The organism is Exiguobacterium acetylicum (assembly GCF_022170825.1).
In the GTDB taxonomy this organism is placed as follows: domain Bacteria; phylum Bacillota; class Bacilli; order Exiguobacteriales; family Exiguobacteriaceae; genus Exiguobacterium_A; species Exiguobacterium_A acetylicum_B.
Genome location: NZ_CP081878.1, coordinates 2,096,963 through 2,212,305, shown reverse-complemented (window position 1 = coordinate 2,212,305; position 115,343 = coordinate 2,096,963). Strand labels below are relative to the sequence as shown.

At 45.2% G+C, this 115,343-nt stretch carries 122 protein-coding genes and 2 other annotated features (2 of these 124 running past the window's edge); of the genes, 97 read left to right on the top strand and 25 right to left on the bottom strand.

Translation table 11 applies throughout. From position 1 onward, the window contains the following. A protein-coding gene (locus K6T22_RS11725; RefSeq protein ID WP_053453937.1) for a tRNA threonylcarbamoyladenosine dehydratase crosses the window boundary here: on the top strand, positions 1-746 show its 3' portion. Its footprint begins 19 nt before the window's first position; 746 of the gene's 765 nt are visible here — the last part of the coding sequence; its start codon lies beyond the left edge, outside the window; its stop codon occupies positions 744-746. A gap of 12 nt (positions 747-758) precedes the next feature. On the opposite strand, the gene K6T22_RS11720 is transcribed toward K6T22_RS11725, so the two are convergent. After that, complete coding sequence (locus tag K6T22_RS11720; RefSeq protein ID WP_238237382.1) at positions 759-2,096, bottom strand: replication-associated recombination protein A; 1,338 nt, start codon at positions 2,094-2,096, stop codon at positions 759-761. A 60-nt stretch (positions 2,097-2,156) separates the two neighbouring features. Here K6T22_RS11720 and cymR point away from each other — a divergent pair, with 60 nt between their 5' ends. The 4 genes from cymR to K6T22_RS11700 are packed head-to-tail and all read left to right on the top strand — an operon-like array spanning position 2,157 to position 5,522. After that, the gene (gene cymR, locus K6T22_RS11715) at positions 2,157-2,564 is read left to right on the top strand and encodes a cysteine metabolism transcriptional regulator CymR (RefSeq protein WP_056062801.1); all 408 of its coding nucleotides are present in this window, start codon (positions 2,157-2,159) and stop codon (positions 2,562-2,564) included. A gap of 13 nt (positions 2,565-2,577) precedes the next feature. After that, positions 2,578-3,705 (top strand): cysteine desulfurase family protein, encoded by a 1,128-nt coding sequence (locus K6T22_RS11710; RefSeq protein WP_238237378.1) that lies wholly within the window; start codon positions 2,578-2,580, stop codon positions 3,703-3,705. A gap of 16 nt (positions 3,706-3,721) precedes the next feature. Then, positions 3,722-4,843 (top strand): tRNA 2-thiouridine(34) synthase MnmA, encoded by a 1,122-nt coding sequence (mnmA, locus tag K6T22_RS11705; protein WP_238237377.1) that lies wholly within the window; start codon positions 3,722-3,724, stop codon positions 4,841-4,843. Positions 4,844-4,856: 13 nt separating this feature from the next. Next, on the top strand, positions 4,857-5,522 hold the full coding sequence (locus K6T22_RS11700) for a tetratricopeptide repeat protein (RefSeq protein WP_053453933.1): 666 nt from the start codon (positions 4,857-4,859) through the stop codon (positions 5,520-5,522). A gap of 46 nt (positions 5,523-5,568) precedes the next feature. On the opposite strand, the gene K6T22_RS11695 is transcribed toward K6T22_RS11700, so the two are convergent. Further along, positions 5,569-6,117, bottom strand: a complete 549-nt coding sequence (locus K6T22_RS11695; RefSeq protein ID WP_238237376.1) for a VOC family protein — start codon at positions 6,115-6,117, stop codon at positions 5,569-5,571. A gap of 116 nt (positions 6,118-6,233) precedes the next feature. On the opposite strand from K6T22_RS11695, the gene recD2 reads away from it, so the two are divergent. From recD2 to K6T22_RS11620, 15 genes are all read left to right on the top strand, one after another. Next, positions 6,234-8,459 carry an SF1B family DNA helicase RecD2 gene (gene recD2, locus K6T22_RS11690; protein WP_238237374.1) on the top strand — a complete coding sequence of 742 codons (2,226 nt, stop codon included), beginning with the start codon at positions 6,234-6,236 and terminating at the stop codon, positions 8,457-8,459. Between the two features lie 42 nt (positions 8,460-8,501). Further along, positions 8,502-8,713: a binding site (T-box leader), on the top strand. A 57-nt stretch (positions 8,714-8,770) separates the two neighbouring features. Continuing rightward, entirely contained in the window at positions 8,771-11,413 is a 2,643-nt protein-coding gene (gene alaS / locus K6T22_RS11685; RefSeq protein WP_238237373.1) for an alanine--tRNA ligase, read from the top strand. 34 nt (positions 11,414-11,447) lie between these two features. Then, on the top strand, positions 11,448-11,717 hold the full coding sequence (locus tag K6T22_RS11680) for an IreB family regulatory phosphoprotein (RefSeq protein WP_029342229.1): 270 nt from the start codon (positions 11,448-11,450) through the stop codon (positions 11,715-11,717). Continuing rightward, on the top strand, positions 11,714-12,136 hold the full coding sequence (gene ruvX / locus K6T22_RS11675) for a Holliday junction resolvase RuvX (protein ID WP_053453929.1): 423 nt from the start codon (positions 11,714-11,716) through the stop codon (positions 12,134-12,136). The genes K6T22_RS11680 and ruvX overlap by 4 nt, the downstream gene beginning before the upstream one ends. Before the next feature lie 14 nt (positions 12,137-12,150). After that, entirely contained in the window at positions 12,151-12,438 is a 288-nt protein-coding gene (locus K6T22_RS11670; protein ID WP_023468909.1) for a DUF1292 domain-containing protein, read from the top strand. After that, positions 12,425-12,718 carry a DUF1292 domain-containing protein gene (locus tag K6T22_RS11665; RefSeq protein ID WP_053453928.1) on the top strand — a complete coding sequence of 98 codons (294 nt, stop codon included), beginning with the start codon at positions 12,425-12,427 and terminating at the stop codon, positions 12,716-12,718. Before K6T22_RS11670 ends, K6T22_RS11665 begins: the two co-directional genes overlap by 14 nt. Before the next feature lie 78 nt (positions 12,719-12,796). Beyond that, positions 12,797-13,945 (top strand): endolytic transglycosylase MltG, encoded by a 1,149-nt coding sequence (gene mltG / locus K6T22_RS11660; RefSeq protein WP_238237371.1) that lies wholly within the window; start codon positions 12,797-12,799, stop codon positions 13,943-13,945. Between the two features lie 71 nt (positions 13,946-14,016). Continuing rightward, positions 14,017-14,655 (top strand): O-methyltransferase, encoded by a 639-nt coding sequence (locus K6T22_RS11655; RefSeq protein WP_238237370.1) that lies wholly within the window; start codon positions 14,017-14,019, stop codon positions 14,653-14,655. A 16-nt stretch (positions 14,656-14,671) separates the two neighbouring features. Further along, a complete protein-coding gene (udk, locus tag K6T22_RS11650; RefSeq protein ID WP_238237368.1) occupies positions 14,672-15,319 on the top strand; it encodes a uridine kinase in 648 nt (215 codons plus the stop codon). Between the two features lie 56 nt (positions 15,320-15,375). Continuing rightward, positions 15,376-15,849 carry a transcription elongation factor GreA gene (gene greA / locus K6T22_RS11645; protein ID WP_029342224.1) on the top strand — a complete coding sequence of 158 codons (474 nt, stop codon included), beginning with the start codon at positions 15,376-15,378 and terminating at the stop codon, positions 15,847-15,849. 51 nt (positions 15,850-15,900) lie between these two features. Next, entirely contained in the window at positions 15,901-16,599 is a 699-nt protein-coding gene (gene mtnN / locus K6T22_RS11640; protein ID WP_023468903.1) for a 5'-methylthioadenosine/S-adenosylhomocysteine nucleosidase, read from the top strand. Between the two features lie 105 nt (positions 16,600-16,704). Continuing rightward, positions 16,705-17,649: a beta-ketoacyl-ACP synthase III gene (locus K6T22_RS11635; protein ID WP_238237366.1), complete on the top strand. Its 945-nt coding sequence runs from the start codon at positions 16,705-16,707 to the stop codon at positions 17,647-17,649. Position 17,650: 1 nt separating this feature from the next. Continuing rightward, positions 17,651-18,889 (top strand): beta-ketoacyl-ACP synthase II, encoded by a 1,239-nt coding sequence (fabF, locus tag K6T22_RS11630; protein WP_238237364.1) that lies wholly within the window; start codon positions 17,651-17,653, stop codon positions 18,887-18,889. Positions 18,890-18,985: 96 nt separating this feature from the next. Continuing rightward, positions 18,986-20,542 carry a peptide ABC transporter substrate-binding protein gene (locus K6T22_RS11625; protein WP_238237362.1) on the top strand — a complete coding sequence of 519 codons (1,557 nt, stop codon included), beginning with the start codon at positions 18,986-18,988 and terminating at the stop codon, positions 20,540-20,542. A gap of 204 nt (positions 20,543-20,746) precedes the next feature. Further along, on the top strand, positions 20,747-22,390 hold the full coding sequence (locus K6T22_RS11620; RefSeq protein ID WP_238237361.1) for a peptide ABC transporter substrate-binding protein: 1,644 nt from the start codon (positions 20,747-20,749) through the stop codon (positions 22,388-22,390). A 96-nt stretch (positions 22,391-22,486) separates the two neighbouring features. On the opposite strand, the gene trpS is transcribed toward K6T22_RS11620, so the two are convergent. Both trpS and K6T22_RS11610 read right to left on the bottom strand, forming a co-directional pair. Further along, positions 22,487-23,488: a tryptophan--tRNA ligase gene (trpS, locus tag K6T22_RS11615; RefSeq protein ID WP_238237360.1), complete on the bottom strand. Its 1,002-nt coding sequence runs from the start codon at positions 23,486-23,488 to the stop codon at positions 22,487-22,489. Positions 23,489-23,539: 51 nt separating this feature from the next. Beyond that, positions 23,540-23,745 (bottom strand) — a binding site (T-box leader). Between the two features lie 56 nt (positions 23,746-23,801). Further along, complete coding sequence (locus K6T22_RS11610) at positions 23,802-24,182, bottom strand: DUF3899 domain-containing protein (RefSeq protein WP_238237359.1); 381 nt, start codon at positions 24,180-24,182, stop codon at positions 23,802-23,804. A 271-nt stretch (positions 24,183-24,453) separates the two neighbouring features. Between K6T22_RS11610 and K6T22_RS11605 the strand changes: the two genes are divergently transcribed. From K6T22_RS11605 to K6T22_RS11585, 5 genes are all read left to right on the top strand, one after another. Then, positions 24,454-26,067 (top strand): peptide ABC transporter substrate-binding protein, encoded by a 1,614-nt coding sequence (locus tag K6T22_RS11605; RefSeq protein ID WP_238237358.1) that lies wholly within the window; start codon positions 24,454-24,456, stop codon positions 26,065-26,067. Positions 26,068-26,401: 334 nt separating this feature from the next. Further along, positions 26,402-27,328: an oligopeptide ABC transporter permease gene (opp3b, locus tag K6T22_RS11600; RefSeq protein WP_029342199.1), complete on the top strand. Its 927-nt coding sequence runs from the start codon at positions 26,402-26,404 to the stop codon at positions 27,326-27,328. Further along, positions 27,328-28,359 carry an oligopeptide ABC transporter permease gene (gene opp3C, locus K6T22_RS11595; protein ID WP_238237356.1) on the top strand — a complete coding sequence of 344 codons (1,032 nt, stop codon included), beginning with the start codon at positions 27,328-27,330 and terminating at the stop codon, positions 28,357-28,359. The genes opp3b and opp3C overlap by 1 nt, the downstream gene beginning before the upstream one ends. Positions 28,360-28,386: 27 nt before the next feature. After that, positions 28,387-29,460, top strand: a complete 1,074-nt coding sequence (locus tag K6T22_RS11590; RefSeq protein WP_029342201.1) for an ABC transporter ATP-binding protein — start codon at positions 28,387-28,389, stop codon at positions 29,458-29,460. Further along, on the top strand, positions 29,460-30,413 hold the full coding sequence (locus K6T22_RS11585; RefSeq protein ID WP_238237355.1) for an ABC transporter ATP-binding protein: 954 nt from the start codon (positions 29,460-29,462) through the stop codon (positions 30,411-30,413). The genes K6T22_RS11590 and K6T22_RS11585 overlap by 1 nt, the downstream gene beginning before the upstream one ends. A gap of 45 nt (positions 30,414-30,458) precedes the next feature. Here the strand turns inward: K6T22_RS11585 and K6T22_RS11580 are convergent, their stop codons facing one another. Then, positions 30,459-30,992 carry an HD domain-containing protein gene (locus K6T22_RS11580; protein WP_238237352.1) on the bottom strand — a complete coding sequence of 178 codons (534 nt, stop codon included), beginning with the start codon at positions 30,990-30,992 and terminating at the stop codon, positions 30,459-30,461. A 224-nt stretch (positions 30,993-31,216) separates the two neighbouring features. Between K6T22_RS11580 and K6T22_RS11575 the strand changes: the two genes are divergently transcribed. From K6T22_RS11575 to mecA, 3 genes are all read left to right on the top strand, one after another. Beyond that, on the top strand, positions 31,217-31,354 hold the full coding sequence (locus K6T22_RS11575) for a hypothetical protein (protein WP_023468890.1): 138 nt from the start codon (positions 31,217-31,219) through the stop codon (positions 31,352-31,354). A gap of 172 nt (positions 31,355-31,526) precedes the next feature. Next, positions 31,527-31,925, top strand: coding sequence for a transcriptional regulator SpxA (spxA, locus tag K6T22_RS11570; protein WP_012370920.1), 399 nt, complete (start codon positions 31,527-31,529; stop codon positions 31,923-31,925). Between the two features lie 171 nt (positions 31,926-32,096). Beyond that, complete coding sequence (gene mecA / locus K6T22_RS11565; RefSeq protein WP_023468889.1) at positions 32,097-32,723, top strand: adaptor protein MecA; 627 nt, start codon at positions 32,097-32,099, stop codon at positions 32,721-32,723. Between the two features lie 62 nt (positions 32,724-32,785). On the opposite strand, the gene K6T22_RS11560 is transcribed toward mecA, so the two are convergent. Next, a complete protein-coding gene (locus tag K6T22_RS11560; RefSeq protein ID WP_238237351.1) occupies positions 32,786-33,508 on the bottom strand; it encodes an SDR family NAD(P)-dependent oxidoreductase in 723 nt (240 codons plus the stop codon). Between the two features lie 68 nt (positions 33,509-33,576). Between K6T22_RS11560 and cls the strand changes: the two genes are divergently transcribed. The 3 genes from cls (at position 33,577) to pepF (ending at position 37,926) form a co-directional block, all read left to right on the top strand. After that, on the top strand, positions 33,577-35,088 hold the full coding sequence (gene cls, locus K6T22_RS11555) for a cardiolipin synthase (protein ID WP_238237350.1): 1,512 nt from the start codon (positions 33,577-33,579) through the stop codon (positions 35,086-35,088). Between the two features lie 20 nt (positions 35,089-35,108). Next, complete coding sequence (locus K6T22_RS11550; RefSeq protein WP_238237341.1) at positions 35,109-36,059, top strand: competence protein CoiA family protein; 951 nt, start codon at positions 35,109-35,111, stop codon at positions 36,057-36,059. 64 nt (positions 36,060-36,123) lie between these two features. After that, positions 36,124-37,926, top strand: coding sequence for an oligoendopeptidase F (gene pepF, locus K6T22_RS11545; RefSeq protein ID WP_238237338.1), 1,803 nt, complete (start codon positions 36,124-36,126; stop codon positions 37,924-37,926). A gap of 219 nt (positions 37,927-38,145) precedes the next feature. Here the strand turns inward: pepF and K6T22_RS11540 are convergent, their stop codons facing one another. Together K6T22_RS11540 and K6T22_RS11535 are read right to left on the bottom strand one after the other, a co-directional pair. Beyond that, the gene (locus K6T22_RS11540; RefSeq protein ID WP_238237335.1) at positions 38,146-38,937 is read right to left on the bottom strand and encodes a DsbA family protein; all 792 of its coding nucleotides are present in this window, start codon (positions 38,935-38,937) and stop codon (positions 38,146-38,148) included. A gap of 94 nt (positions 38,938-39,031) precedes the next feature. Then, positions 39,032-39,613: a CYTH domain-containing protein gene (locus tag K6T22_RS11535; protein WP_425293138.1), complete on the bottom strand. Its 582-nt coding sequence runs from the start codon at positions 39,611-39,613 to the stop codon at positions 39,032-39,034. A 96-nt stretch (positions 39,614-39,709) separates the two neighbouring features. Between K6T22_RS11535 and K6T22_RS11530 the strand changes: the two genes are divergently transcribed. From K6T22_RS11530 to K6T22_RS11520, 3 genes are read left to right on the top strand one after another with little or no spacing between them, the layout of a single operon-like run. Continuing rightward, entirely contained in the window at positions 39,710-40,354 is a 645-nt protein-coding gene (locus K6T22_RS11530; protein ID WP_053453907.1) for a GTP diphosphokinase, read from the top strand. Positions 40,355-40,364: 10 nt separating this feature from the next. Then, a complete protein-coding gene (locus tag K6T22_RS11525; RefSeq protein WP_238237334.1) occupies positions 40,365-41,168 on the top strand; it encodes an NAD kinase in 804 nt (267 codons plus the stop codon). A gap of 25 nt (positions 41,169-41,193) precedes the next feature. Beyond that, entirely contained in the window at positions 41,194-42,078 is an 885-nt protein-coding gene (locus tag K6T22_RS11520) for an RluA family pseudouridine synthase (protein ID WP_238237332.1), read from the top strand. A gap of 49 nt (positions 42,079-42,127) precedes the next feature. On the opposite strand, the gene K6T22_RS11515 is transcribed toward K6T22_RS11520, so the two are convergent. Continuing rightward, positions 42,128-43,297 (bottom strand): FtsW/RodA/SpoVE family cell cycle protein, encoded by a 1,170-nt coding sequence (locus K6T22_RS11515; RefSeq protein ID WP_035396680.1) that lies wholly within the window; start codon positions 43,295-43,297, stop codon positions 42,128-42,130. A 144-nt stretch (positions 43,298-43,441) separates the two neighbouring features. Between K6T22_RS11515 and fabI the strand changes: the two genes are divergently transcribed. Both fabI and K6T22_RS11505 read left to right on the top strand, forming a co-directional pair. Further along, a complete protein-coding gene (gene fabI, locus K6T22_RS11510) occupies positions 43,442-44,215 on the top strand; it encodes an enoyl-ACP reductase FabI (protein WP_029342212.1) in 774 nt (257 codons plus the stop codon). A gap of 110 nt (positions 44,216-44,325) precedes the next feature. After that, positions 44,326-44,544 (top strand): hypothetical protein, encoded by a 219-nt coding sequence (locus K6T22_RS11505; RefSeq protein WP_029342213.1) that lies wholly within the window; start codon positions 44,326-44,328, stop codon positions 44,542-44,544. A gap of 4 nt (positions 44,545-44,548) precedes the next feature. On the opposite strand, the gene K6T22_RS11500 is transcribed toward K6T22_RS11505, so the two are convergent. Next, entirely contained in the window at positions 44,549-45,061 is a 513-nt protein-coding gene (locus tag K6T22_RS11500; protein ID WP_238237331.1) for a YjcG family protein, read from the bottom strand. Positions 45,062-45,206: 145 nt separating this feature from the next. Between K6T22_RS11500 and K6T22_RS11495 the strand changes: the two genes are divergently transcribed. Genes K6T22_RS11495 through K6T22_RS11485 form a run of 3 tightly spaced genes read left to right on the top strand, consistent with a single transcriptional unit; the run spans position 45,207 to position 46,866 of the window. Continuing rightward, positions 45,207-45,749 carry a phosphatidylglycerophosphatase A family protein gene (locus K6T22_RS11495; RefSeq protein ID WP_035406640.1) on the top strand — a complete coding sequence of 181 codons (543 nt, stop codon included), beginning with the start codon at positions 45,207-45,209 and terminating at the stop codon, positions 45,747-45,749. Then, the gene (locus K6T22_RS11490; protein ID WP_238237329.1) at positions 45,749-46,369 is read left to right on the top strand and encodes a phosphatase PAP2 family protein; all 621 of its coding nucleotides are present in this window, start codon (positions 45,749-45,751) and stop codon (positions 46,367-46,369) included. Before K6T22_RS11495 ends, K6T22_RS11490 begins: the two co-directional genes overlap by 1 nt. Then, positions 46,369-46,866 carry a hypothetical protein gene (locus K6T22_RS11485; RefSeq protein WP_238237328.1) on the top strand — a complete coding sequence of 166 codons (498 nt, stop codon included), beginning with the start codon at positions 46,369-46,371 and terminating at the stop codon, positions 46,864-46,866. The genes K6T22_RS11490 and K6T22_RS11485 overlap by 1 nt, the downstream gene beginning before the upstream one ends. 55 nt (positions 46,867-46,921) lie before the next feature. Here the strand turns inward: K6T22_RS11485 and K6T22_RS11480 are convergent, their stop codons facing one another. The 4 genes from K6T22_RS11480 to K6T22_RS11465 all read right to left on the bottom strand — a co-directional run bounded on the left by K6T22_RS11480 (position 46,922) and on the right by K6T22_RS11465 (position 50,809). Further along, complete coding sequence (locus tag K6T22_RS11480) at positions 46,922-47,797, bottom strand: DegV family protein (protein ID WP_238237326.1); 876 nt, start codon at positions 47,795-47,797, stop codon at positions 46,922-46,924. 65 nt (positions 47,798-47,862) lie between these two features. Continuing rightward, complete coding sequence (gene brnQ / locus K6T22_RS11475) at positions 47,863-49,188, bottom strand: branched-chain amino acid transport system II carrier protein (protein WP_238237324.1); 1,326 nt, start codon at positions 49,186-49,188, stop codon at positions 47,863-47,865. 348 nt (positions 49,189-49,536) lie between these two features. Beyond that, entirely contained in the window at positions 49,537-49,830 is a 294-nt protein-coding gene (locus tag K6T22_RS11470; protein WP_050677561.1) for a hypothetical protein, read from the bottom strand. Positions 49,831-50,077: 247 nt separating this feature from the next. Further along, a complete protein-coding gene (locus K6T22_RS11465) occupies positions 50,078-50,809 on the bottom strand; it encodes a hypothetical protein (protein WP_238237322.1) in 732 nt (243 codons plus the stop codon). Between the two features lie 132 nt (positions 50,810-50,941). Here K6T22_RS11465 and K6T22_RS11460 point away from each other — a divergent pair, with 132 nt between their 5' ends. The 7 genes from K6T22_RS11460 (at position 50,942) to K6T22_RS11430 (ending at position 56,737) form a co-directional block, all read left to right on the top strand. Continuing rightward, entirely contained in the window at positions 50,942-51,499 is a 558-nt protein-coding gene (locus K6T22_RS11460) for a GNAT family N-acetyltransferase (protein ID WP_238237320.1), read from the top strand. An 8-nt stretch (positions 51,500-51,507) separates the two neighbouring features. Continuing rightward, positions 51,508-52,221, top strand: coding sequence for an alpha/beta fold hydrolase (locus K6T22_RS11455; RefSeq protein WP_238237319.1), 714 nt, complete (start codon positions 51,508-51,510; stop codon positions 52,219-52,221). Between the two features lie 87 nt (positions 52,222-52,308). Further along, complete coding sequence (locus K6T22_RS11450) at positions 52,309-53,400, top strand: conserved virulence factor C family protein (protein ID WP_238237318.1); 1,092 nt, start codon at positions 52,309-52,311, stop codon at positions 53,398-53,400. Between the two features lie 359 nt (positions 53,401-53,759). Continuing rightward, positions 53,760-53,972: a hypothetical protein gene (locus tag K6T22_RS11445; RefSeq protein ID WP_238237317.1), complete on the top strand. Its 213-nt coding sequence runs from the start codon at positions 53,760-53,762 to the stop codon at positions 53,970-53,972. Positions 53,973-54,050: 78 nt separating this feature from the next. Further along, positions 54,051-54,497: a BsuPI-related putative proteinase inhibitor gene (locus K6T22_RS11440; protein WP_238237316.1), complete on the top strand. Its 447-nt coding sequence runs from the start codon at positions 54,051-54,053 to the stop codon at positions 54,495-54,497. Between the two features lie 33 nt (positions 54,498-54,530). After that, entirely contained in the window at positions 54,531-55,349 is an 819-nt protein-coding gene (gene nadE, locus K6T22_RS11435) for an NAD(+) synthase (protein ID WP_238237313.1), read from the top strand. Positions 55,350-55,465: 116 nt separating this feature from the next. Beyond that, a complete protein-coding gene (locus K6T22_RS11430; protein ID WP_238237300.1) occupies positions 55,466-56,737 on the top strand; it encodes an FAD-dependent oxidoreductase in 1,272 nt (423 codons plus the stop codon). 484 nt (positions 56,738-57,221) lie between these two features. Here K6T22_RS11430 and K6T22_RS11425 read toward each other — a convergent pair whose 3' ends face one another. Further along, positions 57,222-57,617 (bottom strand): disulfide bond formation protein B, encoded by a 396-nt coding sequence (locus K6T22_RS11425; RefSeq protein ID WP_238237295.1) that lies wholly within the window; start codon positions 57,615-57,617, stop codon positions 57,222-57,224. A gap of 65 nt (positions 57,618-57,682) precedes the next feature. On the opposite strand from K6T22_RS11425, the gene K6T22_RS11420 reads away from it, so the two are divergent. The 5 genes from K6T22_RS11420 (at position 57,683) to K6T22_RS11400 (ending at position 63,109) form a co-directional block, all read left to right on the top strand. Then, positions 57,683-58,573, top strand: a complete 891-nt coding sequence (locus K6T22_RS11420; protein WP_053453890.1) for a transcriptional regulator CcpC — start codon at positions 57,683-57,685, stop codon at positions 58,571-58,573. Beyond that, positions 58,557-59,669 (top strand): N-acetyldiaminopimelate deacetylase, encoded by a 1,113-nt coding sequence (locus K6T22_RS11415; RefSeq protein ID WP_133207547.1) that lies wholly within the window; start codon positions 58,557-58,559, stop codon positions 59,667-59,669. Before K6T22_RS11420 ends, K6T22_RS11415 begins: the two co-directional genes overlap by 17 nt. Positions 59,670-59,903: 234 nt before the next feature. Continuing rightward, positions 59,904-61,301 (top strand): cytochrome ubiquinol oxidase subunit I, encoded by a 1,398-nt coding sequence (locus K6T22_RS11410; protein WP_238237287.1) that lies wholly within the window; start codon positions 59,904-59,906, stop codon positions 61,299-61,301. A gap of 12 nt (positions 61,302-61,313) precedes the next feature. Continuing rightward, positions 61,314-62,336: a cytochrome d ubiquinol oxidase subunit II gene (locus K6T22_RS11405; RefSeq protein WP_238237285.1), complete on the top strand. Its 1,023-nt coding sequence runs from the start codon at positions 61,314-61,316 to the stop codon at positions 62,334-62,336. Positions 62,337-62,440: 104 nt separating this feature from the next. After that, positions 62,441-63,109: a potassium channel family protein gene (locus K6T22_RS11400; protein ID WP_023468857.1), complete on the top strand. Its 669-nt coding sequence runs from the start codon at positions 62,441-62,443 to the stop codon at positions 63,107-63,109. 37 nt (positions 63,110-63,146) lie between these two features. Here the strand turns inward: K6T22_RS11400 and K6T22_RS11395 are convergent, their stop codons facing one another. Further along, the gene (locus K6T22_RS11395) at positions 63,147-63,923 is read right to left on the bottom strand and encodes a Cof-type HAD-IIB family hydrolase (RefSeq protein WP_238237282.1); all 777 of its coding nucleotides are present in this window, start codon (positions 63,921-63,923) and stop codon (positions 63,147-63,149) included. Between the two features lie 173 nt (positions 63,924-64,096). Between K6T22_RS11395 and K6T22_RS11390 the strand changes: the two genes are divergently transcribed. Both K6T22_RS11390 and rnjA read left to right on the top strand, forming a co-directional pair. After that, positions 64,097-64,312: a DNA-dependent RNA polymerase subunit epsilon gene (locus K6T22_RS11390; RefSeq protein ID WP_029342182.1), complete on the top strand. Its 216-nt coding sequence runs from the start codon at positions 64,097-64,099 to the stop codon at positions 64,310-64,312. After that, positions 64,309-65,976 (top strand): ribonuclease J1, encoded by a 1,668-nt coding sequence (gene rnjA / locus K6T22_RS11385; protein WP_035406688.1) that lies wholly within the window; start codon positions 64,309-64,311, stop codon positions 65,974-65,976. The genes K6T22_RS11390 and rnjA overlap by 4 nt, the downstream gene beginning before the upstream one ends. Before the next feature lie 36 nt (positions 65,977-66,012). Here the strand turns inward: rnjA and def are convergent, their stop codons facing one another. Further along, positions 66,013-66,552, bottom strand: coding sequence for a peptide deformylase (def, locus tag K6T22_RS11380; RefSeq protein WP_023468853.1), 540 nt, complete (start codon positions 66,550-66,552; stop codon positions 66,013-66,015). A gap of 377 nt (positions 66,553-66,929) precedes the next feature. On the opposite strand from def, the gene pdhA reads away from it, so the two are divergent. From pdhA to K6T22_RS11355, 5 genes are all read left to right on the top strand, one after another. Further along, positions 66,930-68,012, top strand: a complete 1,083-nt coding sequence (gene pdhA / locus K6T22_RS11375) for a pyruvate dehydrogenase (acetyl-transferring) E1 component subunit alpha (protein WP_053453884.1) — start codon at positions 66,930-66,932, stop codon at positions 68,010-68,012. A gap of 3 nt (positions 68,013-68,015) precedes the next feature. After that, positions 68,016-68,993: an alpha-ketoacid dehydrogenase subunit beta gene (locus K6T22_RS11370; protein ID WP_023468851.1), complete on the top strand. Its 978-nt coding sequence runs from the start codon at positions 68,016-68,018 to the stop codon at positions 68,991-68,993. 101 nt (positions 68,994-69,094) lie between these two features. After that, on the top strand, positions 69,095-70,387 hold the full coding sequence (locus K6T22_RS11365; protein WP_029342177.1) for a dihydrolipoamide acetyltransferase family protein: 1,293 nt from the start codon (positions 69,095-69,097) through the stop codon (positions 70,385-70,387). Between the two features lie 3 nt (positions 70,388-70,390). Beyond that, positions 70,391-71,803 carry a dihydrolipoyl dehydrogenase gene (lpdA, locus tag K6T22_RS11360; protein WP_214726927.1) on the top strand — a complete coding sequence of 471 codons (1,413 nt, stop codon included), beginning with the start codon at positions 70,391-70,393 and terminating at the stop codon, positions 71,801-71,803. A 109-nt stretch (positions 71,804-71,912) separates the two neighbouring features. Continuing rightward, positions 71,913-72,218 carry an SAV0927 family protein gene (locus tag K6T22_RS11355; protein ID WP_238237280.1) on the top strand — a complete coding sequence of 102 codons (306 nt, stop codon included), beginning with the start codon at positions 71,913-71,915 and terminating at the stop codon, positions 72,216-72,218. 56 nt (positions 72,219-72,274) lie between these two features. On the opposite strand, the gene K6T22_RS11350 is transcribed toward K6T22_RS11355, so the two are convergent. After that, complete coding sequence (locus tag K6T22_RS11350) at positions 72,275-73,762, bottom strand: aminotransferase class I/II-fold pyridoxal phosphate-dependent enzyme (protein WP_238237278.1); 1,488 nt, start codon at positions 73,760-73,762, stop codon at positions 72,275-72,277. A gap of 132 nt (positions 73,763-73,894) precedes the next feature. Between K6T22_RS11350 and K6T22_RS11345 the strand changes: the two genes are divergently transcribed. From K6T22_RS11345 to K6T22_RS11335, 3 genes are all read left to right on the top strand, one after another. Beyond that, a complete protein-coding gene (locus K6T22_RS11345) occupies positions 73,895-74,167 on the top strand; it encodes a UPF0223 family protein (RefSeq protein WP_238237272.1) in 273 nt (90 codons plus the stop codon). A 280-nt stretch (positions 74,168-74,447) separates the two neighbouring features. Beyond that, positions 74,448-74,636, top strand: a complete 189-nt coding sequence (locus K6T22_RS11340) for a hypothetical protein (protein ID WP_023468845.1) — start codon at positions 74,448-74,450, stop codon at positions 74,634-74,636. 124 nt (positions 74,637-74,760) lie between these two features. Then, complete coding sequence (locus K6T22_RS11335; protein ID WP_238237270.1) at positions 74,761-75,546, top strand: inositol monophosphatase family protein; 786 nt, start codon at positions 74,761-74,763, stop codon at positions 75,544-75,546. Positions 75,547-75,586: 40 nt separating this feature from the next. On the opposite strand, the gene K6T22_RS11330 is transcribed toward K6T22_RS11335, so the two are convergent. After that, positions 75,587-75,757, bottom strand: coding sequence for a DUF5325 family protein (locus K6T22_RS11330; RefSeq protein WP_023468843.1), 171 nt, complete (start codon positions 75,755-75,757; stop codon positions 75,587-75,589). 185 nt (positions 75,758-75,942) lie between these two features. Between K6T22_RS11330 and typA the strand changes: the two genes are divergently transcribed. The 3 genes from typA to K6T22_RS11315 all read left to right on the top strand — a co-directional run bounded on the left by typA (position 75,943) and on the right by K6T22_RS11315 (position 79,386). Next, positions 75,943-77,790: a translational GTPase TypA gene (typA, locus tag K6T22_RS11325; RefSeq protein WP_023468842.1), complete on the top strand. Its 1,848-nt coding sequence runs from the start codon at positions 75,943-75,945 to the stop codon at positions 77,788-77,790. Positions 77,791-77,816: 26 nt separating this feature from the next. Next, on the top strand, positions 77,817-78,170 hold the full coding sequence (locus tag K6T22_RS11320) for a YlaH-like family protein (RefSeq protein WP_023468841.1): 354 nt from the start codon (positions 77,817-77,819) through the stop codon (positions 78,168-78,170). A gap of 166 nt (positions 78,171-78,336) precedes the next feature. After that, the gene (locus K6T22_RS11315) at positions 78,337-79,386 is read left to right on the top strand and encodes a PQQ-dependent sugar dehydrogenase (RefSeq protein ID WP_238237265.1); all 1,050 of its coding nucleotides are present in this window, start codon (positions 78,337-78,339) and stop codon (positions 79,384-79,386) included. A gap of 43 nt (positions 79,387-79,429) precedes the next feature. Here the strand turns inward: K6T22_RS11315 and K6T22_RS11310 are convergent, their stop codons facing one another. After that, complete coding sequence (locus K6T22_RS11310; protein WP_238237263.1) at positions 79,430-79,633, bottom strand: YlaI family protein; 204 nt, start codon at positions 79,631-79,633, stop codon at positions 79,430-79,432. Positions 79,634-79,750: 117 nt separating this feature from the next. On the opposite strand from K6T22_RS11310, the gene K6T22_RS11305 reads away from it, so the two are divergent. Both K6T22_RS11305 and K6T22_RS11300 read left to right on the top strand, forming a co-directional pair. Continuing rightward, positions 79,751-80,203, top strand: coding sequence for a PNPOx family protein (locus tag K6T22_RS11305; RefSeq protein WP_238237262.1), 453 nt, complete (start codon positions 79,751-79,753; stop codon positions 80,201-80,203). Positions 80,204-80,243: 40 nt separating this feature from the next. Beyond that, complete coding sequence (locus K6T22_RS11300) at positions 80,244-81,560, top strand: PhoH family protein (protein ID WP_238237260.1); 1,317 nt, start codon at positions 80,244-80,246, stop codon at positions 81,558-81,560. Between the two features lie 48 nt (positions 81,561-81,608). Here the strand turns inward: K6T22_RS11300 and K6T22_RS11295 are convergent, their stop codons facing one another. Next, positions 81,609-82,070, bottom strand: coding sequence for a hypothetical protein (locus K6T22_RS11295; protein WP_238237258.1), 462 nt, complete (start codon positions 82,068-82,070; stop codon positions 81,609-81,611). 123 nt (positions 82,071-82,193) lie between these two features. On the opposite strand from K6T22_RS11295, the gene K6T22_RS11290 reads away from it, so the two are divergent. From K6T22_RS11290 to K6T22_RS11275, 4 genes are all read left to right on the top strand, one after another. Further along, positions 82,194-82,472: an Fpa/YlaN family protein gene (locus tag K6T22_RS11290; RefSeq protein WP_023468835.1), complete on the top strand. Its 279-nt coding sequence runs from the start codon at positions 82,194-82,196 to the stop codon at positions 82,470-82,472. 70 nt (positions 82,473-82,542) lie between these two features. After that, positions 82,543-83,814, top strand: coding sequence for an FtsW/RodA/SpoVE family cell cycle protein (locus tag K6T22_RS11285; RefSeq protein WP_238237256.1), 1,272 nt, complete (start codon positions 82,543-82,545; stop codon positions 83,812-83,814). Beyond that, on the top strand, positions 83,807-87,241 hold the full coding sequence (locus K6T22_RS11280) for a pyruvate carboxylase (protein ID WP_238237254.1): 3,435 nt from the start codon (positions 83,807-83,809) through the stop codon (positions 87,239-87,241). The genes K6T22_RS11285 and K6T22_RS11280 overlap by 8 nt, the downstream gene beginning before the upstream one ends. 75 nt (positions 87,242-87,316) lie before the next feature. After that, on the top strand, positions 87,317-88,672 hold the full coding sequence (locus K6T22_RS11275) for a cryptochrome/photolyase family protein (RefSeq protein WP_283205683.1): 1,356 nt from the start codon (positions 87,317-87,319) through the stop codon (positions 88,670-88,672). Between the two features lie 44 nt (positions 88,673-88,716). Here K6T22_RS11275 and K6T22_RS11270 read toward each other — a convergent pair whose 3' ends face one another. Further along, the gene (locus tag K6T22_RS11270) at positions 88,717-89,610 is read right to left on the bottom strand and encodes a COX15/CtaA family protein (protein ID WP_238237248.1); all 894 of its coding nucleotides are present in this window, start codon (positions 89,608-89,610) and stop codon (positions 88,717-88,719) included. 325 nt (positions 89,611-89,935) lie between these two features. Here K6T22_RS11270 and cyoE point away from each other — a divergent pair, with 325 nt between their 5' ends. The 9 genes from cyoE to K6T22_RS11225 all read left to right on the top strand — a co-directional run bounded on the left by cyoE (position 89,936) and on the right by K6T22_RS11225 (position 97,229). Continuing rightward, the gene (cyoE, locus tag K6T22_RS11265) at positions 89,936-90,868 is read left to right on the top strand and encodes a heme o synthase (RefSeq protein WP_238237247.1); all 933 of its coding nucleotides are present in this window, start codon (positions 89,936-89,938) and stop codon (positions 90,866-90,868) included. 64 nt (positions 90,869-90,932) lie between these two features. Further along, the gene (coxB, locus tag K6T22_RS11260; RefSeq protein ID WP_238237245.1) at positions 90,933-91,964 is read left to right on the top strand and encodes a cytochrome c oxidase subunit II; all 1,032 of its coding nucleotides are present in this window, start codon (positions 90,933-90,935) and stop codon (positions 91,962-91,964) included. 35 nt (positions 91,965-91,999) lie between these two features. After that, the gene (ctaD, locus tag K6T22_RS11255; RefSeq protein WP_029342162.1) at positions 92,000-93,868 is read left to right on the top strand and encodes a cytochrome c oxidase subunit I; all 1,869 of its coding nucleotides are present in this window, start codon (positions 92,000-92,002) and stop codon (positions 93,866-93,868) included. 1 nt (position 93,869) lies between these two features. After that, entirely contained in the window at positions 93,870-94,499 is a 630-nt protein-coding gene (locus K6T22_RS11250) for a cytochrome (ubi)quinol oxidase subunit III (RefSeq protein ID WP_238237244.1), read from the top strand. A 1-nt stretch (position 94,500) separates the two neighbouring features. After that, positions 94,501-94,830 (top strand): cytochrome C oxidase subunit IV family protein, encoded by a 330-nt coding sequence (locus K6T22_RS11245; protein WP_029342160.1) that lies wholly within the window; start codon positions 94,501-94,503, stop codon positions 94,828-94,830. A 131-nt stretch (positions 94,831-94,961) separates the two neighbouring features. Next, complete coding sequence (gene ctaG / locus K6T22_RS11240; RefSeq protein WP_238237242.1) at positions 94,962-95,867, top strand: cytochrome c oxidase assembly factor CtaG; 906 nt, start codon at positions 94,962-94,964, stop codon at positions 95,865-95,867. Between the two features lie 18 nt (positions 95,868-95,885). Further along, positions 95,886-96,347, top strand: a complete 462-nt coding sequence (locus tag K6T22_RS11235; protein WP_023468824.1) for a DUF420 domain-containing protein — start codon at positions 95,886-95,888, stop codon at positions 96,345-96,347. Between the two features lie 12 nt (positions 96,348-96,359). Continuing rightward, positions 96,360-96,965 carry an SCO family protein gene (locus K6T22_RS11230; RefSeq protein WP_238237239.1) on the top strand — a complete coding sequence of 202 codons (606 nt, stop codon included), beginning with the start codon at positions 96,360-96,362 and terminating at the stop codon, positions 96,963-96,965. A gap of 6 nt (positions 96,966-96,971) precedes the next feature. Next, positions 96,972-97,229, top strand: a complete 258-nt coding sequence (locus K6T22_RS11225) for a hypothetical protein (protein WP_238237238.1) — start codon at positions 96,972-96,974, stop codon at positions 97,227-97,229. Between the two features lie 142 nt (positions 97,230-97,371). On the opposite strand, the gene K6T22_RS11220 is transcribed toward K6T22_RS11225, so the two are convergent. Next, positions 97,372-97,722 (bottom strand): YugN family protein, encoded by a 351-nt coding sequence (locus tag K6T22_RS11220; protein ID WP_035406760.1) that lies wholly within the window; start codon positions 97,720-97,722, stop codon positions 97,372-97,374. A 110-nt stretch (positions 97,723-97,832) separates the two neighbouring features. Then, on the bottom strand, positions 97,833-98,600 hold the full coding sequence (locus K6T22_RS11215; protein ID WP_238237237.1) for an ATP-grasp domain-containing protein: 768 nt from the start codon (positions 98,598-98,600) through the stop codon (positions 97,833-97,835). 101 nt (positions 98,601-98,701) lie between these two features. On the opposite strand from K6T22_RS11215, the gene K6T22_RS11210 reads away from it, so the two are divergent. Genes K6T22_RS11210 through K6T22_RS11190 form a run of 5 tightly spaced genes read left to right on the top strand, consistent with a single transcriptional unit; the run spans position 98,702 to position 101,538 of the window. Further along, positions 98,702-99,142, top strand: a complete 441-nt coding sequence (locus K6T22_RS11210) for a YlbF/YmcA family competence regulator (RefSeq protein ID WP_238237236.1) — start codon at positions 98,702-98,704, stop codon at positions 99,140-99,142. Positions 99,143-99,166: 24 nt separating this feature from the next. Then, positions 99,167-99,424 carry a YlbG family protein gene (locus K6T22_RS11205; protein WP_023468818.1) on the top strand — a complete coding sequence of 86 codons (258 nt, stop codon included), beginning with the start codon at positions 99,167-99,169 and terminating at the stop codon, positions 99,422-99,424. Positions 99,425-99,470: 46 nt separating this feature from the next. Continuing rightward, on the top strand, positions 99,471-100,052 hold the full coding sequence (gene rsmD, locus K6T22_RS11200; protein ID WP_283205682.1) for a 16S rRNA (guanine(966)-N(2))-methyltransferase RsmD: 582 nt from the start codon (positions 99,471-99,473) through the stop codon (positions 100,050-100,052). Next, entirely contained in the window at positions 100,049-100,540 is a 492-nt protein-coding gene (coaD, locus tag K6T22_RS11195; RefSeq protein ID WP_029342153.1) for a pantetheine-phosphate adenylyltransferase, read from the top strand. Before rsmD ends, coaD begins: the two co-directional genes overlap by 4 nt. Then, the gene (locus tag K6T22_RS11190; RefSeq protein WP_238237227.1) at positions 100,540-101,538 is read left to right on the top strand and encodes a SepM family pheromone-processing serine protease; all 999 of its coding nucleotides are present in this window, start codon (positions 100,540-100,542) and stop codon (positions 101,536-101,538) included. Before coaD ends, K6T22_RS11190 begins: the two co-directional genes overlap by 1 nt. On the opposite strand, the gene K6T22_RS11185 is transcribed toward K6T22_RS11190, so the two are convergent. Next, positions 101,511-102,662, bottom strand: coding sequence for a tRNA(Met) cytidine acetate ligase (locus tag K6T22_RS11185; RefSeq protein WP_238237226.1), 1,152 nt, complete (start codon positions 102,660-102,662; stop codon positions 101,511-101,513). The genes K6T22_RS11190 and K6T22_RS11185 overlap by 28 nt on opposite strands. A 156-nt stretch (positions 102,663-102,818) precedes the next feature. On the opposite strand from K6T22_RS11185, the gene K6T22_RS11180 reads away from it, so the two are divergent. The 13 genes from K6T22_RS11180 to K6T22_RS11120 form a co-directional block, all read left to right on the top strand. After that, positions 102,819-103,343, top strand: a complete 525-nt coding sequence (locus K6T22_RS11180; protein ID WP_029342150.1) for a YceD family protein — start codon at positions 102,819-102,821, stop codon at positions 103,341-103,343. A gap of 46 nt (positions 103,344-103,389) precedes the next feature. Then, complete coding sequence (rpmF, locus tag K6T22_RS11175; RefSeq protein WP_012370841.1) at positions 103,390-103,563, top strand: 50S ribosomal protein L32; 174 nt, start codon at positions 103,390-103,392, stop codon at positions 103,561-103,563. 83 nt (positions 103,564-103,646) lie between these two features. Next, positions 103,647-104,456: a ketopantoate reductase family protein gene (locus tag K6T22_RS11170; RefSeq protein ID WP_238237224.1), complete on the top strand. Its 810-nt coding sequence runs from the start codon at positions 103,647-103,649 to the stop codon at positions 104,454-104,456. Then, entirely contained in the window at positions 104,453-104,809 is a 357-nt protein-coding gene (locus K6T22_RS11165) for a DUF3397 domain-containing protein (protein ID WP_238237222.1), read from the top strand. The genes K6T22_RS11170 and K6T22_RS11165 overlap by 4 nt, the downstream gene beginning before the upstream one ends. A gap of 29 nt (positions 104,810-104,838) precedes the next feature. Further along, on the top strand, positions 104,839-106,401 hold the full coding sequence (bshC, locus tag K6T22_RS11160) for a bacillithiol biosynthesis cysteine-adding enzyme BshC (protein ID WP_238237221.1): 1,563 nt from the start codon (positions 104,839-104,841) through the stop codon (positions 106,399-106,401). Positions 106,402-106,562: 161 nt separating this feature from the next. After that, positions 106,563-107,501 carry a 16S rRNA (cytosine(1402)-N(4))-methyltransferase RsmH gene (gene rsmH / locus K6T22_RS11155; RefSeq protein WP_053453855.1) on the top strand — a complete coding sequence of 313 codons (939 nt, stop codon included), beginning with the start codon at positions 106,563-106,565 and terminating at the stop codon, positions 107,499-107,501. Between the two features lie 13 nt (positions 107,502-107,514). Then, positions 107,515-107,901, top strand: coding sequence for a cell division protein FtsL (gene ftsL / locus K6T22_RS11150; protein WP_053453854.1), 387 nt, complete (start codon positions 107,515-107,517; stop codon positions 107,899-107,901). Continuing rightward, complete coding sequence (locus K6T22_RS11145; protein WP_238237217.1) at positions 107,898-110,036, top strand: penicillin-binding protein; 2,139 nt, start codon at positions 107,898-107,900, stop codon at positions 110,034-110,036. The genes ftsL and K6T22_RS11145 overlap by 4 nt, the downstream gene beginning before the upstream one ends. A gap of 108 nt (positions 110,037-110,144) precedes the next feature. Continuing rightward, positions 110,145-111,464, top strand: a complete 1,320-nt coding sequence (locus tag K6T22_RS11140; RefSeq protein WP_238237215.1) for a UDP-N-acetylmuramoyl-tripeptide--D-alanyl-D-alanine ligase — start codon at positions 110,145-110,147, stop codon at positions 111,462-111,464. Positions 111,465-111,486: 22 nt separating this feature from the next. Beyond that, positions 111,487-112,449 carry a phospho-N-acetylmuramoyl-pentapeptide-transferase gene (gene mraY / locus K6T22_RS11135; RefSeq protein WP_238237213.1) on the top strand — a complete coding sequence of 321 codons (963 nt, stop codon included), beginning with the start codon at positions 111,487-111,489 and terminating at the stop codon, positions 112,447-112,449. A 32-nt stretch (positions 112,450-112,481) separates the two neighbouring features. Continuing rightward, positions 112,482-113,828, top strand: a complete 1,347-nt coding sequence (gene murD / locus K6T22_RS11130; protein WP_238237211.1) for a UDP-N-acetylmuramoyl-L-alanine--D-glutamate ligase — start codon at positions 112,482-112,484, stop codon at positions 113,826-113,828. Further along, entirely contained in the window at positions 113,825-114,919 is a 1,095-nt protein-coding gene (gene murG / locus K6T22_RS11125; RefSeq protein WP_238237207.1) for an undecaprenyldiphospho-muramoylpentapeptide beta-N-acetylglucosaminyltransferase, read from the top strand. Before murD ends, murG begins: the two co-directional genes overlap by 4 nt. A 60-nt stretch (positions 114,920-114,979) precedes the next feature. Then, a protein-coding gene (locus tag K6T22_RS11120; protein WP_238237204.1) for a cell division protein FtsQ/DivIB crosses the window boundary here: on the top strand, positions 114,980-115,343 show its beginning. 416 nt of this gene lie beyond the right edge of the window; 364 of the gene's 780 nt are visible here — the first part of the coding sequence; its start codon is at positions 114,980-114,982; the stop codon falls past the right edge of the window.

The following is a 115,343-nucleotide window of genomic DNA, read 5'->3' as shown; positions in this document are numbered from 1 at the left end:
GTAATGAACTAGCAATCGGTAAAACTGGACTTGACGCATTGGCATCCAAGTCTGTCGCTATTCTAGGAATCGGTGGCGTTGGATCGTTCTCAGCAGAAGCGCTTGCCCGTAGTGGTGTAGGTCGTTTGATTCTTGTGGATAAGGATGATATTGACATCACGAACGTCAACCGACAAATCCATGCCTTGCTTCCGACGGTCGGTCAGCCGAAGGTCGATGCTATGGCAGAACGTCTTGCGTTAATCAATCCAGATCTTGAAATCGTTCGTTTGAAGATGTTCTACAATGAAGAAACATTCGAGTCATTCTTTGAACAGAAGCCGGATTATGTCATCGATGCTTCAGACACGGTCTCGTTCAAGATTCACTTGATTCAGGAATGTAAGAAGCGTAACATCCCGATCATCTCGAGCATGGGGATGGCAAACAAGATGGATCCGACACGCATCAAGATCGTTGACATCAAAGATACAAGTTATGATCCACTGGCGAAGGTCATTCGGACAAGACTCCGGAAAGCCGGTATTCATAAAGGTGTTCCAGTCGTCTTCTCCGATGAGCCACCTGTTAAGATCATCGAAGAAGTCCGACAAGTCGTCGGAAACGATGCGGCAGCAATTCGTAAGGCGAAGATGCCACCAAGTTCAAATGCATTCGTTCCATCAGTCGGTGGTTTGATTGCAGCAAGCTATGTCATCAATGAGATCGTCCGTGAAGCCGGCGTGACGATCGAGCGCGTTCGTTAAAAAAAAGCGACCTTATGGTCGCTTTTTCTGATGTGTAGATGTTTGTTTGTTCCAAAAATCAAGACGAGCCTGCAATTGTTTTTCAAACCCACGTGGACTAGGACGATAAAAGACCGGTTTTGTCCGGGCGAGATTCTCAGGCCAATAATTCTGGGGCACATAAGCGTGCTCGAAGTCGTGCGGATACTGATAGCTGACGCCATTTCCAAGTGCTGCGGCGCCTGGGTGGTGAGCATCTCGCAAGTGCGGTGGAACCGGTCCACCATCCGAGCGACGAACGAGCGTCAGTGCTTGATCAATCGCTGAAATGACGGCATTGGATTTCGGTGCCGTCGCGAGGTATAAGACCGTTTCAGCGAGCGGGATTCGTGCTTCCGGGAACCCGACGTATTCGCAAGCACGTGCACACGCATCGACCATCAGTAAGGCTTGTGGATCAGATAGACCGATGTCTTCTGCCGCATGGACGTAGAGACGGCGGACGATGAAGCGTGGGCTTTCACCGGCCTCAATCATGACGGCGAGCCAGTAGAGCGCGGCATCCGGATCCGAGCCTCGAATCGACTTAATGAAGGCAGAGATGACATCATAATGACGATCGCCGTCCTTATCGTATTTCAATGCTTTTTGCTGAATCGATTCCTCCGCAACAGCGAGATCGATCGTGATCTGACCGTCGATTTCCGGCGTCGTTAAGACCGCGAGTTCAAGTGCGTTCAACAATGCCCGGTAATCACCATCTGACAACTTGACGTAATGGTCGATCGCTTCATCCGTGATTGCAATTGGATATTTGCCGAGACCGCGTTCTGCGTCTTTAAGAGTCCGGTCGAGGACGATCCGTAAATCATCTGCTGTCGGTGGTTCGAAACGAAAGACCGTTGCTCGAGATAAGAGAGCGGCGTTGACTTCAAAACTCGGATTTTCCGTCGTCGCCCCGATCAACGTGATCGTACCCGCTTCAAGCGCTGGCAGTAAGGCGTCTTGTTGCATCTTATTAAAGCGATGGATCTCATCGAGAAAAAGGATTGTTTTTTGGTCTTCGAACTGGAGACGGGCTTCGGCTGCTTTTAGAATTTCTCTTAATTGTTCTAGTTTTGCCGTGACAGCATTCAGTTGCTCAAACGCTGATTTCGTATAACTGGAGATGACTCGCGCGAGCGTCGTCTTACCGGTACCGGGTGGACCGTAAAAAATAACGGTTCCGAGACGGTCGGCTAAAATTGCTCGCCGCAGGAGCGTCGTCTCTCCAATCAGATGGCGTTGCCCAACGATCTCATCCAGATTCTGCGGACGCATCCGATTCGCGAGCGGTCCGGCAGGGGACTGGGATTCAAATAAATGTGCCATACACATACGCTCCTTCCACTTTTAGCTACTACTATACTAGAAAGGATGATCCTTCGCATGATGAAAATCTCAACGAAAGGGCGATATGGTCTGACGATCATGATCGCACTCGCGAAAGAAGCTGAATCCAAACCATTATCTTTAAAAAAAATCGCACAGATGTACGACTTATCTGAGCACTATCTCGAACAGTTGATTGCGCCGCTTCGTAACGGTGGTCTCGTCAAAAGTGTGCGCGGTGCCTACGGTGGATATAAGCTAGGCCGTGAAGCACAAAGCATCACAGCTGGTGAAATCATCCGTTTACTTGAAGGACCACTCGTCGTCGTCGAAGGTGACGCGTGTGACGAGGTCACAAAACGGAAGCTCTGGGATAAAATCCAGCAAGCGGTTGATCAAGTTCTTGATTCAACGACATTGCAAGATTTAGCAGAAGAAGACGATACAGGATACATGTTCTATATTTGAGAGGTGAAGATGAATGAATTACTTTGACCATTCGGCAACGACGCCGATGCGTCCGGAAGTCCTTGCGGCGATGACGCCTTATTTGCTCGAACAGTATGGCAACCCATCAAGTGTTCACGCAGCTGGTCGCTCTGCTCGGGCAGCGATCGATCAAGCACGCCGGCAGATTGCGCATGAATTGAACGCGAAACCAACCGAATTGATTTTCACAAGCGGTGGGACGGAATCGGATAATTATGCGATTTTTGGTGCAGCCGAGGCAGCGCGTGAAAAAGGACGGCATCTCATTACGACACGTTTTGAGCATCATGCTGTGCTCCGTGCGTTCGAAGAACTCGAAAAACAAGGCTATGATGTCACCTATCTCGATGTACCGTCGTCTGGTGTCGTTTCATTGACTGCCTTACAAGAAGCAGTTCGGGAAGATACGACGCTCGTCTCGATCATGTTCGGCAACAATGAAGTCGGAACGATTCAGCCGATTGCGGCATTCGGTCGATTTTTACGAGAACGCGGTATTTTGTTCCATACGGACGCCGTGCAGGTGTTCGGAAAACAAGCAATCGATGTCGAAGCGTTACAGGTCGATCTCTTATCCGCATCTGGTCACAAGATTAACGGTCCAAAAGGAATTGGACTGTTATATGTCCGGACCGGTGTGAAGTTAGCGCCTCAGACGTTTGGTGGAGAACAGGAACGTAAGCGTCGCGCTGGTACAGAAAACGTACCCGGTGTCGTCGGTTTAGCGAAAGCGCTCGAACTGATGATCGCGGAGCGTGATCAACAACAAGATCACATCAAACAATTGCGGACTATCTTGCTGAAGCGTTTAGATGAAAGTGGCGTCAATTATGAAATCAATGGAGAAGAAGGACTGCCGAATGTCCTCAATCTCTACTTCCCGCAGATCGAGATTGAACCGTTTTTGATCATGCTCGATATGCGTCAGATGGCGGTATCGAGCGGGAGTGCGTGTACGGCAGGGTCCGTTGAACCATCGCATGTTTTATCCGCCATGTATGGCGAAGATGAACGGACACGAGCATCGGTCCGAATCAGTTTTGGTCATGGAAATGATATCTCGCAAGTCGAACTACTCGCACAAGCCTTGCAAGATGTCGTAAAATCGTTTCAGAATTAACTAAGAGGTGAAATGAATGAATACACGAGCGAAAGCCCCAAGTGAAACGACAGTCGTCGTTGGAATGTCGGGCGGTGTTGATTCCTCTGTGACAGCTCATTTATTAAAAGAGCAGGGTTATAACGTCATCGGAATCTTCATGAAAAACTGGGATGACACGGATGAGAACGGCTTTTGTACGGCGACGGAAGATTATGAAGACGTCATCGCCGTAGCCAATCAAATCGGCATTCCGTATTATGCGGTCAATTTCGAGAAAGAGTACTGGGATAAAGTCTTCACGTACTTCCTCGATGAATATAAACTCGGTCGAACACCGAATCCGGACGTCATGTGTAACAAGGAAATCAAGTTCAAAGCCTTCCTCGATCACGCAATGCGCCTTGGTGCCGATTTCGTAGCGACAGGTCATTATGCGCGTGCTGTCTATGAAGACGGAGAACACAAACTGCTTCGTGGTGTCGATACGAACAAGGACCAAACGTATTTCTTGAACCAATTATCTCAAGAACAAATCGCAAAAGCGATGTTCCCGATCGGGCACATGGAAAAATCAGAAGTACGCCGGATTGCAGAAGAAGCGAACCTCGCGACAGCGAAGAAAAAAGACTCGACGGGTATTTGCTTCATCGGGGAGCGAAACTTCAAGCAGTTTCTCGGTCAATATCTACCGGCGCAACCTGGTGAGATGCGTACGCTCGACGGCAACGTCATGGGACGTCACGATGGATTGATGTTTTATACGATGGGACAACGTCACGGACTCGGCATCGGTGGCGACGGAGAACCTTGGTTCGTCGTTGGGAAAAATCTAGAGGAGAACATTCTCTATGTCGATCAAGGATTCCATAACGAATTGTTGTATTCGGAAGGATTGCTCGCATCAGATGTCAGCTGGACGTCTGAGCGTCCAGTTGGTGAAACGTTCCGTTGCACAGCAAAATTCCGATACCGTCAACAAGACACAGCCGTCACGGTTCGTGTTCTTGAAGATGGACTCGATGTCTCGTTTGACGAACGTCAACGGGCGATCACACCAGGACAAGCTGTTGTATTCTATGATGGAGACATCTGCCTCGGTGGCGCGACGATCGATGCAGCATATAAAGCAGGCGAACGCCTCGCTTATCTAGCGTAAGGAGCAAAAGAAGATGAACTATAATGAAGTAGGGTTCCGGCATCTAGAAGCTGGAAATTATGAATTAGCAGCGCAAGCATTTAATGATGCAATCGAAGAAAATCCAAAAGATCCGACAGCATATGTCAACCTTGGCACGTTGTTACAATCGATGAACGATGCCGATCGTGCGCTCCGTTTTTACGAACGAGCACTGATGATCGACAATACGTTCGCGAGTGCCTATTATGCGAAAGGTGCGCTGTTCTTTGCTGCTGATCAACTTGTAGAAGCAGAAGAATCATTGCGGGCAGCCTTACTCTACGGTCTTGACGATGCAGATCTCCATTTCATGCTCGGGATGACGTATCAAAAACTTGGTGATCCGGTACGTGGATTGCCCCGTTTACAACGCGCATCAGAACTAAACGGCGTCGATATCGAGATTGCGTTCCAATACGGACTTGCTCTAGCGCAAAACGAGAAGCTGGAAGAAGCCGTCGAAATGTTCGAGCATGTCTTGATGCTTGACGAAACGCATACGGATGCACGGTACAACTATGCGATTGCCCTTGCTTTCCTCGGTCAACAGGAAGCATGTTATGCAGAACTGGAAGCTGTTCTTGCCTATCAGCCGGAACACGCTCTCGCACGAGATGCAAAAGCGAAGATGGATGCGTTATTAAAACAAGCAGACTGATTTAAAAAAGACGATTCCTTGTGGAGTCGTCTTTTTTGTATGGTATTTAGTTCCCGACTTCACGGATGATGCGAAGTGGCGGTCCAGAAAAGTCTTCATAGGCTTCATCCATATTTTTCGTATACAGTTCGATGACGTTGTTTTCCGTATCCTTGAAATAAGCCGAATGTTCTTTTTGATTGGATGTCTCTTGTTCATCCCATTCTCTGAGCTTTACAGCGATTGATGCTTCACGCAATTGATTCAAGGCTTGCTGAAACTCTTCTTTTTCAACGTAAAAGGCGCAGTGCACATGGACGCCACCTTCGTCGTATAACGTATCCCATTCGGAAACAGGTAAGTGTTTGACCGTTCGTTCCTCCATCGTGAAGTCTCGTTTTAGCCAGAGACCAAGTCGTGTGTTGCCACCAATATACAGCCACGTCGCCCAGACGCCGTCTTGCTTAGACTGTTCCTTGCTTGGTTCTGCATCTTCAGGTGCCCATTGTTCGACAACCGGAATACCCAGTGTACCGTTCCAAAAGCGAACGGCTCGATCCATATCCTCGACTTCCAGTACTAATTCACACAAACCTGCAATCGGTAAACGTGCCATCCTTAAACTCCTCCTCGTAACGAAATGTTTCACGGTATCTTTCCCTGATTTAAAATCTGGTAAACGAATGCTATGATGAAAGCAGCGAATGAAAAAGAGAGAAAGAAGGTGGAGTGATGGAGCACCCCCATCAAGTCGTCGGACGCGTCAAACGTGTGCTCTTTTCTTCTGAAGAAGAAGCACACTCCATTGTATTGGTCGCCGTCAAAGAAAAAAACTTTGAACTAAAAGAAACCGAACTCGTCATTACGGGTACCGGTGTCGGGATTGAACTCGGAGGCACGTACCAAGCATTCGGTCGTCTCGTTGATCATCCACGTTTCGGAAAACAATTGAAAGCGGAACTGATTCGTCGTTCGGTTCCGATGACAAAACATGCAACGGTCCGCTTCTTGACGAATGGTTCGTTCACCGGCATTGGACCGAAGACAGCGAAAAATATCGTCGATGCCCTCGGAGAAGAGGCAGTGGATCTTATTTTGAAGGACGAGCGTGTCCTCAACCAGGTTCCTGGATTGAAACAAAAGCAGGCAGACATTATTTTGAGTCGACTCGCTACGTTGTATGGTGTCGATCAGTTGATGCTGTTTTTAGCACCATTTGATGTCACACCGAAGCTAGCGGCAAAGATTTATGCCGCTTACGAAGGAGACGCCATGGCACGGATTCGGGAGAATCCGTATTCCTTAATGTATGAAGTGAATGGAATTGGTTTTAAGACAGCCGATCATATCGCGTCACATCTCGGACTCGTCGGACTACATCCGGAGCGCGTCGCGGCTTCAATCATGCACATACTAGAACAAGAAGCAGGCGAGGGACATGCTTTTGCAACCGTCGACTCGCTACTGCAACGGGCACCCCGTTTATTAGGGGAAGATCCAGGAGAGCGACTGGAACAAGCGATTGAACTGTTGCTCGCTGAAGATAAGGTCAAGCTCGAAGAAGGTTGTTTGTATTTACCAACGATCTTTTATGCAGAAGTTCGAGCTGCAAAAGAACTAGCACGCGTCATGGCAAACGGTGCCGAACAGGAAGTCGACGTCGCGACGATTCTTGAAGCGATTGGTCATCTTGAAGAGCAGTTCGGGATGGAGTATGCGGCGCAACAGCGGGAAGCCATCGAGTTAGCGGTCAAAGCACCGCTGATGGTCTTGACTGGTGGACCGGGTACCGGTAAGACGACCGTCATCAAAGGAATTTTGCATGCACTGCAGGAAATCCATGATTGGCCGCTTGAGAAGAGCCGCGTCAAGACGGGTGATGTCTATCCGTACGTCCTCGTTGCGCCGACCGGACGCGCCGCTAAACGTTTGTCGGAAGCAACAGACGTCCCAGCAATGACGATTCATCGCCTCTTGAAGTATGACGGAACGAACTTCCAACTGAATGAGGATCAGCCGATTACAGGAAAGGTACTGATCATCGATGAGTCATCAATGATTGATATCTATTTGTTATCGAGCTTGCTTCGCGCTGTCCCGAATGGAATGAAAATTTTGTTCGTCGGTGACCGCGATCAGTTACCGTCTGTTGGGCCAGGACAAGTCCTCGCCGACTTGATGGATACGGAAGGAATTCCGGTCGTTCGTTTGAACGTCGTTCATCGTCAAGCGGAAGATTCCTCGATCTTACGGCTTGCTCACGATTTGAAGAACCGGACGACGTCTGCAGATTTACTAGCCCCACTCGCGGATCGTCGATTCTACACGGCGTCACCGCAAGAGACATTACGTGGCATCTCTGCCTTCGCGGAAAAAGCGCTCGCGAAAGGCTATTCGAAATTCGATGTGCAGGTCCTCGCGCCGACCTACCGTGGTCAAGTCGGAATCGACGAATTAAATGTTGCCTTGCAACGCGTTTATAATCCGGAAGAACCGAAGAAACGCGAAGTCAAGCAAGGTACGCGGATTTACCGGACCGGGGATAAGATTCTTCAGCTCGTCAACAATGCGGAAGAAAACGTTTATAACGGAGATATCGGAGAAATCGTCAATATCTTCTTTGCTAAAGAGAACGTCGATAAAGTCGATAAGATCATCGCTCGATTTGATCAGACAGAAGTCGAGTATAACCGAAGTGACTGGGATCAATTCACACATGCTTACGCAATTACGATCCATAAGGCGCAAGGATCTGAGTTTCCAATCGTCTTGATGCCAGTCTATTTCACAGGAGCGTTCAAACATTCCCGGAATTTAATTTATACGGCGGTCACTCGGGCAAAGTCGAGTCTCTTGTTATTCGGGGATCCGCGTGCGTTCCATAAAGCATCGCAAGAAGAGGAACCCCGGCGCCGAACACGATTGATTGAACGACTCGGTGGCGTGACAAAGACTTGACGGATGCTGTTCGATAGGTAATAATCACGATAGATGAATGGACGTAACACGTTGATGGAAGATAAGTAAAAGGAAAACTCGAGTCCAGAGAGAAGTGAATCTGCTGCAATCACTTTCTCGAGTTCCTTTGAAGCTCCTTCCGGAGTCGGGTGTAAACACCTGCGGGTCATCCCCGTTATCAGATGTTCGAGGTAAGCAATGTAGTTGCTTACGAACGAGGGTGGTACCACGGAAGCGATGCTTTCGTCCCTTTTCAGGGATGAAAGCATCGCTTTTTTTGCGTCCAAATAAAACAATGGGGGTAACTGTTCATGAAAGCATTAAAACCATTAACGGGTGCACAAATCCGTCAGATGTATCTCGATTTCTTCCAAAGCAAAGGGCATGCGATCGAACCGAGTGCTTCACTCGTACCGGTCGAAGATCCATCACTCTTGTGGATCAACTCAGGTGTTGCGACACTTAAGAAATATTTTGATGGTCGTGTCATTCCTGACAATCCACGTATCGTCAACGCACAAAAATCGATCCGGACGAATGATATCGAAAACGTCGGGAAAACAGCACGTCACCATACGTTCTTCGAAATGCTCGGAAACTTCTCCGTCGGTGATTACTTCCGTGAAGATGCCATCAAATGGGGTTGGGAACTCTTAACGAGTGATGATTGGTACGGTCTAGACCCGGAACGTCTCTCGGTTACGATTCACCCGGAAGATGACGCAGCGCGTCAAATCTGGCTTGAACTCGGCGTACCGGCTGAGCGCATCATTCCGCTAGAAGATAACTTCTGGGAAATCGGTGAAGGTCCATCTGGTCCGAACACGGAAATCTTCTTCGATCGCGGTCCGGCTTTTGGAGACGATCCGAATGATTCAGAGCTTTACCCAGGTGGCGAAAACGAACGCTATCTCGAGATCTGGAATATCGTTTTCAGTCAGTACAACCACGATGGACACGGCAACTATACGGAACTTCCACGTAAAAACATCGATACAGGGATGGGACTCGAACGGATGGCGTGTGTCATGCAGGACGTCCCGACGAACTTCGATACGGATCTGTTCATGCCGATCATTCATAAAACAGAAGAGATTAGCGGCAAAATCTACCGTGACGACTCGAAACTCGATGTGGCGTTCAAAGTTATCGCAGACCACATCCGTACGGTTTCATTCGCAATCGGTGACGGTGCGCTTCCTTCGAATGAAGGTCGCGGATACGTCCTTCGTCGTTTATTACGCCGTGCGGTTCGTTATGCGAAAATGCTTGGGATCGAGCGTCCGTTCATGTATGAACTTGTCGATACGGTCGGTAACGTCATGGTCGACTTCTACCCACAAGTTCCAGAAAAAGCAGACTTCATTAAACGCGTCATTAAAAATGAAGAAGAGCGTTTCCACGAAACGCTTCATGACGGTCTTGCAATCTTGAATACGGTCGCTCAGAATTCTAAAGCAAACGGTGAGCACGTCATCAGTGGTGAAGATGCGTTCCGTCTGTATGACACATACGGTTTCCCACTTGAATTGACGGTCGAGTATGCAGAAGATCATCAGATGTCTGTTGATGAAGAAGGCTTCAAACAAGCGATGGATGCACAACGCCAGCGTGCGCGCGCAGCGCGTGAAGAGAGTGGTTCGATGCAACAGCAATCGGAAGTCCTCTCGACGTTAAAAGATAAAAGTACGTTCGTCGGTTATACCGACCTTAAGGCGGATGCAAAAATCATCGCATTGTTGCATGATGGAGAACGAGTCACAGAAGTGGCTGCTGGTGAAGAAGCACAAGTTATTCTCGACATCACGCCGTTCTACGCTGAAAGTGGTGGTGAAGTCGCAGATACAGGAACAATCGAAGGCAAGGACTTCGTTCTTGATGTCAAAGATGTTCAAAAAGCACCAAACGGTCAGAACTTGCACACAGTCATCGTCCGTACAGGGATTGCAACGGAAGCAGCAGATGTCGTTGCAAATGTCGAAGCAGCAGAACGTAAAGCAGTCACGAAAAACCATACGGCAACACACTTGCTTCATAAAGCATTAAAAGATACGCTCGGAACACACGTCAACCAAGCGGGATCACTCGTTTCTCCAGAACGTCTTCGTTTTGACTTCTCACACTTCGGTGCAGTGACACAAGAAGAGTTGACGAAAATCGAACAAGACGTTAACCAAGCGATTTGGTCATCGCTACCGGTCGATATCGAAGAGATGAACATTGCCGATGCAAAAGCAAAAGGCGCAATGGCATTGTTCGGTGAGAAGTACGGCGAAACTGTCCGTGTCGTCTCAGCTGGCACATACTCGATCGAATTGTGTGGCGGGATCCACGTCGGAAACACAGCCGAAATCGGATTGTTCAAAATCGTTTCGGAGTCTGGTATCGGTGCAGGGACACGCCGAATCGAAGCCGTAACGGGTGCAGGCGCGTATCGTGTCATGAACCAAAACTTAGAAACACTTGAGCAAGCAGCGTCTGTCTTGAAGACAAAAACGACGGAAGTTCCTGTCCGTATCGAAGCGTTGCAACAACAGCTCCGCGAGACGGAACGGGCAAACGAATCGTTGCAAGCAAAACTTGCGAACATCGAAGCTGCTTCGCTCAAGAACGATGTTGAGGAAATCAACGGTGTACGTGTCCTTGCGAAACGCGTCGACGTCTCAGACATGGATGCACTTCGTGGCATGATGGATGAGTTGAAAAGCTCGCTCGGATCAGCAATCATCGTACTCGGTAGTGCCCAAGGTGAGAAAGTCAATCTCGTCGCAAGCGTCTCAAAAGATTTAATCGACCAAGGATATCATGCTGGTAAATTGATCAAGGAAGTCGCAACACGCTGCGGTGGTGGCGGTGGCGGTCGCCCTGACATGGCTCAAGCTGGCGGAAAAGATGCGTCGAAATTAGAAGAAGCACTCGCGTATGCTTCACAATACGTGCAATCACTGGCATAATAGAAACGTAGTGTATATGAAAGAGGTGATGAACGTGAGTCAGATGGATCAAACGATGAAATTCAACTTTCCAGAAGACGATAACAAAGCAGCGACACGTGATGTGTTGTTGACGGTCTATCATGCTTTAGAAGAAAAAGGATATCATCCGATCAACCAAATCGTCGGCTATCTCCTATCTGGAGATCCTGCTTACATTCCTCGTCATAATGACGCACGTAACTTAATTCGTAAGATTGAACGCGACGAATTGCTCGAAGAACTCGTGAAATCTTATTTGGCGGAGAGTGGAAATTCAAAATGAAACGTGCAATGGGGCTAGATGTCGGTTCGAAGACGATTGGAGTAGCGGTCAGTGACTTGATGGGCTGGACGGCACAAGGCGTCGAGACGGTCAAGTGGACGGAACCCGATTATCCAGAAGCCTTCAAACGGCTCGATGTCATCATGAAGACATACAATGTCGAAATCTTAGTCATTGGTCTTCCGAAAAACATGAACGGTTCCATCGGTCCCCGTGCAGAGGCGAGTCAAGCCTTTGCGAAGGAAATCGAACAGCATACCGGACTTGAGGTCGTCTTCATGGATGAACGCTTGACGACGATGCAAGCAGAACGGATGCTGATCGATGCCGATGTCAGCCGTAAGAAACGCAAACAAGTCATCGATAAGATGGCTGCTGTCATGATCCTGCAATCGTATTTGGATCGGACGAACCGATGAAGGGGGAGAAACCGATGGCTGAAGAAAAACGTCAGTATCTCTTTCCAGATGAAGAGGGCGGGGAACATCTTTTCGAAGAATGGTACCGTTACTCGAGTGAACGTACAGGAAAAACCTATCTGTTTCTTGAAATGATCGGTAACCCTGACGAAGGAGCAGATGATTTGATCATCTGTGAGATCGATGAATATGGAGAAGGCGAAGATGATTTTGAATTGAGCCTGATCGATGAAAATGATGAGCAAACTTGGGATGAACTCGAGCTTGCGTTAAAGGAGCGGATCACTGATGCAACAGAATGAACCAACACGTTACGTAATTCCGGACGGCGAAGGAAATGATTTCGAATTCGCAGAACGTCTACGTTATGAAAGCCCACGTTCGAGCAAGACTTACATCTTCCTCGAGCCAATTGGAGCAGATTATGACGAAGCAGAAGAAGTCGATATCTTCGTTTACGAACTCGACGAATACGGTGATGGAGACAACGACTTCAACCTCGTACCAATCGATGAAGATGATACAGAGACTTGGGATGAAATCGAAGAAGTCTTTAACACTCTTGAAGATCAGTTAGACTAACCCGACTCATGACAGGTGACGTCGTAAGAGACTTTCTCTTACGATGTCACCTTGTTTTAAGAGAAGAAGGAGGAACCGATGGAGAACGAATGGAAGCAAAATGCTGAAATCGAAAAAAGGCGACGCCGGACATCACGCCGGATTACGCTGATCATCCTTTCTGTTTTATTGACGATTTTTCTAGTTGCAAGTGGAGTCGTCTATGTCTTTTTGAAAAATGCGCTTGAACCGGTCGATGAAGAAGCGACGAAATCCGTCAAGATTGAGATTCCTTTAGGAGCTGGAACGAGTACGATTGCTTCTCTACTAAAAGAAAAAGACTTGATTGCGAACGAAACGATTTTCCGTTATTACGTCCGTTATAAGAATGAATCGTCATTCCAGGCGGGAACGTATACACTGTCACAAGCCATGTCTCCGGATGAAATCATCAATGAATTGAAGACGGGAACGGTCATGAAGGCAGCGGATGTGAAGATTACCTTACCAGAAGGTATCACGATGGATCGTCAAATTGCTTTGATTGCGAAAGCGACAAAGTTTAAAGAAGAGACAGTTCGAAAAGAATTGACGGATGCGACGTTTATCGACGGAATGATTGAAAAATATCCGATGTTGACGGATGAAGTGAAGAAAGATGGTGTCTTATACGCACTTGAAGGCTATCTCTTCCCGGCAACGTATGAGTTTGATAAAGGAAAAAGCATTGATCAAATCGTCGAGACGATGCTCGATGAAACAGAAAAAGTTTATGATGAAAATGAGGATGCCATTCGAAAATCAGGCATGACCTTCCATGAAGTACTCAGCCTCGGTTCCATGGTCGAGCGTGAAGCAGCGACACCAGATGATCGTCGTGAAATCGCAGGTGTCTTCAAAAATCGCTTGGATGATGGAATGAAGCTCCAATCAGATCCAACCGTTTGGTATGGCACAGGTGAAAATACGGCTTTAACGACGCTGAAGGATCTTGAGAATAACTCGAAGTACAACACATATAAGTACGAAGGAATTCCAATCGGTCCGATTTCAACCGTCAGTAAAGATTCCGTGTTAGCTGTCTTAAACCCGAATAAAACAAAATATGTCTATTTCTTCGCCCGTCCACCAAGTGATGAACATCCACGAGGACAGATTTTATATGAAGAGACATATGAAGAACATCAACGAAACGTCGTCAAGTATAAACCGGAATGGGTAGAATACGAAGCGAGTAAAGAGCAATGAGCAACGGGTTGGGTTGAAGCGGGAAGTTCGCTTCAAGTCAACCTGTTTATGCGGAAGAGGGAGTGAATGGCGTGAAGGATTTCACGACCTATGTCGAATCGATGATTCATCCTCGGGATGCTCTATTGATTGAGATGGAGCATTACGCGGAAGAACATCATATACCAATCATCGAACTGACCGGTTCCGAAGTCTTGTTATCGCTCCTGCGATTACAACAACCGAAGCGCATTTTAGAAGTCGGAACAGCAATTGGGTACAGTGCCATCCGGATGGCACGTGCGTTACCGGATGCGCGCATTACGACGATCGAACGAAATGCTAAACGATATGAAGAAGCAAAAACCTTCATCGCCCGGTCAGATGTGGCAGACCGGATTGACATCATTTTTGGTGATGCAGTAGAATTAGCCGAAACCCTTGAAGAGCAGTTCGATGCAGTCTTCATCGATGCCGCAAAAGGACAATATAAGAAATTCTTTGCTGGGTACGGTCGACTCATTCCAGAGGGCGGCGTGCTGTATACGGATAATCTCTTCTTACACGGAGATGTCCTCGAGCCTGATCCGAAGACGTTTGATCGAAGAAGACGTCGACTGGTACGTCTCGTCAAGGAATTCACGGTCTGGATGATGGAACAAGAACAATATGATACGACGATTTTTCCACTAGGTGATGGTGTATCCGTCAGCCGGAAAAAGTCGAAATGATGGAGGAACGAATGACATGCAAAAACCGGTAGTAATAGGCGTAGCGGGCGGAACGGGTTCAGGGAAAACGACGGTGGCTCGTTCACTCGTCGATGCGTTCCCAAGTGAATCAATCGTCATGATTGAGCAAGACGCGTACTATAAAGATCAAAGTGATTTATCAATGGAGGAGCGGTATCAGACAAACTATGATCACCCGTTCGCTTTTGATAATGGTCTGTTGATCGAGCACATTCAGTCGCTCCGTGAAAACATTGCCGTTGAAAAACCGGTATATGACTATGTCGCCCACACACGGGCACAAGAGACGATTCATCTTGAACCCCGCGATGTTATCATCGTAGAAGGAATTTTAGCGCTTGAAGACGAACGGTTACGGGAACTAATGGATATTAAGGTGTTCGTCGATACGGATGCTGACGTTCGTATTCTTCGCCGTATGCAACGTGATATCAACGAACGAGGACGCTCGATTGATTCAGTCGTCGAGCAGTATACGAACGTTGTTCGTCCGATGCATCTGCAGTTCTGTGAACCAACAAAACGTTATGCGGATATCATCGTGCCAGAAGGTGGAGAGAATCATGTCGCCATCGATTTACTCGTAACGAAGATCCGAGCGATTCTTGATTATCGTTCAGCACTTGATCAAAGAGGATATTGATTCCAAAAAAGATGTGAATATACTATACTAGTGGAATAAAAAGGAGCGTGACAAAAATGGCAGAAAAGCAATACTACATGACGCTTGAAGGTAAAGCGAACATTGAAAATGAATTGAATGAATTGAAGTCAGTCCGCCGGAAAGAAGTCGTCGAGAACATCAAAATCGCCCGTTCGTTCGGTGACCTTTCAGAGAACGCAGAATATGATTCAGCAAAAGAAGAACAAGCAATGGTCGAAGGTCGAATTGCGCAACTCGAAGAGATGCTTCGTAACGTTGCGATCATCTCGGAAGAAGAGAAAGATATCTCTGTCGTTGGTATCGGAACGACAGTCACTTTCTTAAGTGTCGAAGACAATGAAGAAGATACGTACACGATCGTCGGGAGTGCGGAAGCAGATCCGTTTACAGGAAAAATCTCGAACGAATCACCAATTGCGAAGAGCTTGATGGGTCATCAAGTCGGAGATCAAGTCTCTGTTCCAGCACCAGGCGGCGAATACGCAGTCAAAATTACATCGATTAAATAAAGAAGACGGAGCCGGAGCAATCCGGCTTTCTGTTTGATGGAGGAATGAAATATGCCAATCGCAATCATCGGCGCAATGGAAGAAGAAGTCAATTTATTGCGTAACGAATTGTCGGAACGTAAAGATACAGTCATCGCTAACTATCATTTTTATGAAGGTCTTTTAAATAGTGTTCCCGTCGTCATCTTGAAGTCAGGAATCGGTAAAGTAAATGCTGCAATCGGTACGACACTCTTACTTGATCACTATAAGCCAAGTGCTGTCATCAATACGGGATCAGCTGGCGGATTTAAAGAAGGGTTAACAGTCGGTGATGTTGTCGTCTCAACGGAAGTGCGTCACCACGACGTCGACGTGACAGCGTTTGGATACGAATATGGTCAGGTACCTGGAATGCCAGCAGCCTACCAAGCCGATCCGAAACTCGTTGCAACAGCAGAAGCTGTCATCGAGCGCATGGATGCGATTCGTGTCGTTCATGGATTGATTGCAACAGGTGATTCATTCATCCATGATTCAGAGCGTTCTGCTCAAATCAAGGCGCACTTCCCTGAAGTCGCAGCCGTTGAGATGGAAGCAGCACCAATTGCACAAGTCTGTCACCAATTTGGTGTACCATTCGTTGTAACACGCTCGATTTCAGATAGCGCAAATGAAGAAGCGTCACTCTCGTTTGATGAATTCCTCGAGATTGCGTCAATTAATTCCGCTAAAATGGTCATGGAAGTCGTTCGGACATTAGCAGAGTAAGGTGAGAGGAAGGACGGGGAAACCATGTCCTTCCTTTTTTCTTTGACAAAAGCAAATTAACGCTTTATATTAGTACCAGATACTAATAACAAAAGGGGATGCCTTATGAAGATCGGGATTGTAGGATTAGGAACGTCTTTGCCGTCACGTCGCGTGACGAATGATGAATTAGCAACGACGCTCGATACGAGTGATGAATGGATTCGGACACGGACAGGGATTGGTGCACGACGAATCGCAGCCGATGATGTCGATGTAACAGACTTAGCGACGGAAGCTGCACAAAAAGCACTTGATGATGCTGGATTGACAGTAGAGGATATCGGGTTGATCGTCGTCGGAACGGCGACAGGACGTGCCTTTCCTTCTACAGCCTGTATCGTTCAAGAGCGTCTTGGGGCACGAGGAGCGACAGCATTCGATATCAGTGCAGCATGTAGTGGGTTCATCTTTGCTCTACAAACAGCTGCTAGCATGTTAACGACAGTTGAAGGCAAACACGCCCTTGTCATCGGTGCTGAAAAAATGTCGAGCATCGTCGACTGGTCAGACCGGTCCACAGCAATTTTATTCGGGGACGGTGCAGGAGCGGTCGTCATCGGACCAACCGAACAGGCTGGATTAAATGCCTTTGAACTCGGAACAGATGGACGCGGAGCGCATCTATTGTTTAAAGATATCGATGGACCGATCGAGATGAACGGTCGTGAAGTCTTTAAGTTCGCTGTTCGTAAATTACCGGAAATCGTTGAGAAAGTCATTCAAAAAGCAGATAGTACGCTTGAAGATGTTGATATCTTAATTCCGCATCAGGCGAACCTACGCATTATCGATGCAGCGTGCGAACGGCTGCATATACCGCAAGAGAAAGTCATCGTCACAATCGATGAGCATGCGAATACATCCGCTGCTTCGATCCCACTCGCACTTGAAGAAGCACGTCAGCAAGGGCGCTTGACACCAGGTACGAAGCTCGTACTTGCAGGATTTGGTGCCGGATTGACATGGGGAGCAGCATACATTACTTGGACTAAAGGAGAGAACACATAAGATGATGAGAAAACGCGTTGTAGTCACAGGAATCGGAGCACTGACACCAATCGGGAATGATGCTAATACATTTTGGGAAGCACTGAAAGAAGGAACGAACGGAATTCGTCCGATGGAACGTCTCGATATCGATGAGTACCCGACGAAGGTTACAGGAGAATTGCAAAACTTTGATGTCACAGAATTCATCGAGGCAAAAGAAGCACGTAAGATGGACCGATTCGTTCATTACTCACTAGTCGCAAGTATGGAAGCTGTCCAAGATGCTGGAATCGACATCAAGTCGATTGCAGAACGTGCAGGTGTCTGGATTGGATCGGGAATCGGTGGCGTTGAGACGATCGAGAAACAAGCAAAAATTTATTTTGAGCGTGGACACCGTCGTGTTAGTCCGTTCTTCATTCCGATGATGATCCCGAATATGGCAAGCGGTCAGGTATCGATCTATACCGGAGCTAAGGGACCGAATAACTGTTCTGTTACAGCGTGTGCGTCAGGAACGAATGCGATCGGAGAGGCACTTCGTGTTATCGAGCGTGGTGATGCAGATGTCATGATCGCTGGTGGAGCGGAAGCACCAATCACAAACTTATCGTTCGCTGGTTTTTGTGCTAACAAAGCGATGTCGACGAATCATGATCCTGAGACAGCAAGTCGCCCGTTTGATGAAGGACGTGACGGGTTCGTCATGGGAGAAGGCGCAGGTATCCTGATTCTTGAGGAATATGAACATGCAGTAGCACGTGGTGCGAAAATCTATGCGGAAGTCAGTGGATATGGATTAACAGCGGATGCGTACCATATTACGGCTCCAGATCCAGATGGTGACGGTGGAGCGCGTGCGATGGCAATGGCGATCCAAGATGCCGGTATCGCACCGGAAGCAGTCGGATACATCAATGCGCACGGAACAAGTACACCGATGAACGACATCCTTGAAACGAAAGCGATTCACAGTGTCTTCGGTGAACAGGCGAAACAACTCGTCGTCAACTCGACGAAATCGATGATTGGGCACTTGCTTGGTGGTGCAGGTGGTGTCGAGGCGATTGCAACAATCAAATCGTTACAAGAACAAACGGTTCACCCAACGATTCATCTCAAACAGCCGAGTGAAGGTTGTGATCTCGACTACGTGACGGAAGGTGCACGTAACGTCGAAATGAATTATGCACTGAGCAACTCGCTCGGATTCGGTGGACACAACGCATCACTCGTCTTCAAACGTTACGAAGCGTAAGATTAAGCGACTCCCTTGCCAATTCGAGGGGTCGCTTTTTTTCTGGTTTTCTGATTCAATAGAGAAATGCGTGTTTAACGTAGAAAGGAGTCGTTTATGACTAACATCACAAGAAAAACATCAATCATGATACTAATCATATTTTTATTGATTGGGCTCAGTGGTACGCTCATATACCGTCTATCATCGTCTCAAAAAGCTAAAACAGATCAGAAAACAGAGGCAGTGAAGGTTGAATTGATTGAATCATCACTTCCGAAGACATCCGATATTGCGTTAGCGACGGATAGCCGTTCTCAAACGCTGTTAGCACAACTGTATGAAGGATTGTATGTATTTACTTCTGGGACATCCGTCCGTAGAGGATTAGCACAGGATATGTCGGTTTCAAAAGACCGTTTGACGTATACGATTCAACTCAAACAAACAAAAAATGCGCTGGGTCAGCCAATCACAGCGCAAGACTTTGTCGATAGTTTCCGACGTGTCGCAGCCAATAAAACGAATTCGCCATATGGTTTTTTATTTGAAGTGTTTGAAAATGGACGTGCGGTCAATGATGGAAAAATGAAACCAGAGCGTCTCGGTGTAAAGGCGAAAGGACGCGATCGACTCATCATCAAGTTGAATCAGCCGGTTTCAAATCTAAAGGAATTACTGGCGATGTCCGTTTTTTATCCGCAACCGAAATCGAAGAAGTGGCAAGACCTCACTGGTAATGGTGCGTTTACATTAGAGCGGATGTCTAAAAGCGGATATACACTCAAGAAAAACAATCAGTATCATCAACAAAATGTTGTCACAGTAGGGGAAGTTAAAAGCCGCATCATCTCTGATCATCAGACGCAATGGAGTTCATATGAGGAGAGCAAGGCCGCAATCCTTCCGTTACAAGAAAGTGTTGAGACACAAGAAAATCAAGTCTCTCGACCAACCTATCAAAAAAAACGGAGCGGTGTCTTTTACATCGCATTCAATCAAAAAAATGAAGCATTCCGTGAAGCGACACTCCGAAAACGGATTGCGCAAGCGTTAATAGAAAAAGAGTCCGTTCAACTTCCCTTAGGGTATGCAGGCATTCCGACGAATCGATTCGTTGTCACAGATCGGAACGTATTGATGACAGAACCGATACAAGTAAAACAAGAAAAAATCAAGGAACAGAAGAAACAACGAATTGAGATGCTCAACTTCGAGGACCCACAGGCGAAGCGGATTGGACAACAACTCGAGACGTATCTTGAGCGACAATTACCCGATATTGATATCGTTCTTAAACCAGTTGCGATTGAAGAGAAGATTGAGAAAGAACAGTCGGCGCAGTATGCGATGACGTTAACGGGATGGATGCCAGATTATCCAGGACCACTTGCCTATTTGAACCAGTTCGTCTCAGATAATCCGTTGAATTCCGTGAATTATCGTTCAAACACGTATGATGAGATAATTGAAAAAGCACGACAGACACGTGACATGAAGAAAAAACAAGCACTATACCACCAAGCTGAAAGACGATTAACGAAACAAGATGCGGTCATCGTTCCTTTGTATCAGACGACTGAAAAATTATATGTGTCTGATACGATTCAAGGAATTGAAGTACCGATTTATGGACCGGAATACCTACTTCGAGCAATGAAAATTCTAAAATAATCACTTAGCTGGGACCATTTTTTCATGTGGTCCCAGTCTTTTTTGAAAAAATATTTAGAAAAATCGGATAAAAGGTTTGCAAAATTATCAGAACATTGTAAACTATTTGTAACGAAGGGTTTGATTCGAATATAGTAATTCTTTTTTTTTCGGTCAAAAACCTGATAGTATCATTTTTTAGAAACCTAGGGGGGTCATCGTAACATGAAGAAGAAAAGCTTTGCTTTAGCTACATCAGTAGCACTCGTATCAAGTGCGTTCCTCGCAGCTTGTTCGACAACGGATTCAGGCGACAAATCGGGCGACACAGGTTCAGACAAAAAATCTAGTGATCAAACACTTAACTTGATTGAGTCAGCTGATATTCCTACACTGAACCCGACGACTTCAACAGACTCGGTTTCATTCAACGTGTTGAACAACACGATGGAAGGTCTTTACCGTCTAGATGACAAGCAACAACCAACACCAGGTATCGCTGAAAGCCACGAAGTATCAGAAGACAAAAAGACGTATACGTTCAAACTACGTGATGCGAAATGGTCTGACGGTACACCGATCACGGCTAAAGATTTCGAATATGCATGGAAAGAAGTTCTTAATCCAGAGAACGCTTCACAGTATGCATATGTCTTCTACAACATCGAAGGTGCAGAAGAGTACAACACGAAAAAAGGCGAGCGTGATGCTGTCGGTGTCAAAGCGATTGACGACAAAACGTTTGAAGTTAAATTAAAATCTCCTGCTGATTATTTCCTTGGACTTACTGGATTCGGACCATTCATGCCGAAATCAGAAGAACTTTCGAAGAAAATCGGAAAAGACTTCGGTTCGACTGCAGACAAGTCGCTTTACAATGGACCATTCAAGTTAACAGAGTGGACTCGTGAGCAAGGCTGGAAAATGGTTAAAAACGATAACTACTGGGATAAAGATGCTGTTAAACTTGAAACAATCAACGTTAAGGTTGTTAAAGAAGTCGCGACTGGTGTTAACCTTTACGAAAAAGGCGATATCGATCGCACAGGTTTAACTTCTGAGTTCGTTGCCCAGTTCAAAGATAATGAAGAATTCAAAACAAAAGGTGAATCAACGATCTTCTACCTCTACCTCAACACGAAGGTAAAAGCGCTTGATAACGAAAAAATCCGTCGCGCAATCGACATGGGTTACAACAAAAAAGGAATCACGGACGTCATCCTCGCAAACGGATCGCTTCCAGCGAACTATCTCGTACCAAAAGATTTCGCGAAAGATGCTGACGGTAAAGACTTCCGTGACAAGTATCCAGCATTCAACGAATACAATGCAGATGAAGCGAAAAAACTTTGGGAAGAGGGACTTAAGGAAATCGGTCAAAAATCGGTTGATCTTGAACTCTTGAACTACGATAGCGATGACTCTAAGAAAATCGGTGAGTTCTTGAAAGGTGAACTTGAGAAAAACCTTCCAGGTATGAAGGTTACGATCAAACAACAACCGTTCAAAAACAAACTTGACCTTGAGAATAAAGGAGATTTCCAATTCTCACTCGCGGGCTGGGGTCCTGACTACCAAGATCCAATGACATTCCTCGATCTCTTCGTTACTGACGGACCATACAACCGTGGTAAGTGGTCAAATGAAGAGTATGATAAACTCATCAAAGATGCACAAACTCAAACAGATGCAGCGAAACGTTGGTCTGAATTGCAAGAAGCTGAGAAAATCCTTCTTGATTCTGCAGCGATCTCACCTGTTTATCAGCGTGGACGTGCATTCCTCGTTAAACCATATGTCAAAGGAGTCGTCGAGCATAACTTCGGCGCTGACTTCTCGTACAAATGGGCTTCGATCGAAGGAAAATAAGCAAAATAAGAACTGCTTCCGATTTAATTCGGAAGCAGTTTTTTTGTGTAGAAATATAAAAAAAGACCGGAGCGTTCCGATCTTTTTACGTAGAACTTATTTTTTTACTTTAGCACGCTTCCGTTGTAAGCCCATGGCTTTCTCGATCTTCGCGAGTTTTTTTGCAGCGACTGCTTCAGCACGATCTCGTCCAGCATCAAGAATCTGATCGAGTTCTTCTGAATCAATCAATTCATAGTAGCGCTGTTGAATCGGTTCGAGTTCCGAAATGATAGCTTCTGCGACATCAGCTTTAAATGTTCCGTAGTTCGAACCTTCGTATTTTGCTTCGAGATCTGGAATCGAGATACCAGCGAGTAAAGAGTAAATTTCGAGTAAATTCGACACACCTGGTTTATTTTCGCGGTCGAATTTTACGATACCTTCAGAATCCGTGACAGCTGATTTCACTTTTTTACGAATGACATCTGGTGCATCAAGCATCGAGATGAAGCCTTTTGGATTTTGATCAGATTTTGACATTTTCTTATCTGGGGTCGTCAAACTCATGATCCGAGCGCCAGATTCAGCGATGATTGGTTCTGGTAATGTGAACGTCTCGTAATAGCGACTATTGAAACGCTGAGCTAGGTCGCGCGTTAATTCAATGTGTTGTTTTTGATCATCGCCGACAGGAACGAGTTCCGCATCATAAAGTAAGATATCGGCTGCCATGAGTGTTGGGTAAACAAACAATCCTGCTCCAATCCGGTCTTTTCCTTGAGATTTATCTTTATACTGTGTCATACGCTCGAGCTCACCCATCCCGGAAAGACATGTTAACATCCAGCCGAGTTGCGCATGTGCTTTGACTTCCGATTGAACGAAGATCGTTGATTTTTCTGGATTCAGTCCACTTGCGATGTATAGAGCTGCGAGTGCACGTGTATTGTTCATCAGTTCTACACGATCGATATCAACCGTGATCGAGTGTAAGTCGACAACACAATAATACGCATCATGACCGTCTTGTAAGTTAACGAAGTGTTTCATCGCACCTAAGTAGTTTCCGAGTGTTACTGTTCCCGTTGGTTTGATACCCGAGAAAATCGTTTTCATAATGAAATCCCTCCAAATAATAAAATCAAAATAAAAAACGCCCCTTGAAAATCAAGGGACGATTCATCGCGTTGCCACCCAAGTTGCTATTTATATAGCCGCTCAATTTGCTGTAATGGGCAAACCCATCTGACTCTACTTGATTCGAATCAGCCACTCGAAAGTCCATTCACATAGGCATCACCTGTCCATTTCCAGCACCATGGACTCTCTGAAAGGGATGTACCTAAGTTACTACTCTTTGTCATCATGTTTTCTTGTTTAATTAATTTGAGTTTACCATACGATAGAAGGCACGTCACGGTGATTTCAATTAAAAGTAAGAGATGATCAGTGAGACGATGACGAAGATAATACCGCTAGAAACGTAGGGTTTCGTTCGGGCAGAAGCACGATTCTGTTTTTTACGAAGGACTTCTTCTTCTTCGTCATCATCTTCATAGTAATCGCCATCGATTTCTCGAAGCTTCGCTTCCCGTTGTTTCTTAAATCCAGCTGTCATTCCACGAAAGAAACCGTTAGCCGACATGTTAGAAAAGAATCCGATTGCCATAAGCAAAAAGCCTCCAATGAACAATCCGCCGGATAAATGGTATAAAATACCGTGCGTCGAATCGATGATAGTCGCCCAAATCGTATAAATTAACACAAGAATGACCGCAATGATGACCGGTCGGAAATAGGTCGATCGCATGAATATCCCCCTTTAATGCATTGATAATCTTAGTATACGAAACTTTTTATCCTGTTACGAATCGGTAACAAACGAATGATGCAAAATAGCAAATAGTGTGACTATTTACTTGACGTTAATGCTATTCTCACATAAAATCAATTTATCACTTCGTTTAAGTTTTTGAAACTAGGTCAATGGATTTTGGGGAATGCATTGCAGTTTCGACGGGACGTTATTGATGTCATAGGCATTATGGCAACTTGGAAATTGAAAAGGAGATGACTTACCGATGAAGAAAAAAACAGTCGGTCTTGCTTTATCAGTCATGCTTGCAGGAAGCGCAGTGCTTGCTGGATGTTCGACAGGTGGCGGAGACAGTGATTCAGGTTCAACAGATGGAAAGAAAAATCTACGTTTAACGGACACTTCGGACATCACGACAGTTGATCCGGCGAAAGCTACGGATTCTGTCGCTTTCAACATGATCGGAAACACGATGGAAGGTCTTTACCGTCTCGATAAAGACGGCAAAGCGATTCCGGCACTTGCAGAAAAAACAGATATCTCAAGTGACAATTTGACGTATACGTTTACACTTCGTGATTCAAAATGGTCAGACGGTTCACCAGTCAAAGCACAAGATTTCGAATTCGCTTGGAAACGTGCTGCTGATCCGAAAACAGCTTCTAGTTACTCGTACATCTTTGACACGTTAAAAAACGGCTCTGATGTAACGCAAGGCAAAAAAGCTGTCGACGAACTCGGTGTTAAAGCACTTGACGACAAAACATTAGAAGTAAAACTCGAGCGTCCGGCGCCGTATTTCCTCTCATTGACGTCATTCGGTACGTACACGCCGATCAGTGAAGACTTCTACAAAAAGAATGAAAAAGACTTCTCGCTTAAACCAGATAAATTGCTTTATAACGGTCCTTTCGTTTGGGAATCTTGGAAAACGGATTCAAAACGAGTGCTGAAGAAAAACGATAACTACTGGGATAAAGACGCTGTCAAACTCGACGAAGTTACAATCAGTGTCGTTAAAGATAATTCAACAGTAGTAAACCTCTATGATTCAAATGATATCGATTACGCTGGTCTGACTTCAGAGCAAGTTGAAGCTTACAAATCGAAGCCTGAATTCAAGACAGCACTCCGTTCTTCAATCGCTTATCTGAAGTTCAATAACGAAGATGCAACGATGAAGGATGTCGATGCACGTAAAGCGATCGCTCGTGCCATCGATCCAAAAGGAATCACAGATACGCTTCTAGCGAACGGATCAATTCCAACAACTAGCTTCATTCCAAAAGAATTCGTCAAGGATGCATCTGGTAAAGACTACACAAGTGACATCAACTGGTTCGATCGTGATGCAAAAGAAGCAGCAGATCTTTGGAAAAAAGCAAACGGCGATAAAAAGACGACGATTGAACTTCTTTCGTTCGACAACGAAGATGCGAAGAAGACAAGTGAGTACATGAAAGGTCAAATCGAGAAAAATCTTCCGAATGTCACTGTTTCAATCAAGCAACAGCCATTCAAGAATAAACTCGATCTTGAATCAAAAGGCGACTACCAGATTTCTTACTCACTTTGGGGTCCAGATTATCAGGATCCAATGTCTAACCTGTCAATCTTCGAATCAACGAACAGCCAAAACGACGTCAAGTATAAGTCAGCAGCTTATGATAAATTGTTGAACGCAGCAAATGAAGAGTCAGACCTAACAAAACGTCTCGATCTCTTCAAACAAGCAGAAGCGCAATTGATCGAAAAAGATCAAGCCATCGCGCCAATCTATCAAGCTGGATCTGCATACTTGAGCCGTCCGACGGTTAAAGATTTCAATCGTCAATTGTTCGGAGCAGATTTCCAATACAAATACGTTGATATTAAGTAATCGAGAATGGGAGCGTCCCCTGATCAGTTCGGGTACGCTCCTGTTTTATACTACTTTTTATGAATGGAAACTCATTTTTAGCGAAAATGTGAAAGTTTCGTAAAAAAGTAGTTCTAATTACTTTGTTAGCAAAGTATAATGGAATCAAACGAAAAATTCTGACTATTGGATGAAATTAGAAAAACATCCATGCGAACATCGAATCAATGCACAATAAAAAAAGAATTTTTAAATTTTTATGACAAAATTCTTGAATGTTCCGACAATTGTGGGTCATACTGATTCTATTGATGTTTCGAAAAAAACAGAAAATCTTTATAGGGGGTGCCATCTTATGGGCCGTTATTTAGCTCAACGCCTGGTTTACGGCGTACTGACGTTTTTACTCATCGCTTCGTTCACTTTCTTCCTGATGGATCTGCTACCAGGTTCACCGTTCCAAAACCAGGAGAAACTATCTCCTGAACAGTTGAATATCCTTCGGGATAAGTACAACTTGAATGATCCACTACCACAACGCTACGCAGCGTATATGGTTAACTTGTTCCAAGGAGATCTCGGTATTTCATTTAAATATGATAGCCGTCCGGTAACGGATTTGATCTCTGAACGAATTGGACCATCGGCTCAATTGGGAGTTCAAGCATTAGTACTCGGAGTACTTTTAGGACTTGTCTTAGGTGTTGTCGCGGCACTTCGCCACAACACAGTGATCGATTACGGTGCGATGTTCGTATCGGTTATCGGAATCTCGGTACCGTCCTTCGTATTCGCCTCACTCCTTCAATACTATGTTGGCGTGAAATGGGGCGTTTTGCCAGTCGCGTTCTGGGAAAGCCCGGCGCATACCATCTTGCCGACCATATCGTTATCACTTGGGGTCACGGCCTCGATTGCTCGATTCGTCCGGACAGAGATGCTGGAAGTTACGAACCAGGATTATGTCACGTTAGCTAAAGCAAAAGGCCTAGATGGTCAGTCGATTACTTGGAAACACATGGTTCGGAACGCCTTGATTCCGGCAATCACGATTCTTGGACCAATGACAGCTGCCTTGATTACAGGAACACTCGTCATCGAGCGAATTTTCTCTGTACCTGGTCTTGGTGAACTATTCGTATCATCAATCACACAAAATGACTACACAGTCATCATGGGTACGACGTTGTTCTTCTCGGCAGTCTTCATTCTCATGATTTTGATCGTCGATTTGCTGTACGGTGTTGTTGATCCACGGATCCGTTTGGGGGGTAACAAATAATGGCTGAACAAAATTCAAATGCAAAAGCAGAACAGTTTGATTCATCGCTGTTCCAACACGTTGAGTTCAATGAACAGGCAGGGGAACGCCTTGCCGGTAAAAGCTTAAACTTCTGGCAAGATGCTTGGATGCGTCTGCGTAAGAACAAAGCGGCAATTCTTTCTCTTGCTGTCATCATCATCATCGCAATCATGTCATTGGTTGGACCTACGTTGTCTGGTAATGACCCTTATACCCAAACAATCACACAAGCTAAACTTCCACCTAAAGTCACAGGCTTAGAATGGGCTGGTTTTGACGGTATGGCAACACTTGGTGATACACCGATTGATTTTTACAAACAAAAACAGGTGACAGAGAACTTCTGGTTCGGAACAGATCACCTTGGTCGTGATCTTTGGTCACGTGTCTGGGAAGGAACGAAGATTTCCTTATTCATCGGTTTAATGGCAGCGCTCATTGACGTTCTCGTTGGTGTCACGTATGGCGGAATTTCTGCTTATTATGGTGGACGAGTCGATAACATCATGCAACGTATTGCTGAAATTTTAACAGGTGTACCAAACTTGATTTTGATCATCTTGTTCATCTTGATTCTTGAACCAGGGATCACGACGATCATCCTTGCGATGACGATTACCGGCTGGATCGGGATGAGCCGACTTGTACGTGGTCAAATCCTGAAACTAAAGAACCAAGAATTCGTTCTTGCTGCACGGACACTTGGTGCTTCTAGCGCACGATTAATCTTCAAACATTTGATTCCAAATACCTTGGGAACGATCATCATCTCACTCATGTTCACGATTCCAAGTGCGATCTTCTTCGAAGCCTTCTTGAGCTTCATCGGTTTAGGACTTGCACCACCACAACCGTCACTCGGTACATTGATCAACGAAGGGTACAAAGAATTAAAAACGTTCCCGTACTTGCTCGTTGTCCCATCGACGGTCATCGTACTCCTCATGGTCAGCTTCAATATGTTGGCAGATGGACTGCGTGATGCGTTCGACCCACGTTTACGACGCTAACGGAAACTAGAGAGGAGCTCATTCACAATGGAAACTATTTTATCTGTTCGCGACCTGAATGTCGCTTTCCATACGTATGCCGGGACGGTTCAAGCCGTCCGCGGTGTATCGTTTGATTTAAAAAAAGGCGAGACACTCGCAATCGTTGGTGAGTCTGGCTCTGGTAAATCGGTTACTTCAAAAGCAATCATGCGTTTGATTCCAAACCCGCCAGGTGAGATTACACAAGGTGAGATCTTATTCGAAGGTCGCGACTTGGTTAAGCTTTCCGATAAAGAAATGCAAAAAGTCCGCGGTCGTGATATCGCAATGATCTTCCAGGATCCAATGACATCACTTAACCCGACTATGACTATCTATAAACAGATCGCTGAAGGTTTAAAACGTCACCAAGGCTTGACAGGCGACGCAGCAAAAAAACGTACACTCGAACTTCTGACGCTCGTAGGGATTCCAAATCCAGAAGCACGTCTAAAACAATACCCACACCAATTATCGGGCGGTATGCGTCAACGGATCGTCATTGCGATTGCACTTGCATGTAATCCAAAAGTATTGATTGCCGATGAACCGACGACAGCACTCGACGTTACGATTCAAGCTCAAATTCTTGAACTATTGAAAGACATTCAGCAAAAAACGGGTACAGCAATCATTTTCATTACGCATGACTTAGGTGTCGTAGCGAACATGGCTGACCGTGTAGCCGTCATGTATGCTGGTAAATTGATTGAGAAGGGTACGGTCGATGAGATCTTCTATGAGCCACGTCATCCATATACTTGGGGACTACTTGGTTCGATGCCGCGTCCATCTGATGATCGTTCGCAAGATCTTCCGGCGATTCCGGGAACTCCACCGAACCTGATGCACCCACCGGTCGGTGATGCATTTGCACCGCGTAACAAATACGCGATGAAAATTGATTTCGAGAAGGAACCACCTTTCTTCAAAATCTCAGATACACACGAAGCGGCGACGTGGTTGCTTCATCCACAAGCACCATACGTCGAACCACCCGCTGCAATCCGTGACTTGGCGTTAAAATACCGTCCGGACAGCGTGTTCTCAAAATCGCTTCTGAAAGGCGGTCTGAAATAATGGAAAACCGTAAGAAACTACTTGAAGTAAAAAACTTGAAGCAACATTTCAATATTGGACGTGGACGCGTCGTCAAAGCGGTTGACGGACTTTCATTTGATATCTACGAAGGCGAAGTACTTGGTCTCGTTGGAGAGTCAGGCTGTGGTAAGTCGACGACTGGTCGTTCGATCATCGGTTTGTATGATGCGACAGATGGCGAAGTTAACTTCAAAGGTGAAAATGTTCACGGTAAAAAATCACGTAAAGATAAGCTGAAATTCAACCGTGCAATGCAAATGATCTTCCAAGATCCGTATGCTTCTTTAAATCCACGGATGACAGTCGGCGATATCATTGCTGAAGGAATCGATATCCATGGTTTAGCAAAATCGAAAGAGGAGCGTAATAACCGTGTGTATGATTTGCTTGAGACGGTTGGTTTGACGAAAGAACACGCGAGTCGTTACCCACACGAATTCTCAGGTGGTCAGCGTCAACGGATCGGTATCGCACGTGCACTTGCTGTAGAGCCTGACTTCATCATTGCAGATGAGCCGATTTCAGCACTCGACGTATCGATTCAAGCTCAGGTCGTCAACTTGATGAAGAAACTGCAACGTGATCGTAGTTTGACATACTTGTTCATCGCCCATGATTTATCGATGGTCAAGTATATCTCAGACCGGATCGGTGTTATGTATCAAGGTCACCTCGTTGAATTGTGTGATGCGGATCGTCTATATGAGAATCCAGTTCATGCGTATACGAAATCACTCTTATCTGCGATTCCGCTTCCGGATCCAGAGCACGAGCGGACACGTAAACGGATCATCTTTGATCGTCCGACGAGTGGACCGGTTGGGAAATCGGATGAAGATTCGAGTATCCCACCACTTCGCGAAATCGAGCCAGGTCACTTTGTTTCGATGACGGATGCAGAACTTGAAGCATACCAAGCACAACTCGTATAATCATTAAAGCAAAAGGCATTTCCACGATCAGCGTGGAAATGCCTTTTAATTTTCTGATGCAATTCGTGGTAGATGAGCGAAGCGATGAACGACTGAATCAATTGCGTCAAGGCGACGAACGGCTTCTTCGAAGTCGATTTTTTCATAGTGATGTAGCCCACCTGGTTGTTCTTCTAACGTATCCGCATCATGAACAAGTTGTTGAAGAGGCGTCCGATTGATTGCACCTGGTGGAAGATAAGAATCTGTATGCAGAAGTACGGCAAGTGCGATTTCCTTTGCACGTGCTGGTTCTTCACCAAGGCGAATTAATAATTTGTGAGCACGTTCAGCCCCTTTGATGGCGTGAATATCATTTTGGCGATATAAATCATAATTCCAAGTGCCATCGGTATACCATTCGTAATGACCAATATCATGCAAGAGTGCCGCTTTAGTAGCAGTATCGGCATCTAAGCCTCGTTTCGTAGCGAGAGTCAGTGCGCGTTCTGCTACTGAAATCGCATGATTTAAGCCAGAACGGGATAAATATTTTTGAGCGATCGGATGATCAAGAATAGTGACGAGTGTTAATGCCATGAATGAAAAGCTCCTTTCTGAAAGTAGGTATTTCTATACACTCTACAGAAAATTGAAAGAAATTGCAACTGTTATTCATCCTCCAATCGACAATCTCACATATTTAATTGCTTAAAGTAGGAATAGAATTTTAAGATACGTGGTATACTTACTAATGTAGAAGATGATTTATTCGCTTTCGTATGGTTGTTAGTTCTGTTTCGGGCCGATTGGGGTGTCGGAATATGAAAGAACGTGATAAGAAGAAAAAGCTGAAGAAGCGCCTTTTGCGGGATATTTTAGAGAAAAAACTGAAAGAAATGAAACTTCCTAAAGCAAAAGAGACGATTTCTCAGCCATTTGATCACACGCCAGCTTGTTAAAGCCACGTGGTGGCTTTAACAAGCTTTTTTACGAAAAGTTCTTTCATCTTTATAAAAAAGCTAGGTTTTCTGCTTTATTAGATGTAAACTGTCAAGTAATAGAACCATCATCAATATTTGCTTATTCACATAGGTATTGAATGATGTTAAATCAGGGGGAGGATGTTTTTCAATGGTAACACTCTATACTTCACCAAGTTGTACTTCTTGTCGGAAAGCACGCGCGTGGCTTGAAGAACATGAAATCCCGTTCGTTGAACGTAATATTTTTTCAGAACCTTTATCGCTCGATGAAATCAAACAGATTCTTCGTATGACGGAAGACGGAACAGATGAGATCATCTCAACACGTTCAAAAGTCTTCTCGAAACTCGATGTTTCAGTTGAAAACTTATCGTTGCAGCACCTATACGATTTGATTCAAGAATACCCAGGATTATTACGTCGTCCGATTTTGATTGATGAGAAGCGTCTTCAAGTTGGATATAACGAGGATGAAATCCGCCGATTCTTACCACGCAAGGTGCGTACGTTCCAACTTTTGGAAGCACAGCGTCTTGTAAACGAGTAATTTTAAAAAGCACGCTGCTTCGTGAGCAGTGTGCTTTTTGTTACCGATAAAAAAGGTTAAAATAAAGATAACAAAGGAATAGAAATATATCCTTGGGATTCAAAAGTATGAATCCAAGTCATGTCCTCGTTCGTATTCTAGATAAGGAACGAGAAGAAAGGAGTGGACAGTTTGAAAATCGAACGCGTCAATGACAATACGGTCAAGTTCTTCATCACGTACACCGACATCGAACGCCGTGGTTTTGCCCGAGATGAGATTTGGTATAACCGGGAACGGGGAGAACAGTTATTCTGGCAGATGATGGACGAAGCGAATGAAAAAGAGTCCATCTCCTTCGAAGGTCCACTATGGATACAAGTGCAAGCTTTTGAAAAAGGTCTTGAAGTCACTGTAACGATCGCGAAAAATGCAGTTGATGGTGAGCAAGTCGATGAAGACGAACTCGATTCACTTTTACGATCAGCGATGTCTGAGACAGAAGATAAAGATACAGAGTTAAGCCAAGATGTTTTATTTGAAACTCGCGATTTCGAACATATCATCGCGCTCAGTCAGTATGCGAATGCTCCTGTATTTGCAGAACTTGAAACAGCGCTTTATCAAAAAGATGGACTCTATTTACTGCATGTTCATTTCGAGGATGATGTGAACGTAGAAGCACAAGAAAACGTCATGAGTTTAATCGCAGAGTATCTCCAGTTCAGCGAACAAACAATACATCCTGTAGCTGAATACGGGAAACAGATCATTGCTTCGGATGTCTTTCCATTCATTCGGAAGCATTTTCCGAACTGAAGTCAGAAAAAGTGCGAGTAAAAGGAGGATCACATCTTGTGATACCTCCTTTTGTTCTGATATTAAGTGAGGGTATAGCCACCATCTACAATAAGCGCTTGCCCGTTAATATAACTCCCTTTACTAGATAGCAAGAAGCAGACAACTTCTGCGATTTCAGAAGGTTGCGCAGGCTCACCACGAAGGTGGTGTTTCATTGCCAGATCAAATTTATCTTTCCCGCCATATAACGCATGACTCAGCGCTGTATCGACCGGTCCTGGACAAATGGCATTAAATCGATACTTACCATGGAATCGGGCTGCATATGTCTTCGTGAGCGTCAGTAGCGCGCTCTTAGACGACGCATAAGGTAATAGCATTGCTGGGAACTTAACGTGACCTACGATGGCACTATTGTTGACGATGGAAGCACCTTTTGAGAAGCGTTTCGTCGCTAGCTGAATGATTCGTTCAGGTGCATGATAATTGACTTGGAATACTTCTTTTTGCTGATCGGAAACGCGTTCGGGTGCAACGGGTTTTCCAAAGGTACCAGCATTGTTGAAAATCCCATCGATTTCTGGGAAATCTTCTTGTGTTTCTTCAAAGAACGCGTCGATGGCAGAGGAATCGGCTAAGTCGATAGGGAAGAAATATAAACGTCCTTCTCCGCTTGATTCAAGCGAGGATCCTTTTTCTTTATTACGACCAATTGCAAGGACGGTGTGTCCCTCCCGAATGAGCTGAAGGGAAGTTGCCTCACCAATCCCACTTGTTGCACCAGTAATGATATACGTACCCATTTAAACGCTTCCTTTCTGTCATCAGTTTAAATACGATTTGTACTACATACAAAAAAGGAGGGGGATTCATGCTACGACGTGTACAACTTCTCATGACCCTCATCTTGACCATCGGCTTGATTGCCTTTTTATCCTACTATTGGAGTGTTTATATGGTAGGTTGGCTGTCCATCGTCATCATTTTGGTCGTCATGAGCGTGTTCGTCATCATCTTACTTGAAAATCGAAACCCGGAACGAACGCTCGTCTGGGCACTTGTCATGATGGCATTGCCTGTCGTTGGTATGTTCGTGTATTTTACATTTGGTCAGAACTACCGTCGAAAACGAATGTTTCGATTGAAGGCGATGCTTGATGAAGAGTCTTACATTAAATATCGTACCCAGTTTAAGACAGAGGTACACCAATCAGTGTTCCAAGAAGAACGTTACAGGAAAGTTGTTACACTTATCGATTCAATCAGTCGACTTCCGATTTCGTATAATACACATACAAGAATCTTGACGAATGGTCAGGAGAAGTTTCCAATTCTTTTAGAAGAGATCCGCCAAGCGCAACATCATATTCATTTGGAATACTACATCGTACGAGATGATCAACTCGCGCTTCAGTTACAGGAAGCATTGATTGAAAAGGCCGAGCAAGGAGTTGAGGTTCGTTTTCTTTATGATGCCGTCGGTTGTTTTTCGACAGATAAGCATTATTTCAAGAAGATGCAAGCAGCTGGTGTAGAGGTCCGAGCATTTTTCCCAGTCGTGTTACCATTCATTTCGAGTAAATCGAACTACCGGAACCATCGGAAGATCGTCGTTATCGATGGGACAGTTGCTTTTACAGGTGGAATTAACATTGGGGATGAATATATCGGTCGCAATCAACACTTTGGATTTTGGCGTGATACGCATCTTCTTGTACGGGGAGAAGCGGTCTCTGAACTCCAACTGATTTTTCTCCAGGATTGGTATTACATGACAGGGCAAAGACTCTTCACACCGTTTTATATGGAGCCGCTTGAGAATGTCGAAGAAGCAACGGGAGGTGTACAGATCATTGCGAGTGGACCTGATGAACCGCATGAGGCAATGAAGTCGCTTTACTTTGGACTTATCACGGAAGCGCGCGAATCTGTCTATATCGCTTCACCGTATCTCATACCCGACGAAGACCTCATGACAGCACTGAAGACAGCTGCTATGGCAGGGATTGATGTCCGTATTTTACTACCGAGCTTTCCGGATCATAAAATCGTATTTTATGCGAGTCGCTCTTATTTTGATGATCTATTGCAAGCTGGTGTAAAAATCTATGAGTATAATAAGGGCTTCATGCATTCTAAAGTCATCGTCGTGGACGACGCCATTGCAACGATTGGAACAGCGAACATGGATTTACGTAGTTTTCATTTGAATTTCGAAGTGAACGCTTTTTTGTACGGAACAAACTCTGTTCATGAATTAACACGTGATTTTTATGAAGATTTTAGCCATTCATCAGAAGTTGATGCTGATTTGTTCCACCGTCGTCCATTACGTCGTCGTTTAATTGAATCGATTTCGCGCTTATTCTCACCTTTACTTTAGTAAAAAGGGGAACGATGCTGATGTTCGAAGCCATTGATGACTCCGGTAAACGTATCATGATTCACAGATTTTCGATTCGTGATTTGAAAGCTATGTCCTTACGTTGTCCATATTGCCTGAAGCCGTTGCGCGTCAGGCAAGGACGGCGACCGCATTTTGCACATATCTCAGCTTGTTCAGGAGAAAGTGGATTGCATTTATCTTGGAAACAGCGGATTGCAGACTCCTTAATGACCGCAGGCATTCAAGTTGAAACTGAATGGACAAAGGGACAACGTCGCTTCGATCTTTGGCTCCCAGAAAAGCAACTTGGAATTGAAATTCAGCGCTCGCCGATGTCTGCTGATGAATGGATTAGACGAGCAAAACTTGATGCGAAACAAAAACAAACAGTCCGTTGGATTGGGTTTCATCCTTCACAAGGTGTCACGATTCGATTGCAAGGGTGGATGAGGCAAGCATTCTTACAAAATGATTATTTGGACTTGATTGTTGAGAATCAAATTCGAAGGTTCCGACATCCAGTTCCTTTTGCGAAACATCATGTCTATTGTACGGTTCAATCACTTTCTTTATCAGACTTTCTTTCAACTGAACTACCTTCATTTCCCCGGAAATTTTCAATGGCTCGATGGCAAGGAATCGTTCACCGCTATCGTCAGCGACCCTTTCATACCTCTTTACCTCCGCGCATTCTAAGACTTCCACTTTATCAGGCAGGTTTTCATCTACAGAACCTACCATATGTTGTCTTTCTTCCCATCACCCACTTGTTATCTATTCCAGTCCATCCTTTTGAGTTTCAAATCGCAGTCTTTTTAAGGCTAAAAGGAAGCTATACTTCTATTGATCTAGAACATGCAATCCATCATCTTTTGCAACAATTGAATTTTTCGATTGAAAGACCTGTGATCGATTCACTCATCATAGAATGGATGGAGCGGATTGAAGAGGTGGATAGGCTGTTTTAGCAGGAGCACTTCAATTGTTTGTCGAATAGAAAACAGGTATAACTGAATTAAAGGAGTGAGGTTAATGGCAGAAGTATTAACACGTCAAGATGTTGACGTTACAGAAACGTGGAACCTAGAATCGATTTACGCATCAAACGAAGCGTGGGAAGAAGAATTCGAATCGGTGAAAGCAATGCTCCCATTACTCGTCGAGTATAAGGGGCGTCTTGGTCAGAGTGCGGAAACGCTATATGAAGGCTTACAGTTACGAGACGAAGTCTCTAGACGTCTTTATAAGCTCTATACATACGCGCACATGCGTTATGACGAAAATACAGCGGATAGTTTCTACCAAGCCATGAACGACCGTGCTCGGACGCTAGCATCGCAAATCGGAGCAACACTTGCTTTCATGACACCAGAATTGTTGGCTGTACCTGAAGCAACGATTGAGACATATCTCAATGAGAATACGGATCTTGCGATGTATCGCCATGCATTTGATGAGTTGAACCAAGAGCGTGAACATGTTTTGACAGAAGCGGAAGAAGCGATCCTTGCAAAAGCAGGAGAAGTACTCGGTCAATCCGGTACGACGTTCGGTATGCTGAATAATGCAGATTTGACATTCCCAAAAATCAAAGGAGAAGACGGGGAAGAGACGGAACTGACACATGGTCGCTTCATCACATTCCTTGAGTCGTCTGACCGTTCTGTCCGGGAAGCCGCATTCAAAGCGATGTACGGAACGTATGCGAAGTATACGAATACACTTGCTTCGACACTTGCAGGATCAGTCAAGAAGGATAACTTCTATGCAGATGTTCGGAAGTTCCCATCAGCACGTGCAGCAGCTTTACATGGTAATGCTATTCCTGAAGCGGTCTATGATGGATTAGTTGAAGCGGTACATGAGCACTTACCGTTACTCCATCGTTACGTGGCTTTACGTAAACGGGTACTCGGACTCGACGAATTGCACATGTATGATATGTATACGCCGCTCGTTTCTGAAGTAGAAATGAAAGTCTCTTATGAGGAAGCAAAACAATTAATGGTCGAAGGGCTTGCACCACTTGGAGCAGAGTACAAACATATTCTTGAAGAAGGATTATCTGAGCGATGGGTCGATGTCCGAGAAACACGTGGTAAACGTAGTGGCGCTTACTCTTCTGGTGCTTACGATACACAACCATTCATTTTGATGAACTGGCAAGATAACATCAACAATCTCTTTACGCTCGCACATGAATTCGGACATTCGGTTCACAGCTACTACACGCGGAAATCACAACCGTACCCATATGGTGACTATTCGATTTTCGTCGCAGAAGTCGCTTCAACAACAAATGAAGCATTGTTGAATGATTATCTATTGAAAAAAGTGACGGATCGTAAAGAAAAACTCTATCTGTTGAACAATCAACTCGAGACGTTCCGTGGAACATTGTTCCGACAAACGATGTTCGCCGAGTTCGAACATGCGATTCATGATGCTGCGCGCCTTGGACAATCGTTGACACCGGAATTCCTGACGTCAACGTATTATGCCTTGAATCAAAAATACTTCGGAGAAGAGATTGTGTTAGATGAAGAGATTGGTTTGGAGTGGGCTCGAATTCCTCACTTCTATTACAATTACTATGTCTATCAGTATGCAACAGGCATTTCTGCAGCGGCTGCGTTGACGGATCAGATTTTAGAAGAAGGACAACCGGCTGTAGAGCGTTACATCAATAACTTCCTAAAAGCGGGATCAAGTGATTATCCAATCGAAGTACTAAAAGCTGCTGGTGTTGACATGACGACGAAAGCACCAGTCGAAGCAGCACTTCGTCAATTTGAACGCGTTCTAGATGAATTCGAAGCATTATTAGCAGAGTGACATCTTTGTGACGAAGTGAACAAAGTGTGGAAAAGAGAAAAGAACTACGGTATATTTATATTGTGAAGAGGGTCACATTCCCCAGTCGATTCTCTTTTTCCCCCATCCAATGGTCAAAAGAAAAGTCCTTCTCGTCATGAGAGGACTTTTTCTTGTTACCTATGACTAAGTTCGAACAAAGGGTAGTGAAGCGTGCTTCACTACCCTTTGTCATTTCTATCATGCATGTGCCGAATCTTTTAAATGGCGCCATACTTTGCCATCACAATAAGAGAGAGAAGCACATTTTTGTTGTAAGACTAGTTTTTTTAGCTCGTGCTCAATCTGGGATTCAGGAGCATCGTAAATAAAGGCAATTTCAGCCGTAGTTGCTGTTTCATACCGTCTCAAGAATTGTTCAAGTGGTGGCTTCGGTTGTTTTTCGATCGTATGATCCAGTAACTCACTTAAGATCGAGACATACACCAGATACTCATAAGCTCCTTCTGCTTTAATAGCTTCCTCGTCACCGACAAAAGCGAGTGTCGGAAGAATCCGGACATCCCATTCGGTGACTAATTCGGTTTCTTTCTCAAGCATTTGCTGAATCGTATCCGATGACACATCCCGATGGAATTCATCTAAATCTAAACCATACTCCGTTAATGCCTCTGCTAGTCGCATCAACGATGGGCGGCTGTAGGCACTCTCTCCTTCGACGTTATGAAGCATCCGAAGGCGTCGCATGAACCGCATACCAAACGTTTTTCCTTGAAGCTCAATCGCTTTTAGAATGACGAGTGGTGACATGTCGCATGCAGATCGTGATGGAGCACATGGAATCGTCGCAATCGTCCGAAGGCGGAACAAATGACCATATTCTAGTTCCAGTTTCTTGAGAACGGGTATCAACCGTAAACCATCCGTTTGTGTCACATCTAGAAAATGATAGATTTCCAGAGGTTTCGTCGGTTGTTGAATCGATGGTTCGTCCAATGAACAATATGATCCGTTACATTGTGCGTGTTCCATCCGTTCACCCCTTCCTGTTGTTATCGTTACCCTATTTTAGCAACGAAAAAAAAGAAAGAGCAAAGGTTTTGCTTGTTCACTCTTACACGAAAAATCAAGAAAGCGCTTTACGTTCCATGAAGCGAACGATTTTATTTTTTGTTTCGCGCTGTGGAATATCGTGTTCTGAGAGGAGTTGCTCGAAGTCCTTTTGCCCTTGTTCGAAGTTGCTGACTTCAAACTCTAATTCATAATCGGTATGTCCAAGGTAGCGACTTTTATCGAGGACGAGTAAACCTTCCGGAAGTACGGTTTCGATTCGTTCCGTCTCTAATCGACCTAAATGCTCTAAAGATCCTTGTAAGTTAAAAGATTTTAACTGGTGATTCATCTCATCCGAATGAATCAGTCCATATTTAAATAGATCTTCCGCATCGTTTTCTGATAACGTGACATGCGTTTCAAGCAAGCCCTCTTCATGAGGTTGTTTTAACGTAAGGACGAGCCCTTGTTTTTTTTCACGAATCCTTAAAGCCGCCCCTTTTTTTCGAAGTTCAAAATCCGGCGTATCAAAATAATCATTTGCTTGCCAAATGGGTTGTTTAGTTGATGCATAATGGGTAAATAACGATAGATATTCTTGTTCAGACAATAAGTTCTTAAATTCGATTTCCAATTCTTGTCTAATCGGAATCACGCCTTTCTAGTTGAATGTCTGAAAATATGATAACATGAATGAGGTAGGAACAGGCACTGAACCAATACTATTCGATTAAAAGTGGTGACAAATCAGATGACAAAAGAAAATTGGGATTTATTTCTTGCGCCGTATCAAATCGCGGTCGATGAGTTGAAAGTCAAGCTAAAAGCGATTCGTAAACAATTTCAGCAACGGGGAGAACATTCACCGATTGAATTTGTCACAGGACGGGTCAAACCTGTAAAAAGCATTCTTCAAAAAGCGGAACGAAAAGCAATTGCGCGGGATTCTTTAGAGCAAGATATGCAGGATATCGCCGGATTACGTATCATGTGTCAATTCGTTGATGATATCATTCATGTCCTTGAACTATTGCGTTCGCGTGGTGATTTTAAGATCGTCGAGGAACGAAACTACATTACTCAAAAGAAAGATAGTGGTTATCGATCGTATCACGTCATCATTGCTTATCCGGTTCAGACGATCGAAGGTGAAGTACCGACGTTAGTCGAGATTCAAATTCGGACGCTTGCGATGAATTTCTGGGCAACGATCGAACACTCCTTAAATTACAAATACCAAGGCAATATTCCGGAAGAGACGCGTGAGCGATTACGGCGTGCGGCAGAAGCAGCGTTTTTACTCGATGCGGAAATGAGCCAATTGAAAGTAGAAATTCAAGACGCACAACTCGTCTTTCAACGTGACGCCAAGGCGTCTGAACGATTAAAAGAGTAGGGGGATGACCATGCGTTTTGCAATCACGGCTCGCGATGATGAGCGTTCACATGCGCTTAAACAAGAGCTCGAGCAGGCATTGACGGATCGGGGATGTGTCCTTGATGTTAGTCAACCGGAAATCGTCGTCTCGATTGGTGGAGACGGAACGATGTTACAGGCGTTTCATTCGTATCTAGATCAAGTGGAGACGATTACCCTTGTTGGAATTCATACGGGGCATCTCGGTTTTTATGCGGATTGGCGCCCGGAAGAGATGGATGAACTGATTGATCATATCGCGAAGCAGGATCTAGCGACGGTTCAATATCCGTTGCTTGAACTCTCGATTGATTATGCGGATGGTTCTCACAACCAATTATTAGCCTTGAATGAATGTACGATTAAGAGTTTTAACCAAACGCTCGTCTGCGATTTGTCGATTCGTGGTGACTACTTCGAGACGTTCCGTGGTGACGGATTGTGCGTATCGACACCATCAGGTTCGACAGCATACAATAAAGCACTTGGCGGAGCGATTGTCCATCCGGCGCTCGAAGCGATTCAAATTACTGAGATGGCCTCGATCAATAATCGTGTTTACCGGACGATCGGCTCACCGATGCTGTTACCGAAACATCATGATGTCGAAATTCGTCCCGTCAATCCGATTGATTTTCAAATGACTTATGACCATTATGCTTCGATTATTCATCAAAACGTGACGTCGATTCGGTGCCGAGTCTCAGATAAAAAAGTGAAATTTGCTCGTTTTCGTTCTTTCCCGTTCTGGCAACGGGTTCGGGAATCTTTCCTAGCAGACGAAAGACGTTAATGTAGCATGTAAAGGAAATGGAAACATGAATGGATTTCAGCTACAACAGACGGTAAGCGATCTCGAAGATGGTTGGCGTGTCAGTCATTTTTGTACGACGCGTTTAGGGATCTCGCGAAAAATGTTAGTATCGATTAAAAATCACGGGGATATTACGAGCAACGGTCAACATGTCAATGTACATGATGTCTTGCGTGCAGGTGATCAAGTCCACGTATTTTTCCCGGAGGAGACGCCAGCACCCGATATGGTGGCGACAGAAGGGGATCTTGATATCCTCTTTGAAGATGAGTGGTTACTTGTCGTCAATAAACCGCCAGGCATGGCATCGATTCCGTCACGATTACATCCAGAACGTTCATTGTCGAATTATGTCCTTGGTTATTATCGGAAGCAAGGAATCCCATATGCGATTCATATCGTTAATCGACTTGATCGTGATACGAGTGGTCTCGTCTTATTCGCAAAACATGGATTAGCCCATCACCGGATGAGTCTCATGCAAAAATCGAATGAGTTAGAACGGCACTATTTAGCCTATGCACCTGGACATGTACCGGCACAAACGATTGATCAGCCAATCGGTCAAACCGATCATTCTTTCATGGAACGGATGGTACGACCCGATGGTCAGCGGGCCATCACGCATATTTTAAATAGCCGCCGGGTTCAAGCCTTTGGTCAAGAGATGTCGTTACTTGATATTCGACTAGAGACAGGACGGACACATCAAATTCGTGTCCATCTTGCGTTTCTTGGACATCCCTTGATTGGTGATACGATGTATCAGGGTGAACCGTTACTGCCGCGTCAGGCACTCCATAGCGCGTCAGCATCGTTTCTTCATCCTGCAACAGGAGAGCGTGTCCAATTTGAGGCACCGCTTCCTGAGGATCTCCGAATTGAATGACATACGAAAAAAGGCAGTGGACCAAGTCCACTGCCTTTTAGGTGTACGCTTAATCTTCGTCGAACATGGAAATCCGTGACTGAGAAGCGATTGCCATGATTAATCCTAGACCAACGAGGTTAACGATCATCGTTGATCCACCATAACTAATGAACGGTAGAGGAAGACCTGTGATCGGTAAGACACCAATCGTCATCCCGATGTTTTGGAAGATTTGGAACGTAAACATCGCGACGTATCCTGTCACGATATAGGTGCCAAATGGATCAGCCGTTTCAAGTGCGATTTGAATCAAGCGATAGACGAAAAGGAACAAGACGATCAAGACGATGGCAGCTCCAATGAAACCGTAGTGTGAAGCAATCGTCGTAAAGATGAAGTCTGTATGCAATTCGGGAACAAACACTTGTAGTTTCCCGTAACCAACGCCAAACATTTGACCTGAACCTGTCGCGTTGATTGCTTGGACGAGCTGGTACGACAGATCATCCGCATATTCGAACGGTTGCAACCAAGCCATGATCCGGTTCATCGCGTGACCTGGGAAAAAGGTTGCGAGCAAATCGTTTTGGAAAAAGAACAGGTAAAAGAAGATGATAACAGCTCCAGCAAACAGACCGAACATCGTTAAAAGCCATTTCCAGTTTAGTCCTGATAACAACATCGCACATGCGAGGATAACGCAGAGAATCAAACCGATCCCTAAATCGGGCTGAATGATGATAAGACCGAGCGGCAAGGCTGTAACTGCGACCAACTTGATAAGTAACAAGAGATCTCTTTCATGTTGAACATAACGCGCATTGTGCTCGGTAATGACGGCAGCGAGCGTCACGATCAAAAAGAACTTCATGAACTCAGCCGGTTGAACCGTACCGATAACCGGGAATTGATACCAACCGTATGCCCCTTTGATTTCAGTGACGATTGGTGTGTTTCGAAGAACGACAAGACCGATCAAGGATACGATACCTGCTCCATATAAAAACCAGTGGAATCGCTTCAACTGTTCATAATCGATGAAAATGACGACGGATAGCGCCATGAAGCCGATGACATACCATTGAATTTGTTTGGCAGAGAAGTTGATGGCGCTGATGGCACCCTTAAGCGAAGGTTGAGCCGTATAGATGGCGATGATACTGATGACCATCAGACAGGCGAGTAAAAAAAGCAACGTATGATCATAACGTTGTGTAAATGATTTGAATCGATTCATTTCATCCCTACTTTCTATCATTCTCTATATTACCGTAATTTATCAAATCCGCAATATCAAGAGCGATGGTTGACAGAAGCGTTACGTTTTTGTAACCTGAAGATAGGTTTTATTACCAGGTACTAATTCAAGGGGGACTTTATCATGAATATTTATCCTTCACTCGAAGGCAAGACGTACGTCGTCATGGGCGTCATCAACCAACGTTCGATTGCATGGGGCATTGCACGTGCGCTCGACGCTGCTGGAGCAAGCCTGGCATTTACATATGTCGGGGAACGTTTTAAGGCACCACTTGAAAAATTAGGACAAGAATTATCACGTCCGGCTTCTTATTATACGTGTGATGTCACGAGTGACGAAGAGATCGAACAAGTTTTTCAGACGATTCATGCGGACCACGGTAAGATTTCAGGAATTGCTCACTCAATCGCATTCGCGGATAAAGAAGCACTTCGTGGTGAGTTCTCTGGTGTAACGCGTGAACAGTTCGCGCAAGCACTCGATATCTCTGCCTACAGCTTGACGGCAGTCGTCAAGGCGGCAAAAGATTTCTTCACGGAAGATGCATCCGTCATCACATTGACGTATCTCGGTGGTGAGAAGATGGTACCGAACTATAACGTCATGGGTGTCGCAAAAGCAGCACTAGATGCAAGTGTTCGTTACTTAGCTGCTGAATACGGTCAGCAAGGTGTTCGCGTCAATGCAATCTCAGCTGGTCCGATCCGAACAGTTTCAGCAAAAGGTGTCGGTGATTTCAACTCGATTCTCGATAGCATCGAAGAACGTGCGCCACTTCATCGTAACGTCACGACAGAGCAAATCGGTCAAAGTGGACTGTTCTTGCTTTCACAAATGTCGAGTGGTGTAACAGGAGAAATCCTTCACGTCGATAGTGGGTTCCACATTCTTTAATAGATAACAGATCAAACCAAGCTTTCCTGAGAAGGGGGCTTGGTTTTTTTTGTGCTGGATAGGGGAAGTGTCAAATATGAACATGTTGAAGGAGAGAGGGAGTGTTATGGATGAATGCAATCGATTTTACAGTTGTACAATATGTGAACCGTCAAGTACGTGTCGATCCACAATTAAAGACTGAGCCAGTCGCTCGGATTCAACCAATTCGCCCAATCGATGCTTATCGTGAACATGAAACTGACGATTTTTTGGAAGAACAGGCAAATGCATATGGTGTATTGCCAGAACTAAAACTTCCCGGTCGAAGCTTCGACCGGGAAGTTTAATCATTCATTGACCTGTGAAGCGGAATGTCTCATAGACACTCCAAGCACCATTTTCTAATTCATACAATAATGCCATTTTCGTAACATCCTCTTGGAAGCGGATATCTTCCATCTTGAGGCGCTCTAACACATCGAACAGTTCGACATCCGACAGTTCTTGACCAATCGTGATATGCGGCAAGAAATCGTATTTCGGCTTATGTTCGAGTGGACCCGTGTGCAAGGAACGATGTAATTGCTCTAACTCATCGGTTGGTATTACTTTAAGGAATAAGACATTGTTCGTCGGATGGAACGAACGAGCTCCTTGAATATGAAGGTTGACTGGCTTAGTCCCAGATGCGATCCGATTCAATTCAGAAACGATCCGGTCTAACTCTGTCTCGTCCACTTCCATCCGCTCCCGTAGCGTGATGTGAGGTGTGATTAGTGCATACTTCGAGTCATATCTCTTTCGGTATGAATTGGCAAAATCTTGAACGCGTTTCGATGGAAACAATACAACCCCGATGTTCATCGAAAATCCCCTACTTTCCCCTGAAATGATAACGCTTTACAAAATAATCATGACGGATTCCGGCTTCGATGTCAAAGAAGTTTGAGGGGAGCTTTGGAATCCGTGTATACTAATGAGGTACTTTGTTGGAGAGGTGGATACAGTCATGAAGAAAACACATTCAAAAGAGGTCAAACAAGCAGCAATTGATAAGTTACATGAACGCGGGGTGACGATCCACGCGATTGCTGAAATCGTGTACCAAATGCAAGCCCCTTACACAGTGGATCTGACAGTCGAGACATGTGTCAGTTCTGTTGAGCGTGTTCTTGAAAAACGTGAATTACAACATGCAATTCTCGTCGGAGCAGAACTAGATATCTTAGCAGAAAAGGGTTTATTATCAGAACCACTCTTGTCCATCATCCAAAGCGATGAAGGGCTATTTGGCGTCGATGAGACAATTGCGATCGGTGCCGTCAATACGTACGGATCGATTGCTGTTACGACATTTGGATATTTAGATAAAGCCAAGGTCGGAATCATCAAAGAACTCGATACGAAGCTTGGAGACGGAAAAGTCAATACGTTCATGGATGATATCGTCGCTGCTATCGCGGCAAACGCATCCGGACGACTAGCGCATCGATTGCGAGATAAGGAAGACTATTCAGCAGAAGAATTAGAAGAACGTAAGGGGACATACTGATGCGGGGTGCGAGAGCGGCGTGGATAGGTGCATCCATTGCTGTCGTCTTGTTCGTAATCATCGCTGTATCGATTCGAATGACGGGCTATTTTTTGTTTGATGCTCAATTATCATCGTACATGTCTCAACAGGTTCCGGGAGACTATGTTTCTTGGTTCACTCAACTGGGCTCGGGTCCGGGGGCGATGACAGTGACAGCGTTACTTGGAATACTCAGTTATGCCTTGTGGCGAGATCGAATCGCAAGCATCTGGTATGTAATCATGGCGGTATCAGTAGGGGTGTTGAATCAGGTCGTTAAGTTTGCTTTTGTTCGAGAGCGACCTTCATTAAACGAACTGGTTGGCGGCGTAGGATACAGCTTTCCGAGTGGACATTCTGCGATGGCGTTTGCCGTCTACGCTGGATTCCTTGTTGTCGCTTTCCGCCATCTTAAAACGGGCGGAAAGGTGCTTGTATCCGTATTGACGATTGGATTGTTTCTCGCCATGGGAGCTTCTCGAATCATTTTAAACGTTCACTATTTCTCAGATGTAATCGGTGGATATTGTTTTGCTGCGATTCTTTTATGTAGCTCCTATGCATTCATCGTCTCCCGTAGAAAAAAAGGAGTGGCTTGATGTTACTGTTAGATGTTGATCATAGTTTATTATTTGATGAAGAGACGATGCGCTCCATCGACAAGCCGACGTTGCTTGTCGAGCGAGTCGCTGGGCGACCTCGTTTCATGACGATGCGAGCGCATCTTAGATTAAAGCGATTAGTATCAATCGACGGTGTTGTTCCGGTGACGAAACGAACGATGGAAGAGTACCAGCAGTTGGAACTCTTTCAAATCGATGCGCCACCTAAGTGGGCAATCATTGACGATGGAAAGATTTTGCTTAAAGAAGGAAAAGTTGATCGTCGATATGAAAATTGGCTTCGTCAATTCAATAAGGAGACATCACTTGATTCCATCCTTGAGTATCTCATCGAAATGGAACAAGTTTCGATCGATGTATATCCTTCTGAAACGTTATCAAGTGCAATCACGCTTCCGCATGAGCCGATTCAACGGACGACGGACGAAGCCGTATTATTAGAAGAACTATTTCGTAAGTATGAAACGACATGAAAAAACCGGACGGTCTCAAGCAGACCGTCCGGTTTTTTTCGTTTAGCGTAAGCTATCAAGTTGTCGGTAAAGGAATCTCGTCGAACCAGTACACACCGACCGTCTCAGCGCCAGCATGTGCCAAGATGGAAGGGCCAAATTGGGTAATGCGTACTTGAAGCTCCGGATGTTCTGTAGAAATCAAGCGCCGTAATTCTTCAGCAGCGGCATGAGCAAGAGTGTGACTGACATAAAGTGTCCGATCATAGACACCATGAGCACTGACTTTTGATGAGATTTCACTAACCATTTCTTTAAAAGCTTTTTTGATGGAACGAACTTTTTTAAATGGAACAAGCCGTCCTTCATCATTAAATTGAGCGATTGGTTTGATATTGAGCATGTTTGCTAGTAAAAATTGACTTCCTGAGACACGTCCGCTCCGTCGCATTGTCTCCATATTTCCGATGATCAGATAAAAATGCGATTTGTGCTTAAATGTTTCAAGCGTAGACATGACTTCATCTGGACCTTTACCAGCAGCAACGAGTCGTTGGGCGATCCGGACAAGTTCTTGCTGATTCGCAGCACCTGTATACGAATCAATCGCGTATAAGGGGAAACCAACGGCTTCAGCTGCAGCGACGGAACTCGAATATGTGCCGCTCAGTCCACTCGTGATATGAATCGCATACCCATAATCATAGCCATCTTCAAGCAATTGTTCATACAAGGTTACGAAGTCACCGAATGATGGTTGAGAAGTTGTCGGTGAAACGTGAGAATCTTCTCGCATTTTTTGATCAAGCTGTTCAATCGAGATATCGACATACTCCCGGTAAGACTCTCCGTTTAAGATGAGTAAAGTCGGTATCACATGGACTCCGATTTTTTCAGCCTCTCCTGGCTCAAAAAAAGCCATGCTGTCGGTAATCCAAGCAATCTTATCCATGTATATGACGCCTCCATTAATATAACCATTTTGTTCATCATACCATAGCGATGAAAGCGGAATCACTAGCTAGCGCGTTTTTGTGTGATAGAAGCATTGGAAACGTGTCCAAACCATGAACTGATACCGAAGGCGATGAGTGTTGGGAATAACCATTCTAAACTTTGATCCACTAAAGGTAAGGATTGATAGAACGTTTTAAGATTTCCCGGGAAAAGCGAAAGTTGATTCAACGCACTACAGAATGAGAAGAAAATCGTTACTCCAAGAGTTGATTGATAAACGACCGACTTACGACGGAACAGATGACGCATGAATGTCAATGCAATCAAGACGATGACGATTGGATAAAGGAACATTAATACCGGAACGGCGATAGATAACAATGTCTGCAATCCGACGATGGATACCGTAAGACCGAGAGCAGTCGTGAAGATACTTGCCGCTTTTAAAGATACACGGTTGGAAATCGTCATCATATATTCTGCAAATGCGGTGACGAGACCAACTGATGTCGTCAAACATGCAAGCAGAATTGCAAGACCAAGTACAGCTAAACCGATTGAGCCGAAGGCAGTATTTGCATAATGTTGAAGAAGTGCTGGACCATCAACTTTTCCGATGGCGGCAAATGTGTTACGTCCGATCATTCCAAGTCCGACATAGACGAGAGTCAAAGCAGTGGCAGCGATGATTCCGGCACGAGTGACGACTTTAAATTGTGCTTTTCGTTCATGAACGCCTCGGCTTTTTAATGTATGCAGTACGACGACACCAAATACTAAGGCGCCGAGTGCATCAAGCGTTAAGTATCCTTGAAGGAATCCTTGAATGAATGCCTGTCCAGTCGTCTCATATGCTTCGTTTGGTGAAGCGACGCTCGAGAGTGGCGAAATGATGCTACTGATGCTTAATGCAGCAAGAGCAATCAGTAATAATGGTGTGATGAAACGCCCGATGATCTCAAGTAATTTTCCTGGTCGTAGTACAAGATAAAGTGTAGCAAGGAAAAAGAGACTCGATGAGATGATCAACGTCATTTGTGAGGGAGCACCAAGGAATGGTACGACTCCGAGCTCATACGTGACGACCGATGTTCGTGGGATCCCGAAGAAAGGACCAATCGCAACATAGAGTGCAAACGTCAATGCAGCACCTATAAAACGAGGAAGTGGTGCAGCAAGTGTTTTGATGCCACCTCCGATAGAAGCAACTGCAAGTAAGCCGAGTAGAGGAAGACCGACACCCGTTACGATGAAACCAAGGATGGCAGGAAGGAACTGTGAACCTGCGAGCGCTCCAAGTTCCGGCGGGAAGATCAGGTTACCTGCACCGAAAAATAAAGCGAAAATCATAAATCCTAAAGCAAATGTATCTTTTGTCTTAAACATGTGTTGTCCTCCATTCATCCTAATTTCATAAAAAAAGCCTCATCCACAATATTTGTGGATAGGCGTCGTTTGCTCAGACGCCTTGTCGAAATGACGAAAAGGGCCTGGATCTTCATTTTCTCAAACGAGAAATGAATCTTCAGTCCCTACTCTTAATCACAATCAGTCGTTCTTGGATGAGCGTTACGTGTGTCATGTTAAAAACCTCCTGTTTGAATTTTTCTAAGAATAACATGATGAATCTAATAAAACAATATTTTCTGAAAATTCATTTCCGAGTTTTTTGAAATAGAGAACGCCTCAAGCAGAAATAGGGTTCTCTACTTAAGGCGTTTTTCGAATCAAATATTAGCTCGTTGCAATCGAGCGTGTTTTTTTATGGCGTTTTAATTTATGGAGGAGCCAAGCGTGAACGACCTCACAGGATTGACGTGGTAACGTCAGTTCAACAAGCGATTCCTGCTGTTGCCCTTTGATGATGAAAAGACCATTTTCTTCATCGACCGGGGCGATGGTCATTGAACTCGCTTCATTCAGCGACAATTTCACTTCACCGAGCGTTGCATCCTTTAATTTCAGGATGTTCCCATTTGTCGCAAATTTCGTGAATGAGCCAATTCCGTTCACTTTTAACTGATCCATATTGAATTCCTCCTTCTGCTGATTCCAGTACTATCCCTATAAAAAACCGGGTCTAACTTCTATCTTTAAAAGGTTATCCTCATTATAACGAAGTCTTCACAAGATGCTAGTCTTATTTTGTGTGAAAATTCGAATAATTTTTTAACGATATTGTCATATAGAGAGAAATACTTGTTAAGAAGGAATCCCCATTTGAAATTCAAATAGAACAAAAGCATCCTTTTCCGAAAGAAAAAGATGCTAAAGGTCAATCTAACTCAAAACTCCATTTCTTCTTGCGACAAACAAGCGTTCCTCGTCGAAGAATTGATTCTTTCTCCGCTTCAAAATCTTCACGTAATACGCTCATATCTTCGTAACGACCCGCCACATATACCGGAATCGTAATATTTCTTGAGAAAACAGACCGTTTTGCACTTTCAAAATCAATCAAAACTCCTTCTCCGAGAAGTTGACGGATATGAATCATGATTTCGGCTGTTAAAGCGATTGAGGCGACAGATCGTGCGTGCTGTCGAAATTTCCGTTGGACGAGATCGGCGATGAGTTGTTCTACCCGCGACCAATCTTTTAAATAAACAGAAGCATGAAGACCGTCGTGTTCGCTAAAATAGACCAGTTCATTCTCGATCGAGTCAAGGAAGGGAAGTGGTGTGCCTCGTTTCATATGCATTAAAAATAATAATTCCGCGATTTCGACATCCGTCAACACATCGAGCGAATGGGATGAGCGAATATCAATAGCAATCAAAGGATGGCGCTGGACGTCCGTTGATTGTGAAAACTGTTCGATTTCATGTGCTTCAATATAATGAAGCATCGTTCGAAAAGATTGTTTCGTCTGTTTAAAATCGCTTCCTGAAATGAGTAAAGGACGTTTCAAATCGACGGCTGCGGCGAAATCAGAGAAATGGACTCCCGACATCGTCAACCGTTGATTTTCCTCGTCCTCATATAAGTAAAGTAACGCACTCGACATACCCCTTCGCTTCCTTTCCATGACTAACTACTTCATAATTTAATAGTAGCAAAACTTCGAATTGCCTGAAAGGATATTTACTTCTGAAAACGGGCATACTACATAGAGAAGCATAAAGAGGAGTGATGGAGCATGTGGGGCTTGCGAAAGCCATTCCCGGAATTGCGGACCGAGCGCTTCATATTACGTGAGCTTGAAAACCGCGATGCACGTGAATTGTTTAAAATCTTATCAGATGATGAAGTCATGTACTATTACGGATCGGATCCACTCGTGACGGTCTATGAAGCTAAAAATGTCATCAGTTACTTTAAGGAACAGTTCACGCAAGGTAAAGCGATTCGATGGGCGATTGCTGATGCACAAACAAATCAATTGATCGGAACAATCGGGTTTCATAACTGGCTCTCTCAATATCATCGGGCTGAAATTGGTTTTGAAGTTAGTCAAGATCATTGGCAACGTGGTGTAGCTTCAGAAGCGGCACGGGCTGTTTTGACGTATGGCTTTGAAGAATTTGCACTCCACCGGATCAGTGCTCTCGTTGCACCTGAGAATCTTGCTTCCAATGCATTAGTACAAAAATTAGGGTTTCAAGCTGAAGGGTTACTAGAAGATTATGCATACAGTCATGGTCGTTTCATGGATTTGACGATGTATCGTATGCTCGCATCTGAATGGAAGGGATGAGGTAGTCAATGGAAAAACAAACACTTGTACTCCTACATGGATTTACAGGAGGAACAGATTATTTTAATCGAGTAGAAGCGAACTTACGACATTCTTTTGATGTTTTACCGTTAAGTTTACCGGGACATGAAGGACTCGATGTGGGACCAGATACGATCGAAGGTTTCGCCGAATGGGTCATGCATGATCTTAAGCGGCGTGGTATTGAAAAGCCAATCATCGTTGGTCATTCCTTTGGAGGATACATTACTGCGGCAATCGTGGAAAGGTATGCCGACCAAATCAGTGGGTACGGTCTCGTGTACTCGACGGCGAAAGCAGATGACGAACAAGCGAAACAAAAACGAAATCAAAACATCACGCGTGTCGAAGAAATCGGTGTACGAGAATTCGTCAATGGTCTTGTTCCATCCTTATTCGCGGAAGGGGCAGATGAATTTGTTGTCGCTGAAGCACTTGAGATTGGATATATGATGACAGTCGAAGGAGCTATCCGCGCGCTTTCGGCGATGCGAGACCGTCGAGATATGACAAGAGCGCTGACTGAATCAAAAGTCAAAGGTGTCATCATTCATGGTACGAAAGATCAATTGATTTCAGAAGAGAGTGCATTTGCACCAGTGAACGACCATCTCTTACATCGGTCAACAGAAAGTGGACACATGGGGATGCTTGAAACACCAGACGCATTCGTTGCGATCATCGAGGAAGCATTTAAGTGACGATTTTGCCCTACGGTCATCTCTGTAGGGCATTTGCTTTGCATTTCAGATTGGATTTCTGAAATGATAGAAATGGAGGGGATATACATGAAAATCGTAGCGATTGAGCCAACACCAAGTCCAAATAACATGAAAGTCATCGTCGATGAAAAGTTCTCAGAAAAAGGACAGACGTTTGAGCATGCATTTGGCGCACCAGAACATATACAGCGACTGCTGGAAATCCCAGGTGTTAAGTTCGTCTATCAAGTGAGTGACTTTTTGTCGATCGAACGTTATCCGAAATATGATTGGCGTTCACTTGTCATCGAGATCCGACGCGCATTTGGAGAAACCTTAAATGATGTAGAGCAGCACGAGACGGATGCTGAGTATGAACCTGTCCATCTATTCGTTCAGTTCATTTTAGGCGTACCGATGCAAATCAAAGGTGTGAAGGGATTAGAAGAAAAACGAGAAGGATTGTCGGAACGTTTCCGAGAAGCGGCGTTATTCGTCCAACCATTCGTCCAAAACGTCATCAGTGATCGACGCTGGGTGGAACAAGCTCCTCGATACGGCGACCTTGATGAGAGTTTGCGCGAGGTAGCAAATGAAATTGAAATCGCGTATCCGATTGAACGTTTGGAGCGTCTTAAGTCGCTCGCAGCAGGTGAAGATATTACGTTCAGTGGGCAAGCGATTCAGTCATCCGATTGGAAAGAACGATTTGCGGCACTTGATGAACTACCTGTTGAGATGGAATGGGTTCCGGCATATGCCCGTTTATTACAGGATGAGAAGATGCAGATTCGTCGTCAAGCGATTGTGAAGCTTGGAATGTTCGAAGAGCACCGGGAAGAACTGTTAGAGTATTTGACAAGTGCGCTGCACGATCCGTCGGGTATTGTTCGCCGGACAGCAGGTGATACGATTTCGGACTGGGCGATGCCCGAAGCTGAACCGATGATGATGGAAGCGTTGGCGGATAAAAATAAATTAGTCCGCTGGCGTGCCGCTCGGTTCTTGTTTGATGTAGGAACGGAACAGTCAGTCCCGAGATTACGTGAAGCAAGCCGGGATCGTGAATACGAAGTAGCCTTACAGGCGGAACTCGCCCTAACCCGTATCGAAAGTGGGGAAGAAGCACTAGGAACGGTCTGGCAACAAATGAATCGAATGATAGATGAAGGTTCATAAGAACTTAAAAAAACATTGCATTAAAGAATCATTCGACAAAATGAGTCATCAATTGTCTAGGTATATTTTCCCTGTTGATCAAAAATGATGGTAAAATAATCAAATTTATGTTGTCATCTTTTTGAAACAGAAATGAAATGTGTTGGAAACGCTTATTAAAACGTTTGCATCTAGCAACTAAATGTAGAGTTCCAAAATATCCCTTGTCGAAATGAAATATTGTTTTGAAATGAAATGTCGAATGACAATTTTCTTCTTTTTTCAGCTCTTTGGTACAGTAAACCTACAATAACGAATTCGAAACATGTAGGTCATCTCTTGGCTGGGCATATGAATGAGAAAAGGGGAGAATCGGGGATATGTTACTTTTCGCTGAAACAGATTTAGCAGTAGGATACAAAGAACGGACGACAACAGGGGTATATGTGACGATCGAGACAGTTGACAGTCGGACAATTACGTTAGTCGCACCAGCTAACGCGGCTGAAGATATTTGTGATGAATTGTTTGCGACAGGAATTGAGCAATTGTTTTCATTTAATATGAATCCATCAACTTTACCTGTAGCATAAGCAAATTAACGCGCGAAAGAGGAGAACCTCTTTCGCGTTTTTTTTGTGATAAAATTGATTTAGATAAGGAGGGATGAGATGAAACGTCTCTTTTTCGTTCTGCTTCTTCTTACTGTCTGTCTAGCAGGTTGTCAAGAAAAGAAACAACAGGCAACTAAAACGATGAACGAACCGATTCAGATAGCAGTCAAGATGACAGAACAGGACGATATGATTCAACTAGATATTTCGTTAACGAATCCGAATGATCACAGTGTAAACGTAACGTATCCATCCTCACAACGTTTTCAGGCTCAATTAATTGATGCTAAACAACACGTAAAGTATGATTTTGAGAAAGAGCAAGTATTCACACAAGCCATCGAAAAGGATACGTTTACGAAAGGTGAAATCAAACGCTACACCGTTGAGGTACCGATTCGCGATGCAGGCGATAGTACAGAAGTACGTGTCTCAACCATTCGTCAGTTCAAGGGAGCAAATGAAAAACAAACGAACGATCGACAAATGCTTGATTCAAAGTGACAAATAAGAAGATGTGAAGGAGTGAAGAGATTCATGCAACAAGAAATCATTCAAGTAACAGGCGTAAAACCTGTCATTGACCCAGCGCAAGAAGTAAGTGAACGTGTATCGTTCTTAAAGGCATACTTAAAACATACAGGGGCTAAAGGATTTGTCTTAGGTATCTCTGGCGGACAAGATTCATCGCTTGCGGGGCGTCTATGCCAACTAGCGGTTGAAGAGCTACGAAAAGAAGAAGGGAAAGATGTCGCATTTTACGCAGTCCGCTTACCTTACGGAGAACAGCAGGATGAAGCAGATGCGCAAACAGCATTGACGTTCATTCAACCGGATCATTCACTTCGTGTAAATATCAAACCAGCGGTCGAAGCATCGATGCAGGCGTTCAAAGAAGCAACAGGCGCAGAACTTTCCGATTTTAGTAAAGGAAATACGAAAGCGCGTGAACGAATGAAAAGTCAGTATGATTTAGCCGCGCATTATGGATGTCTCGTCGTTGGAACGGATCATGCAGCAGAATTCGTGACAGGATTCTATACGAAACATGGTGATGGAGCTTGTGATTTAACGCCATTAACAGGTTTGAATAAACGCCAAGGAAAACAACTTTTACGTTATCTAAATGCACCAGAGGTTTTGATTGAAAAAATTCCGACGGCAGACCTTGAAGAAAACCGTCCAGCATTACCAGACGAAGTAGCGCTCGGTATGACCTACGAAGAAATTGATGATTACTTGGAAGGTAAAACGATTTCAGCAACTAGCCAAGAAAAGTTAGAAACGCAGTATAAACGTGTTGGGCATAAGCATCATATGCCAGTCTCGCCTCTCGATAACTGGTGGAAAGCATAATCATGAATAAGAAGACGTGATTTCATGTTCGAAATCACGTCTTTTTTTCATCTTCTTCGATTTCTCTTCGACTGTTATGGGAAAAGAATAGAAATGCTTGTTGAGGAGGCGAAGATATGACGATTGGTATCATAGGTGGGGGATTATCCGGGTTGACTGCAGCAGCATTATTCGCAAAACAAGGGGAAGCGGTCATGCTCTTTGATGCTGGATTACTCGGAGGGCGTGCTACTTCTCAAACCGTAAAAGGATTTACATTTAATTATGGCGCGCATGCCATATACGGACGAGATCAATCCGTTCTTCGGAAATTAACGAAACAACTCGGGATCGAAGTGACATGGCTTGATTTTTCGGCGAGTCGTGCGAAATATGAGTTTTCAGGTCATTTGACGGCTGTACCTGCGAATGCTTGGGGATTGCTAAAAACGGAGGTTATTGAAGGAACAAACAAGGTCCGATTTACATGGGAAATCATCAAAACAATTTTACGGGTGGAACGAGGTGATCCGCAACAATCAATCGGACAATGGTTAAAAATAGAACAAGTCGATGAACAAGTCGCACAGCTGATGCTTGATTTGGCATCGACGAATTTTTTTACAGCGGAACCGGAGAAGATTCCTTCAGACGTCTACTTTGAGTATTATCAAAAACTTTTTCGAACGCGTAAGCCTGTTTCTTATATTGAGGGAGGGTGGCAAGGATTAGTGCAGGAGCTAGAACGGATCATCCTAGAAAATCGTGGAGCAATCCTAAAAAAAACAAAAATAACAGCAGTTGAATCGACCAAGACAGGTTTTCTGATTCGCGATCGAAAAAAACAGGAATGGACTGCCGAACGAATCATCTTTGCCATACCGCCACGCGAGATCTTAAAAATGGCGACGCCGCCTGCCATTCAACAATTTGTTACACCGTATGCGAGTCATGAACCGGTAGAAGTATTCGTCTATGATCTTGGGCTACAGCCTTTTATCCAAACACCTTATTCCTATATCTATGATCGGTCGCATCGTGCTTTCATCACGGATTTATCGCATTATGATGCAAGTCTTGCACCGAAAGATGGTCAAGTGCTTCAAGCAATCGCATATCTCGAGCACGATCGGTTAGAAGATCCGGATTACATTGAACATGTTCGATCGGGAATCGAACAGATGCTAGATCTTCATTTTACGGATTGGCGTAAGCGTATTGTCGCCGAACGAACAATCAAACGGGCAGTCGTTCAAGAAATCAAATGGAAGATGGGACAAACTCCTCTTTCGACGCAACTTCCTGATTATGCGGACGTTGCATTTGTCGGGGACTGGTGCGAAGGGACGGGGCAACTCTCAGAGTTAGCGTTCTCAAGTGCTGTGAGCGTCTTCAATCGGTGGGCATGACTCAAGTTATAAAAATCTCAAGTATAAAAATAAGGAGAAGCGCAATCGGCTTCTCCTTAGAGACTGAAGACAAAGTGCAATTTTTCTCTAACGAGAAGGATTGCGCTTTTTTGTTCGTCTCGAATCGTTTTCCTGGGACAAGCATCGCGCCGCTTCGCTTTGCTGCAGGGTCGCTCTTGCTTGTTTTTCCCTAGGAAGCGATGTCGAGTGAACAAAACGCTTTTCTGATCCTTCTTCCGGGTATAAAAAGAATGACGCGTTACACACAACTCCTACAGGAAAAAGCGTGATTTTGCGCTGTCAGAGACAAACAAGACCCGTTTTCCTGATCGAATGGAGCGGGGAAACTGGCTTGTGTCTCGCCTGAGGAAAGGGCGTGAAAAGACAAGTCATTCTTTTTTTGAGTCAGCCCATTTGTCTACAATCTGTAAGGAGAAGCGCAATCGGCTTCTCCTTACTTTTAGTCTTTTAAAGATGTTACATCTTACGCTTCGTCGTTCGAACGTTTTGGATAGAACGCTAGAATCAAGAGTAACGTAAAGGCGATGAGACTCATCATCGGGATCGTCAAGAAACCAAAGTAGTTGACCCATTTGATGAGGCATCCGCTCGTACATAATGCTTCGCCATCTGGTAAACGCTCAAGGATGACATGGTATAAGGCGACGCCAAAACCGGCTAGCACGTAAAGGCGAACGAATAGAGGATCAATCGTTTTCGATCGGAACAGCGAGATAAGCAAATAAAAAGCTGTCGTATACATGAATAGCCGTTGCCACCAACAAAGTGGGCACGGAATGAATCCACGAATTTCGCTGAAATAGAGACTGCCAAGCGTTGCAATCGTTGAGATGATGAACATAAAATGATAGCGTGTCATATGTATCGTCCTTTCTAACGTGTTAAACTAATGCCATCTTATATCATGAGGAGTCGAATCTCACATTGCAAGTGTCGGAAATGGAAATGTTGATCACCTTATCGGAAGAATTGAATATGAGGCGCGCTGCTGAACGATTATTCGTCTCGCAACCTGCGCTTAGTCAACGTCTCGTTGCGATTGAAAGACGCTGGGGAACAAAATTATTCATTCGTTCATCACGTGGCTTAAGCATCACACCGCAAGGAGAAAAAGTGATTGGCCTCGCAAAAGAGATGAATCGGAAGGAACTTGAGTTAAAAAGTGAATTGACAGCAGAAGAGGGTGCCGTTTATGGGACGCTTCGGATTGCCGTCGCTTCCATCATGGGGCAATATTGGCTCCCGCGTGTCTTGAAACGATTCGTTGAGCGTTATCCGCATGTCCGTGTTCAGCTTGTCACGGGATGGTCCAGTGAGATGATGCGTCATATGTTAGAAGAACATTTTCATATCGGGATCATTCGTGGAAACCCGGACTGGAAAGGTGTCAAAGAGCGCCTATTCTCAGATCCGCTTTATCTCGTCGATAGTGAGTTGACGTCAATCGAGCAGTTGCGCGTAACGGATCGACCATTCATCCAGTTCAAGAGTGATTCGACCTACTATCAAGAAATTTTAGAATGGTGGCAAGATCGCTTCGCAAGTCCACCATCTCGGACACTTGTCGTCGATCAAATCGAGACATGCAAACAGATGGCGCTACATGGAATCGGTTTTGCAATCCTGCCCGAGTCGACGATCCAGCACTCGAATGAAGTCATGCAACTTCCGTTAAAGACCTCATCCGGAAAAGTATTGAAGCGAGATACATGGATTTTGTCTACGGAATCGATGCTTGAATTAAAACAAGTCCAAGCATTTTGGGACATCGTAAAAGAAGAAGGAGGAAGTCAGTCAGATGGAATACGCCATTGAAATGCGGCGCGCGCTTCATAAAATACCAGAACCGGGGTTCAAGGAATTTAAGACGCAAGCTTTTATATTGGAACAAATTCGTGCCTATCCACCAGATCGTGTCACATATGATACGTTCGAAACAGGTGTGTTCGTTCGGGTGAAAGGCTTGACTGGAAACCGGACGATCGGTTACCGAGCAGACATTGATGGGTTACCGATTGAAGAAGCAACAGGTCTTCCATTTTGTTCAGAACATCCAGGCTTCATGCATGCCTGTGGTCACGATATGCACACGTCGATTGCATTAGGATTAATGAAGCGAATCATTGAATTACCTGTCATGGATGATGTCGTCTTTTTATTCCAACCAGCGGAAGAAGGACCGGGCGGAGCGGAACCGATGATTAAAAGTCCGTTGTTTGAAAAATACCGTCCAAGTGAAATGTATGGTCTACATGTCGCACCGGAATATCCAGTCGGTACGATTGCAAGTCGTCCTGGCGTCTTATTCGCGAGTGCTCGAGAAGTCCATATTACGATTTATGGTCAAAGTGGTCATGCGGCGTTTCCTCACTTGACGATTGATACCGTCGTCGCGCAAGCCGCTCTCATCATGCAACTACAAACGATCGTCAGCCGGTCGATCAATCCGATGAACTGTAGTGTCATCACGATTGGAAAGGTCGATGCCGGAATTCGGGAAAACGTCATCGCCGGTAGAGCGGTTCTTGATGGGACGATGCGTGCACTCAATGGAGAAGACATGGAAAAACTTGAACGACGCGTTCGTGATATCATTCGCGGAATCGAAGCTTCGTTTGGCGTCAAAATCGATCTACAATTCGGAAATCGCTATTATGAAGTCGTCAATGACCGACAAATCGTCGATAAATTCTCATCATTCGTCAAGATGAATGCGAACTATATCGAGTGTGACGCGGCAATGACAGGAGAAGACTTCGGCTTCATGCTGAAGGAAATTCCAGGGATGATGTTTTGGCTTGGAGTTGATAATCCGACCTCCGGATTACATCAACCAACATTAAACCCGGATGAATCAGCCATACCGTTCGTAATCGATTTATTAGATCATTATTTCCGAGAGTATGTTTAAAAAGTTTTATAAAATAATGAAGGATATCGCGCTTTCCCTTTCGAAATCAAGAATGGGAAAGCTTTTTATATATGTAAGAATAGGAGTTTTCGAACATTTTGTGAAAAAAATCACGTGCACATGTGAACAATTTGTTACATCAAACATTATAAACAGACATAAAGGGTTATGTTCTCTATGATACGGTTATAGACCATATAGAGAAGTATGTTTTAGGAAGAGGGGGCTATATACATGTTCAATGATCCCGTAGTGCTCAGTCGATTGTTGACAGGGCTCACATTAGCGTTTCACATTATATTCGCGACGATTGGCGTCGGGGTACCACTCATGGTACTTGCAGCTGAATTCATCGGTCTGAAACGAAAAGATCCGGATTATATCTTATTAGCAAGACGGTGGACACGTGGATACGTCGTCACCGTAGCAGTCGGTGTCGTAACAGGGACGGCAATCGGGTTGCAATTATCACTACTTTGGCCGTCACTCATGCAAGTGGCAGGTCAAACGATCGCACTACCACTGTTCATGGAAACATTCGCATTCTTCTTTGAAGCGATTTTCCTCGGTATTTACCTGTACACATGGGATCGATTCAAAAACCCATGGTTACACTGGTTGATTGGGATTCCAGTCGTCATCGGTGCGACAGCATCAGCGTTCTTCATTACGACGGTCAACTCATTTATGAACTCACCAGAAGGGTTTAAGATCGTCAACGGGACGCTCACACAAATCGAACCGTTAAAAGCAATGTTCAATACGGCAACACCTACGAAAGCAACACACGTCATCGTGTCAGCTTACTTGACAGTCGCCTTCATTTTAGCGGCAATCGCTGCATTCCATCTGCTTCGGAAAAAAACACTCTCAGCAGCGGAAACGGCGTATCATAAAAAAGCACTTCGTTTAACAGTTATGGCTGGATTGATTTTTGCCTTCTCGACTGCACTTGTCGGGGACTTCTCAGGGAAATACTTGGCGAAATATCAGCCAGAGAAACTTGCGGCTGCTGAATGGCATTTTGAAACGACAAGTGAAGCAGAATTGATTTTTGGTGGGATACTTGATCAGCAAGAAGACGGTAGTTATGAAATCAAGGGAGCCGTTAAAATCCCATATGCACTCTCAATTCTTGCAGGTGGAGCACCTGATACAGAAGTCATTGGTTTAAATGAGTTCGCAAAAGAAGATCAGGCACCACTGATCGTTCACTATTTCTTCGATATTATGGTCTCGATTGGTATGTATTTGGCGGCCATCTCTGCCTTGTTCATCTTGGCATTCCGCCTCAAAAAATTGAATCCGTATAATAAGTGGATTCTAAGAGGTATTTTCATCGGTGGACCGCTAGCGATGATTTCAATTGAAGCAGGTTGGATGTATGCTGAGATTGGTCGTCAGCCTTGGACACTTTACGGTATCATGCGGACAGCAGATGCAGCGACGACATCCACTGCTGTTGGTCCGATGTTGATCCTATTCAGTGCCTTGTACTTGATGCTCGGTACGATTTGTACAGTCGTGTTATTGCGGATGTTCAAGAAAAACCCGGTTGGAAAAGAACTTCAAGAACTTGCTGAGAATCACCACGCTCGTGGGGAAGCAATGTTCGTGGATGATAACAAGTAAGGAGGGAACGATTTGGACGTTCAAACACTAGGAATTACGGTCCTTTGGACTTTCCTGTACGGATATCTCATCGTTGCCTCAATTGACTTCGGTGCTGGATTTTACGCCTTTTATTCAAAATATACGAAGCGGGATCATTTGACGAATCGTTTGATTCTTCGTTATCTCTCACCAGTGTGGGAGGTAACGAACGTCTTCTTCGTATTCTTCTTCGTCGGACTAGTCGGGTTCTTCCCGGATACCGCGTACTATTTCGGTACGGCACTACTTGTGCCAGCCTCAATCGTTCTCGTATTGATTGCGATTCGTGGTAGTTTCTATGCATTCGCTAACTATGGATCAAACGACAGTATGTTCTATACGTTCCTGTATGGAGCAACTGGTCTATTGATTCCGGCAGCGATGTCAACAACATTGACGATTAGTCAAGGTGGGTTCATTCGCAAAACGAATGAAACGGTCGAATTTTTAGGAACAAAACTATTTTCGAACTTTTACTCTTGGTCGGTCGTAGCGCTTGCTATCGTATCGGTCCTTTACATCAGTGCGATGTTCCTCTTGTTCTATGCAGATAAAGCGAAGGATGAAGGGGCTACGCCACTGATTCGTAAATGGGCGCTCTTCTGGAGTGGACCAACGATTCTTGTCTGTGCACTCGTCTTTTTCGGATTGAAAAATCAAGCGGCATGGCACTATGAAAATATTTTAAACGGCAACTGGTGGTGGTTCGCTGCTAGTTTCATCTTCTTCCTCATTGCCGTAACACTTGTCTACATGAAGAAGAATTACGGAATTGCCTTCGTTGCGGTCATGCTACAGTATGGCGTGGCATGGTTCGGTTACGGTTATACGCACTTACCGTACATCTTGTATCCATATATCGATATCAACAAAGCGGTTGTTAACGAAACGATGGCTTCTGCACTCGTCGTCGTCTTCATCTTCGGACTCTTACTCTTGATTCCGGCGTTGTACTTGATTTTACGACTCTTCTTGTTCGATAACGATTATGTACGTGGAAAATCCTCAAAATAATGGTTGAATAAACGCCTCTGCGAATCGCAGAGGCGTTTATAGTATTTTTAAAATGAATCGGGTACACTACTAAGGAAGAGCGATTGTGAAGGAGAGTTGTGAAAATGAATGGAGAGTTTGCAGTAATTGGACTAGGGCGTTTTGGTGGCTCCATCGTCCGGGAACTATCAAAAAATGGTTATGATGTTTTAGCGATTGATTCGGACGAAGAACGAGTCAATGAATTCATGGGGATTGCGACGCACTCTGTCATTGCGGATACGACGGATGAGAACGTCCTAAAGAGCTTAGGAATCCGGAACTTTGATCATGTCATCGTCGCCATCGGGGAAAATATTCAAGCTTCCATCTTGACGACATTGATTTTAAAAGAACTCGGAGTACAATCGATTACCGTCAAAGCAACGAACGACTACCACGAAAAAGTATTACGGAAAATTGGAGCGGATTTCATCGTTCACCCAGAACGGGATATGGGGGTACGGATTGCAAATGGCTTAATGAGTTCAAATATTCTTGATTATCTTGACTTATCACAAGAATTTTCGATCGTTGAGATTAAAGTCAGTGATCGGATGGCAAAACAAACCTTGATTGATCTTGATCTACGGAGCAAATATGGTGCGAACGTCGTCGCCATTAAACGTGGTGAGAACGTTTTGATTTCTTTACAAGCGGATGAAATGATTGAAAAAGGGGATTATCTCGTCGTCATTGGCGAAAATGAGGATCTCGACCGTCTAGAGCGTGCGATTCATAAAGTGAAGAACTAAAAAAAGCTGAGGCTTGCCTCAGCTTTACATCTACTTATTAAATGAGTTGGAATTCTTTTAACCCATGTGCGATTCCGTCTTCGAGAATCGGTTTCGTGACGTAATCAGCGGCAGCTTTCGTTTCAGGAAGTCCGTTGCCCATTGCAATACCCGTTCCAACGTAGCGGAGCATCTCTAGATCGTTGAGAGCATCACCGAATGCAAAGGTATCCTCACGACGAATGTTCGTCAACTTCAGGAATTGTTTGATGCCTTCTGCTTTTGAAGAACCGACATTGATGACATCCATTGCATGTGGGTGCCACCGAATGAAATCGAAGGAATCATACCGTTTAACATAATCCGCTTCTTCTTCTGCCGTGCAGTAGACGAGTGTTTGGAAAACATCATGAGATAAGAACGCTTCTTCATCGTGAATCGGTAACGGCATATCAAGGTCACCGAGCGAATCAACGACATGAAAATCATTCGCTTTCGTCGTGAAGCCTTTTGTTTCGCCAAGATAAACGAGAGTATGCCCATTTTCTTTTGCTTGTTGTGTCAATTGTGTTAAATCTGTCTTCGGTTGCGGGCGCTTATAGATGATTTCATTTTGATGAACGACGATTTGTCCGTTATAGCCGATGATCGTATCGATGTTGAGCAGTTCACGGATTCCGGATAACATCGCAGGTCCGCGTCCGGTTGCAAGCGCTACATAGACACCGTTTTCTTGAAGCTTACGAATTGCCTGTTTTGTTGATTCTGGAACAAAATGACCATCATGCAATAAGGTTCCGTCGATATCGAAAAAGACGACTTTCTGATTTGCCATGGTTTCACCTTCTCTTTTTATTTGGTCGAAATGACCTGTTCATGAGAAAGTATAGCATAACCAAAAGCGTGTTGCCGGAAGGGAACATGCGGAATAAGGATGAAAAATAGTCCGTGTATCGTGTATACTGTACTAAGGACAAAAAACAATGTACTGATAAGGAGTTGCTAGGCATGATTTTTAAAGTATTTTACCAACCGCTTCGTTCGGAAGCACCTGTTCGTGAACGGACAGAAACAATGTATGTAGAAGGGGAAAGCATTCGTGACGTGCGATCAACGATTGACCACCTCAAAGAGATCAACATCGAGTTCATCCGCGAAGTCAGTGGAGAATTTTTGACATACGAACAACAACATCCTGATTTCAAGGTTGCGACGTTCGAATGAAGTTCGTCAAAAACCATCAAGCCGCCGTCTTCGCACTCGGTGGACTCGGGGAAATCGGAAAGAACACATATGTCGTTCAATTCCAAGATGAGATCATCGTCATCGACGCGGGTGTCATGTTCCCTGAAGATGAATTACTCGGAATCGACTACGTCATTCCAGATTACACTTATTTGATCAAGAACAAGGACAAGGTCAAAGGAGTCTTCATCACTCATGGTCATGAAGACCATATTGGCGGTCTTCCTTTCTTGCTTAAACAAGTGAACTTGCCGATTTACGCAGGAAAGATCGCGATGGGTCTCATCAAGGTGAAACTAGAAGAACATGGTTTGCTTCGCAACGCGGAACTACATGAAATCGATGAGGATTCGATTATCAAGTTCCGGAAGACAAGCATCTCGTTCTTCCGTACGACACACTCGATTCCGAACTCGTTCGGCGTCGTCGTTAAAACACCACAAGGGAACATTGTGCATACAGGGGACTTCAAGTTCGATTTCACACCAGTCGGAGAACCGGCTGATTTAGCGAAAATGGCTGAACTCGGTAAAGAAGGCGTATTGTGTCTTCTATCGGACTCAACAAACGCAGAAGTGGAAGGGTTTACGATGAGTGAACGTGTCGTTGGGGAAACGATCTCAGACATCTTCCGCAAAGCAGAAGGACGGATCATCTTCGCGACGTTTGCGTCGAATATCTATCGTCTACAACAAGTTGTCAATGCTTCTGTAGAAGCAGGACGGAAAATCGTCGTCTTCGGACGTAGTATGGACAAGGTCATGATGATTGGTCAAGAACTTGATTTCATCAAAGCGCCGAAGGGTACGATCATCGAGCCGAACGAGATGAAACGTTATAAATCAAATGAGTTGACGATCCTTTGTACCGGTTCACAAGGAGAACCGATGGCTGCACTTAGCCGTATCGCAAACGGAACACATCGTCAAATCTCGATCATTCCGGATGATCTCGTCATCTTCTCTTCGTCCCCAATCCCAGGAAACGTCGTTTCTGTCGGAAAGACGATCAATCAGCTATATAAAGCTGGCGCAGATGTCATGTACGGTAAACTGAATGATATCCATACATCAGGTCATGGTAGTCAACAAGAGCAGTTGCTCATGTTACGTCTATTGAATCCGAAATACTTCATGCCGATTCACGGGGAATACCGGATGCTGAAGAAGCATATGTCGCTTGCGATGGATGCTGGTGTACCGGAAGAGAACTGCTTCGTCATGGATAACGGTGAAGTACTGGCATTAGATGCGAATGCAGCCGCTATCACTGGAAAGATTCAAGCGAATGCGGTTTATGTCGACGGTAAAGGAATCGGAGACATCGGAAACATCGTTTTACGCGATCGCCGTATTCTCTCAGAAGAGGGACTCGTCGTCGTCGTCGTGACGCTTGACTCGAAGACGAATCGTCTCGTCTCTGGACCGGACATCATCTCGCGTGGTTTCGTCTACATGCGCGAATCGGGTAATTTGATTAAAGATGCTGAACGTCTACTCAAGCGTTCACTTGATCAATCACTCGCGAACCGTAATACGAAATGGACGGACATCAAACAAGTCATCAATGATACGCTCACACCGTATTTAACAGAAAAAACACAACGCCATCCGATGGTCATGCCGATCATCATGGAAGTATAAAAAAAACTCGTTTCCGCTTTGGAAACGAGTTTTTTATTAAGTGGCAGGACCATATTCCTTAAACGGCTCTTTTTTATCGATTCGATCGTAAAACATGACGCCATCTAAATGGTCATATTCATGCTGGCAGACGATTGCTTTCATCCCTTTTAAACGTAATTTTACAGGATTTCCGTTATGATCGATGCCAGTTAGGGTAATACGCATATAGCGCGGCACATGTCCTTCTACTTCACGGTCGACGGACAAACATCCTTCGCCGCCAGTTAAATAGGTCTGCTCGACGGAATGACTGATGATTTTTGGATTATAGATACCAAATTCCAACAAATCATCACCATCCGGTAAGCGGATCGCGAACATGCGCTTGTTAACACCGATTTGTGGCGCGGCTAGTCCAATGCCACTTCTTAAATCGTATTTCTTCGCAATTTCATCATCTTGACTGTTGGCGAGGAACTCGCGCATGAGTCGCATCGTTTCCTTATCCTCATCGCTGAGAGGGAAGGTCACTTCTACTGACCGTTCGTGAAGAGCCGGAACGTCTTCACGTACGATTTCATTCATGGTAATCATGAACAACACTCCTTTCGTCTACAAAAAGTATAGCATAGGAAAGTGGGGAATGATGACAACTAACACAGTAGGAAATTATCGAATGATACAGAAGATGGAATATTCTTGTTTTGTGATTGAATTCACAATATAAAGAGCGAAAAAAATAAAACATTTCCTTTGATTTTAAGGTGTTACAGATTTATACTTGTAACGTAATGAACAAGACACTATAACGTGTCGATTCATGATAATACAGTTTACTCAACTGAATAGGTACACAGACACATGTTCAAAGGATAGTCACACGGGACTTCGTTTTTTGGACACTATTGTCATGTGGGCAAATCAGTCAGAGGAATATTTCGCTGAACGCAGTGAAAGGATGAGGTGAAAAGATGAACGTAAACATGTTTAAAAACGTGGAAGAAAACTTTGAAACGTTCCGCATTCTTGACGAGAAAGGTGAAGTCGTCAATAAAGACGCTATGCCAGATCTCTCGGACGAAGAGCTTACGGAATTAATGCGCCGTCTCGTATACACACGTATCTGGGACCAACGTGCAATCTCACTTAACCGTCAAGGACGTCTTGGTTTCTATGCTCCAGTAGCTGGACAAGAAGCGTCAATGATCGGTACGCAATTCGCTTTGGATAAAGATGACTGGATTCTTCCTGGATACCGTGATATTCCACAAATGGTCTTCCATGGCTTCCCACTTTACAAAGCATTCTTGTTCTCACGCGGACACATCACAGGTGGTAAGATTCCTGAAGGTGTTAACGTCTTAATGCCACAAATCATCATCGGTGCGCAGATCGTTCAAGCGGCTGGTGTTGCTCTCGGTCTTAAGAAAAGCGGTAAAGAACAAGTTGCGATCACTTACACAGGTGATGGTGGTTCTTCACAAGGGGACTTCTATGAAGGTATGAACTTCGCTGGAGCTTTCAAAGCACCTGCTATCTTCGTCGTTCAAAACAACCGTTTCGCAATCTCGACACCAGTCGAAAAGCAATCAATGGCGAAAACAATCGCTCAAAAAGCTGTCGCTGCTGGTATCAACGGTATCCAAGTTGACGGTATGGACGTTCTCGCTGTATATGCAGCTACGAAACAAGCTCGTGTTGAAGCACTTAACGGTGTTCCGACATTGATCGAAACATTGACTTACCGTTACGGACCACACACACTCGCTGGTGATGATCCAACACGTTACCGTACAAAAGACATGGATGATGAGTACCAAGCACAAGATCCACTCGTCCGTTTCCGTGCTTTCATGGAAACAAAAGGTCTTTGGAACGAAGATAAAGAGAACGAAGTCATCGAGCAAGCAAAAGCTGACGTTAAGGAAGCACTTGCACAAGCTGACAAAGAACCAAAACAAAAAGTTACAGATTTCATCAACGTGATGGCTGAAAAGCTTCCACAAAACCTGCAAGAGCAGCTTGATGAGTATACAGCAAAGGAGTCGAAATAACCCATGGCACAAATGACGATGATCCAAGCGATCACTGACGCAATGCGCGTCGAGATGAAACGCGACGAACAAGTTCTCTTGTTCGGTGAAGACGTCGGTAAAAACGGTGGGGTATTCCGTGCGACAGAAGGTCTTCAAGATGAGCTTGGCGAAGACCGCGTCTTCGATACACCACTTGCGGAATCAGGTATTGGTGGTCTTGCTGTCGGATTCAGTCTGACAGGATTCCGTCCAATCATGGAAATCCAATTCTTCGGATTCGTATTCGAAGTATTCGATTCAGTCGCAGCACAACTTGCGCGTCTCCGTTACCGTTCAGGCGGCACTTACAGTGCACCTGTAACAATCCGTTCACCATTCGGTGGCGGTGTTAAAACACCGGAACTTCACGCAGATAACCTTGAAGGACTCATGGCTCAGTCACCAGGACTTAAAGTTGTCATTCCTTCAACACCATACGATGCAAAGGGTCTCTTGATCGCGTCAATCCGTGACAACGACCCAGTCGTATTCCTCGAGCACATGAAACTCTACCGTTCATTCCGCGGTGAAGTGCCAGAGGGCGATTACACAATCGAACTCGGAAAAGCTGACGTAAAACGTGAAGGTACAGATGTCACGATCGTCACTTACGGTGCGATGGTACACGCTTCACTTAAAGCAGCGGAAGAGCTTGAAAAAGAAAACATCAGCGTCGAAATCATCGACTTGATGACAATCAGCCCAATCGATATCGATACGATTCTTGCTTCTGTCAAGAAAACAAACCGTGTCGTCGTCGTTCAAGAAGCACAAAAACAAGCGGGTATCGCTGCAATGGTTGCAACTGAAATCCAAGAGCGCGCAATCCTTGACCTCGAAGCACCGATTCTTCGTGTTGCTGCACCAGATACAATCTTCCCATTCGCACAAGGTGAAGACGTCTGGATCCCAGATCACAAAGATATCGTCGAGAAAGTCAAAACTGTCTACAATTTCTAAAAGCATTTCGGAAAATAAGGAGAGGGTTCCATTCTCTCCTTGCTTCCGTTTTTACAGATAACAATCGACTAGAAGAGTGAACTAAAAGGAGGCATATTCAAATGGGTTTATTTGAATTCAAATTGCCGGATATCGGTGAGGGTATTCATGAAGGTGAAATCGTAAAGTGGTTCGTAAAAGCGGGCGACACTGTCAAGGAAGACGACGTTCTTCTTGAAGTACAAAACGATAAAGCAGTCGTTGAAATCCCATCACCAGTAGATGGTACTGTTAAAGAAGTAAAAGTTGACGAAGGTGTCGTAGCTGTCGTTGGCGACGTCCTCATCACATTCGAAGTCGAAGGCGAAGGTTCTGCTCCTTCTGAAGAAGCAGAGCAACCAAAAGCTGAAGACAACGCGAAAGACGTTCAAGATACGGATCAAAAAGTGGAAGACAAACCAAACGAGGTTCAAATCCATAAATCAGAACGCGTTATCGCGATGCCTTCTGTCCGTAAATATGCACGTGAAAAAGGTGTCGACATCCGTGAAGTCCAAGGTTCTGGAGACAACGGTCGTGTCGTCAAAGAAGACATCGATGCTTTCGCAAACGGTGGTCAAACTTCTGAAGCACCAGCAACAGAAGAAAAAGCACCAGCTGCAGCTGCTTCTGCACCAAAAACAGAAGTTAAGCCTTACGTTGCTGCTCAACCTGAACTTGAAACACGCGAGAAAATCAAAGGAATCCGTAAAGCGATTTCGAAAGCAATGGTTAACTCGAAACATACAGCTCCACACGTAACACTTATGGACGAAGTCGATGTTACGAACCTCGTAGCACTCCGTAAAAACTTCAAAGAAGTTGCGGCTGCTCAAGGTACGAAATTGACTTACCTTCCATTCGTCGTGAAAGCATTGACTGCTGCTGCTAAAAAATACCCAGCAATCAACGCATCAATCGACGATGTAAACGAAGAAATCGTCTACAAAAACTACTTCAACATCGGTATCGCTGCAGATACAGACAACGGTCTTGTCGTACCAGTCGTTAAAGATGCAGATCGTAAATCAATCTTCTCACTCGCTGACGACATCAACGACCTTGCTGGTAAAGCACGCGAAGGTAAACTTTCTGGCGACGAGATGAAAGGCGGATCAATCACGATCACTAACATCGGTTCTGCTGGCGGTCAGTGGTTCACACCAGTCATCAACCACCCAGAAGTTGCAATCCTCGGTATCGGCCGTATCGCTGAAAAAGCAGTCGTTAAAAACGGCGAAATCGTCGCTGCACCAGTTCTTGCACTTTCATTCAGCTTCGACCACCGTCTCATCGATGGTGCAACTGCACAAAACGCGCTTAACTTAGTTAAACGCCTATTGAACGACCCACAACTTCTCATCATGGAGGGATAAGCAATGGTAGTAGGTGAATTCGCACAAGAAACAGATTTACTCGTAATCGGGGCTGGCCCTGGTGGTTACGTTGCTGCAATCCGCGGCGCGCAACTCGGTATGAAAGTAACAATCGTTGAACGTGAAAACGTCGGCGGTGTCTGCTTAAACGTTGGATGTATCCCATCAAAAGCCTTGATCACTGCAGGTCACAACTTCCAGCATGCTAAAGGTTCAAGCGATATGGGGATCACTTCTGAGAATGCAACTGTCGATTTCTCGAAAGTTCAAACTTGGAAACAATCAGTCGTCAACAAATTGACTGGCGGCGTTAGTGGTCTTCTTAAAGGGAACAAAGTCGAGACTGTCGTTGGGGAAGCTTACTTCCAATCAGAAGATACAGTTCGTATCATCAACGAAGATTCTTCGACTCCTTACAAATTCAAGAAATGTATCATCGCGACAGGTTCGACTCCAATCGAACTTCCAGCTTTCAAATGGTCAAAACGTGTTCTTTCTTCAACAGGCGCATTGAACCTTCCTGAAATCCCGAAAAAACTCATCGTCATCGGTGGCGGATACATCGGGATGGAACTTGGTACAGCGTATGCGAACTTCGATACAGAAGTCGTTATTCTTGAAGGAACAAAAGATATCCTTTCTGGTTTCGAGCCTGCTATGACGCAAGTCGTTAAGAAAAAGCTCAAACAAAAAGGTAACATCACAATCCACAACGAAGCACTTGCTCAAAGTGTGGAAGAGTCGGAAGATGGCGTTAAAGTAACATTCGAAGTCAACGGTGAAGCACAAACAGTTGAAGCGGACTACGTCCTCGTCACTGTTGGTCGTCGCCCGAACACAAGCGATCTTGGTCTTGAAATGGCAGAAGTTAAAGTCAGCGACCGTGGTCTTGTTGAAATCGATGATCAGTGCCGTACTTCAAACGAAAACATCTACGCAATCGGTGATATCGTTCCAGGACCACCACTTGCACACAAAGCTTCATTCGAAGCTAAAATTGCTGCTGAAGCAGCTGCAGGACACCCTGCATACCTCGACTACAGTGCGATTCCAGCGGTCGTCTTCACAGACCCAGAACTCGCTACTGTCGGTTACACAGAAGCACAAGCGAAAGAAGAAGGACTCGACTACATCGCGTCTAAATTCCCTTACGCTGCGAATGGTCGTGCACTTGCACTCAACGAGCCAGACGGCTTCTTGAAAATGATCACTCGTAAATCAGATGGTCTCTTGATCGGCGCACAAATCGCTGGTACAGGTGCATCTGATATGATCGCTGAAATGGGACTTGCAATCGAGTCTGGTATGACAGCTGAAGATATCGCACTCACAATCCACGCGCACCCATCACTCGGTGAAATCGCAATGGAAACTGCTGAAGTTGCAATCGGTAGCCCAATCCACATCATTAAGTAATTCCGAAACACCTCATTCGCGGGGAGCCGACCGCAAATGAGGTGTTTTTTGTTTGGTCTTGATTCAAAAAAGGAAAAGAAAAAGTAAAAATCGGAGAGGGTGGACGCACATGGAATCTGTGACTGCCTTAGAAGAGCTGTATTACGTATCGGAGATGGATAAGGTTCGCTTTGTCGGTTGGACAACAGCACTAGCCCGCTATGATTTTGCTGTTGTCTGTACAGGACAATTTTTTGGGAAAGTGCTTGTCGTCAGTTTAACCGGTGGTCAGTCAGCGCTACTCGATCAACAGGATGTGCTAAATGGAGAAGTATTAGTACGGACATTTGCGATTGAACGAGAGGATGTTGAAGTAATTGGTGAAGCATTAGCGGCATTCATTCCTTGTTCGCCAAACGATGAGTACGCCGAATGAAACGACTAAAAAAGCAGTAATCCTCGTCGAATAAGGATTACTGCTTTGTCTTGTCTTCATCGAATCGCATTCGATTGTTGAATGACTTTAATCGTCTTGAGTGAATGATCCTCAAGACCTTGAACCGGAAGACCCGCTTCAATATTTTCTTTAATATAAGCCAGGTTATCGGTCGTAATCATCTCGCCAGGAATGAAGATTGGAATACCAGGTGGATACACCATCATGAATTCAGCTGAAATCCGTCCGACTGCATCGACCAAAGGAATCGTTTCTGTCTCTTCATAGAATGCATCACGCGGGCTAAGAGCAAGTGCCGGGATATCTGGAAGAACGATCGAGTGATCGACTGTCTCAGCACCACTATTTTGATAACGTGCAACGAGTAATGACATGGCGTGAAGGAAAGCATCGATTGTCTCTTCTGAGTCACCAGACGTAATGATGACGAGGATGTTATTCAAATCAGAGAGCTCGACTTCAATGCGGTGTTCATCGCGTAAGAATTCCTCAACAAGATGACCAGAAATACCAAGTCCTTTTACGGAAACAAGCACTTTTGTCGGATCAAAGGCAAACGTCGCACTGGAGTGAAGGTCTGATTCACCGAAGACAGCGAGATAAGGAAGCTTCGCTAATCCGAAACGCATCCGTGTCGAGAGTTCGAGCGCTCGACGATTCATCGCCTCACCGTTGATTGCGAGATGGCGTCGTGCGCAGTCAAGTGATGCGAGCAATAAATAGGAGGTCGATGTCGTCGTCAACATCGATAACACCGCTTGGACTTTATCCGGAGAGACAAGTCCACGACGGACATTCAAGACAGAACTTCCTGTCAGCGATCCACCGAGTTTATGAACACTTGTTGCGGCAAGATCGGCGCCAGCTTGCATTGCAGATAGTGGCATATCTTCGTGAAAGGCGATATGGACGCCGTGTGCTTCGTCGACGAGTACCGGAATACCTTTACTATGGGAAAGCTTGACGATGCTCTCCAAGTCACCAGCAACGCCGAAGTAAGTCGGGTTAATGACGAGGACTGCTTTCGTGTCCGGGTGAAGAGCAAGGGCACGTTCTACTGCGCTTGGTGTGATACCGTGAGCGATCCCAAACGTCTCATCAAACTCAGGGTGAATGAAAATCGGATGCGCACCAGAAAGAACGATAGCTGACATCACCGATTTATGGACATTCCGAGGAACGAGAATTTTATCATCAGGTCCGACGACACTCATGATCATCGCCATGATTGCTGTTGATGTTCCTTGTACGGAAAAGAATGTTTCGTCGGCCTGGAAGGCTTGTGCTGCCAATTGATGCGCTTCCTTAATGATTGCCTTTGGATGATGAAGATCATCAAGGGGAGCGATATTGATTAAATCGATATCGAGCGCATTCTGACCGATGAACGATCGAAAGGCTGGATCCATTCCTTGACCATTTTTATGACCGGGAATATGAAATTGAATTGGTTGACGTTTCGCATGCGCAAGTAGCGCATCGAATAAAGGTGTATCGAGCTGTGTTAAGCTTTTTGTTTGCACCAGATTTCCCCCCTTAAAACCGAATAAAAATACAATCAAACAAGCTAACTATAACAAGTTTTCGGATGGTTGCAACTGTTTTATGCTTCTTTTCCGTGTAAAATAGAAAAGTGCAGAAAGGAAGTGGGAATGATGGCATTGAATTATCCGCTTAATTCCGATTGGTCAACTGAAGAAATCGTGAAAGTCATCGACTTCTTCAATTTAGTCGAGCAAGCCTATGAGACAGGTGTTGAACGTCAAAGGTTACTCGAAGCCTATCGTGAATTCAAACAAATCGTTACCTCGAAGTCCGAGGAGAAACAGTGGGACCAGTTTTATTCAGAAGAAACAGGTTGCTCGAGTTATCGGACGATGCAACAGGCAAAACGTCAAGAAGAGCCCCTCGTTCGTATGAAAAAATAATTGGATGAAGTAGATAGGACTCCTACGCAATCGTGTGGGAGTCCTTCTTTGATTCGACTGGAAATGTGCGGGAAATGATCAACATTTGTTTAAAGTGGAAAGGAAGCGGCTATATACTACATACAAGACGTTGTCCTTACAAATATGTGAAACTGTATTTTTTAAAATTAGATGCTTTACATCTAAGTTGAATCGTACTATTATAGATTCAATCCACTAATAAGTCGCAATTGTCTGACAAATTAAACCTCTGTTTATCCCGCGAAGGAGTGTGGTTACTGTGAAACAAGTGATAGAAGCATACAAAAGAAAAGATGCAGAAAAACGCATTCCTGTGTTGCGTCTTGAAATCGATTATGAGCTTGCTACATTGCATGATGCCATGGTGGCAAGTGACGCAGAAGCTGTTGGTGCAAGTAAAGAGCGCCTCGAAAAATATCGCCAAGAGATGGTACGTCTTGAAGCTTGATTTCAACGTCCTTGTCTCTACCTTATAACAAAATATTAATACTTCAACCAGCGAATCGTTCGCTGGTTTTCTTTTTTTGTTACTATAGAAGAAGCTGGAAACGATGATGAAGGAGTGAAGTACGATGCAAATCGAGTTGGATGCGATAGATTTGATTAAGCGCGCAGGGAAGTACATTCGCGAAAAGATCGATGTGTCGTATCACATCGAACAAAAAACTGGAAAAAGTGATTTAGTGACGGAGATTGATCAAGCAGTCGAAGATTTATTGATTCGAGGTATTCTTGATCGATATCCAAATCATCATATTTATGGCGAAGAAGGTCGGATTGCTCGACCTGATACACTTGAAGGAACAATCTGGTTCGTTGATCCGATCGATGGAACGATGAACTTCATCCGTCAAAAACGAATGTTCGCCATCTCGATTGCCATTATGATAGAAGGAGAATTACGGTACGGATTCGTTTACGATGTCATGGCAGACGAGTTGTTCCATGTCATCAAAGGACAAGGGGCTTATCAAAACGGTATTCGATTGCCGCAACTGACAGAGCGAAGTGTTAAAGAAGCAATCATTTGTATGAATGCGACATGGGTCACACCGAACCGTCGAATCAACACAGATCGTCTTGCCCCACTCGTACGACACGCGGTAGGAGTGAGAGCGATCGGTGCAGCTTCACTGGAACTCGCATGGACTGCTGCCGGTAGGGTAGATGGATATATTACGATGCGTAACATGCCTTGGGATTACGCAGCCGGTCAATTATTGATTGAAGAAGTCGGTGGGCGTGTCGGTACGATCACAGGTGAATCGATGTCATTTCTCGAACAAACGAGTGTATTAGCAGGGAGCCATACATTCGTAGAGGATGTATTGACGTTCGTTCAAACACAAGAAGATTAAAAGAGGTTCCTTTCGTCTTGAACGAAAGGAACCTCTTTGCTCATGCTTGTTTTCGTAAACGTGCCTTTAAAACGAATCCGGCACCCATCGCAACAATCATCAAGATGACAGAGGCGATCGTCATCGGTACGTTTTGTTCCGCAATGAAGATACCGATGGCTGCCATGGATCCTACTGCAAGCATGGCGAGTAATAAAAATAGCAGACGCATGTTCTTTTCCCCCTCTACCCGTGAGTACGTTAACAGTGTAGCGTGAATGAAGTATAATGAAAAGGCTTTCGTAGTGATGTCGAATCTTAGTCATTGCCAATTAGGACTCTACCTGTGCTATACTCTTAAAGTTGACCGAAAGTATGATAAGATTTATTTAAATGAATAGAAAGAGGTACACACCTATGACAACATTAGTACGAAATGATTTACGCAACGTTGCGATCATCGCCCACGTTGACCATGGTAAAACAACTTTAGTAGATGAGCTTTTGAAACAGTCTGGTACGTTCCGTACGAACGAACAAGTCGAAGAACGCGCAATGGACTCAAATGACATCGAGCGGGAACGTGGAATCACGATTCTTGCAAAAAACACTGCAATTGACTACAAGAACACACGCATCAACATCGTTGATACGCCAGGACACGCCGATTTCGGTGGAGAAGTTGAGCGAATCATGCGTATGGTTGATGGCGTTATCCTCGTTGTCGATGCACGTGAAGGCTGTATGCCACAAACACGTTTCGTTTTGAAAAAAGCACTCGAGCAAGGACTACAACCAATCGTCGTCGTCAACAAAATTGACAAACCGATGGTCCGTCCTCTTGAAGTCGTCGACGAAGTCGTTGATCTCTTGATCGACCTCGGAGCTGACGAAGATCAACTCGAATTCCCAGTCGTTTATGCATCGGCAGTTAACGGCTCAAGTTCATTCGAACCTGAATTAGAGAAACAAGAAGATACAATCACGAACGTTCTTGATTTAATTCTTGAGCACACACCAGCGCCTGTCGATAACACAATGGAGCCGCTTCAGTTCCAAGTGACGATGCTTGACTATGATAACTACCTTGGACGGATCGGTGTCGGTCGTGTCTTCCGTGGAGAAATCAAAGTTGGCGACAGCGTTTCGCTTTCGAAACTTGACGGTTCAACGAAAAACTTCCGCGTTACGAAGTTGTTCGGTTACTTTGGTCTTAAACGTGTCGAAATCGAAACTGCAAAAGCAGGAGACTTGATTGCGATCGCTGGTATGGAAGACATCAACGTTGGTGAAACGGTTTGCCCGACTTCACATGTTGATCCACTCCCATTATTACGTATCGATGAGCCAACGCTTCAAATGACGTTCATCGTCAACAACTCGCCATTCGCTGGTCGTGAAGGGGATCTCGTTACTTCACGTAAAATCGAAGAGCGTCTTGAAAAAGAACTCGAAACAGACGTTTCACTCCGTATCGAAAACACGGATTCACCAGACCGCTGGATCGTTTCTGGTCGTGGAGAACTTCACCTCGGGATCTTGATCGAAAACATGCGCCGTGAAGGATACGAAATTCAAGTATCGAAACCGCAAGTAATCATCAAAGAAGAAGAAGGCGTCAAAGTCGAGCCATTCGAGCGCGTCGTCATCGATACACCGGAAGAGTACACAGGTTCTGTCATGGAATCAATCGGTCTCCGTAAAGGTGAATTGACGAACATGCAAACAATGGATAACGGTCAAACGAAGATGGAATTCATCGTTCCTTCACGTGGTTTGATCGGTTACCGTAACGAATTCCTCTCTGCAACACGCGGATACGGAATCATGAACCACACATTCGAAGAATACCGTCCGTTCATCCAAGCGGATATCGGTGGACGTCGTAGTGGAGTTATGGTCTCAATCGAAACAGGTAAAGCAACTGCTTACGCGATCTCAGCTCTTGAAGACCGTGGAACGATCTTCATCGAGCCTGGTATCGAAGTATACGAAGGTATGATCATCGGCGAATGTAACCGTGATGTCGATCTCGCTGTCAACGTCGTTAAAGCAAAACAATTAACGAACATGCGTGCATCTGCAAAAGATTCAACGAACGTTCTTAAACGTCCACGTGTCTTCTCACTTGAAGAGTCGTTGACATTCTTAAACGAAGATGAGTACTGTGAAATCACGCCACAATCGGTTCGTCTCCGTAAACAAGTCTTGAACAAGAACGAACGTGAAAAACAAGAAAAACGTCGTCGTCTAGGTAAAGATTAAGTCTTGAACGAATAGGGGGACTGGCAATGAATGCACAAGCTGCCGTTGCTTCTGATTTCTCGAAATACGATATTCCGTTCATCGCCAAACTTCTCGGTATTGGAAGTGATCCGAATAACATCGAAGCGGGATTTTATCCTTTAATGATCACCGTCGTCATCTTGACGCTTGTCGTCTTTAAGTTAGGATTTGCAAAGGAACTAGCATGGTGGAAATCACTGATCGTCTATCTCTTGCTCGCCGTATTCTCAGCAGCATTGACGCTTGTCTTCTGGACATGGCCGATTCCTGAAGTACTCCTTGCGATGGTCTTCGTCCTTGGCATTTATCGCTTCCGGATGTGGATGGTCAAGCGTGAACGTGAACGGACAGCTTCTTGACGGAAGCATGTCATGAATCAAAAGAACGAATCTCTTCGGAGGTTCGTTCTTTTTTTGAGCCAATTCAGATGCATGATTTAAAGGGAAGCGGGAACAAGAATACTAAAAGGGGGAGAAAACAGTGAAAATAAGGTATGTCATACCCCTCCTGTTAGCGGGGATTCTGGTGGGCTGTACGCAAACGTCAGAAGAATCGTCAACAGAGGAAACAAATCAGACGACACAGGAAAATAATCAGCAGGATTCAGGCGATCAAGAAGCGACGCAATCATCTCAATCGCAAGAAGGAGTTGTATTTAAAGAGCTAAACGCACCGTGGAATATCGTCCGAGAAGGAGAGGTATTTTACATCACAGAACGAGAGGGAACGATTGTTAAAGGGGAACAAGGTGATTATGAACGGATGCGCCTTCAGCTGAAAGAGGATGTACTCGCTGAAGGAGAAGGTGGATTGCTTGGGATGGTACTTGATCCTGATTTTAAGGACAATAAGACGGCATACGTCTACCACACGTACGCAAAACAAGGACAAGCAACGAATCGCGTCATTGCGATAAAAGAAGAAGGCGACCAGTGGACGGAAGAACGTGTCTTACTCGACGATATTCCGGGAGCGACGATTCATAACGGAGGACGGCTGGAGTGGGGACCTGAAGACGCGCTCTACGTCACAGCAGGAGACGCGGCAAATCCTGAGTTGGCGCAAGACATCGATTCACTTGCAGGAAAAATTTTACGCATCACATCTGAAGGAAAACCGTTCGAGGGGAATCAAAAAGGATATGTTTATAGTCTTGGACATCGTAATCCACAAGGACTTGTTTTCGTCGATGATCAATTGTATGCAAGTGAGCACGGTCAAAGTGGACACGATGAAATTAATCGAATCGAACAAAAAAACTATGGATGGCCGACGATTGAAGGAAAAGAACAAGCAGACGGACTGGTGACGCCGTGGTACGAAGTAGGAGAGCAATCTGTTGCACCAAGTGGAGTTGCAGTAGCAGACGATACACTGTATTTTGCAACACTTGTCGGACAACGATTACAAACAATCGATTTAGAGACGAAACAAGTCAAGAGCATCGTCGAAAACCAAGGCCGGATTCGAGATGTGTGGATTGATGAGACGTCGATTTATTATATTACGAACAATACGGACGGTAGAGGAAATCCATCTACCGGAGATGATCGATTGATTCGAATGGAGCGATGAACGAAAAAAGGTCTGCCAGGGAAGTCTCCCGCAGACCTTTTAGTTACCAGTGTTTTCGTTTCGTTTCCCAAGTTGGGTATAGATGAAATTGTCCAGAAGCATGGCGTTCAAGTGTTCGTTCCTCTATGCGCGATCGGCACTCGTCACAGAGGTGGACACGGACTGGTTTGTTGCGTAATCGCTTCGCTGTGAAGGACCAATCATCAATCGTTTCACGCTTATCGCAAATCGTACATTTCACTCGCATGTCAGGTCCTCCCTTTTTTTCTTAGTATATCATATTAGAAGATTATTCAGATGTAAAAAAGGGAATCGAGAAGTATATCTCGAAATATCATCACTAAGTCATAGAGGGGGTGATGTCATGGCAAATAAAGTAGAGCAACAACTTAGTTCAAATCAACTGGATGCTTTATCACAATTACCACTCGTTTTTCTAATTACACATGATCAATCTAAACATTGGCCGATTACACATGCAATCAGCTGGGTATATGCGACGGATTCGCAAACGGTTCGTTTTGCAATCGAAACAGACTCTCATCTCGTCAAAACGTTACGTGAACATCCGGTCTTCACCTTAATCTTTTTTGCTGAACAGTCTGCGTACAGCTTGACTTGTACAGACGTCGAGGCGTTTACGCCGCAAGAAGACCTTCCGTTGCCACTCTCCTTTTATGAAGGACGTGTCGAGGAGGTACGTGATATCTTGTTTTACGGAGCAGCTGTCACACAACGACCGACTATTGAAAAAACATACGATGAACAGGCAGCCGAACGGTTGGATCAACTCGTTCATCGCATCCTAAAAGCGTAACATTCATCACAAACTCGACTCTGAAGGGGCGAACGATGGAATGAAAAAAATATACGTACTTGATACTAATGTCATGCTTCACGATCCGCTCTCTCTTTTTCAATTCCAGGAGCATGATGTCGTCATACCAGCGATCGTACTAGAAGAACTGGATGGAAAAAAACGCAACATGGATGAGGTTGGACGCAACGCGCGAGAAACAGCGCGGATTTTAGACCAATTGCGGGAAACGGGTCAGCTTCATGCGGGAGTACCGCTTGGAAACGGAGGCATTCTTCGAGTCGATATTGGTGACTCCATTCACGAGGGTTCACCATTTACGCATGAATCAAACGATAACAAGATCATCGAGCTCGCATGGTCGATTCATCGTGAACAACAAGCGGAGGCGACACCACGAGATGTCATTCTCGTTTCAAAAGATATCTTAGTTCGTGTTAAAGCAGATGCGTATGGATTAGTCGCTGAAGATTATATGACGGACCATATCGCTGATCTGACCGGTCTTTATACAGGATTCATTGAAGTGACCGTCGATCAGGAATATATCGATGCCTTTTATCAAGACAAGCGACTTTCGGTAGATGTCTTGCCAGAAAAAGTACAGCCAAATGAATTCGTCATTTTAAAAAGTAATATGTCAAAAGCCTCTGCTATTGCTGTCGTCGATCAGAACTTGCCGATCATCCGGGCACTTTCGATCGATGTTGATCAAGTTTGGGGTGTCGTACCACGAAATGTTCAACAACGGATGGCATTTGAACTATTACTACGTGACGATGTACCACTTGTCACACTTGTTGGTAAGGCAGGTACAGGGAAAACGTTACTCGCGCTTGCAGCAGGTCTACTGCAAGTAGAAGATGAACACAAATATAAAAAACTGGTCGTCGCGCGTCCTGTCGTGCCGATGGGAAATGATATCGGCTACTTGCCAGGCGAAATGGAAGAAAAACTTCGTCCGTGGATGCAACCGATCTATGATAACCTTGAGCATCTCTTCAATACGGGATCGGGAGACGAACTTGGTAACATTCTCGCTGGGATGAAGACGATTCAACTCGAAGCGTTGACGTATATTCGAGGGCGAAGCATGCCGGGACAATTCATCATCATCGATGAGGCACAGAATCTAACGAAACACGAAGTGAAGACGATTCTGACACGAGTCGGAGAAAATTCGAAGATCGTATTAGTCGGGGATCCGCAACAAATCGACCATCCGTATTTAGATGAGTATTCGAATGGTTTATCTTACGCGGTAGAACGACTCAAAAATGAGAAGATGACAGGACATGTCAAACTCGTCAAAGGAGAGCGTTCGAACTTAGCGCGTCTCGCAGCCGATCTATTATAAAAAATGTGGTGCGTCTATTCAGGCGCACCACATTTTTATTAGATTTCGTTATAAGACGGTGACGGTATGAACGGATTTAACGATCCGTTGCCCGAGTAATAGATGAACTGGTCCATCTGCTAACACTTTGCCATCTTGCGAAAATTGAAGATACACTTCATCGAGTTGTTCAAGTGGTAACTCGACTGTCTCTTCGCCTTCAAACCGAATAGCAGTTGCATCCGGTAAGAGCTCAGCATTCCGGATGAATGGTGCAAGTGCCATCGCAAATGAACCTTGAAGAGCAGCTTCTTTTTCAGCACGTGTCATCGGACGATTATGATCTGTTCGACTCCCTTCCATGATGCCTTTATCCCACGCAGCCCCCATTTTTGCGTAGTACGCTTCTTGTTCACTTGTGTCGGCTGGTTGCCCGATTTTCTCGATTGCCACCTTTCGTTCATCAAAGATCCAGACTGTCGGATCAATCGTCAACTGATGCCGTACTTTACCGTTAATCGGAAAAATCATTTGTTATACCCCCTAAATGTGTAAGTCCAACAAATCCATTATACCGAAACGTTGAATTGTTGGCGAAAGTAAGGTAAAGTTTAGCTATAACAGGAACGCGTCATTTGATGAGGAGGGATTGGATTGTCAACTGAAATCGAGACAGTTCATCGCCAGCGCGCTCTTGAGCTACTAGAAGCGGATGCACAAAAAATCCGCCGGTTGATCGAGGTCCAGCTTGCGAATTTAACGATGCCACAATGTCCTCTTTACGAGGAAGTATTGGATACACAAATGTTCGGATTGTCCCGTCAGATTGATTTTGCGGTGCGTCTTGAACTGATTGATGCGGGTGAAGGGAAACAATTGCTCGAATCACTTGAACAGCAATTATCTGATTTACATGATGCGGAGACGTGCTGATTTTCTACTCAAACGTGAAATGCGGCGTTTGGGTATTTTTTTTTAGAAAATGAAAAAAGGACGTGTACATATGTTAGCGAAGTTTAAAGAAAAACGAGCATTTTTTGACTATGGTCTATTCTTTACGATGCTCATCCTCATGGCGATCAGTACGGTCATGGTCTATAGTGCGAGCGTGTGGAACGGTGGAGATTATGCGAATACGTCCTTCTTTGAGAAGCAGTTGATGTTTGATGCGATGGCTATCGCGCTGTTCCTTTTCGTTTCGCAAATTAACCATGAGGTGTTCCGTGGACCGGTCATTCGTTTACTCCTTTATTTGATTACATGGTTGATGTTGATGGCAACGTTGTTCTCTGCTCCACTAAACGGTGCCCGCGCATGGTTGAACTTCGGTATTTTCTTGATTCAACCGATCGAACTCTGTAAATTCGTCCTCGTCGTAGGACTCGCCAGTTATTTTGATCAAAAACATAAAGGAAAAATGGACGGGGTGATTGGAATCGTACATCATTTCATTCATCGTCAAATTAAAGGGACGACTTCAGGACGACGCATTTTACTTAGTTTCTCGGACTGGATTTTGATTCCAATGGTCGTGTTACTGGCACCATATGCGATCATCATTCGTATGCAGCCGGACGACGGTGGTCTATTCATTCTTTTACTCGTCACCGCCATGATCTTATTCGCTGTCGGATTACCTAGTGGATACATCGCGCTTTGTGCCATTAGTGTTCCACTCATTTTCATGTATGCTTGGAATAATTTTTCCGATAATCAGATGCAACGGATTCAAGCAAGTTTAAACCCATTTCTTGATGCAGAAGGAAAGGGATATCAGCTGATCAATTCCGTCATATCGATTGCCCATGGGGGGGTATTCGGGGTCGGTCTCGGGAATAGTTTTCAGAAGTATGGCTATTTGCCGGAACCTGAAACCGACTATATCATGTCGATCATCTCAGAGGAGCTTGGATTCGTCGGTGTCCTCGTCGTACTCGGTCTATTGTTCTACTTGATGATTCAAGGGGCAATCATCGCTAATCGGTGTGTCTCACTTTACTCGAGTATGCTCGCGCTCGGTATTTCAGGTATCATCTTTATCCAGACATGTATCAACATCGCGGCGATGTCTGGTCTGTTTCCAGGTACAGGCGTTACCTTGCCATTCATCAGTTACGGTGGATCATCGCTACTCGTCATGAGTACGATGCTTGGTGTAATGGCAAACATTTCCATGCAAAATAAATATCGCTTGGCGTATCATAAAGAAGTGCAGACTGCACGTTCGATGAGTGCCACAAGCTCATTAACTAAAGGGGGAGCATCAGTTGACTAAAATCCAGAAGATTCTCGTAGCAAACCGTGGGGAAATCGCGATTCGCGTTTTCCGTGCAGCGACAGAACTCGGTATTCGTACCGTTGCCATTTATTCGCGAGAGGACATGGGTTCTCTTCATCGCTATAAAGCTGATGAAGCGTACCGAATCGGAGAAGGAAAAAAACCGATCGAAGCCTATCTCGATATTGAAGATATCATCGCAACAGCGAAAAAAGCCGAATGTGATGCAATCCATCCTGGTTATGGATTCCTCTCTGAGAACATTGAGCTGGCAAAACGTTGTCGCGAAGAAGGCATCATCTTCATCGGACCGCAAGAAGAACATCTTTACAAATTCGGGGATAAAGTACGCGCTCGGACAACAGCGATTGAAGCAGGTCTTCCTGTCATTCCGGGAACGGATGGTCCAATCTCGTCGATTGACGAAGCATATGCGTTTGCAGAACAAGCAGGCTATCCGCTAATGGTCAAAGCATCGCTTGGTGGCGGTGGACGTGGTATGCGTGTCGTTCGGACAGAAGAAGAGCTTCCAGATATGATCGAACGCGCGAAATCAGAAGCCCTGAAGGCATTCGGTTCGGATGAGATTTACGTTGAAAAATTGATTGAACGTCCAAAACATATTGAAGTCCAAATCATTGGAGATGCACACGGAAACATCATTCACTTGTTCGAACGGGATTGTTCCGTGCAACGTCGTCACCAAAAAGTCGTCGAAGTGGCACCATGTGTGACGCTTTCAGACGAAGGTCGACAAAAGATTTGTGACGCAGCGGTCACGTTGATGAAACATGTCGGATACGAAAATGCAGGAACGGTCGAATTTCTCGTCACGCAAGATGAATCGTTCTATTTCATCGAAGTAAACCCACGTGTTCAGGTCGAACACACGATTACAGAAATGATTACAGGCGTCGATATCGTTCAGACGCAAATTCGTGTCGCTGAAGGTGAATCGTTACATAGCGACCTCGTTGGTATTCCGCAACAAGAAGATATTAAGATGCTTGGTTTTGCGATTCAGAGTCGTATTACATCGGAAGATCCTGAAAATGGCTTCTTACCGGATACTGGGAAGATTAAAGCCTACCGTTCACCAGGTGGTTTTGGAGTACGTCTCGATGGTGGGAATGCCTACGTCGGAGCAGAGATTTCGCCATATTATGATTCATTGCTCGTTAAAATCTCGACGCATGGTTTGACTTACGACCAAGCCGTCGCGAAGATGCGTCGAAACCTAAGTGAATTCCGGATCCGTGGTATCAAGACGAACATTCCGTTCCTAAGTAACGTTTTGAAGCACCATGCGTTCGTCAGCGGTGATTACAACACATCGTTCATCGATGATACACAAGAGTTATTCATCTTCCCGAAACGTCAAGACCGAGGAACGAAGCTCTTGACATACATCGGAGAGGTTTCCGTCAATGGATTCCCGGGAATCGGAAAATTGGACAAGCCGCTTGCACGCGATGTCCGGATTCCGAAAGTGCTTCCGGCGGATTATACACCAGGAGCAAAAGCGATCCTTGATGCGGAAGGTCCGGAAGCCGTCGCGAAATGGTTGACAGCACAAGAACACGTTCTGCTGACGGATACGACATTCCGTGATGCTCATCAATCGTTACTTGCCACACGAATGCGGACGAAGGATCTCGTCGCTATCGCAGAGGCAGAAGCGAAATTGCTACCTGAATTGTTCTCTGTCGAAGCCTGGGGTGGTGCGACGTTTGATGTCGCGTACCGATTCTTGTCTGAAGATCCATGGGTTCGCCTGATGAAATTGCGTGAAAAGATGCCGAACGTCTTGATTCAAATGTTGCTTCGTGGTGCGAATGCTGTTGGATACAAGAACTATCCGGACAACGTCATCCATACGTTCGTCAAGGAAGCAGCACAAGCTGGAGTCGACGTCTTCCGGATTTTCGATAGTCTGAACAACCCGGAGTCGATTCAACTTGCAATCGATGCAGTCTTGCCAACAGGTAAAATCGCGGAAGCGGCAGTCTGTTATACAGGCGATCTGTTCGATGCGAATCGTCCGAAATATCATCTGCCGTATTATGTCAATTTGGCGAAAAAGCTCGAAGAAAGTGGCGCCCAAATCATTGCCATCAAAGATATGGCAGGTCTTCTGAAACCGGAAGCGGCTTATGCGCTCGTGTCAGCACTTAAAGATGCGGTATCGTTACCAATCCATCTTCACACACATGATGCGAGTGGAAACGGAATCTACACGTATGCGCGTGCGATTGATGCCGGTGTTGACGTCGTCGACGTTGCAGCATCAAGTATGTCGGGTCTGACGAGTCAACCAGCGGGCGGTAGCTTGATTCATGCCTTAAGTGGTCATCCACGTCAGCCGCTCGTTTCAGCGCAAAAGTTTGAACAGGTTTCGGATTATTGGCAAGATGTACGTCATCTCTACCAAGCATTCGAACTCGATATGATTGCGCCGAATCCAACGGTCTACGATCACGAGATGCCAGGTGGACAATACTCGAACTTACAGCAACAAGCAAAAGCTGTCGGTCTTGCGGATCGTTGGTCTGAAGTCAAGGAGATGTATGCACGTGTCAACATGCTGTTTGGCGATATCGTCAAAGTTACGCCATCATCGAAAGTCGTCGGAGATATGGCGCTCTTCATGGTCCAACATCATTTGACGGAAGAAGATGTCTTGCATCGAGCAGGCGGACTTGATTTCCCAGATTCAGTCGTCGAACTGATGAAAGGAGAACTTGGAACACCACCGGATGGTTTCCCGCAAGACGTTCAACGGGCAATTCTCAAAGGAGCTGCTCCACTAACGGAGCGTCCTGGTAAAATGATGGAACCGCTCAACTTTGATGCGATCAAACATGAGTTGTTCGAAAAACTTGAACGACCGGTCACAGAATTTGATGCACTTGCGTATGCGCTCTATCCAAAAGTCTTCATGGACTACAGTTCGTACGTAGCACGATACGGTGACATCTCTGTTCTTGATACGAATACGTTCTTCCATGGAATGCGTCTAGGTGAGACGATCGAGGTTGAAATCGAACGAGGCAAGACACTCTACCTCAAGTTGATTCAGATTGGTCAGCCAGACGATCACGGGATGCGGACGATTTATTACGAGATGAACGGCGTGCCGCGTGAAGTCGAAGTGAAGGATATCAGCATCAAAGAAAGTTCATCGAGTCGTCCAAAAGCGGACCGGAGCAACGCAAAACAAATCGGTGCATCGATGCCGGGTAGCGTGTTGAAAGTACTTGTTGAGACAGGTACACGTGTCCGTAAAGGAGAACAACTGCTCGTTACGGAAGCGATGAAGATGGAAACGACGATCCAAGCACCAGAAGACGGTGAGATTAAAGCAGTCCACGTCAAAGAAGGCGAAGCCATTGCTAGCCAAGATTTACTGATTGAATTCGTATAAGGTCACAATGAAAAACAGGCGCACGCTCGGCGGGCTGCCTGTTTTTCATTCAATATGTAGTGGGAGAGGATACGATTGAACATTATTTGTTGGGTTCGAAGTGATTTTCGATTTCAGGATAACCACATGTTGGCACGTGCCATTGAATTACTAGAAGAAAATCCGAAGGCGACGGTAGAATTCGTCTTTTGGCTCAATCCAGATTACATCGGGGAATATGAAGCACGCCAACAGTATTTCTTTCAAGCGCTCGAAGTGTTTTCAGATGCTTGTAGGGAAAAGGAAATGCCGATTCGCTTTATCGAGGGTGACGAGCAGACTTTCTTAGACGCGACCGATGACGCAGATATTCTCTTGTTTAATGCTGAATATGTCGAACCGTTCAAGACTCGAGATGAAGGCATCATCAAGAAGCGAGGAGATCGTCAGACAGAACGTTTACTAGATCGTCATCTGCTTCACCCGCATGACATTAAAAAGCAGGATGGAAAGTTCTATAAAGTATTCACGCCATATAAGAATGCATTCATGAAAAAAGATATTCCTACACCATATGAAGTGAAATGGCAAACGCTGCGGGATCATTATCAAAAGCGTCAGCACGACAATAGTTTCATTGAAGCCTATTTCAAAAAAGCACAATCGGAAGCAGTTTTCCATCCTGGTGAGAAGCAAGCGAAACAACGCTTAAAGAAATTCGTCGAACAATCACTTGAATCGTATGAAGAGAATCGTGATCTTCCGGCAGTTGATGGCACGAGTTTACTCTCTCGTTATTTACGAACTGGAGAAATCGGCATTCGAACCGTCTATGCAGCTGTTCAAGATGCAAAAGAATCAAAAGGAAAGCAAACATTCATCACCGAACTGATTTGGAGAGAATTCTACTATATGATTTTGATGCATTTCCCAGAATCGAAACGACAAGCCGTCAATACGCAATATCGGGAAATCGAATGGGAGAAAGATGACGAGGGATTCAAAGCGTGGTGTGAAGGCAAGACTGGCTATCCGATCGTTGATGCAGCGATGCGGCAATTGAATCAAACCGGGTGGATGCATAATCGTTTGCGGATGATCGTTGCTTCTTTCCTGACGAAGGACTTGTTGATTGACTGGCAGAAGGGTGAACAGTATTTCCAGCAGAAGCTCGTCGATTATGAAGCAGCATCGAATATCGGAGGATGGCAATGGGCAGCATCAGTCGGAACGGATGCCGTTCCGTACTTCCGCGTCTTCAATCCAACGACACAGTCGAAGAAATTCGATAAAGACGGGGAGTTCATTCGAAAGTACGTCACGGAAATCAAGGATTTATCAAAGCAGTACATTCATGAACCGACTGCTGAGCAGCGCAAGGATTATGGGTATCCAGAACCGATTGTTGCACACGATGAAGCACGGAAGCGTGCGATTGCTCGGTTTAAATGAAAAAAGGATGTTCCTCGGCCGAGGAACATCCTTTTTTTACGATCTTATTGAAGACGACTATTTGCCTTGCGCGTTCGGAATGCATGATACGTCAGGTAAGATAAAACACCGAAGTAACATGTAATCAAGAAAGCATGGAGTAACGGGACATACGTCGCGTGTCCACCAAGGACGATCCAAGCACCTGTAGCAACTTGGCACGTGATGAAGAATGTCGCGAACGCCATTCCGATCGTTGTCGTCCGGTGTTTTAAACGAATCGCGACGACATGGACAAATAAAGTGAAGAGGAACAATAATCCTGCCATGATCCGGTGAATCATCTGCACCCACGCCTCAAACGTCATGGACGGTTGAGAACAGACCGGCCAACCAACGCAAGCATATGTAGCGCCGACGTGGCGTACGTAAGCACCGGTATAGACGACGATCAGCGTATAGATGAGTAGACCGTATAAGAGCTTCCGCAAGAATGCTGGGACCGATTCCCTGAATTCCTGACCAGGACGCTCCATGATCAACAACGTCAAAATCAACAGCGAAGCAAAGGAAATCAAGGAGATACCGAAATGTAACGCCATGACGAGGTCCGATTGTTGCCAAACGACAGCTCCAGCTCCGACGATCGATTGAATCAACATGAAGATGAAGGCAAGAAACGCGAAGATCTTCGTATCGAGCCGATCCTTGAAAGCAACGAGCGTCCAGAGACATAAGGCGATGATTAAGAGTCCAACGACTCCAGTTACAGCACGGTGACTATATTCAATCATCGTTTCAACACTTGGGTTCGTCGGAATGAGTTCCCCGTGACAGAGTGGCCAATCCGTTCCGCAACCATCGCCTGAATCTGTTTTTGTGACCGTCCCGCCCATCAGCAAGACGATCATCATCGTAAACGTGACGAAGGCTGAAAACATCGAAAGTTTTCGATTCAAGATTTGGACACCACCTTTCTAAAAAAATACGAAATACATGGATTTCCATAGGACTAGTATCGCATAAAAAGTCCTGAAAGGGTTGCAATCTTTTAGAACAACGCTATTCTAGTATTAGGTAAATATGGTGAACTGTGATGAAAATCACATAGATTTCACATTTTGTTCATTATGTCGAAAGTATTTTCATACGTCACGGTCCTGAATATGTGGTATCTTTTATAGAGAAAAGGGCGTTTCGTGGCATGTCTGTGTTATTTCTGTGAAGAAATTACGTGAAGCCTAGGTGCTAAACGGAAGCAGACGGTGAAAAGGAGGGAACAGCATGGCGAAAGTTACTGGAGAGGCACTGGGTATGGCGATCGAGCAAGCGGATCAGCCAACATTCAAGGACTATATTACCCTAGCAAAAATGGGGATTGTTCGTGCCAATCTGATTACGGTCTTCGCAGGGTATGTCGTAGCAGCATCGTACATAACGGATGATGTCCTGTTGTATTTATGGCAAACCAAGTGGATGTTACTGTGGACGCTTCTCGGGAGTGGATTGGTCATTGCCGGAAGTTGCTACCTCAATAACTACATTGACCGGGACATCGATTACAAGATGGAACGGACGATGGGAAGACCAAGCGTTACTGGGAAGATGGATGGACAACGGATACTCGCACTAGGACTCGGTATTCTTGCGACCGGTACGGTATTATTGTTGATCGTCAACCATGTGGCGGCAGTGTTCGGATTGATCGGATCATTCGTTTACGTCGTGATTTATACGATGTGGTTAAAACGGACACACACGATCAATACAGTCGTAGGTGGTATTTCAGGAGCTGTGCCACCAATCATTGGATTTGCGGCAGTCACTCCGACGCTTCACATTGATGCGTGGATTTTATTCCTCATCATGTTCGTGTGGCAACCACCACATTTCCTTGCACTCGCGATGCGACGGACAGAGGAGTATCGGGCAGCAGGTATCCCGATGTTACCTGTCGTAAACGGATTCGCGATCACGAAACGACAAATTGTATGGTGGATTGCAGTACTCATTCCATCATCACTCCTCTTAGCACACTATGGCATCATCTACATGATCGTCATGGCATTGCTCGGTGGATATTGGCTCTATATGGGACTGAAAGGTCTGAAGATCCAAGATGAACAAGCCGAAATTAAATGGGCGTCGAAGATGTTCTTCTTCTCACTCTTTTATTTCACGGCTTGGATCGTGACGGTCGTACTCGTTTCTCTCTAAAACGATTTGACATAATTCACGTACACCATTACGAAAGACAAAATTGGGGACAAAGAAAGTGGGGATGGTTGTGAAAAAATCAGTAAAAATGCTCTTCCGGCTTCTTCCAATCGGCTTGATGGCACTTATGTTATCAGGTTGTGGAATTCCGGAATTGTCTGCGCTACAGCCTCGCGGAGAAGGCGCTGAAATGCAACTTGAGATCATCAAGCTTAGCTTGTGGGTCATGTTGTTCGTCCTTGCGATCGTAGCCGTCATTTATATTTACGTACTTATGAAATTCCGTCGTAAATCAGGTGATAACACGGTTCCGAAGCAAGTTGAAGGGAACCATACGCTTGAAATCATCTGGACAGTCATTCCGATTCTTCTTTTGATCGTTCTTGCAATTCCGACGATCAAAACAACGGTTGAACTTGCAGATGCAAAAGAAGCGAAGAAAAACGAACAAATCAACGTTACAGCAAACCTCTACTGGTGGGAATTCGAATACCCAGATAAAGGTGTTTCGACAGGACAAGAACTTGTCATCCCAGTCGGTAAGCGTGTTGCTGTCAACTTGACGTCTAAAGACGTCATTCACTCATTCTGGGTACCAGCTCTTTCTGGTAAGACAGATACGAACCCAGGTCTTGAGAATGAAATGTGGTTACAAGCAAAAGAAGCAGGCACGTACTACGGTAAATGTGCTGAGTTGTGTGGTCCTTCCCACGCATTGATGGACTTTAAAGTCGTTGCGATGGAACAAGATGACTACGATCAGTGGTTGAAAGACATGAAATCTACAAAAGAAGCAGAAACGAAACAGCTCGATAAAAAGAATGAAAAGAACTGGACGACTGGTGAGAAAGTCTATGCTCAGAACTGTCTCAGCTGTCATGGTGGCGGGAAAGTCGCACCTAGCTTGACGAACTTCGGTGACCGTCAACGTATCGCGGGTTACCTCGACCATGATAAAGAGAACCTCGAAAAATGGATTCGCGATCCTCAAAAAGAGAAACAAGGTACGAAAATGCCTGGATTCTCTGAAGATCAGATCAGCGATGAAGAATTGAGCGAATTGGCAGATTATCTATTGGACAAAAAGCTCCAATAATTTTTTAAGGGGGAATCATAGTGGGGACACATACTATGGGTATGCCGCAGAAAAAAAGCGGCATCATGGACTGGCTAACGACAGTCGACCATAAGAAAATCGGGATTCTCTACATCATGTCTGGATTGTTCTTCCTTCTGGTCGGTGGCGTAGAAGCCCTAATGATTCGTTTTCAATTGATTAAACCGATGAACGATTTCGTCAGCGGTGAACTCTTTAACCAATTGATCACGATGCACGGTACGACGATGATCTTCTTGGCAGCGATGCCGATGTTGATCGGATATATGAACGCGGCAGTACCGCTTCAAATCGGGGCACGTGATGTTGCGTTCCCATTCTTGAACGCACTTGGTTTTTGGTTGTTCTTCTTCGGTGGAGTTTTACTGAACCTCTCTTGGTTCTTCGGCGCTGCACCGAACGCAGGATGGACAGCATACGCACCACTCTCAACTGTACCTGAGTCTCTCGGTGTAGATTTCTATGCCTTAGGTCTTCAGATTTCAGGTTTCGGTACACTTATGGGGGGGATTAACTTCCTCGTTACAATTTTGAACATGCGCGCACCAGGTATGAAGTTGATGCGGATGCCGCTCTTCACATGGACAGCATTCGTTGCTTCTGCCTTGATCGTTTTCGCATTCCCACCACTTACGGTCGGATTGTTCCTCTTGACGTTTGAGCGACTCTTCGGAGCGCACTTCTTTGACCCGGCAGCGGGCGGGAACATCGTCATCTGGGAACACCTCTTCTGGATCTTCGGTCACCCGGAAGTTTATATCTTGATCTTACCGGCATTCGGTATTTTCTCTGAAATCATTCCTACATTTGCTCGTAAGCGTCTCTTCGGTTACACGACGATGGTCTTTGCGACGATGTTGATCGGTTTCCTCGGATTCATGGTATGGGTCCACCACATGTTCACAGTTGGTCTTGGACCAGTTGCGAACGCGATCTTCGCAGTAGCAACGATGGCGATCGCTGTACCGACAGGGGTCAAGATATTCAACTGGCTCTTTACGTTATGGGGCGGTAAATTGACATTCCCAGTCGCGATGCTTTACTCGGTCGCATTCATTCCATCATTCCTTGTTGGTGGTATGACAGGGGTCATGCTTTCAGTAGCACCTGCCGATTACCAGTATCACGATAGTTATTTCGTAGTAGCTCACTTCCACTACGTTATCGTTGGTGGGGTTGTCTTCGGTCTCTTCGCAGGTCTTTACTACTGGTTCCCACTTATGTTCGGGAAACAGCTCAACGAATTCTGGGGGAAAATTCAATTCTGGTTGTTCTTCATCGGCTTCCACTTGACGTTCTTCCCGCAACACATTCTCGGTCTTACAGGTATGCCACGTCGTGTCTTCACGTACTTGCCAAACCAAGGCTGGGAGACAATGAACTTACTTTCGTCAATTGGTGCAGCCTTCATGGGTGTATCGACGATCGTGCTCGTCATCTCGATTGCAGCAGCATTGATGTCAAAAGAATACGTAAAACGCGACGTCTGGGGAGATGGCCGTACACTTGAGTGGACACTTCCAGTTCCAACTCCAGAGTACAACTTCGCACAAATTCCACTCGTCAAAGGTTTGGATACGTATTGGCTCGAAAAAATGGCAGGAAACAAAACAGTTTCTGTATCGGAAGAAGTCGGCGACATCCACATGCCGAACAATACGATCTTGCCATTCGTCATGTCAGTCGGTCTATTCCTTGCAGGTCTCGGATTCATTCTTCGCCTAGACTATGGAACTGTTGGTCTCGTCGTTGCCTTGATTGGTCTTGCGATGACATTGATCGCGATGTTCTTCCGTTCTTGGATTGACGATGAAGGATACTACATCCCGAAATCAGTCGTCGAAGAAGATCTACGCCTTGAAGCAGAAAAGGAGGCGAAGTAAGATGGGTCATCATACAGTACCGAATAACCCAATCACGGGTATTCCGGATCATGTTGAAAAAGCAACACTTGAGGGTAAGAATAAATATGTAGCCTTCTGGTTCTTCCTTGGAGGAGAGACGACTTTGTTCGCCTCTCTCTTCGGAACATACATCGGACTTCATAACTCCGGTGCAAAAGAAGGATTACGCAGTTATGACATCTTCGAAATGGGTCTCGTCTTCATCATGACGATGCTTCTCCTTACAAGTTCATTAACAAGTGTTCTTGCGATGATGGCGATGAAACGTAATGATGTGAAGAAGATGAAAATGTGGTTGATCATCACGCTTGTACTTGGATTAGCCTTCTTAGCAGGTGAGATTTACGAGTTTAATCACTACTATCACATCGGTCACACATTCACTTCGAGTGCTTTTGGTTCTGCCTTCTATACACTCGTTGGATTCCACGGTGCGCACGTCTTGTTCGGTCTTCTCTGGATTTCGACTTTGCTCATCCGGAACTGGAACCGTGGCATTACAGTCGTGAATGCGCCGAAGTACTATGTTTCAAGTCTTTACTGGCACTTCATTGACGTCGTCTGGGTCTTTATCTTCTCAGTCGTCTACCTCATGGGGATGGTGAAATAAGATGGAAAAACACGAACCGCAACTTACGCGCAATCAAATCGAGCTTGAGATGAAAGCAGAGCGTGGTCGTGAGACACAACTGCAACTCATCAGTTTCGCACTCATGATTTTCTTGACGCTTATCGCCTTTGGCGCTGTCATGGCTGATCTCATGCCACACTGGGCAGCTGGTGGGTTCTTGATCATCATGGCAATCGTTCAAGTTTATCTTCAGCTTTACATGTTCATGCACATGAACAACAAAGGCAACACATGGATCAAAGTCATGATGGGTCTTGGCATTTTCGTCGCCTTGACGATCGTTGCAACACTTCGTCTTTTGATCTGGTAAGAATTGTGACCATTCTGCTAACGTTTAGCAGGATGGTCTTTTATTTTGGAATCGTTTTATGAGAAACCTTTACAATGAAATAGGGGAACGGTAATCTTAGTTTGTAAGAGAAAGGAACGGGGTGAAAAAATATGTTAGGCAATTTAAGGGGAGCACTTTCGCAATTCGAATGGACTGTCTTATGGAGTCCATATTATGCGTTGATACTCGTTGGATTGTATATCCTATATGCTGTCGTGACAGAAAAGTTGCGTCGTCCGGATGAGCCGGAAACAACGCTTGGGCAAAAGTTTTCGATGCTCGCGGCATTGATCGTTTTTTACATCGGTTTTGGAAGTCCGTTAGACCTGCTAGCGCATATCACCTTCTCTGCACACATGTTGCAGATGGTATTCGTCTATATGGTCGCACCGCCGCTCTTGTTGATTGCGATACCAGAGTGGCTTTATAAGCGCTTGTTCGATACACCGTACCTTGGGAAGATCTTAAAGTTCTTCATCAAGCCGTTGATTGCACTTGTCGTCTTTAATGCCTTGTTTACGTTCTATCACATGCCATTTATTTTTGATTATGTCTTAACGAACTATACCGTTCACCGTCTGTTCCATGGCACGCTGATTTTCTTGAGCATGACGATGTGGTATCCAATCATTGCACCTGTCAATGAGGATGACAGTTTGTCTGACTTGAAGAAAATGGTCTATATCGTTGCGAATGGTGTGTTGTTGACGCCAGCCTGTGCGTTCATGATCTTCAGTCAAAGTTTCCAGTATCAAGCTTATCAGGATCCGGCGACATTCGCGAAAGTACTCGCTTACTGTTTACCGAACAATGATTTAAGTGGATTGAATCTGGAACGATTGCTTGGAACGACAGATGACTTATTAGAGGACCAACGCTTTGGTGGTGTCCTCATGAAGCTCGGTCAAGAACTCGTCTATGGTTTATTCTTCGGACTGACCTTCTTTACATGGGTGCGCCGTTCAAAAAGTACTGCCGTGGATGAAGGGATGTCCTTCACACCAAAAGCGGATTAAATTGGAGGAAGTTGGAACATGAGTTATTTGCCGTTGATTTGTGTATCGCTGATTGTCATCAGCGCGATTTTCGTAGCGATTGGCTGGTTCTTGATTGCCCAGACACGTCGTAACATGAAAGCTCACCAAACCGTGATGACAATTGCTGCTGCACTTGCCTTACTGTTCTTCATCATGTATGCCTTGCGGACGATTTTGCTTGGTAACACAGCTTTTGGCGGTCCGGAATCCGTCAAAGCCTACTACACAGGATTTTTGATTTTCCATATCCTACTTGCGACGTCAGGTGGGGTGCTCGGATTGATGGCACTGTATCACGCGTATAAGAAAAACTTCGCGCGTCACCGTAAAATCGGACCAGTTGCCTCGATCGTTTGGTTTTTGACAGCTATTACTGGTGTCATCGTGTACTGCTTATTATATGTCGTCTACGATCCGGGTGAGACGACAAACGTATTCCGGGCGATCTGGAGTCATTAAGGGGGAGCCAACTTGAAAAAGAATAGTTACTTGACGGTCGCTGCCGTCGTCCTTATCTTAGTTGCGGCAGCCGGGGGATATTATTATTTCTTCATGAAAGAAAAGTTACCTGTCATCGCTGAACCGACGCCATTTGAATTAACGAATGCTGTAGACGGAAAATCATTCAATTCGGAAGATGGAAAGGTCAAAGTATTGACGTTCTTCTACTCGAACTGTCCTGATATTTGTCCGTTGACGTTAAATGATTACCGGAAGCTCGAGAAAAAGTTACGGAGTGAAGAGTTATATGGAAGTGACGTCGAACTCGTGGCTGTGACGGTTGATCCGAAAGTCGATACACCAAAAGTCTTGAAGAAGTATGCTTCGAACTTTGAAGCAGATGCTAAGGGGTGGAAGGTATTGACGGGAGATTCGGTCGTCATCGACCGGTTGACACGTCAGTTGAACTTCTATTATTCGAAGGCGGAGAGTGGCTTAGTGACACACGGAACACAAATGTTCATTTTAGACCGTGAGAATAAAGTACGGGCTATCTCTTCGATGGCGAAGACACCGGATGAACCGGTCGACTTAGAAGAGGTCATGTCTTCGGTCACACAATTAGCAAAGGAGTGAAGGAAGATGACTTATGAAGAGTACATGCAAGGAGATGTTACCGTCTCTGTTCAAGCCATCGAGGAATTACTTGCTTGTGCGATCGAAGATTATGGCGTAAACCATTCCCGGATCAAACGGATGGACCGGGAAGAGATTGCTTTTAGTGTAAAGGTAGATGCACCGGCAACATCACTTCACGCACTCTATCTTCACGTACGCGAGCAGCTTGGGATTCAGCTCGGAGACGATGTTGTATCTTACGTGCAATTCGTCGCGCGTTAAGAGGAATGACGTGTACGTCTAATAACTACGATTAGATAGACAGATGTGCCAATGACTTCGGATGCGAGGTCATTGGCTTTTTTTGTTCAGGATGAAGAATAAAAAAATAGAGGCTCCTAATGGGAACCTCTACATGTAGAACTTATTTTTCGAGTGTTTCGAGCAATGCTGCTAAACGACGTTCGCAATCCTTAACGATTTCCGGAGGGAACGTTTCATCATACTCGACACCGTGTGGATAGTAGTGTTTACCGAGAAGTGGTGTCATCATTCGAACGACAGCATGACGATCTTCAATCTCACCCTGAATCGCATAGACTGGAACACGTAGGTAGAATACTTCACCCGTTGATTGTTTTTCGTACTTCATGTCATACATCGCACGTTCGTAATCCCACTGTCCTTCACGAACGAAACGGTGATGGTCCATGATTGTTTCGAGAAGACCGAACTTCAGTTCCTTGCCTTCGATACCATATTGTTCAAACTTCATGTTTGAATCCCCCTATACCCCAGTTTGCTAGTAGATACTAGTCTTTCCAAACTATCATACCATAATGAATGAAATGGTGACGCAAAAGATGTGAAGTCATTTTGAAGAATTCATGAACTTCCATATTTTCGTTCGACGTATTCAAGAATCGTATCTGGTGCATGAATGCCGAGGTGATTGAGTCCTTCGCCACCGAAGAAGACGTTGAACTCAAGAACGTACCATTGCCCGTCACGGATGATGAGATCGAAACCAGCGTGATCGATATCGAGCTGTTTCGCTAGCGCGAGCACGAAATCAATCGCATCTTGTGGCACATCATCAAAGTCAAGGACACCACCTTGAGCGACATTATTTAAGAACTGGGCACCACCGACGCGCCAGTACGCAGCGAGGACTTGATCGCCAACGACGACGATACGCAAATCTTTCTCGTTCGGGATATACTCCTGAATATAAAATGTCTCGTGCGTATCCGTGTATTTTTTCCAGTCCGCTTCATTTTTGATGAGGTGGACACCTTGTCCCATCGAACTCCGAACCGTCTTTGCGACGAACGGAAACGAAAATTCACGTAAGACACGTTCGACGGTGAATTCATTTTTGCCGTAGATGCCTGTTCGGGGGATGTTATCTGGAATGACGGTTTGAAAAATCCGCGTCATTTCAATTTTATCATGTCCTAAATGGAACGTAGCAGCAGATGGAAAAATCGGCTTTTTCATACCATAGATGATTGAGTGGATTTGCCAATATTCCGGGAACAAGACGACATCCGCTTGTTCGATTTTTTTTAAGGAATCAAAGTGATAATCTGATTTGGCATGTTCCGTCTTGATTCCAATCGTCCGGAACATATTAAAAGAGAGCAGTTGCATAGAGTTCATTCCTTCCTTCTGAACAAATTATACACAATTCAACAGGCTAGGAGGGAGAGAAATGTTATGATAAGATGGTAAAGTTAAGGAGGAGATTCGTTGTGATATATACCGATAAGACGATTGACCTCATCAACGCAGCGGAAGACCTCATTCGATCTCTCGCTCAAAGTGAAACGGGGCAAGCATATAGATGTGCGAAACAAGCACAGCAAGAGTCAGCAGAGGCACAGTCCGTCATCCGTGACTTCCATCAAGTCAAGGAGGACTATGAACTCGTACAACGATTTGGACGTTATCATCCTGACTATCAGACGATCACGAAAAAGGTTCATGAAGTCAAACGGCGACTGGATTTACAAGAGGAAGTCGCACAGTTCAAAAAAGCGGAAAAACAACTCGAGACGTTACTTGGACAAATTAGTCTGAAACTTGCTGGAGAAGTATCACCGCAAATCAAAGTACCAACGGGAAATCCGTTCTTTGACCAAGGGTGTGCCGGAGGTTGTTCGACCGGTGGCAGCTGTAGCTGTAGCGGATAACGAAGATGAAGGGGGTAGGCTGGCGTGATCAAGGAACGAGTGGGACTCATCGTCTATGTCAATGCGATGAAAGCATCCCGTCAATTACGCCGTTACGGGAACGTCTACTTTACGTCTAAACGTGAACGATACGTTCATCTGTATGTCGATTTAGATCAGCATGAACAGGTGATGGAAGTCATTTCGACTCTCCCGTTCGTCGAATCGATTAAACGTTCAGAACGACCGTTCATCACGGAGACGTTCGCGAACAAAAAAGGCAAAATGCCAGAAGAAGCATAATCCATGGAGCGATGAGGACATCCTCGTCGCTTCTTTTTTGAAAGGAATGAAGGAAATGCGAGTCATTTCAGGGGAACGGAAAGGAACACGACTAAAAGCAGTACCGGGGGATCAGACACGACCAACGACGGATAAGGTCAAGGAATCATTATTTAACGTCATCGGACCCTATTTCAACGGAGGGCGAGCACTTGATCTGTTTGCGGGGAGTGGTGGTCTTGGTATCGAGTCTCTTTCAAGAGGATGCGATGAAGCGGTTTTCGTCGATCAACACCATAAAGCCGTCCAAACGATCCAAGATAACTTACGAACGACACATTATACGAATCAAGCACGTGTGTTAAAAAAAGATGTCGCCGTCGCTTTAGCTGAACTAGCGTCTGAGGAACCATTCAAATTGATTTATTTAGATCCGCCGTATGCTAAAGAACGGTTGACCGAACATGTCACATACATAGAACAGCATGATATGCTGACGGACAATGGTGTCATCGTGTGTGAACATGACTCTGCTGTTGAATTACCGGATCAGATCGGACGGCTTGAAGTCGTGCGTCGACTTCGTTATTCCGCTGTCATCTCGATCACGTTGTACGAATTCATGGAAGCGGAGGAAGACCACGTATGAAACGAATCGCCATTTGCCCAGGTAGCTTTGATCCGATCACGAACGGACATTTAGACATCATCGAGCGTGCTGTTCCGATTTTTGATGAGATCATCGTTGCCGTATTGAACAATTCTTCGAAGCAGCCATTATTTTCGGTCCAAGAACGGATGGAATTGATTGCCGATGTGACGTCTCATCTACCGCAAATCAAGGTCGACTCCTTTAATGGTCTACTTGTCGATTACGCAGCGGAAGTCGGTGCGACTGCGATCGTCCGTGGACTACGAGCAGTCTCGGACTTTGAATACGAAATGCAAGTCGCATCCATCAACAAGAAGATGAACGATCAAATCGAAACACTGTTCATGATGACGAATAATCAGTACTCTTTCTTAAGTTCTTCGATCGTCAAGGAAGCTGCCAAATATGGCGCTTCGGTTGCCGACCTCGTACCGCCTTCAGTCGAAGAAGCGTTACGTCAGAAATATACGAAAGGAGAACTGTGATGAAAGCTTGGAAACCCGCCTTAGCAGCGATCATCGCTGCCTTGATCGTATTTTTCGTACCACTTCCTTATTTCATCTCGTATCCAGGTGATGCAACGTCGACGGAAGACTTGATTGATGTGTCTGGAGGCGATAAGGAACCAGGAGACTTAATGATGCTGACGATCGCGCAACGTCGGGCTACACCCTATTTCCTTATGGAAAGCCTATTCCTGTCGTTTTCAGAAACATCGAGTGTAAGTGATTATCTCTATGACGGCGAGTCAGACGCACAGTATGAAACGCGTCAGAAGCTGTACATGGAAGAAGCACAACATAACGCGACGATTGAAGCATATGAATTAGCAGATCAAAAGGTCGATGTTGATTTCAAAGGGGTTTACGTATCCGGTGTCATTCCGGGTGGTCCAGCTGAAGGGAAACTAAAGGCAGGAGACCGTATTACCGACGTTGACGGGAAAAAGGTAGCATCGTTTGAGGAATTCATGAAAACAATTCAAGCAAAAAAAGCGAAAACGCCAGTTGCGATTCAGTTCACGCGTAAATCGGAAGTCAAGAAGACGACGATTCGAGTGGACCAGTTATCAAAAGAGGTCAAACGAGTCGGACTTGGTATTTACGAACCGTTACCAATCTCAAACGTGACGACGGATCCTGAGATCGAATTTCGCGTCGAAGACGTCGGAGGACCTTCTGCTGGGATGATGTTCACGCTTGAAATCTACGATCAATTGACTCCAGGGGACTTGGCAAAAGGGCATAAAATCGCCGGTACGGGAACGATTGAAGAAGGTGGAAAGGTCGGACCGATTGGTGGGGCGTGGCAAAAGGTTGTCGCTGCTGACGAGGCAGAAGCAGAAATCATGTTCGTACCAGCAGGGGAGAACTACGAAGAAGCAAAACCATCGATCAAAAAACTCGGAACGAACATGAAGCTCGTTCCGATTAAGACAGTTGAAGATGCGATTGATTATTTAGAAGAACTTCCAGCGAAATAAGGAAAGTGACGGTGTTCGAGCAACGCGTCGTAGCGAGCCAAGGGCAGTGCGTATGCAGCTGTCACTTGGCTTTCTTTCGTTAGCCAAGGGTGATTCGTGAACGTACTGAATACGGGAGTCCGCGTTTTAATGATTCTAAGTGCCTGTCGTCCTTGTTCTGAAAAGGCGAGGGGGCGAACGAAATCAACATGGTCGTAATCGATCCGTGCGACCTCCTCTGCTGTCGTTGTCGTCAACAGATAGATCAGGGCACGCTGCAGGCTAGTTCGCGTATAGCGGCGTGTTTTGACGTAATTCAAAAAGGTATCGAACGTTACTGCTTGTTTCGCCCCTTCCACGAGTCGTGGTGCTAACGAAGCATCGATTCCGGCAATCCGTATCAACTCTGAAAGGGGTGTCGTTAATAGACGTTGGCGAATCGATGGGTAATAGTGCGAGAAGTTAGCAAAAGAAGCGTTTGTCAAGACATCCTCCGTCTGTACGGGAAGCGCGAGCAACTGACCATGGGTCTGGTAATGAGCGCGTATCGCGGTGGCGCTCATGATATCTCCAGTTGATAGATCATGATAGCCACTTCCGATTCGCTGCGTCGTGTGAAGCGAAAGTGTTTTTGCAGCGCGAGCATAATAATAACCGAGGGTATTGTTCGGCTGCGTCAAATCAAGCGTCTGTGAGGCGCTCTTGAAGGCTTGGCTGGCAGCGTGGGCAGAAGAGAGACCTGCTGCTAATCCGTCGCGTAATGCTTGTTTGTAGGCAGGTGTCTCTTCGATCTGCTCTGATGCGGCATGTAGAAACGGTTCAATCTCTCCGCACTCACTTCCAAACGAAAGTGACTGACAACCGATCGTCTCGGCAATCGTCACACCACCACGCGCAAAACGATCTGCACGCTGGACGGCGAAATAAAAGGGAAGTTCGAGGACAAGATCAACAGCACCGCTTGCAACCGCTGCTTGAGCGCGTGTCCATTTATCCGTAAATGCGGGTTCCCCTCGCTGCATGAACGTCCCGCTCATGATAGCGACGATGACATCGGCACCCGTTTCCCGTCGTGCTGTAGTCGCTTGATAATAGTGTCCATTGTGAAACGGATTGTACTCTGAAATGATAGCTGTCATCCTCATGAAAACTTTCTCCTTTGCAAACCGAATTAAGTGCGGTAATATGGATAAAGACGTCCAAAAGTGTTCGTTCTCTAGCGATTTCAGTGTAAAGAAAAAACATTGACAAAACAAGATGTCCTCTCTATAATTCATATTGTTGCAATTGAGGTGATTCGGATGAAATGGTCCCTGATGCAATTGAATAAATTGCGCAATCTGGGTCAACTTCAGGTTAACGAGACGATCGAGCTCAATGAGCTAGTCGCCCTCCATCCGGATATCCGGGCGGTGCAACCTGTGCACGTTCGTGCAAATGCATCGTTTACATCGAATCAATTAATATTCAATCTTCGGATTACCGGCGAAATGACGCTTCCGGATGCCCGGACGCTGAGTGACGTCGCTTATCCATTCGAGATTGAATCCATCGAGCCATTCCTGCTCGAAGTCGATGCTGTTTCGAATGAAGCAGATGACATCAACGTACCGATCGGGAATACGGTCGATCTTCGACCGCTCGTGCAAGAATTGATTTTACTTCATGTGCCAGTGCAAGTGCATGGGGATGATGAAGAGAATCAGTTGGTTGAGGGGGAAGGCTGGACGATTCTTTCTGAAGAAGATCCAGAGGAAACCGAACCAAAAATCGATCCGCGACTCGCGGGTCTCGCTCAGTTCTTTAAAAAAGATCAGGATTCCTGATTTCTGAAGTAAAGGCGAGTGTATTTTTTCAAGGAGGTGGACAACGATGGCAGTACCATTCCGCAGAACGTCGAAAACACGCAAACGTCTTCGCCGTACTCATTTCAAACTCCGTGTACCAGGTATGGTCGAGTGCCCAAACTGTGGTGAAATGAAACTTTCACACCGTGTTTGTAAAGCATGTGGCTCGTACAAAGGTAAAGAAATCGTCAGCAAGTAAGCTGATTGATCGGTATAAAAGCGACCTTCAAATCGAGAAATCGGTTTTAAGGTCGCTTTTTTCATGAAAGGGGATATGAATAGATGAACGTTGGGATTATTGGCGCGGGAGCCATCGGTTTATTGCTTGCCTCCTATTTATCGGAAGAACATTCAGTCACGCTTTATACACGACAAGAACAAGAAGAAGAAAGACCGGTCATTCGAGACGGACAAGCGAGTCGCCTCGTACGAGTCCGGAAGATTGATCGACTCGAGTCAGAAGACTTGGTGTTTGTTGCGACAAAGTCGTATGATATAAAAAGTGTGATTCCAATATTAGAACGGCTAACGTGTCCCGTCATGTTTCTGCAGAACGGGATGGACCATCTGCAGTGGAAAGAGCGATTGCCGCATGTCTTGTTCGGTGTCGTCGAGCATGGTGCCATGCGCACGGCGCCGTTTGAAGTCAAACATACTGGGAAAGGGCGCATCCGTTACGGCAACCAAGCGATCTCGGACTTATCGTCAAAACAACTACGTTTTGAATTCGAATCAGATATGGAAGCTGTCTTATTGACGAAACTGTTCATTAACGTCGTCATCAATCCAGTGACTGCCTATTACGGCGTCGAGAATGGATGCTTACTTGAAATGCCTTATCGACAAGAAGCCCGTCAATTGTTTGACGAGATGCGGACGATTTTCCCGCACCATGACATTACTTATTCCGAAATTGAGCGGATCATGGAGAATACGAGCAAAAATCGTTCTTCCATGTTACGAGATTTTGAAAACGGACGACAAACAGAAGTAGAACCGATACTCGGGTATGCGTTACGTCAAGCGACGACTGCGACACCACGCTTATCTTTTTATTATGAACAGATTAAACAGAGGGAGGGTCCGCAGTGACGGTCTTCATCATTTTTCCTTTATTCAGCCTGATTGCGTTGTATCTCATCTTTCTACTTCTGTTTCGAAAGCATGGGAAGGCAGTTCGCTTTGCACTCGATTTTGGAACGTTCATCGTTCTTTATGCGATTCATGTCGCGTTGATCGCCTTGACCGGAACGAACTATCTGGGATGGATCGTCATCGCCGTGCTGATGGTTTTTGCGTTAAATGCGCTCTGGCAACGGATTCGACAACTCGATGTCGATTTGAGACAAATGATTCGACATAGTTGGCGGATTATCATCTTGCTGGCATTACCTGTTCATTTCGTATTATTCGTGCTTGGTATACGTCAACTGTTCATCAGCTGACCAGTTAGGTAAGAAAGAAGGGATTTTGTTTGAAGGTACAACCATTTGAAGCCTTATATGATGATAACTCGTTGATGCATCGTGCTTCACGAGAAGAATTCTTAACATATGTCGACCACATGGGGGAGAGCGGTTTACAGTCGAGAAGTCGTTTACTCGAGGAACGTCACTATCCGCATCTCGCGACGTTAACGGACGAACTCGAACGTCAAAATCCGAACATGACGGAGCGGTTGCGGGAACGCGTCGCAAAGCTTCGTACGGGTGAAGCCCAAGCGGTCGTTACAGGACAACAAACCGGCATTTTTGGCGGACCATTATATGCCATCTATAAATTATTGACCTGTCTCAAGGTCGCGCAGCAGGCGGAGGCGACGCTCGGACGTCCTGTCGTTCCGATTTTTTGGCTCGCGACCGAAGATCACGATTTTGATGAAATTAACCATGTTTATGTTCCAACAGCAGATTTTCAAACACGAAAGATTGCGATTGCACCGGCAGAATCGATTGCCCGCTCAGTCAGTCGACTCTCTTTTGATCAGTTAGCACTTCTTGAAATGATTGAAGAGACGTTCCGAGCAATGCCAGAGACGGTGCATACAAAACGATTAGTCTTGCGTCTGAAGCAGCTCGTTGAGGAATGTACATCATACGGGATGTTCTTTTCACAATTAATCGGTGAACTGATCGATTTTGATGTCGTCTTCTTTGATGCTGATACACAAGCGGTCCGTGAACTTGAAATTCCGTTTTTTGAACGATTGATTCAAGACAACGCAGAATTCAGACAGGCTCTGACGGATGGGATTGCACAGACGACCGAATTACCCGATACATTCTTGAACGAGGAAGCGGCACATCTCTTCATTGATGATCATGGTCGTCAGTTACTTTATCCAACGGTAGACGGATTTGAGACGAAACAAGGTAAGCACTATACAGAGCTTGAGTTGATTGCGTTGTTGTATGCTAGTCCGGAGCGTTTCTCAAATAGTGTCGTCACGCGTCCGTTGATGCAGGATTACTTGTTCCCGACGCTTGCTTATATCGGTGGTCCAGGAGAATTAGCCTACTGGACACGCTTACGACCGCTCTTCCATCATCTGAATTGGACGATGCCACTATTGATTCCCCGCATGGGTGGATTACTTGTGCGCCGTAGCGACGAAAAACGTCTCGCAAAACTGGATGTATCGATTGAAAAAATCATTCAATCAGGCGTTCCGATTCCGGTCTATTCAGAAGAGAAGATGACAGGGCGTTTGCATACGGCGACGATGCTAAAAGATAGTTTTGTCTCCGAGTTCCTCTCGCTCGAGCACGATCTACTGCGGACTTCGAGCAAGAGTGAGAAGATTAAGAAGCAACTCGAACAATCGATCACTAGTCTGCTGGCAGAAGATCAACGTCAGTTTGACCGACAGACGCGGCAATATAAAGAGACAGCTTACCATCTGCTTCCGGATGGAGCGCCACAAGAACGGATTCATTCTGTCTTACCGTGGTTGAATCATCACGGTCCTGATTTTGTTCGGGACTTAAGGAAAGCCTATGAAGCGAATACGAGTGACCAACTGAAGATTTTCCTCTAAACCTGCTGAAACAAGCAGGTTTTTTCGTTTTTTTAGCGAAAATTACACAAAAGTTAAATAAATCAAGAAAACTGTCTCATTTTCGTAACGTTTTCACGAGAGAATATGATACATTGAAAAAGAGTAACGTCCTTCAAGGACAGTGAAAGGTGAGGCAGGACATGTTTGAGCATGAAACAGTATTGAAATGGGAGTCAATCGAAGGACTCGCGATTAAACCCGACGGTATTTACGTCGATTGTACATTGGGCGGAGCAGGACACAGCGAAGAGATCGTCAAACAATTGACGACTGGTCATCTATATGCATTTGATCAAGATGATGTCGCACTCGCTCATGCAGCAGAACGTCTCGCGGCGTATGAAGGTCGCTTTACTTTAATAAAGAGTAATTTTGCTTATTTAAAAGATCAACTAGCAGCACATGGCGTCGAGAAAGTGGACGGCATCTTATTCGATCTCGGTGTCTCTTCACCACAACTAGACGAAGGGGAACGGGGATTTAGTTACAATCACGACGCACGTCTCGACATGCGCATGGATCAATCTTCTCCACTTTCTGCCTACGAAGTCGTCAATGAGTGGCCGTACAATGATCTCGTACGTATCTTCTTTACATACGGGGAAGAGAAGTTCTCGAAACAGATTGCGCGTAAAATCGAAAAAGCGCGGGAAGAGCGACCGATCGAGACGACATTCGAACTCGTTGAATTGATCAAGGATGCGATTCCAGCACCTGCACGACGCAAAGGTGGTCACCCTGCGAAACGGACGTTCCAAGCAATCCGGATTGCCGTCAATGACGAATTAAACGTCTTTGACCGTGCGGTACACCAAGCAATTGATGTATTACGAGTTGGTGGACGTCTATGTGTCATCACGTTCCATTCACTCGAAGATCGCATGTGTAAGCAGGCAATTAAAGAAAAATCATCACTACCCGAGCTTCCGCCGGGCTTACCGATGATTCCCGTCGAAATGGAGCCGGAACTTCGACTCGTTACACGCAAGCCGATTACGGCTGGCGTCGAAGAGCTCGATGACAACCGTCGTGCCCGATCGGCAAAATTACGAATTGCTGAAAAAATGAAAGAATCTTGAGAGGAGCATTCCAATGGCAGAACCACTTCGTAAATCGGTCCAAACGGTTCAACCCGTTCGTCAACAACCTGTTCAGGAACCACGGAAGACGGAAGATATCGCTCGTCGCGTCGCCGTCCGTCCGAAGTATCGCTTGTATCCTTTTGAAAAATTCTTATACAGTGCGATGATTGGTGGTCTTGTGTTATTTGGGAGTTTGACGATCAGTACACACAACGAGGCATATAACGTCAGCCGAGACTTAGCAAAAGAAAATCAAGTCACGCAAACCCTCAACAAGGAAAACGAACGTTTACAACTAGAGGTCACGAACTTAAGCTCTCCAGAACGGATTTATAAGATTGCGAAAGAACAGGGTCTTGATATGCGTAAAGGGAACATCAAGGTGATTCCTAAATGAATCCACTGAAAAAATCCCGTTGGAGAGTAGCCTTTATCATGGTGATATTTGCTACTCTCTTTTTTGTGTTCATTGGCCGATTTTTGTACTTAGCAACGACGAAACAGTTTCATGGTGAAGATATGATTGCGTATGCCGAGAAGAAACGATGGGAATCACAGGAAACACTTGGAGCGGAGCGAGGCGAGATCTTCGACCGTCTCGGGTCTCCGATTGCGATCAACGTTCCATCCTATCATCTAATTGGGATTTACCGACTTGGTGGTGTCAAAGATCCAGATGAAACGATTGTCGATTTTAAAAAGACGGCGGAAGGTCTTGCGCCGATTCTAGGTATGACAACAAAGGAACTAGAAACGTACCTAATTGAAAACAAGGACCGTTCCCAAATCGAATTTGGAAAAAAAGGGAATGACTTAACGCTCGATCAAAAAGAGAAAATCGACAAACTAAACCTTCCTGGAATCCGAATGATTGAGGAGCCGAAGCGTTATTATCCGAATGGGATCTTCCTGTCCGATACGCTTGGTTTCGTTCAAAAGATCACGGAAGAAAATGGACGAGTCGCCTTACAAGGACAGATGGGAATCGAGAAACAGTATGATAATGCCTTAAGTGAATCATACGGAGCGCGTGTCTTTGAAAAGGATCGCAGTGGCAATCCGTTGATTCAGGGTTCATCTCGTGTCTCGAACGAACCGAAGGATGGATCGAATCTCTATTTGACGATCGATCATCGTATTCAACAGTCACTTGAAAAAGAGATGCAAAAAATGTACAACACGTACAAACCGAAAAATGCGACGGGAATCGTCATGGACGCGAAGACTGGTGAAATCCTCGCCATGGCGGATCGACCATCGTTCAACCCGAATCTACGTGACATGAAGGACTTTACGAACTTCGCCGTGTCATCACGATTCGAACCGGGTTCAACGATGAAAATCTTTACGCTTGCAGCAGCAATCGATGCTGGAGTCTTCCGTCCGAACGAGATGTACAAATCGGGTAGTTATAACTACAAAGGAACCGTCATCAAAGATTACAATGATGTCGGGTGGGGCACGATCCCGATGATAGAGGGCGTCTATCACTCCTCAAACGTCATGTTCTCGAAGTTGACTGCGGAAAAACTCGGAATCGAGCGTTATAAAGATTACTTTAAGAAGTTTCATTTTGATCAACGAACGGGTATAGACATCTCGGGAGAAGTAAACAGTCAATCTGATTTGTCAAAACCGTTGAATGCACTCATCACTTCATGGGGGCAATCAACAGCGGTCACACCGATGCAACTGCTTCAAGGGGCAACGGCAATCGCTGGTGACGGTGAGATGGTCAAACCGCATATCATTCAAAAAGCGGATCATACGGATAAAGCACCTTATCGGGCAAAAACAGAAGTCGTCGGTAAACCGATTTCTGCTGAAGCTGCGAAGGCGACCCGCGAAGCACTTGATGGTGTCGTCAACAGTAAAATCGGAACCGGTCAAATGTATAAGTTAAAAGATTACCGTGTCATCGGTAAGACGGGTACGGCGCAGATTTCTGAGAATGGAAAATACATTCAAGGTCAATTTATTCACTCGTTCATCGGTATGGCGCCAAAAGATGATCCAGAATTGATCATGTATATCGCAGTTGATCGTCCGTCGAAAAATGAATCGTCGGTTTCAGGTCCACTCATTATGAGTCCTGTGTTCAAGAATGTCATGAATACGGCATTACAATATCGCAGTATTCAACCGGAAACGCAGAAAGATTCGGTTGATGTCAAAGCGAAGATTATGCCGAGCTACATTCAGAAGAGTGCTCGTCAAGCGACTGATTTGGCAAAAGAACAAGATGCCGTTCCAATCATCCTTGGTGATGGTGCGGAAGTCGTTTCGCAAATCCCTTCTCGCGGTCAAGAGTTCGTCAGTGGAGAGCGTGTCTTGCTGAAAACATCAAACACGTTCAAGATGCCAGATCTGACCGGTTGGTCACAACGAGACGTCAAAAAGCTCGTCAGCTTATATGACTTGAAGCTTGACGTCATCGGTAAAGGTTTTGTAACCAAACAATCGGCTCGAGCTGGTACACTAGTGAAGGAAAATGGAAAGTTGACGGTTGAACTAGCTGAACCTAAAGATTAACGGTAGAGCAAGTTTCCTGATTTCTACAGGAAGACGAGGACGAACAGGAGTCATTCGTTGACTTTTGCATTCGTCCTCTTTTGCTGTCATCGAATGGAGGTATATATCATGTTAACAATTACGCAAATCGCTGAGTGGTTGCATCTCAATGTGAAAGACGACCGTGTCGTTCGTCACTTCGCGACGGATTCACGCGCTTTACTCGAAGACGGTCTCTACATTCCGATACAAGGAGCACGCGTTGATGGTCATCGATTCGTTGAAGGAGCTAAAGCACAAGGAGCCATCGTCACCTTATGGAAAAAAGGGATTACTCGTCCTGATAGTGATATTGTTTTCTTAGAAGTGGATGAGCCGCTAGTGGCACTGCAACAGATCGCTAAACAATACTTAATGCAGATTGCACCAAAGATTGTCGCCATCACTGGCTCAAACGGAAAGACATCGACGAAGGATATGGTCGAAAGTGTACTTAAGACGACGTTTAAGACACATAAGACACAAGGGAACTTCAATTCAGATATCGGCATGCCATTAACGATTTTGATGATGCCTGCTGATACAGAAGTCGCTGTACTCGAGATGGGAATGAACGGTTTTGGAGATATCGAATTCTTGTCGAATCTTGCTGAACCAGATATCGCACTCGTTACGAACATTGGCGAATCGCATGCAGAGCAAGTCGGCGGACGCAGTGGAATCGCCAAAGCGAAACTTGAGATTCGTTCTGGGCTTAAACCGGACGGTCACTTATTCATTGATGGCGATGAGCCACTTCTAGCGGAAGTCGAAGCGGAGAAGATTGGCTATCAGATCGGAAATACGTACCGGATCGAGACAACGGAAGCGACGTTCTTTGGGACAGCCTTCGCTTACGACGGCACAGCGTTTCACCTACCCGTACTAGGTAAACATCAAGTACGAAACGCAGCATACGCGATCGCGACAGCACGTGCACTTGGCGTGACGGATGCACGGATCCAAGAAGGCTTCGACGCAGTTGAACTAACACCGATGCGGATGGAACGACTACTCTTCGAGGAGACGGCGGTCATCAACGATGCGTATAATGCCAGTCCAACATCAATGAATGCAGCGATTGAAACGATTACTGCACTAGAAGGTTACACGACACGAGTTCTTGTCCTTGGTGATATGTACGAACTAGGAGACCAAGAACGCTTGTTACATGCCTCGGTCGGAAAGCGGATTGCGTTACCTGTCTCGCATGCTATCCTAGTAGGGGAGAAAGGCGCGTGGATTGCTGAAGGGATCAGCGACCCATCCGTCCAAGTCCAATTTGCGACGACGGTCGAGGATGCTGCTAACCAGTTGCGTCCGATGCTTGGAGAACGAACGATTGTCTTATTGAAAGCGTCACGTGGGATGGCGCTCGAACGGATATTAACTTATCTAAACGAAAACTAATTTTTGAAAAAGGGTGTCTGCTATGATCACATTATTTATCAGTCTTATTCTTGCATTTCTTGTTGTACTACTCGTCATGCCTAGAGCGATTCCGTTTTTACACCGACTGAAGTTTGGTCAGGAAATTCGGGAAGAGGGGCCACAGTGGCACCAGGTTAAATCAGGAACACCAACTATGGGTGGTATCGTCATTCTTGTGGCGATGATCGTCAGTGTTCTCGGTGCAATCGTCATGGGTGATCTATCGACGACACAGTTATCGTTACTCTTTTTAACCCTTGCTTATGGCGTCATCGGATTTATCGATGATTACATCAAAGTCGTCAAGAAGCGTAACCTCGGTCTGAATTCGAAACAAAAATTGATTGGACAAATCGTCGTCGGATTGCTGTTCGTCTGGTTAAGCGGTGGTTTTACAAGTGACGCGACCTATCTGTCGATTCCGTTTACAGACTTCGAACTTGATTTTGGCGTCGTTTATCCGTTCGTTGCTTTATTCTGGCTAGTCGGCTTCTCGAACGCCGTCAACTTGACGGACGGTCTAGATGGTCTTGTATCGTTTACGGCGATTCCAACATTCCTGTTCTTCGGGTTATACAGTTGGTTCATCGCAGATGAAGTGGGAGCTGCTTGTTTTGCTTTTTCAGCAGTTGGTGCGTTGATTGGATTCCTCCTCTTCAATGCTCACCCAGCCAAAATCTTTATGGGTGATACCGGTTCACTTGCACTAGGTGCTGCACTAGCGGGTCTATCGATCGTGTTAAAACTGGAATTACTACTCGTCTTAATCGGGATCGTCTTCGTTGTTGAGACATTATCAGTCATTTTACAAGTCATCTCCTTTAAAACGACAGGGAAACGAATCTTTAAAATGAGCCCAATTCACCACCACTTCGAAATGGTCGGTTGGAGCGAATGGCGGATCGTCGGTACATTCGCAGGAATCAGCTGTTTGATGGCATTCATCGCCTACCTATTCATCTAAAAAAACGAAGAGAGAAAGTGAGCGATTCAACAATGGAACAACGACAATGGAATGATCAAAAAGTGCTCGTTCTCGGAACAGCAAAAAGTGGAATCGCAGCCGCTCGGTATTTAGTGAGTGTTGGTGCAGAGGTAACCGTGAATGACGGGAAAACTCCGTCCGAGAGTGATCAAGCAGCGCTTGCATCACTCGACGTCAAAACGGTCTACGGTGAGCACCCGTTAGCACTACTCGACGGTATCGATTTAATCGTCAAGAATCCAGGGATTCCGTATCATATCGATTTATTACAAGAAGCGCTTCGACGCAATATTCCGATTTGGACAGAGGTAGAACTGGCGTATCAAGCAACAGATGCGACGTGGATTGCCATTACAGGATCAAACGGGAAAACGACGACGACGACGCTTGTTCACGAATTGTTGAAAACGGGGTCTCGCCGTGTTCATTTGGCAGGAAACATTGGATTCCCGGCAATTGAAATCGCAGGTCAGGCGAAACAAGATGACATCATCGTCATTGAATTATCGAGTTTTCAATTGATGGGGATCGAGCAGTTCCGACCGTATACAGCAGCCTTTTTGAATTTATCGCCGGCACATCTGGATTATCATGGTGATTTTGAATCGTATGGTGAAGCAAAAGCTCGGATTTTCAAGAATATGAAAGAAGCGGATCGTCTTGTCTTAAACGCAGACGATGTATCCGTTCGTGCGCTCGGTAAGACTGCTGAAGTGACACCGTTCTTATTCTCGCGTCGTCAATCGGCATATGCGGAAGTCATGAACGATACGTTGACGATCAATGGGACGAGCATCTTACCAATCGATGAACTCGCTCTCGGAGGTGGACATAATGTTGAGAACGTTCTCGCGGCCCTAACACTGGTTGAACCATTCAATCTCGCATTATCTGACATCCAGCGTGTTTTACGGACGTTCGGTGGTGTAGAGCACCGGACACAGTTCGTCGGTGAAATTGCGGGTCGAAAAGTCTACAACGACTCTAAAGCGACGAATAACGTTGCGACAGAAGCAGCCTTGTCTGGATTTACGGCACCAATCATTTGGTTATGTGGTGGACTCGAGCGTGGCGCGGATTTAACGCCATTGCTTGGTGCGATGCAGCATGTTAAACATGTCATCGGACTTGGTGAGACGGGTCACCGTTTTGGAACACTTGCATCAGAAAACGGTTATCCGTCGACAGTCGTTGAGACGATGGATGAAGCAGTGAAGGTGGCATTTGAAACATCACAACCTGGTGACATCATTCTTTTGTCTCCGGCATCTGCTAGTTGGGATCAATATAAGACATATGAGGAGCGCGGCGAGCATTTCGTTCGTGCCGTACATCAGGTAGGAGGAACAACAGTATGAAAATCGTCGTCTCTGGAGGCGGTACAGGGGGGCACATCTATCCTGCGCTCGCCATGATTCGGGAACTTGAACAACGCACGTCATGTGAGGTCCTTTATATTGGAACGGAGAACGGTTTAGAAGCAGATATCGTGCGCCGAGCGGGAATTCCATTTGAATCAATCGAAATTTCAGGTATTCGTCGTTCGTTATCTTTTGAGAACGTCAAGACCGGCATTCGGTTCATCAAGAGCGTTCGTCGTGTTCGCAAACTTCTGCGTCAGTTCCAACCGGATATCGTCGTTGGTACAGGTGGATTCGTCTGTGGACCGGTATTATACACGGCTGCAAAAATGGGATTTAAGACACTCGTCCACGAACAAAACAGTTTACCTGGCATCACGAATAAATTTTTAGCACGGTACGTCGATCGAGTGGCCCTCTCTTTTAAAGGGTCCGGACATCACTTCGGCAAAAATGAATCAAAGACTGTTTTGATCGGTAATCCGCGTGCTTCTGAAGTGGCAGAGCTTAAAATCAATCCAATCGAAGAGCGTCAACGTTTTGGTTTTGAAGAAGGACGTCCACTCGTCGTCATCTATGGTGGTAGTCGTGGTGCGCCTGCCATCAATGAAGCAGTCGTCGACATGATGCCGAAAGTTGAACAAGCAGGATGGTCATTACTCTTCGTGACCGGTCAAATTCATTACGATACGATTGCTTCACGCGTTGGTTCCGTACCAGAACGGATTCAACTTCGTCCATTCGTGTATGATTTACCGAACATCCTAAAAGCCAGTCAACTCGTCATTTCGCGTTCAGGGGCAAGTACGCTTGCTGAGCTGACGACACTTGGATTACCGAGTGTCCTCATCCCAAGCCCTTACGTGACGGAAAATCATCAAGAAGTCAATGCTTCATCACTTGTTGAGACAGGTGCAAGTCTATTGATTCGTGAACAAGAGTTATCAGGTGATCGGTTGTTTGAGGCATGTGAAAAAGCATTAGCACAACAACAAATGATGTCTGAAGCGGCGCTTGCACTCGGTATGCCGAATGCTTCACGGGACTTAGTCGATGAATTGTTACGACTGACAGGACAAAAAAACTAAACTATTGCAGGAAAAGACCGATAGGGAAATGAACTGTTACGTATAGAGGGGGAATGAGACGTGAGGGAACGGAGATCGGTCGGACGACCGCAAGAGGACGAGAACGTCCGCAGCCTCGAGGATAAGATACCTTATATCCGTGAACAACGTCGCAAAAAAGCCAACCGAAGACTCATCTATGTCCTGATTCTGATTGGTCTATTGGTTGGTGTCGTCTTTTATCTGCAATCGAGTTATTCTCGGGTCGCACAATTTGAGGTCGACGGAAACGTCAATGTAAAATCATCCGATATTTTGCAAGCATCCGGAATAAAGGTGAAAGAGACACATGCCTTCAACGTGTCGGAGGAAGATGTGCTTGAACGAATCGAGAAGGTTCCAGGCATTCAGGAAGCGACGATGCAAAAACAATTTTTGCATCAAT

Excerpts from the sequence above, each read along its gene's own strand:
- K6T22_RS11720 (WP_238237382.1), bottom strand. The coding sequence starts at position 2,096 with ATGGCACATTTATTTGAATCCCAGTCCCCTGCCGGACCGCTCGCGAAT.
- cymR (WP_056062801.1), top strand. The coding sequence starts at position 2,157 with ATGAAAATCTCAACGAAAGGGCGATATGGTCTGACGATCATGATCGCA.
- K6T22_RS11710 (WP_238237378.1), top strand. The coding sequence starts at position 2,578 with ATGAATTACTTTGACCATTCGGCAACGACGCCGATGCGTCCGGAAGTC.
- mnmA (WP_238237377.1), top strand. The coding sequence starts at position 3,722 with ATGAATACACGAGCGAAAGCCCCAAGTGAAACGACAGTCGTCGTTGGA.
- K6T22_RS11700 (WP_053453933.1), top strand. The coding sequence starts at position 4,857 with ATGAACTATAATGAAGTAGGGTTCCGGCATCTAGAAGCTGGAAATTAT.
- K6T22_RS11695 (WP_238237376.1), bottom strand. The coding sequence starts at position 6,117 with ATGGCACGTTTACCGATTGCAGGTTTGTGTGAATTAGTACTGGAAGTC.
- recD2 (WP_238237374.1), top strand. The coding sequence starts at position 6,234 with ATGGAGCACCCCCATCAAGTCGTCGGACGCGTCAAACGTGTGCTCTTT.
- alaS (WP_238237373.1), top strand. The coding sequence starts at position 8,771 with ATGAAAGCATTAAAACCATTAACGGGTGCACAAATCCGTCAGATGTAT.
- ruvX (WP_053453929.1), top strand. The coding sequence starts at position 11,714 with ATGAAACGTGCAATGGGGCTAGATGTCGGTTCGAAGACGATTGGAGTA.
- K6T22_RS11670 (WP_023468909.1), top strand. The coding sequence starts at position 12,151 with ATGGCTGAAGAAAAACGTCAGTATCTCTTTCCAGATGAAGAGGGCGGG.
- K6T22_RS11665 (WP_053453928.1), top strand. The coding sequence starts at position 12,425 with ATGCAACAGAATGAACCAACACGTTACGTAATTCCGGACGGCGAAGGA.
- mltG (WP_238237371.1), top strand. The coding sequence starts at position 12,797 with ATGGAGAACGAATGGAAGCAAAATGCTGAAATCGAAAAAAGGCGACGC.
- udk (WP_238237368.1), top strand. The coding sequence starts at position 14,672 with ATGCAAAAACCGGTAGTAATAGGCGTAGCGGGCGGAACGGGTTCAGGG.
- greA (WP_029342224.1), top strand. The coding sequence starts at position 15,376 with ATGGCAGAAAAGCAATACTACATGACGCTTGAAGGTAAAGCGAACATT.
- mtnN (WP_023468903.1), top strand. The coding sequence starts at position 15,901 with ATGCCAATCGCAATCATCGGCGCAATGGAAGAAGAAGTCAATTTATTG.
- K6T22_RS11635 (WP_238237366.1), top strand. The coding sequence starts at position 16,705 with ATGAAGATCGGGATTGTAGGATTAGGAACGTCTTTGCCGTCACGTCGC.
- fabF (WP_238237364.1), top strand. The coding sequence starts at position 17,651 with ATGATGAGAAAACGCGTTGTAGTCACAGGAATCGGAGCACTGACACCA.
- K6T22_RS11625 (WP_238237362.1), top strand. The coding sequence starts at position 18,986 with ATGACTAACATCACAAGAAAAACATCAATCATGATACTAATCATATTT.
- K6T22_RS11620 (WP_238237361.1), top strand. The coding sequence starts at position 20,747 with ATGAAGAAGAAAAGCTTTGCTTTAGCTACATCAGTAGCACTCGTATCA.
- trpS (WP_238237360.1), bottom strand. The coding sequence starts at position 23,488 with ATGAAAACGATTTTCTCGGGTATCAAACCAACGGGAACAGTAACACTC.
- K6T22_RS11610 (WP_238237359.1), bottom strand. The coding sequence starts at position 24,182 with ATGCGATCGACCTATTTCCGACCGGTCATCATTGCGGTCATTCTTGTG.
- K6T22_RS11605 (WP_238237358.1), top strand. The coding sequence starts at position 24,454 with ATGAAGAAAAAAACAGTCGGTCTTGCTTTATCAGTCATGCTTGCAGGA.
- opp3b (WP_029342199.1), top strand. The coding sequence starts at position 26,402 with ATGGGCCGTTATTTAGCTCAACGCCTGGTTTACGGCGTACTGACGTTT.
- opp3C (WP_238237356.1), top strand. The coding sequence starts at position 27,328 with ATGGCTGAACAAAATTCAAATGCAAAAGCAGAACAGTTTGATTCATCG.
- K6T22_RS11590 (WP_029342201.1), top strand. The coding sequence starts at position 28,387 with ATGGAAACTATTTTATCTGTTCGCGACCTGAATGTCGCTTTCCATACG.
- K6T22_RS11585 (WP_238237355.1), top strand. The coding sequence starts at position 29,460 with ATGGAAAACCGTAAGAAACTACTTGAAGTAAAAAACTTGAAGCAACAT.
- K6T22_RS11580 (WP_238237352.1), bottom strand. The coding sequence starts at position 30,992 with ATGGCATTAACACTCGTCACTATTCTTGATCATCCGATCGCTCAAAAA.
- K6T22_RS11575 (WP_023468890.1), top strand. The coding sequence starts at position 31,217 with ATGAAAGAACGTGATAAGAAGAAAAAGCTGAAGAAGCGCCTTTTGCGG.
- spxA (WP_012370920.1), top strand. The coding sequence starts at position 31,527 with ATGGTAACACTCTATACTTCACCAAGTTGTACTTCTTGTCGGAAAGCA.
- K6T22_RS11560 (WP_238237351.1), bottom strand. The coding sequence starts at position 33,508 with ATGGGTACGTATATCATTACTGGTGCAACAAGTGGGATTGGTGAGGCA.
- cls (WP_238237350.1), top strand. The coding sequence starts at position 33,577 with ATGCTACGACGTGTACAACTTCTCATGACCCTCATCTTGACCATCGGC.
- K6T22_RS11550 (WP_238237341.1), top strand. The coding sequence starts at position 35,109 with ATGTTCGAAGCCATTGATGACTCCGGTAAACGTATCATGATTCACAGA.
- pepF (WP_238237338.1), top strand. The coding sequence starts at position 36,124 with ATGGCAGAAGTATTAACACGTCAAGATGTTGACGTTACAGAAACGTGG.
- K6T22_RS11540 (WP_238237335.1), bottom strand. The coding sequence starts at position 38,937 with ATGGAACACGCACAATGTAACGGATCATATTGTTCATTGGACGAACCA.
- K6T22_RS11530 (WP_053453907.1), top strand. The coding sequence starts at position 39,710 with ATGACAAAAGAAAATTGGGATTTATTTCTTGCGCCGTATCAAATCGCG.
- K6T22_RS11525 (WP_238237334.1), top strand. The coding sequence starts at position 40,365 with ATGCGTTTTGCAATCACGGCTCGCGATGATGAGCGTTCACATGCGCTT.
- K6T22_RS11520 (WP_238237332.1), top strand. The coding sequence starts at position 41,194 with ATGAATGGATTTCAGCTACAACAGACGGTAAGCGATCTCGAAGATGGT.
- K6T22_RS11515 (WP_035396680.1), bottom strand. The coding sequence starts at position 43,297 with ATGAATCGATTCAAATCATTTACACAACGTTATGATCATACGTTGCTT.
- fabI (WP_029342212.1), top strand. The coding sequence starts at position 43,442 with ATGAATATTTATCCTTCACTCGAAGGCAAGACGTACGTCGTCATGGGC.
- K6T22_RS11505 (WP_029342213.1), top strand. The coding sequence starts at position 44,326 with ATGAATGCAATCGATTTTACAGTTGTACAATATGTGAACCGTCAAGTA.
- K6T22_RS11500 (WP_238237331.1), bottom strand. The coding sequence starts at position 45,061 with ATGAACATCGGGGTTGTATTGTTTCCATCGAAACGCGTTCAAGATTTT.
- K6T22_RS11495 (WP_035406640.1), top strand. The coding sequence starts at position 45,207 with ATGAAGAAAACACATTCAAAAGAGGTCAAACAAGCAGCAATTGATAAG.
- K6T22_RS11490 (WP_238237329.1), top strand. The coding sequence starts at position 45,749 with ATGCGGGGTGCGAGAGCGGCGTGGATAGGTGCATCCATTGCTGTCGTC.
- K6T22_RS11485 (WP_238237328.1), top strand. The coding sequence starts at position 46,369 with ATGTTACTGTTAGATGTTGATCATAGTTTATTATTTGATGAAGAGACG.
- K6T22_RS11480 (WP_238237326.1), bottom strand. The coding sequence starts at position 47,797 with ATGGATAAGATTGCTTGGATTACCGACAGCATGGCTTTTTTTGAGCCA.
- brnQ (WP_238237324.1), bottom strand. The coding sequence starts at position 49,188 with ATGTTTAAGACAAAAGATACATTTGCTTTAGGATTTATGATTTTCGCT.
- K6T22_RS11470 (WP_050677561.1), bottom strand. The coding sequence starts at position 49,830 with ATGGATCAGTTAAAAGTGAACGGAATTGGCTCATTCACGAAATTTGCG.
- K6T22_RS11465 (WP_238237322.1), bottom strand. The coding sequence starts at position 50,809 with ATGTCGAGTGCGTTACTTTACTTATATGAGGACGAGGAAAATCAACGG.
- K6T22_RS11460 (WP_238237320.1), top strand. The coding sequence starts at position 50,942 with ATGTGGGGCTTGCGAAAGCCATTCCCGGAATTGCGGACCGAGCGCTTC.
- K6T22_RS11455 (WP_238237319.1), top strand. The coding sequence starts at position 51,508 with ATGGAAAAACAAACACTTGTACTCCTACATGGATTTACAGGAGGAACA.
- K6T22_RS11450 (WP_238237318.1), top strand. The coding sequence starts at position 52,309 with ATGAAAATCGTAGCGATTGAGCCAACACCAAGTCCAAATAACATGAAA.
- K6T22_RS11445 (WP_238237317.1), top strand. The coding sequence starts at position 53,760 with ATGTTACTTTTCGCTGAAACAGATTTAGCAGTAGGATACAAAGAACGG.
- K6T22_RS11440 (WP_238237316.1), top strand. The coding sequence starts at position 54,051 with ATGAAACGTCTCTTTTTCGTTCTGCTTCTTCTTACTGTCTGTCTAGCA.
- nadE (WP_238237313.1), top strand. The coding sequence starts at position 54,531 with ATGCAACAAGAAATCATTCAAGTAACAGGCGTAAAACCTGTCATTGAC.
- K6T22_RS11430 (WP_238237300.1), top strand. The coding sequence starts at position 55,466 with ATGACGATTGGTATCATAGGTGGGGGATTATCCGGGTTGACTGCAGCA.
- K6T22_RS11425 (WP_238237295.1), bottom strand. The coding sequence starts at position 57,617 with ATGACACGCTATCATTTTATGTTCATCATCTCAACGATTGCAACGCTT.
- K6T22_RS11415 (WP_133207547.1), top strand. The coding sequence starts at position 58,557 with ATGGAATACGCCATTGAAATGCGGCGCGCGCTTCATAAAATACCAGAA.
- K6T22_RS11410 (WP_238237287.1), top strand. The coding sequence starts at position 59,904 with ATGTTCAATGATCCCGTAGTGCTCAGTCGATTGTTGACAGGGCTCACA.
- K6T22_RS11400 (WP_023468857.1), top strand. The coding sequence starts at position 62,441 with ATGAATGGAGAGTTTGCAGTAATTGGACTAGGGCGTTTTGGTGGCTCC.
- K6T22_RS11395 (WP_238237282.1), bottom strand. The coding sequence starts at position 63,923 with ATGGCAAATCAGAAAGTCGTCTTTTTCGATATCGACGGAACCTTATTG.
- K6T22_RS11390 (WP_029342182.1), top strand. The coding sequence starts at position 64,097 with ATGATTTTTAAAGTATTTTACCAACCGCTTCGTTCGGAAGCACCTGTT.
- rnjA (WP_035406688.1), top strand. The coding sequence starts at position 64,309 with ATGAAGTTCGTCAAAAACCATCAAGCCGCCGTCTTCGCACTCGGTGGA.
- def (WP_023468853.1), bottom strand. The coding sequence starts at position 66,552 with ATGATTACCATGAATGAAATCGTACGTGAAGACGTTCCGGCTCTTCAC.
- pdhA (WP_053453884.1), top strand. The coding sequence starts at position 66,930 with ATGAACGTAAACATGTTTAAAAACGTGGAAGAAAACTTTGAAACGTTC.
- K6T22_RS11370 (WP_023468851.1), top strand. The coding sequence starts at position 68,016 with ATGGCACAAATGACGATGATCCAAGCGATCACTGACGCAATGCGCGTC.
- K6T22_RS11365 (WP_029342177.1), top strand. The coding sequence starts at position 69,095 with ATGGGTTTATTTGAATTCAAATTGCCGGATATCGGTGAGGGTATTCAT.
- lpdA (WP_214726927.1), top strand. The coding sequence starts at position 70,391 with ATGGTAGTAGGTGAATTCGCACAAGAAACAGATTTACTCGTAATCGGG.
- K6T22_RS11355 (WP_238237280.1), top strand. The coding sequence starts at position 71,913 with ATGGAATCTGTGACTGCCTTAGAAGAGCTGTATTACGTATCGGAGATG.
- K6T22_RS11345 (WP_238237272.1), top strand. The coding sequence starts at position 73,895 with ATGGCATTGAATTATCCGCTTAATTCCGATTGGTCAACTGAAGAAATC.
- K6T22_RS11335 (WP_238237270.1), top strand. The coding sequence starts at position 74,761 with ATGCAAATCGAGTTGGATGCGATAGATTTGATTAAGCGCGCAGGGAAG.
- K6T22_RS11330 (WP_023468843.1), bottom strand. The coding sequence starts at position 75,757 with ATGCGTCTGCTATTTTTATTACTCGCCATGCTTGCAGTAGGATCCATG.
- typA (WP_023468842.1), top strand. The coding sequence starts at position 75,943 with ATGACAACATTAGTACGAAATGATTTACGCAACGTTGCGATCATCGCC.
- K6T22_RS11320 (WP_023468841.1), top strand. The coding sequence starts at position 77,817 with ATGAATGCACAAGCTGCCGTTGCTTCTGATTTCTCGAAATACGATATT.
- K6T22_RS11310 (WP_238237263.1), bottom strand. The coding sequence starts at position 79,633 with ATGCGAGTGAAATGTACGATTTGCGATAAGCGTGAAACGATTGATGAT.
- K6T22_RS11305 (WP_238237262.1), top strand. The coding sequence starts at position 79,751 with ATGGCAAATAAAGTAGAGCAACAACTTAGTTCAAATCAACTGGATGCT.
- K6T22_RS11300 (WP_238237260.1), top strand. The coding sequence starts at position 80,244 with ATGAAAAAAATATACGTACTTGATACTAATGTCATGCTTCACGATCCG.
- K6T22_RS11295 (WP_238237258.1), bottom strand. The coding sequence starts at position 82,070 with ATGATTTTTCCGATTAACGGTAAAGTACGGCATCAGTTGACGATTGAT.
- K6T22_RS11285 (WP_238237256.1), top strand. The coding sequence starts at position 82,543 with ATGTTAGCGAAGTTTAAAGAAAAACGAGCATTTTTTGACTATGGTCTA.
- cyoE (WP_238237247.1), top strand. The coding sequence starts at position 89,936 with ATGGCGAAAGTTACTGGAGAGGCACTGGGTATGGCGATCGAGCAAGCG.
- coxB (WP_238237245.1), top strand. The coding sequence starts at position 90,933 with ATGGTTGTGAAAAAATCAGTAAAAATGCTCTTCCGGCTTCTTCCAATC.
- ctaD (WP_029342162.1), top strand. The coding sequence starts at position 92,000 with ATGGGTATGCCGCAGAAAAAAAGCGGCATCATGGACTGGCTAACGACA.
- K6T22_RS11250 (WP_238237244.1), top strand. The coding sequence starts at position 93,870 with ATGGGTCATCATACAGTACCGAATAACCCAATCACGGGTATTCCGGAT.
- K6T22_RS11245 (WP_029342160.1), top strand. The coding sequence starts at position 94,501 with ATGGAAAAACACGAACCGCAACTTACGCGCAATCAAATCGAGCTTGAG.
- ctaG (WP_238237242.1), top strand. The coding sequence starts at position 94,962 with ATGTTAGGCAATTTAAGGGGAGCACTTTCGCAATTCGAATGGACTGTC.
- K6T22_RS11235 (WP_023468824.1), top strand. The coding sequence starts at position 95,886 with ATGAGTTATTTGCCGTTGATTTGTGTATCGCTGATTGTCATCAGCGCG.
- K6T22_RS11225 (WP_238237238.1), top strand. The coding sequence starts at position 96,972 with ATGACTTATGAAGAGTACATGCAAGGAGATGTTACCGTCTCTGTTCAA.
- K6T22_RS11220 (WP_035406760.1), bottom strand. The coding sequence starts at position 97,722 with ATGAAGTTTGAACAATATGGTATCGAAGGCAAGGAACTGAAGTTCGGT.
- K6T22_RS11215 (WP_238237237.1), bottom strand. The coding sequence starts at position 98,600 with ATGCAACTGCTCTCTTTTAATATGTTCCGGACGATTGGAATCAAGACG.
- rsmD (WP_283205682.1), top strand. The coding sequence starts at position 99,471 with ATGAAGGAAATGCGAGTCATTTCAGGGGAACGGAAAGGAACACGACTA.
- coaD (WP_029342153.1), top strand. The coding sequence starts at position 100,049 with ATGAAACGAATCGCCATTTGCCCAGGTAGCTTTGATCCGATCACGAAC.
- K6T22_RS11190 (WP_238237227.1), top strand. The coding sequence starts at position 100,540 with ATGAAAGCTTGGAAACCCGCCTTAGCAGCGATCATCGCTGCCTTGATC.
- K6T22_RS11185 (WP_238237226.1), bottom strand. The coding sequence starts at position 102,662 with ATGAGGATGACAGCTATCATTTCAGAGTACAATCCGTTTCACAATGGA.
- K6T22_RS11180 (WP_029342150.1), top strand. The coding sequence starts at position 102,819 with ATGAAATGGTCCCTGATGCAATTGAATAAATTGCGCAATCTGGGTCAA.
- rpmF (WP_012370841.1), top strand. The coding sequence starts at position 103,390 with ATGGCAGTACCATTCCGCAGAACGTCGAAAACACGCAAACGTCTTCGC.
- K6T22_RS11170 (WP_238237224.1), top strand. The coding sequence starts at position 103,647 with ATGAACGTTGGGATTATTGGCGCGGGAGCCATCGGTTTATTGCTTGCC.
- rsmH (WP_053453855.1), top strand. The coding sequence starts at position 106,563 with ATGTTTGAGCATGAAACAGTATTGAAATGGGAGTCAATCGAAGGACTC.
- ftsL (WP_053453854.1), top strand. The coding sequence starts at position 107,515 with ATGGCAGAACCACTTCGTAAATCGGTCCAAACGGTTCAACCCGTTCGT.
- K6T22_RS11145 (WP_238237217.1), top strand. The coding sequence starts at position 107,898 with ATGAATCCACTGAAAAAATCCCGTTGGAGAGTAGCCTTTATCATGGTG.
- K6T22_RS11140 (WP_238237215.1), top strand. The coding sequence starts at position 110,145 with ATGTTAACAATTACGCAAATCGCTGAGTGGTTGCATCTCAATGTGAAA.
- mraY (WP_238237213.1), top strand. The coding sequence starts at position 111,487 with ATGATCACATTATTTATCAGTCTTATTCTTGCATTTCTTGTTGTACTA.
- murD (WP_238237211.1), top strand. The coding sequence starts at position 112,482 with ATGGAACAACGACAATGGAATGATCAAAAAGTGCTCGTTCTCGGAACA.
- murG (WP_238237207.1), top strand. The coding sequence starts at position 113,825 with ATGAAAATCGTCGTCTCTGGAGGCGGTACAGGGGGGCACATCTATCCT.